This window comes from Curtobacterium poinsettiae, from assembly GCF_047226435.1.
In the GTDB taxonomy this organism is placed as follows: domain Bacteria; phylum Actinomycetota; class Actinomycetes; order Actinomycetales; family Microbacteriaceae; genus Curtobacterium; species Curtobacterium poinsettiae.
In genome coordinates this window covers 2,104,644-2,219,986 of the sequence record NZ_CP178434.1, presented here as the reverse complement: position 1 = coordinate 2,219,986, position 115,343 = coordinate 2,104,644, and the positions used below count along the sequence as shown (strand labels likewise).

Sequence of the window (115,343 nt, the reverse complement as noted above, 5' to 3'; positions counted from 1 at the left end):
GAGGACGCCTTCGCGGCGCGCGAGCGTGAGCGGGAGATGAGCGAGGTCGGCAAGAAGGCCTGGTACGCCGAGGCGCGGACGAAGGCGTCGGACGTCGTGGCACGCCTCGAGCGGCCCGACGGCCAGCGGTTCAGCCGGGTGAGCGTCCTCGGCACCGGCTACCACCCGAAGGACGTCGATGCCTTCGCCGCCCGACTCGCGGGGTACTTCCGCGAAGGCAAGCCGCTCAGTCTCACCGAGGTGCGCTCGATCGTGTTCCGCCCGAAGCACGGCGGGTACCGCGAGGCGCAGGTCGACGCGGTGCTCGACGCCGTCGTCGAAGTGATGCTCGCTGTCCGATGACGACGCGCTGTCCCCAGGTGCTTCGCTTTCCGTGATCGTTCCGTTACCCTGGTCCTACTCATGGGCAGGCACACGGCAGATTCAAGCTCCGACCGCGATACCCGCGAGCACCTCAGCCTCCAGGCTTCCGGTGAGCGCCGCGCGGCAATGCAGCGAACCCGCACGACGGAGACGTCGGCGTTCGGGGTGACCCCGCAGGCAGCGGCGACGGGGCCGGTGGCCACGCCGAAGTCGGTCGCGGCGAACCGCGTCTCGGACGAGCGTGTGGCGTCCTTCGCCCACGACGCGCTCGTCGCCGAGCAGCGTTCCCCGAAGCAGCGCACCGCGACGGTCCAGCGCCGTACGACGCCGAAGCTGGCCGAGCCAGCCCGTCTCGCGTCGGTCAACGCCGTGGCCCGCAAGCGCGCGACGGCCCCGATGCTGTCGTTCGTCGGCGTGTTCCTGTTCGTCGGCGGGTCGCTGTTCAACCCGCTGCAGGCCGACGTGGCACAGGCCGCCGTCGACACCCCGGTGCTCGTGAAGGCCCCGGCACCCCAGCAGTACACCGCACACGGCACCTACGGCGAGGCCGCTGCCGACCGCGACGGCTACGGCGTGACGGTGCCGGCCCCGAAGGTCGTGAAGCCCGTCGTCGAAGACGACGACGCCGATGCCACCGACGACGCCGCGGATGCCGCAGCCCCCGATTCCGAGCCGGTCTCGGCCGCCAACACGCTCGCGGCCACCGCCGCGACCCCCGACCCCGGCAGCGCGCAGGCGATCGCCCTGCAGCAGGTCACGGCCCGCGGCTGGGGCACCGACCAGTACAACTGCCTGGTCTCGCTCTGGAACAAGGAGTCCGGCTGGCGGGTGAACGCCTACAACCCGAGCGGTGCGTACGGCATCCCGCAGGCCCTGCCCGGCAGCAAGATGGCCACGGCCGGCGCCGACTGGCAGACGAACCCGGCGACGCAGATCACCTGGGGTCTCAACTACATCGCCGGCGTGTACGGCACCCCCTGTGGTGCGTGGGGTCACAGCCAGGCCAACAACTGGTACTGATCGGCTGCTCGGGTGCCGCGCAGCAATCGGCCGCGGCGTCCCCGTGGTCGCGACGTCGAGCCTGACGAGGAGTCCACCCTCGATCGGCTGATGAGTTCGTGGAAGCGCACCGAGGTCCGCCACGGTCGCGAGTACCAGGTGCAGCCGATCTCCGCCGCGTCGGCGCAGAAGGAGTACATCTGCCCGGGCTGCGGTGGCACCGTGTCGCCCGGCACCGCCCACGTGGTGGTCTGGCGCGCGGACGGCGTCCTGGGTGACGCCGCCGACCTGGCGTCCCGTCGGCACTGGCACAACCACTGCTGGAGCATCGCATGACCGAGCACGACGTGACGCACGACACCGAGATCCGCTCCGCGACCGAGCTGCCCGCCCGACGAACCGAGGTCGAGCTGGTCACGGACGACCACCTGACGCTCGTCGGGGAACTGGCCGAGCCCGCCGACGCGCCTGCCCGCGGCACCATCGTCACGCTCCACCCCCTGCCGACCGCACACGGCTTCATGGACTCGCACGTGCTCAAGAAGGCCGCTGCCCGGTTGCCGGCCCTGGCCGACATCGCGGTGCTGCGGTTCAACTTCCGATCCGTCACGTCGCCGCGCGGCACGTCCGAGGGGGGCTTCGGCGACGGCGTCTCCGAGGGCTTCGACCTGCGTGCCGCTGTCGCCGAGGTCGTCGACCGCGGGCTGCCGACGCCGTGGCTGGTGGGGTGGTCGTTCGGCACCGAGGTCATCCTCAAGCACGCACTCGAACACGTCGAGGCCGGCACCGTCGCCGGGGTCGTCCTGCTGTCACCGCCGCTGCACCGCACGTCGGACGCCGAGCTCGCCCGCTGGGCCGCCGTCGACGTCCCGGTCGTGGCGCTCGTGCCGGAGCACGACGACTTCCTGCAGCCCGAAGCTGCGGCCGCGCGGTTCGCGCTCGCTCCCGATGTCCGGGTGGTGCCCGTCGCGGGCGCGAAGCACCTGTGGGTGGGGGAGCGGTACGTGCGGATCGTGCTCGACGCGATCGCCGACCTCGTCGTCCCGGGCAGCGCACCGATGCCGACCCACTGGCCGGTCTGAGCAACGCCCACGGCATGCCGTGCGCCCCGCCACCTGCTGCGGGTGGGGCGGCCTGGAGGCGCGTGTCGGGCCTCCGGGCCGGTGACCGTCAGCGCTCGGTCGCGTCCACGTCGTCGCGCTCGTCCGCAGCGGACGCTGCGGCGGGCGCCGTGCCGAGCAGGCCGGTCGCGTTCGTGAGGACCCCGCGGAGGTTCTCGAGGTAGCCCGCGACGGCTTCGCGCTCGGTGCGGATCGCCGCCAGGCGGTCCTCGGCCTCGGCGATGACACCGGCGGTGCGCTCCTCGGCGTCGGCGACCATCCGGTGCACCCGGTCTTGAGCGTCGGCGACGATGGTGCGTGCGTGCTCCTGCGCCTCGGCCGTGCTGGTGCGCTCGAGGTCGTCGGCTTCCTGCTGCAGACGCTCGGCTCGCTCACGGGCCTCGGTGGCGCGGCGCGTGGCCTCGGCGAGCTGCAGGTTCGCCTCGTCCAGGTACTTCTGCGTCTCGGTCACGGTCTCGTGGTGCTTCTGCAGGTACTCCTGCTCGGCGTCGTCGCGGCGGGCCGCGAGTTCCGACTCGAGGGTCGTGCGGGCTTCGTCGCGTGCTCGGGCGATCTCGGCACGGACCTCGTCGCGTTCCTTCACGAGGGCGGCGCGGGCGGTGTCGATCTCCTGCTGCAGGGCGGTGCGCTCGGCTTCGAGCACCCCGAGCTCGGCGGTGCGGCGGTCGGCGATCTCGGCGTCGACCTCGGCGTGCTCGCGTTCGCGGCGGGCGGCGATGGCGTTCTCGTGCTCGCGGACGGCACGCTCGGCTGCTGCGTCGGCTTCGGCCCGCTCCTGCGCGATCCGGGCGTCGTGCTGCTCGAGTTCGCGGGCGATCCGGTCGGCGGTCTCCTGCACCAGGCGCGCGTTCTCGACGCGGGTCTGTTCCTCGTCGACGCGCAGCTGGGCGCGGGCTGCTTCGATCTCCTGTTCGAGGTCGGTGCGGGCCACGGCGAGTTCGCGCTCCCACTCGGCGCGGGCGGCCGCGAGCTCCTCGTCCAGTTCGCGGCGGCGGTCACCGATCTCGCTGTCGAGCTCGGCCCGCCGACGCGCGACCTCGGACTCGAGTTCGGCGCGACCGGTCTCGAGGGCCAGCGCGTGTGCCTGCTGCTCCTCGTCCCGTTCGCGGTGCCAGGCGGCGCGGCCCTCGGTGACCTCGCGCTCGAGGGCCTCGCGCCGGGTCGTCTCCTCACGGTCGAGGTCCTCGGTACGGCGGGTGTGGTCGGCTTCGAAGACCGAACGGCGGTGCTCGGTCTCACGGTCGAGCTCGGCTGCGGCGGTGCGGGCGTCGGCGGACTCGCGCTGGGCGATCTCACGCAGCTCCGCGACCTCGTGCTCGACCTGGGCGCGCAGTGCGTTCGTCTCGCGGATGGCGACGGAGCGGACCTCGGCGGCCTCGGTCACCGCGGCACCGCGGATGGCGGCTGCCTCGTTGCGGGCGTCCTGCGTGAGCAGACCGGCCTCGGCGCGGGAGCGCTCGACGGTGTCGGCGGCTTCGGCGCGGGCACGGGTCAGCTCGTTGGTGGCGCGGGTGCGGGCGTCCTCGAGGGTGTCGCGCGCTTCTTCCTGTGCTTCGCGGACGGTGCGCTCAGCTTCGGCGCGGCTCGAGGCTCGGAGCCGCTGGGCGTCGATGTCGGCCTGGCTGATGAGCCGGGTCGACTGTTCCTCGGCGACACGCAGCGTGGACTCGAGTCGGGTGCCCAGACCGCTGTACGTGGGGGTGCCGGCTTCGTCCAGCTCGCCCTGCAGCTCGGACACGCGGGCCTGCAGGAGACGGATCTCCTTCGCGGCGTCGGCGCGGTCGTTGTTCGACTTGATGAGCTCGCGGCGCAGGTCGTTCAGTGAACGCTCCACCTCGTCGCGGCGGTACCCGCGCAGCTCGGTCCCGAACTCGGCCTCGTCGTTCGCCACGTGTCGCTCCTGGGTGCTCGGCGGAGGGCCCGGATCGGCCCGCGGTCGATTGTAGTGGCGGCCGGAGCGGGTCGTCTGAGTCCGGCGACAGCGCGGATTGATGCACTGTCCAGCGATGCTCGCTATCCTGAGTCGCTGATTCGCGCGCCGACATCCCCACCCCGGCGCGGTAGGGAGAGTGTTCGTGCGATTCGTCCTGGCGATCGTCAGTTTCGTCATCGGCCTGCTGCTCGTGGTGCTGGCGGTGGGGCAGCGGACCGTGTTCGCGCCGCCGTCCTCGCTCGTGGCCGAGAGCTCGACGACCAGTTCCGCCCCGGTGACGGTGATCCCGGGGACCACGCTCAACGCCAACCCCGGCTACCAGCGCATCAACGTGTCCGGCTCCGGCAAGGTGTTCGCGGCGTACGGCAAGACCGCCGACGTCGACGCCTGGATCGGTGACGCCGAGCACACCACGCTCCGCTTCGACGCCGAGAAGGGCTCGCTGGTCGGGTCGACCTCGGGCAGCGAGACGAGCGTGCCGTCGCCGAAGGGCAGCGACCTCTGGTACCAGGAGTACGACGGTGCCGGACAGTTCACCGTCCGCCTGCCCCAGGACGTCTCGGTCCTGGTCGTGAGCGACGGCAAGGCCGCCGCACCGAGCGACGTGTCCGTCACCTGGCCGCAGGACACCGCGACGCCGGCGGTCGGTCCGCTGCTCGTGGCCGGCGGCGTGTTCGTCCTCGGAGGCCTCGTGCTGCTCGTCCTCGCCTTCCTGCACCAGCGCCGTGGCCGCGGTCCCCGCCGTCGCAGCGGTGGCAGCCGTCCGCCGCGGGTGCGTGCCTCGCGCCGTGCCGCCGCCGCCGGAGCGCAGGTGCCTCGCCCCGGTCGTCGTGGGACCCGCGCGTTCGTCGGCGTCCCGGTGCTGCTCGTCGGTGCCCTGACCCTGGCCGGCTGCTCGTCGGACTACTGGCCGCAGGGCGGCGATCCGTCGCTGGCCACGCCGACTCCGACGGCCACCGCCACGGGGGCGGCGGAGCCCACCGAGCCGACCGCCGCGACCAAGCAGCAGATCACCCGCATCGTGCAGCGCGCCGCGGCCGTCGCGAAGCAGGCCGACGGGGCGCGCGACCGCGACCTGGTCCGCACCCGGTTCTCCGGCGCGGCGCTCGACCTCCGGCTGGCCAACTACTCGATCCGCGGCAAGGACTCGGACGTGAAGGCGCCGCCGGCGATCTCCGCAGCGCAGGTGTGCGTCGCGCTGCCGCAGCAGACCGACACCTGGCCGCGGACGGTCTTCACGATCGTCGCCGAGGACTGTGACGCCAAGTCGGCGCCGCAGGCCCTGACCCTGGTGCAGGACAGCGCCCGTGATCCCTACAAGGTCGCGTACGACGTGTCGCTCGAGGCCGACGCGAAGATCCCGAGCCTCGCCCCGACGACCATCGGTGCGGCGCTGCTCGCGCCGGAGTCGAAGCTCCTGACCATCCAGCCGGACCAGGTCGCGACCGCCTACGGCGACATCCTGTCGAAGGACACCGCCAGCGAGTACGCCGACCTGTTCACCACCGAGGGTGACGCACTCCGCACGACCATCGGCAAGGCGTACAAGGACAAGAAGGCCAAGGCGCTGCCGGACACGGCGAAGATCGAGTACTCGTCCGAGGTCCCCGCCGACTCCGCCGTCGCCATCGCGACGGACGACGCCGGCGCCCTGGTTTCCGCCGACCTGGACGAGATCGAGAAGGTGACCCCGACCGCGTCGGGCGCCGAGGTGAACACCGAAGGTGCCGTGAAGGCTCTGTCCGGCGTCGACACGAGCAAGAAGGGCATCAGCGCCACCTACAGCGTCCAGCTGCTCTTCTACGTGCCGCCGGTCGCCTCGGATGGCAAAGTGGTCCTGCTCGGGTTCACGCAGGGCCTGACCGCAGCAAGTGAGGTGCAATGAGCAACATCCCCCCGACCCCGTCCGGGCTCCGCGGAGCCGTGGACCTGTCGTCCCTCGTCGACCGCGCACAGCGGCCGCCCCAGCCGTCCGGCGCTCCGGCCCCGGCGGGTCCAGCAGGCGGTGCCGCGCCCGGTTCCGACGTCGGCACTGCGAGCGGCGCCGGCCCGACGGTCCCGTCGCTCGTCATCGACGTCACCGACGCGACGTTCCAGGACGTCCTGGAGCTGTCGAACGTCGTCCCGGTCATCGTGGACATCTGGGCCGAGTGGTGCGGGCCGTGCAAGCAGCTCTCACCGATCCTCGAGCAGCTCACCGCCGAGTACGACGGCCGCGTGGTGCTCGCCAAGGTGGACGCCGACACGAACCCGCAGCTCGTGCAGGCGTTCCAGGCGCAGTCGATCCCGACCGTCGCAGCCGTGATCGGCGGACGCCCGCTCGGGCTCTTCGTCGGCGCACTGCCCGAGGCGCAGGTCCGCGACGTCTACGAGCAGGTGCTCCAGGCCGCCGAGCAGAACGGGGTGTCCGGTCGCGTGTCCGTCGACGGCGCAGCGGCGGACGTCGACGCGGAGCAGGGCGAGCCGGAGCCGGAGCCGCTCCCGCCGCACCACCAGGCCGCGTACGACGCGATCGAGCAGGGCGACTACGCCACCGCGATCGAGGAGTACAAGACCGCCATCCTGCAGGACCCGCACGACCAGATGGCCGTCGCCGGGCTCGCGCAGGTGTCGCTGCTCGACCGGCTGAACGGCCGGACGGCCGACGAGATCCGCGCCGCTGCAGCCGCAGGCCCGCACGACGTCCAGGCGCAGCTCGCCGTCGCCGACCTCGACATCTCGGGCGGACACGTCGACGACGCCTTCGGGCGCCTGCTCGACCTCGTCCCGACCGTGTTCGGCGATGACCGTGAAGCCCTGCGCGTGCGGCTCGTCGAGTACTTCGAGCTCATCGGTTCCGAGGACCCGCGCGTGGTCGCGGCCCGCCGCCGCCTGGCGAACGCGCTGTACTAGCCCCTGCCGGGTCCGTGCGGCGCAGCAGACGCCGTCGTCACGCCGAGACGCCGCCGGATCCGGCGGCGTCTCGGCGTTTCCGCGGCGTCTCGCGGACACGACGGCGTCTCGCGGACACGACGGCGTCTCGAGCAGGATCGCCCGGACCCGCAACGAGACAGACGGGAGGCCCGGTGCCAGCTGGCACCGGGCCTCCCGTCCGTCGTTCGGTTGCGTCCTGGACGCGGGCCGGGTTACCGGGCCAGCTTCAGCCAGACGGCGCCGAGCGGCGGGACCACGACGTGCGCTGAGGCCGGGCGGCCCGCCCACGGGGTGTCCTCGGCGGTGACGACGCCGAGGTTGCCGACTCCGGAGCCGCCGTACTCGGACGCGTCGGTGTTGAGCACCTCGTGCCACTCGCCCGCGGTCGGCAGCCCGAAGCGACGCTCCACCGGGACGCCGGAGAAGTTGACGAACACCGCGACGCGGTCGTCGCCGTCCTTCCGCAGGAACCCGAGGGTCGAGTGCGGTGCGTCGCCGCCCTCGAGCCACTCGAAGCCGTCGGCCGTCGAGTCGTGGGTCCAGAGCGCCGGGGAGTCCTTGTAGACGCGGTTGAGTTCGGCGACGAGGTCCTGCACGCCGCGGTGGCCGGGCTGGTCGAGGAGCCACCAGTCGAGGCCCTTCGCCTCGGACCACTCCGCGGGCTGCGCGAACTCCTGGCCCATGAAGAGCAGCTGCTTGCCGGGGTGCGCCCACATGAACGCCAGGTAGGCGCGCACGTTCGCGAGCTTCTGCCACTCGTCGCCGGGCATCTTGCCGTACAGGGAGCCCTTGCCGTGCACGACCTCGTCGTGGCTGATCGGCAGGGTGAACTGCTCGCTGAACGCGTAGACGAACGAGAACGTGATCTCGTCGTGGTGGTAGCTGCGGTAGGCGGGGTCGCGCTGCACGTACTCGAGCGAGTCGTGCATCCAGCCCATGTTCCACTTCTGCCCGAAGCCGAGCCCACCGGCGCTCGTCGGCTGGGTCACCCCCGGCCACGAGGTGCTCTCCTCCGCGATCATCACGATGCCGGGGTACCGCTTGTACGCCGTCGCGTTCGTCTCCTGCAGGAAGGCGATCGCGTCGAGGTTCTCGCGCCCACCGTGGATGTTCGGCAGCCAGTCGGTGCGGGAGTAGTCGAGGTACAGCATCGACGCCACCGCGTCGACGCGCAGACCGTCGATGTGGAACTCCTCGAGCCAGTACAGCGCGTTCGCGACCAGGAAGTTGCGGACCTGCGGCTGCCCGAAGTCGAAGACGTAGGTGCCCCAGTCGAGCTGCTCACCGCGGCGCGGGTCGGGGTGCTCGAACAGGGCGTAGCCGTCGAAGCGGCCGAGCGCCCACTCGTCCTTCGGGAAGTGCCCGGGGACCCAGTCCATGATCACGCCGATGCCCGCGGAGTGCAGGCGGTCGATCAGGTAGCGCAGGTCGTCCGGTGAACCGAAGCGTGCGGTCGGGGCGTAGTACCCGGTGACCTGGTAGCCCCACGAGCCACCGAACGGGTGCTCGGAGAGCGGCAGGAACTCCACGTGCGTGAAGCCGGTGTACTCCATGTGCCCGATGAGCTGGTCGGCGACCTCGCGGTACGACAGGCCGGGGCGCCACGAGCCGAGGTGCACCTCGTAGACGCTCATGGGGGCGTCGTGCGTGGTGGTCTGCGCACGGCGCTCCATCCACGCGGCGTCGCCCTCGGACCACGTGTACGTGGACTCGGTGATGACGGAGGCCGTCGCCGGCGCGATCTCGGCTTCGCGGGCGAACGGGTCGGCCCGCTCCACCCAGCCGGAGTCGGTGAGGATCTGGAACTTGTAGCGCTGGCCGACGACGGCACCGGGCCAGAAGAGTTCCCAGACACCGAGGTCGCTCAGACGGCGCATCGCGGTGGTGCGGCCTTCCCAGCCCTCGAAGTCCCCGATGACACGCACGGCGGTGGCGCGCGGTGCCCAGACGGCGAATGCGACCCCGTCGACCCCGTCGACCGTGCGGGCGTGTGCACCGAGGTGCTGCCAGAGCTGCTCGTCGCGGCCTTCGCCGAACAGGTGCAGGTCGAGCTCGCCGAGCGTCGGGGCGAACCGGTACGCGTCGTCGGTGGTCCAGGTGGCGTCGTCCTCGTCCGTTGACGCGTCGTAGTCGTACTCCGACTCGACGCGGTACCGACCGAGCGTGTCGGCCGTGGCGCCGGCCCAGAGCCCGTCGCCCTCGTGCGTGAGCTCGATGTCGTCGCCGTCGGGGCGGACGAGTCGCACCGCGCGGGCCAGGTGGCGGACGACGCGGACGCTCGTGCCGCCGTCGACGGGGTGCGGGCCGAGCACGTCGTGCGGCTGGGACCACCGGCCCTCGGCCACCTGCAGGCGCAGCCAGTCCTCGATCGGTGCCGGGCGCGGGTCCGTGGCGGCACCGGCAGTGCCGACGGCCGGGGCCGGGGCATCGGCCGGAGCCGGGGAGGCGGCAGCGGCGCCGGGGGCGACCGGGGCGTCGACGGACGCCGGACGGACGACCGGTGCCGAGCCTCCGGTCGGGGCCTGCGGGTCGTCCGACGACGAGGCTGCCGCCACGGACGGCTGCCGCGGGTGCGTCGGGTCGGCGGGGTGTCCGGCGAGCGTCGCGGACTCCGCCACGCCGCGGTCGGGCGCCTCGCGCTCGGCCGGAGGGGCACCGGGCAGGTCCTCGGCGGGAGCGGACACCTTCGGCTCGTAGCGCGGCACGGCCGGCGGCGGAGGCGGTACCGGCGGCACGGCCGGTCCGCGCTTCGTGGGGTCGGTCGGTTCGGGGGTCATCGGTGGGGTCCTTCCACGACGAGCAGGTGCACGGGCTCCTGGAACGCGTCCAGGCGGACGTAGTTCGACGCGCCCCAGGTCCAGCGCTGACCGGTCACGACGTCACGGACGTCGAACAGGCCCTCGGTCGGCAGACCGAGTGCGGCGAGGTCCAGGTGCACGGTGGTCTCACGGGCGGAGTGCGGGTCGACGTTGGCGACGACGATCACCGTGTCGGGCCGACCCGACCGGATGAAGTCACCCGACAGGTGCTTCGAGTAGACGACGATCGCCGGGTCGTCAGCGGCGTGCACGTGCAGGTTCCGCAGCTGTCGCAGCGCGGGGTGCGCCGCCCGGAACCGGTTGAGCATCGTGACGTACGGGGCGAGGGACGCGCCCTCGGCCTCGGCCAGTGCGAAGTCGCGCGGCTTGTACTCGTACTTCTCGTTGTCGATGTTCTCTTCGGAGCCCGGTCGTGCGACCTCCTCGAACAGCTCGTACCCGGCGTACATGCCCCACGTCGGCGCACCGGTGGCGGCGAGCGCCGCACGCACCTTGTAGCCGGCTCGGCCGCCGAACTGCAGGTACTCGGTGAGGATGTCGGGGGTGTTCACGAAGAGGTTCGGGCGCAGGTAGTCGCTCGTCTCGTGCGAGAGCTCGGTGAAGTAGTCCTCGATCTCGTCCTTGGTGTTGCGCCAGGTGAAGTACGAGTACGACTGCTGGAACCCGGCTTCGGCGAGCGCGCGCATCATCGCCGGGCGGGTGAACGCCTCGGCCAGGAACACGGTGTCGGGGTGCTCGTCGCGGATCTCACGGATGACCCGTTCCCAGAACCACAGCGGCTTGGTGTGCGGGTTGTCGACGCGGAAGATGCGGATGCCGAAGGCGATCCAGTGGCGCAGGACGCGCTCGACCTCGGTGACCAGGCCCTCGGGGTCGGTGTCGAACTGGATCGGGTAGATGTCCTGGTAGCGCTTCGGCGGGTTCTCGGCGGTCGCGATGGAGCCGTCGGCGCGCTGCGTGAACCACTCCGGGTGCTGGGTGACCCAGGGGTGGTCGGGGGAGCACTGGAGCGCGAAGTCGAGCGCGACTTCCATGCCGGTGTTCTTCGCCGTCTCGACGAAGTCGCGGAAGTCGTCCTCGGTGCCGAGGTCGGGGTGGATCGCGTCGTGCCCGCCTTCGGGGGAGCCGATCGCCCAGGGGCTGCCGGGGTCGTTCGGCCCGGGCGTGAGCGTGTTGTTCGGCCCCTTGCGGGCGGTGGTGCCGATGGGGTGGATCGGCGGCAGGTAGATGACGTCGAAGCCCATCCGGGCGACGGCGGGCAGGCGGCGGGCCGCGGTGCGGAAGTCACCGCTCTTCCAGGAGCCGTCGGGGTTCTTCTTCGCGCCTTCGGAGCGGGGGAAGAACTCGTACCAGGCGCCGACGCCGGCGCGGGTGCGTTCGACGTCGAGCAGCTGGGTGGCGGAGTGCGTGCGGAGCGAGGTGAGGGGGGCTTCCTCGACCTCGGCGACGATGCGCGGGTCGTCGACGGCGGCCAGGCGTTCCGCCGGGTCGAGGTCGGTGTCGCGGACCCGTGCGGCGGCGCGTGTGGCGGCGGGGGAGCCGGTCTCGTCGGCCAGCCGGTCGAGCAGCACGGCGCCGTCGAGCAGCGTCGCCTCGGTGTCGACGCCGGCTGCGATCTTCAGGCGTGCGCCGTGCAGCCAGCTCGCCCAGTCGTCGGAGTACGACTCGACGTGCCAGGTCCAGACGCCGACGTGGTCGACCTGCACCGTGGCGTCGTAGCGGTCGGTGCCGGGGGCACCGAGGGTCATGGGGACGGTGCGTGTTCCACCGTCTGGGCGTTCGAGGACGAGGTCGGCGCCGATGATGCCGTGTCCTTCTCGGAAGACGGTCGCACCGAACGTGATCACCTCGCCGTCGAATGCCTTGCCGGGGAAGCCGTTCGGCGTCCTCGGGGCGAGCTCGGTGATCGGGATGCGCCCGATCTTCGGGCGTCGGGGTCGGTCTGCGGTGGCCACGGAAGCGACGCTACCCGGCGGGCGGCTCCGCGTTCCCCGGATTCCGCCCACTGTGGAGGGGCCGGGCGCGCCGTGGACCCTGTGGAGGACCGGACGCAAGGCCCGTGGCGGGGCCGCCACGAGCCTTGCGTCCGCCTGTCGGTCGCTGTGCCCGGCCGCACCCGCCTGCTCGCGCTACGCCACCTCGAACAGGTGGATGCCGGGGCCGTAGGCGGTGAAGACCTGCCCGGCGGGACGGAGGCGCTCGTGGTCTCGGTGCTTCTCGCTCGACCAGGCCAGGCGGTACCCGAGGACGTCCTCGCGCACCGGCAGGGTCAGGTCGCGGGTACGGCCGCTGCCGTGCACGACCACCAGGACGCGGTCGAAGGGCTCGTGCTCCGGTGTCGACTCGACGAAGTACTGCAGGGCGCGGTGCACCGGCTGGTCCCAGCCCTCGATCGTCATCGGCTGCCCGTCCGGTCCGTACCAGGACATCCGCGAGGCCCCTGGCGTCTCCTGGCCCTCGACGCCGAAGCGGGTGGGCCGGAGTGACGGGTGCGCCTGCCGGAACCGGGCCAGCGCGGCGACGGCCTCGGTCATCGTCTCGGCGTCCTCGTCGTCGGACCAGTCGACCGGGGTCAGGTCCTCGGACACCACGTAGGCGTTGTTGTTGCCGTGCTGGGTGCGGCTCCGCTCGTCGCCGGCGGTGAGCATCGGCACCCCGGCGGACAGCATGAGCGTCGCCACCAGGTTGCGCATCGACCGGCCACGCGCGGCGCGGACCCCCCGGTCGGCGGTGTCGCCCTCGATGCCGTGGTTGAACGAGCGGTTGTCGTTCGAGCCGTCGCGGTTGTCCTCGCCGTTGGCCTCGTTGTGCTTGCCGTCGTACGACACCAGGTCGAGCAGGGTGAAGCCGTCGTGCGCGGTGACGAAGTTGACGCTCGCCAGCGGGCCGCGGTCGGCGCCGAAGACACTCCTCGACCCCGACAACGCTTCAGCCAGCCGGCCGATCCCGGTCTGCGGCAAGCCGGTGCGGCGCTCCTCGGCGATGTCGGTGAGCCAGAACTGCCTGACCGTGTTCCGGAAGCCGTCGTTCCACTCGCTCGTGCGGTCCCCGGCCGCACCGAACGCCCCGGTCTTCCAGCCGTCGGGGCCGACGTCCCACGGCTCGGCGACCACCAGGGTGTCCTGCAGGTCGGGGTGGTTCCGGATGCGTTCGAGCAGCGGGTGCGACGGGTCGAACCGGTGCTCGCCGTCGCGGGCCAGGGCGGCCATCAGGTCGAAGCGGAAGCCGTCGACCTGCACCTCGCGCGCCCAGTACACCAGGCTGTCGACGATGAGGTCCGCGGTCGCCTCGACCGAGGTGTCGAGCGTGTTCCCGCACCCGGTGGTGTCGTAGTAGCCGTCCCGGTACGGCGAGGCGGAGTGCGCCCAGCGGTACCGGTTCGCACCGTCGATGCCGCGCAGGCTCGTCGTCGGGCCACCCAGGCCCTCTTCCGCGGTGTGGTTGTAGACGACGTCGAGGACGACCTGGATGCCGGCCTCGTGCAGCAGCCGGACCATGCCCTTGAACTCGCGCAGGACGGCGTCGGCGCCCTGCTGCCGGGCCGGTGCCGACGCGTGCGCGGCGTGCGGGGCGAAGAACCCGAGCGTGTTGTAGCCCCAGGCGTTCTGCCGGCCGGCGTCGCGGAGCCACCGCTCGGTGTCGAAGGCCTGCACGGGCAGCAGCTCGAGCGTGGTGACGCCGATGCGGTGCAGGTGCGCGATCGTGCTCTCGTGTGCGACCCCGGCGTACGTGCCGCGCAGGTGTTCCGGCAGGTGCGGGTTCGCTGCCGTCAGGGTGCGGACGTTCGCCTCGTAGACGACGGCGCGGTCGAGCGGGACCTGCGGCTTCACGACGCCGCCCCAGTCGAAGGCGTCGTCGACGACGACGCTGGTCCAGCGCGGGCCGGCTGCTTCGTCGTTCCCCGTCGGCAGGATGCCCCGCGCGTACGGGTCGAGCAGCGGACGCGTCGGGTCGAACTCGTGCCGCGGGCCGACCGGGCCGTCGACGAGCAGGTGGTACCGGTCGCCCGGCACGACCCCGGGGACCTCGCCGGTCCACACGTCCGTGTCCGGCACGCGCTCGAGCGGGTGTCGGGTCGGCCGGCCCTCGGAGCCGTCGGAGCGGTCGGTCCCGTCCGCGCCGTCGGCGCTTCCCGCGCTCGTCACGACCAGGACGACGCCCGTCGCCGTCGCGGACCGCAGGGTGAACCGGGGGACGGTCCCGCCCAGGGAGAACCCCGGCGTCAGGTCGATCGCTGTCTCGTGCACGCGACAAGGGTACGAGGACCGGCGCGTATCCTGGACACTGCTCGATCCAGGGGGTGCATTTGTCGGTCTACCTCGACCACGCCGCGACGACGCCGATCCTGCCGGAGGCGCTCGCCGCCTTCACCGATGCCCTGGGCACCGTCGGCAACCCGTCGTCCATCCACAGCGCCGGTCAGCGCGCGAAGATGCTGCTCGAGGACGGCCGCGCCGCCGTCGCGCGCTCGCTCGACGCCGACCCGGTCGAGGTCGTGTTCACCTCCGGCGGCACCGAGAGCATCAACCTCGCCGTGAAGGGCCTGTTCTGGGCTCGCCAGCGTGACCGCCAGCGGCCCCGCATCGTCGTCCCGGGCGGCGAGCACCACGCCACCGTCGACACCCTGACCTGGTTGGAGACGCACGAGGGGGCCGTCGTCGACGTGGTCCCGTTGGACGCGCAGGGTCGCGTCGACCTCGCCGGACTGGAGGCGCGGCTCGCCGACGCCTCGGACGTCGCCCTGGTCACGTTCCTGTGGGCGAACAACGAGGTGGGCACCGTCCAGCCCGTGTCACGGATCGTCGAACTCGCGCACGCCGCCGGCGTGCCCGTGCACAGCGACGCGGTCGCCGCCTACGGCCAGGTGCCCGTGTCGTTCGCGGCGTCCGGCCTCGACGCCCTCAGCGTCTCCGCCCACAAGATCGGCGGGCCCGTCGGCATCGGTGCGCTCGTGCTCGGACGGAAGGCGACCGTCGAACCCCTCATCCACGGTGGTGGGCAGCAGCGGCAGGTGCGGAGCGGCACGCAGGACGCCCCTGCGGCTGCGGCCTTCGGCGTGGCGGCCGGCGCGGTGGTCGCCGAGCCGATGCCGCACCCGGCGCTCGCCGCCCTGCGGGACCGTCTGGTCGCCGGGGTGCGTGCGGCCGTCCCGTCAGCCGTGCTGATGGGGGACCCCGTCGACCGGCTGCCGGGCAACGCACACTTCACGTTCCCCGGGTGCGAGGGCGATTCGCTCCTGTTCCTGTTCGACGCCGCCGGGGTCGCGGTGTCGACCGGATCGGCGTGCCAGGCCGGGGTGCCCGAGGCGTCGCACGTGCTGCTCGCGATGGGGCTGTCGGAGCAGGACGCCCGCGGTGCGCTCCGGATCACACTCGGGCACACGACGACCGACGCCGACGTCGACGCGTTCCTGGCTGCGCTGCCGGATGCGGTCGCGCGGGCCGGTGCCGCGGGGATGGCGTCGCGGGAGCCGCTGCTCGGGCGGTAGGGCCTCTTCCGTCGGGCTGGATGCCACGGGGCACGGTTGCGGTGCTGGACATCGTTCTGGTCCTGACGTCGAGAGCCTCGCGACTCTCCGGGTCACGGCGGGTACGGGTCGCGCGCGGCTGCGGGAGCGGCTGCCGTCGGATCCACACACCGACCCAGACGTGCGAGAGACCGGTCGCTGCGAGACCGACCATCGCCCACCCGACGACGCCGTGCCCGGTCCCGACCCAGAAGACCCCGAGGACGAGGACGAGCGTCGTCACGACTGCACCGAAGGCGAGCATGAGCAGACTGGACACGGGACTGGCGTTCTGGGCGAGCCGAGCGTCACGCACCCAGGCCGGGTTCCGCACGCGCCACAGGACGATCGCGACGGTGCCCAGCAAGACCGCGATGCTCACTGCGAGCAGACCTGTTCCAGCCACGGCCCGATGGTGATCCGACAGGACCGTCCTCGACGCGATCTCCACGAGGGCCTCGCGACCGACCCGCATCGTTGTGATACTTGGACATGCTCGAGTTGGTGCGACCGCAGACGGCGTTGTACGAGGCGTGGGCTGAAGCGCATGCCGAGTGGGGGCCGGGTCTGCACGAGGCCGGGTTCGGGATCACGGCGCACGACGACGTCAGTGACGAGGACGGGTTCCGCACCTGGGTCGGCCGAGTGCACGCCAGGCGCGGCGCGCTCTGGTGGATCGTCGAGGACGGCCGTGTCCTTGGCGGGATCGCACTCCGGGCTCCGGGAGACACCGCCGGCGTGCACCGGTTCGGCCACGTCGGGTACGGGATCCGCCCGTCAGCACGGGGCCGCGGCGTGGCGACGTGGGCGCTGGGCCAGGTGCTCGCCCACGCCTCGCGAGTCGGGATCGACCCCGTGATCGCGCTCTGCCGCGATGACAACGCCGGGTCCATCCGGGTCCTGGAGCACTACGACGCGGTCCTGTCGTCGATCGAACGGCGTGAGGGAGTGCGGCTCCGGCGGTACGCCGTCTCCCGGTCGCACCGGCGTCCCGGGTAGCCGATCGAGCGCACGGCCGCCCCCGGGAACCCGTGTCGACGCGTCACACCAGCCGGGCGAGGAGCGCGTCCGTCTCGGCTGCGGTCGGCGCTGTCGCCGGACCGTTCCTGGTGACCGCGAGGGCCGCCGCGGCGTTCGCCCGGCGGACGGCCTCGACGAGCGACGCACCACGGGACAGCGCAGCGACGAGCACTCCGCCGTGGGCGTCTCCCGCACCGTTGGAGTCCACCGCGACGACCCGGAAGCCGGGGACCAGCACGGGGGAGGCACCGGGCTCGACGACCCAGCAGCCGGCTGCGCCGTCGCGCACCAGGGCGGTCCCGCGGGCGGCCGCGGCGATCGTGGTGACCGCCTCGGGGAGTCCCGCGGACGTGGGAGCCATGAGTCGCGCCTCCCGTCCGTTGGCGCTGACCACGTCCGCACGCGCCATGACGGGGCCGAGCACCGCCGGGGGCAGCGTGTCGACCAGCGGCGACGGGTCCAGGACGACGCGGACTGAGTCGGGGACACCCCCGAGCCAGTCGGCGATCGCTCGCCCGTTGACGGCGTGCGCGAGGCCGTAGCCGGACACGAACACGGTGTCGTCGGCGACGAGGGCGATCCGGTCGAGGTCGGCGCGGCCGAGCTGCCCCTCTGCGCCGACGCTCGTGACGAAGGTCCGCTCCGTCGAGGCGTCCACGAGTGCGACGCAGTACCCGCTGTCGACGTCGTCGAGACCGGGCTGCAGGACGTCCACGCCGGACGTGGCGAGCGCGCGACGCACCACGTCGCCGAACGGCCCGCTGCCGTACTGCCCCCCGAACGCGACGTCGAGTCCGTCCCGGACAGCGGCGACCATCGTGTTCAGGCCGCCGCCCGCGGTGATCTCCGACGCGGAGGCGATGACGTCGCCGCCCGGAGCCGGGATCGCGTCGACGCGCATGACGATGTCGACGATGACGTTGCCGACCGAGACGAGGCGGGGCATCAGGCGCGCGCCCCGGCGTCCGTGGTGGTGGCCGGCTCGTGCTCGGTGAGCCGGCCGCGTGCTCCGCCGGTCAGCAGGTAGACCGCGGCAGCGACGATGAACGTGATCACCCAGCCGAGTCCGTTCGCGCCGATCCAGGTCGCGGAGAACGCACCGACGAAGACGGGGTCCGCGTCACCGACCTGCACCTCGGTGAACAGGAAGCCGATCACGATCGCGACGATCCAGGCGGCAAGGGCACCCCAGGCGACACCACCGCGGTACCAGTACCGGCCGCCAGCGCGCAGGTCGAGGAGCGCCGCCGGGTCGTACCAGCGCCGCCGGACCATGTCGGCGGTGAAGACGCCGAGCCACGCGGTGATCGGGACGGCGAGGACGGAGATGAACGTGATGAACGGGGCGTAGAAACCGTCGGCGACGAGCATGAAGTACATCGCGCCGAGTGTGGTGACGACCACGTCGACCGCGACCGCCCACACGCGCGGGACCTTGATGCCGAGGGTCAGCGTGGTGAGGCTCGCCGAGTACACGGACAGGTGGTTCGACAGCAGCAGGCCACCGAACGCCGCGATGAGGTACGGGATCGCCATCCAGCTCGGCAGCAGGTCGCGGATCGCAGCGACCGGGTCACCGGCCTGCGCCAGCGTCGGGTCTCCGGCGGAGACGAGCGCGCCGAGGCCGACCAGGACGACGAGCGGGATGCCCGCACCGGCGGCACTCGACACGATGAGCGCGCCGGCCTTCGACGAGGTGCGGGTGTAGCGGGCGATGTCCGCTCCGGCCGTGGCCCAACCGATGCCGGTACCGGCTGCGATCGTGCCGATGCCGATGACCATCGCGGCGACGGGGCCCGCGGGCTGGGACCCGACGACGTCCCAGTCGACGCGCAGCACGAGGAAGACCGCGACGAACACGTTGAGCGCACCGAACACCCACGTCGCCCACTTCTGGACGGCGACGATGAACGCGTGCCCGAGGCCGGAGACCAGCACCGTGGCGACGACGAACACCAGGATCGCGACGATCGTCAACACCGGGTTCGCCTTCGCGTCACCGCCCGTCCCGAACAGGATCGTGAACAGCGACAGGAGCACGAACGCCGCCGTCGTGGTGTTCACCGTCTCCCAGCCGAGCCGCGACAGCAGCGACACGAACGTCGGCCCGATGTTCCCGCGGACGCCGAACACCGCTCGGCTGAGGGTCAGACCCGGAGCACCGCCGCGGCGGCCGGCGACGGAGATCACGCCGACGACCGCGAAGGACCCTGCGGCGCCGATCACCGCGACGAGCAACGCCTGCCAGATGGTCAGGCCCTGGAACGCGACCAGGGTCGCACCGAGCGGAAGACCGAGGATGGAGATGTTCGCGGCGAACCAGACCCAGAACAGCGCGCCGGGCGTACCGGTCCGTTCGTCGTGGGGCACGGGCTCGATGCCCCGCTGCTCGATCGTCGTCAGCGTGCCGCTGCTGAGCGTGGTGGGCGTGTGGGACATGGTTCGGTTCCTCTTACGTCGTCGGAAGGGTGGTGCGCGAAACCGTGCGTCGGCCTGTCCAGGCGACGCCACAGCGTGGGGGAGGGGGGAGGCGGGTCAGCTGCCCGCGCGGAGGGTGAGGAGTCCGTCGACGACCCGGTCGAGCCGGAGGTCGTTGACCGTGGTCACGGTGGCGACGGCATCGGCGGGCCAGGCATCCGGCCCGTGGACGGCGCCGAGCACCGCACCGGCCATCGCGGCGATCGTGTCGGTGTCGCCGCCGAGTGCAGCCGCTGCGCAGAGGGTCTGCCACGGGTCGAGGTCGAGGGCGACGAGGGCGAGTGCGGCGACGACGGACTCCTGGCTGGCCACGCTCGTGCCGATGAGCCGCGTGATCGTGTCGATCTGCGCGGACGCGGGCACGGTCGGCAGGTGCTCACGCGCCCACGTCGTCCTCGCAGCGATGTCCGCACCGGCGACCCAGTGGCCGCGCTCCGCGCCGATCGTGGCGGCGGCGACCGCGGCGTCGAGCGCTCCGGACCGCGTCGCCCCGTCGATGCCGGCGCTCACGGCCCCGGCGATCGCGCTCGCTCCGGCGATGCCGAGTCCGGTGTCGTGCGTGACGCGGCTGGCGTCCTGGACGGCGTCGACCAAGCGGACCAGGTCGTTCGAGGGCACGGCGACGCCGACCGGTGTGATCCGCATCGCGGCCCCGTTCGTCGTGCCGGTCGAGCCCGCCTCGGACGCGGGGACGCCGTCGAGGATCCGCTGCACCGCGGTCTTCGTGCTCGGGCCGAGCAGGTCGAGCGAGCCCTTCGCCTCCATCCCGCGCTCCCAGGCGATGAGCGCCTCGGCGAAGCGGACCGGGTCCAGTCGTCCGTTGCCCTCGAGCAGCAGCTCGGCGAGCATCAGGGCCTGTTCGGTGTCGTCGGTGATCGTGCCAGCCGGCATGCCGGTGGCGATGCGCTGGTGCGGTCCGGCGTCGGCGAACCCGGCGATGGCCCCGTGGTCGGCGAGGATCTGCGCGCGGGACATCGACTGGGTCGGCATGCCGAGGGCGTCGCCGATCGCCAGGCCCGTCAGTGCAGCGAGGGCGTGGTCTCGGTGGCGGTGCTGGTTCACGGTGTCCTGTCGTGGGGTCGTGACGTGGTCCCGAAGCGCATGTGCAGTCGGAAGCGGTCGGGGTCGAGGAGGCTGTCGACGCGCTCGACGAACGCGCCTTCGGCCGTGCGTGCGATGCGTCGGCTGCGCAGGAACGGCGTGCCCGCGGTGCGGTCGAGCAGGGCCGCGTCGTCGATGTCGAGCGGCACGACGTCGATCCACTGCTCGGCGCTCGCCGGCACCAGACCGGTCTCGGCGATCGTGGCCGTCAGGGAGCCGTCGACGAGTCCGTCGGTGGTCGCGGACGCCAGGCGCCCCAGGTGCGGCACGACGCTGCGCTCCAGGGACACCGGACTGCCACCGACGACGACACGGAGCCGGTCGACCGCCACGAACGTCGCGCTGGCGGCATCGACCTCGGTCTGGAGCGCTGTGTCCTCGAACCGCTCGATGCGCAGGGTGCGGGTCGACACCTCGGTCCCGGAAGCGGCGATGGACCGTGCCCAGCCGCCGCGGGGGTCGAGGGAGGCGCCGTCGAACGTGACGACCGAGCCGACCCCACCCCGGGTGGCGATGTACTCGTCGTCTGCGAGGTCGGCGAGGGCAGCTCGGACGGTGCCACGACTGACGGCGAAGCGCACGGCCAGGTCGTGCTCGCCGGGCAGGCGCTCGCCGGCTCGGTACCGCCCCGTCGCGATCTCGTCGCGGAGCGCGTCGGCGACGAGACGTCGCTTCGAGGTGATCGGCATGCCATGAGCGTACATGTACAAGACCTGTTCAGTCGTGTCTCCGCGCTCAGTGGATGACCGGCCGGTCCGGTCCGGGTGCCTCGACGCTCAGAGGTCGCAGACCGCGGTGGGCAGGTTCTGCTCGGCGCTGACCCACACCGATTCGACGTTCGCCCCGCCCTCGCCGAGTTGGAACGAGACGAGGGCGCCGGGCAGCTGGACGTCCCACCGCGACCAGGATCCGTCCGGTGTCGAGATCCGTTCCGTGAGTGACGGGTACGCGGCCCGGAGTGCATCGGAGCTCGACCCCACACCGATCCCTGCGGCGGTCGTCGGCCCCGCCGTCGTCGTCCGGGCAGAGTCACCCTCAGCGCCGATCAGGACCCCGGTCACGCGGTCGTCCTCCTCGATGATCCGCAGCGTCGGGCTGCCGTCGCGCGCCCACGTTCCCGGAGCCGTGCACGTGCTCGGCGTCGAGGGCACCAGACGGTACGCCTGCGCGAGGTCGTCGCTCTCCGCCTCCGTGGCGCCGCCGAGCGCGATCGGACCGACCTCGTCGCCCGAGATGGTCCACGAGGACGGGTCGTCGAGCGCGAAGGGGCCCTTGCTCGGGGTCGGGGCAGTGGATCGTGTCGGTGGGGCTGTGGGCTCCGGGGTCTCCTGGACCGGAGCGGACTCCGGGGTGCTGGTCGTGGCCGGTTCGCTGGGCCCCGGCGCGGAGACGGGGGCGGGGTCGGCGGGGAACGGCTGCGGGATCACGCCGAGTGCGACGCCGCCACCGGTGATCCCGAGGCCGAGCAGGGCGACGACACCGATGACGATCGCGGCGCGGCGACCACGTCGGCGCGGCGCAGGGCGCTGTTCGGTCGCGCGGGTGAGCACGGTGCGCTTCATCGCGACGAGCATGCGCTGCAGGTCGTCGCCGGAGGGAGGCTCAGTGTTCATCGTGCATCACCGCCTGCTGCAGTCGGGCACGGGATCGGGCTGCACCGCGGGGAGCAGCGTCGACGGTGAGGCCGAGGGCCTCGGCGGCGTCCGCGTAGGAGCGTCCGTCGACGAGGCAGGCTTCGCAGAGGCGGCGGTCGACGGGTGCCAGCGCATCGATCTCGTCGCGGACCCAGCGCAGTCCGACGCGGGCATCGTCCGCGTCGGTGCCTGCGGTGTCGCCGTCACCCGTGCCGGGGCGGCGCGCGTGGTCGCGGCACGCGACGAGCAGCCAGGGCAGCAGGGCGTCGGTCGCCAGGCGGAGCGTTCCGCCGTGCTGCCAGAGCGTGAGGAAGGTGTCCTGCACGATCCGTTCGGCGTCCTCGCTGCTGGAGGCCAGGGCCCATGCGAAGCGGGTCAGGGCGGCCGCGTACCGATCGAACGCGTCAGCCAACGCCTCACGTTCGCCGTTCGCGAGTCGACGCCTCAGTGCTGCGTCGGCGTTGGCGCCGTCATCCACGGTTGCCCCCTCTCACCTCAGGAGTGTCGCCAGCGACGCGATCCTGACACAGCGGCGTCCGCCGGCGTGTCGCGCCGCGGGCGGACGCGGGTGGCAGGCCCCCGGTCGACGTCACCGTGACCGGTGTGACGGACCTGCGCCGGGCCTCCCGGTCGGCTGTTTCCCAGCGCGCCGGACAGGCGGGCGCGCTGGGACACCGCACGGTCGGCGCGTCCGTCGTCAGCGGTCGTCGGCCGTCGGTCTCGGACTGCTCGTCGTGCGCCGCACCACCAGTGACACCGGCACTCGGTGCACGCGCGGCTCCGGCGTTCGGCCGTGCACGCGTTCCCCGAGCCAGCGTGCGGCCTGGGCCCCGATCGCGAAGGTCCCGTTGTCGACCGTGGTCAGCGAGATGTGCCGGATGCTGCCGAGGTACGTGTCGTCGTAGCCGACGAGCGACACGTCGTCCGGGACGGCCAGGCCCAGGTCGTCGGCCGCGGACAACGCGCCGATGGCGACGAGGTCGTTGTAGGCGACGAGCGCTGTCGGACGGTCAGCCGTGGCCAGGACTCGTCGGGCCGCCGCGTACCCGCTCTCCTCGCTCATGCCGGCCGGTACCACGACGGCGTCGGCACCGTGGCGGGTCATCGTCGTGCGGAAACCCTGCTCGCGGAGCTCCCCGACGCGCCCGGGGCCGACGAGGTGACCGATCCGCGTGTGCCCGAGTGCGAGGAGGTGCTCGGTCGCGATCGACGCGCCGGCGTGGTCGTCGTTCACGACCACGTCGGTGTGCAGGTCGTCAGGCTCGTAGGTCCCGGCGAGGACCACCGGGATCTCCTGGGCGGCCCGTCGGAGCGCGGCGTCGTCCTCGGTGGTGCCGACCACGACGATCCCGTCGACCTGTTGTCGCAGGAGCATGTCCACGGGGGAGCCGCCCACGCGCCGGGTGGTCGCCGAGTCGACCAGGATGGGTGCCAGCCCGACGGTGTCGAGTGTGGCGGTCAGGCCGGCGAGCAGGTCGACGAACCAGGGGTTCCGCAGGTCGTTCAGCAGCACGCCGACGGTGCCCGTCCGCTGCTCACCGAGGCTCCTGGCTGCGCGGTTCGGTCGGTAGCCGAGTTCGGCGACTGCTCGTTCGACGGCCGCGCGACGAGCGTCACTGACCCCTGGGTCGCCGCGGAGCGCGAGCGAGACCAGCGACTTCGAGACCCCGGCGTGCTCGGCGACGTCCCGGATGGTCGGGGCGTGGTGCGGTCTCGACATGGATGCAGGCTAGTCCTATTCTGGACCGGTCCAGTTCATTCCATTTCTGTCCAACGAAGCGAGCGCAGATGCCCCCGAAGATCTCCATGAACGTCACGACGACGTTCCACGGCAACGTCGTCCAGGACATCCGACTGGCGAGGGAAGCCGGGTACGGCGGGATCGAGCTGCAGAGCCCGAAGCTCTACCGGTACCTCGACGCCGGCTACGACATCCGGACGCTGCCGCCGCTGCTCGAGGGGCTCGAAGTGACGGGGCTCGGTGCGGTGCTCGACATCGAGCGTCAGGGTGCCGGTCGCGACGACTTCGTGGCGGAGGTCGAGCGCATGTGCGGTGTGGCGACCGCCGTCGGGGCGCCCATCGTGCAGCTGTGCACCGGGCCGGTCGATTCCGCGGTCGTCCGTGATCACCGTGCGGGCCGCCTGGCCGACGACGACACCCGGTACCGGGCGACGCTGGGGCTCGACGAGGACGCAGCGGTCCGCATCACCGGAGCGAACGTCCGTCTGGCGGCGGACATCGCCGCGGACCACGGACTCGAGGTCTACCTGGAGCCCCTCGCGTGGGCGCACCTCAACCGATGCCGGCACGCGCTGGACATCATCGAGGAGGCCGGGCGCGACAACGTCGGCATCGCACTCGACACCTGGCACTTCTGGACGACCGGGGACACGCTGGCCGAGGTCCGAGCGCTGCCCGCGTCGGTCATCAAGGCCGTCCACCTGTCGGACGGGTTCGACCTGGACCGCGACCGGACGGTTCCCGACCAAGCCGTCCACCGGAACGTCGTCATCGGTGGCGGTGCGATCCCGCTGCAGCAGTGGGTCGACGCGATCAAGGCCACCGGGTACGACGGATGGTGGGTCACCGAGATGTTCTCCGACCGGGCGAACGAACAGGATCCCGCCGTCGTCGCACGCACCATGCACGACCTGACCGCGATCCTGGTGGGCTGATCATGACGCAACGCTTCGCACTCGTCGGTGCCGGCTTCATCGGCGCCGTGCACGCCGCGTCCCTCGCAGCGCATCCCGACGTCGAGTTCCTGGGGATCCACGACGTCGACCGTGACCGCGCTGCATCGCTGGCGGCACGGCACGGCACGCGGGTGCTCACCCAGGACGAGGCGTTCGACGCGGCGCAGGTCGACGCGGTCTTCGTCGCTTCCTCCACCGACACCCACGCGCAGCACCTGCACGCTGCCGCCGACGCTGGGATCGCCGTGCTCTGCGAGAAACCCATCGCTGCCGGGTACGCCGACGCGGTCGCGGTGGTGGAGCACGTGCGTGCCAGCGGCGTGCCGGCGATGCTCGACTTCAACCGGCGATGGGACCGCGACCACGCCGAGCTGCAGCGCATCGTCGCCGCGGGGGAGATCGGGGCGGTCGAGCTCGTCCAGCTCAGTTCCCGCGGTCCGTCCCTGCCGCCGCTCGACTACCTGCGGGTCTCGGGCGGACAGCTTCGTGACCAGACCGTGCACTTCTTCGACCTCGTGCGGTGGATCACCGGCGAGGACCCGGTGACGGTCGCGGTGGCGGGTTCCGCGCTCGTCGACCCGGCCATCCGGGAGTTCGGCGACGTGGACACGTCGGTCACGACCCTCACGATGCCCTCCGGCGCGCTCGTGCAGATCGACAGCGTCCGACGCACCGGCTACGGGTACGACGAGCGCATCGAGGTCATGGGGTCGTCCGGGCTCGTCGAGTCACGGCGGAACCACCGCGGGAACGTCGCTCGTTACACCGATGGGCAGATCGTCGCGGACGGACTCCACGACGGCTGGTTCGAGCGTGTGCAGCCCACCTACGCCGCGACGCTCGCCGCCTTCGTCGCGTCGCTCGAGTCCGGATCCGAGCCGCCGGTCTCCCTGGAGGACGGGCTCAGGGCCCAGGCCATCGCCGAGGCGGCCACTCGTGCCCTGTCGTCGGGACGGACGGAGCACATCGACTACTGACCCCCGGTCGGCCGAGTCGGACTCGCGCCGGTAGGATCGATGACCATGGTCGAACTGGACTTCACCGAGCAGCTCTCCGCCCTTCGCGAGACCTTCGGCAACATCCGCTCGGTGGTCGACGTCGACCGCCTGCAGCGTGAGATCGCCGACCTCAGCGAGCAGGCCGGGGCCCAGGACCTCTGGGACGACGTCGACCACGCGCAGCAGGTGACGAGCTCGCTCTCGCACCGGCAGTCGGAGCTGAAGAAGATCACCGACACCGAGCAGCGCATCGACGACCTCGAGGTGCTGGTCGAGATGGCGAACGAGGGCGACGACCAGGAGTCGGCCGACGAAGCCCTCGCCGAGCTCAAGGCGATCCAGAAGATGATCGGCGACTTCGAGGTGCAGACGCTCCTCGACGGCGAGTACGACGACCGTCCGGCCGTCATCACGATCCGTGCCGGCGCCGGTGGTGTCGACGCGGCGGACTTCGCCGAGATGCTCCTCCGCATGTACCTCCGGTACGCCGAGCAGCACAACTTCAAGACCACCGTGATGGACACCTCCTACGCCGAAGAAGCGGGCATCAAGTCCGCGACGTTCGAGATCGACGCCCCGCACGCGTTCGGCACGCTGTCGGTCGAGGCCGGCACCCACCGCCTGGTCCGGATGTCGCCGTTCGGCGCCGCCGGCAAGCGCCAGACGTCCTTCGCCGCGGTCGAGGTCATCCCGCTCATGCCGGAGACCGCCGTCATCGACATCCCCGAGAACGACATCCGTGTCGACGTGTTCCGCTCGTCGGGCCCCGGCGGACAGTCCGTCAACACGACCGACTCGGCGGTGCGGCTGACGCACATCCCGACCGGCACCGTGGTCTCGATGCAGAACGAGAAGTCACAGATCCAGAACCGCGCAGCCGCCATGCGCGTGCTGCAGTCGCGCCTGCTCCTGCTGAAGAAGGAAGAGGAGAACGCGAAGAAGAAGGAGCTCGCCGGCAACATCACGGCGAGCTGGGGCGACCAGATCCGCTCGTACGTCCTGGCGCCGTACCAGATGGTCAAGGACCTCCGGACGGAGCACGAGGTGAACAACCCCTCAGCCGTGTTCGACGGCGATCTGGACGGCTTCATCAACGCCGGCATCCGCTGGCGCAAGCAATCCGTCGCCGACTAGGGGGCCGTGAGCCGCGCGCCTCGCTTGCTTTCCAAGCGGGGCGACCTACCCTGATCCGGTCATGATCAAATTCGACCAGGTCACCAAGGTCTACTCGGGCAACCCGAGTCCGGCGCTCGACAACCTCACCCTCGAGATCCTCAAGGGTGAGTTCGTGTTCCTCGTGGGCGCGTCCGGTTCCGGCAAGTCCAGCTTCCTGCGCCTCGTGCTCAAGGAGGAGAAGCCCACCAGCGGGCAGATCCACGTGCTCGGGCAGCGCCTCGGGTCCCTGGCGTCGCGGAAGGTCCCGTACTTCCGACGCAACCTCGGCGTGGTGTTCCAGGACTTCCGTCTGCTGCCGAACAAGAACGTGTTCGACAACGTGGCGTTCTCGCTGCAGGTCATCGGCAAGAGCAAGGGCTTCATCAGTGAAGCCGTGACCGACGTGCTGAAGCTCGTCGGACTCGCCGGCAAGGCCACCCGCATGCCGCACGAACTCTCCGGTGGTGAGCAGCAGCGTGTGGCCATTGCCCGCGCCGTCGTGAACAAGCCGGCGATCCTGCTGGCCGACGAGCCCACCGGAAACCTGGACCCCACCACGTCCGCCGGCATCATGGCGCTCCTCGAACGCATCAACCAGGGAGGCACCACCGTGCTGATGGCGACGCACGACGCCAGCATCGTGAACCAGATGCAGCGGCGGGTCATCGAGCTCTCGAACGGCACCGTCCTGCGTGACGAGCAGTCCGGCGGCTACCAGACCCAGGCCGTCCCGATCCAGCGAGGCACCGTGTCCAACACCACCGGCATCCAGACGATCCCGGGGCTCATCCGATGAGGCTCGGACTCGTCATGTCCGAGGTCGGCTCGGGCCTGCGGCGCAACGCGTCGATGGTCGTCTCCGTCGTCCTCGTGACCTTCATCTCACTGACCTTCGTCGGTACCGCGATCCTGCTGCAGATGCAGATCAACCAGATGAAGGGGTACTGGTACGACCGGGCGCAGGTCGCCGTCTACCTGTGCACCGACACCGACACCACGGGCAACTGCACCGGCGCGAAGGCCACCGCGGACCAGCGCGAACAGGTCCAGGCGCAACTCGAGTCGTCGACGCTCAAGCCCTACATCGAGAAGACCTACTACGAGAACCAGGACCAGGCCTTCACCCGGTTCAAGGAGCAGTTCAAGGACTCGGCCGCGACGGAGTTCGTCAAGCCGGAGTACCTGAACGAGACCTTCTGGGTCAACCTGAAGAACCCGTCGCAGGCCGATGTCCTGGTCGAAAGCCTGTCGAAGGTCGCCGGCGTGCAGAGCGTCGTCGACCAACGCGGGTACCTGCAACCGATCTTCAACCTGCTCAACGCATCGTCGTACACGGCGATCGGCATCGCGGGGCTCATGCTCGTGGCGGCCGTGCTGCTCATCGCGACGACGATCCGGTTGTCGGCGTTCAGTCGACGGCGAGAGCTCGGCATCATGCGACTCGTGGGTGCGTCGAACCGGTTCATCCAGACACCGTTCGTGCTCGAGGGGGTGATCGCCGCAGCCATCGGAGCCGTCCTGGCCGGCGGCGCGATCACCGCCGTGGTGTGGTTCTTCGTCCGGAACTTCCTGGCGGAGCGCTTCACCGGCACGGCGTTCATCGGCATGGGGGACGCGGCCATCGTGGTCCCCGCGGTGATCGTGATCGGGGTGCTCCTCGCAGCGGCATCGGCATCGATCGCCATCCGTCGGTACCTGAAGGTCTGACGCAGCGCAGCATCCGCCAGCGGGCGGCGCGCCGGGAAGGTGCGCCGCCCGCTTCGTGTTGAGTAGTCTGTAGGGCTGCGCGGAACCGTCCGGCGCAGTGCACCGGTCACCATTGAGAGGAGTCGTCATGGCGAAGGAACGCGGTGAGAAGATCGTCGCGACGAACCGTCGCGCCCGACACGACTACCTCATCGAGGACACGTACGAAGCAGGCATGGTCCTGTCCGGCACCGAGGTGAAGTCCCTGCGCATGGGGCGTGCGTCACTCGTCGATGGGTACGCCTTCATCGACGGTGGCGAAGCCTGGATCGACGCCGTGCACATCCCGGAGTACACCGAGGGCACGTGGAACAACCACTCGCCCCGACGGAAGCGCAAGCTGCTCCTGCACAAGCAGCAGATCGTGAAGATCTCGCACAAGACGGCGCAGGGTGGCTACACCTTGGTGCCGTTGCAGATCTACTTCCACGACGGTCGGGCCAAGATCGAGATCGCCGTCGCGAAGGGCAAGCGCGAGTTCGACAAGCGCCAGGCCCTGCGCGAGAAGACCGACAAGCGTGAGGCCGAGCGGGCCATGCGCACGCGGAACCGTGTCGGCGAGTAGCGCCGACGCACGTCCTCGGCTAGACTGAGGGACTGCTCCGATCGGGGCATTGGCAACTCAACAGCGTGACAGCGGTTCGCACGTCCGGCCCGCATGGGGATGATCGGTTTCGACATTGCCTGTGTGCCGACGGGAAGCGGGCCGAGGACCCACGGTTATCTCGTTAACGATCCGTGGAAACCAACAAGTGCCAATTCCAAGCGCACTGACTTCGCTCTCGCTGCGTAAGCAGCCCAGCACATGAAGTCCGTCGGCCAGGTGACCGTCCCCTAACCTGATCCCGACGTCATCCAGAGGACTTGCTGCACGGTTGCGCCTCAGGGCCGTGCGGGACTTGCACTGAGACTGGGCCCGTCGTCCTAGAAGCCGGTAGCAAAGGACGGGGCCGAGCAGAACGAACTATCCGGATACGCCCGTAGAAGACGTCGAATTGCAGCGATGGACGGGGGTTCGATTCCCCCCATCTCCACCATTCGCCGAACGACGAACCGCTGTCACGCTGAGCCACCTGAACGCCCCGGCACCGTCCCCTGGACAGTGCCGGGGCGTTTCCTGTTCCGCCACGTCCGAGGACTACGCTGCGGAGCAGGCGCGCAGAACATGCTCGCGTCGAACCCGAACGAGAGGTCAGCACGTGGTGCAGGAGATCGCGATCCGTGTCCGTCTGCGGGAGCAAGAACGAGTGGTGCTCAGCGAGTACGAGCGGATCGTGGGCTCCGTCGCCACGGTCGCCGCCCTCGCCGCCTGGCTGCCGAACCCCGACACCCGACTGGTCGTCCGCGGCCGCGGTGCCGAACCGGTGCGGCTCGAGACCGTCACGTACGGGTCGGTGGTCGAGATGCTCGTCGTGCTCGACCAGCGCTCCGCCGGGGTGGAACATGCCGCCGCCGCCATCGCCGCGCTCATCGAGTCGGTCCGGCACGAGCACGTCGCCGACGACGTCTCCGGGGTCGCCGGGGAACTCGACCGGCTCGACCGCGCTGCCCCGCGCGGCCGCTCCGTCGTGGAACGCGCCCTGCGGACGTTCCTCGAGGGGGCACGGTCCGACGTCCTCGCGCGCCGGTCCACGACCCGCGTGCGGACCGCACAGGCGCTGCTCCGACTCGCCGAGGCGGACGCGGTGCTCACGGTCGAACGGGTCGCCGATGCCCTGGCGCCGGTGCTCGAGGAGCACGCTGTCGACGTCGAGCTGGACACCGGCTCCGCCGTGGTCGTCGCGCCGATCGACGGGGTGGAGTCGCCGGAGACCGAGGCTGCGCCCGGCGACGCCGACGCCTCGCAGGCGGAGCGGGAGGCCGTGTCGGCCGTCCTGCCGCTGCCGACGGGTGCGAGCAAGGCGAAGTCGAAGCAGGACGACGGCAAGAAGAAGCAGTCCAAGCAGGACGGCGACAAGAAGAAGCAGTCGAAGAAGGACGGCGACAAGAAGAAGCAGTCGAAGAAGGACGACGGCAAGAAGAAGCAGTCGAAGAAGGACGACGGCAAGAAGCAGTCCAAGAAGGACGACGACAAGAAGTCCAAGAAGAAGTAGCTCGCCGCCGCTCCCGCTAGAAGTCGAACAGGTTCGCCCGGATCCCTCCGGCGCCGTAGTCCCGTCGCAGCAGCCCGCGGCGCCGGAGCACGGGCACCAGGTCGCCGAACATCCGGTGGATCTGCGCCGGGTGCAGGTCACCCGAGAAGATGATCCCGTCGTTGTCGGCGTCGCTGCCGAGCTCCTCGATGAAGTCCGCGAACTCGTCGGCGGTCCCCACGAACCCCGAGCGTGACGCGATCCGCCCCTGCCGTGCCTTGCGAGTGAGCAACTCCCGCAGCGGTGCGTCCGGGGTGTCCCCGAGCAGCCCGCGGATCGTGCCGGCCGAGACGTGGTCGCCGAAGGTCCCGTCGGGTACCGGGGCGTCCAGGTCGAGCGCGAGCAGGTCGGTCTCGGAGTCGCTCGACGACGCGATGGCCGCCGCACGCAGCGCGTCGTCCGAAGGGTGCTCGGACGCCGCGACGATGCGGTCGGCCTCCTCCGGCGAGGACACGATCACCGGCTTGAGCACGAACAGGATCCGCAGGTCCGACGCGGAGCGCCCCGCCGCTTCCGCTGCAGCGATCACCCGTGCTCGGTAGTCCGTCACCGCGGCGGCCGACAACGGCGCGAGCGCGAGCTGCACGTCCGAGTGGGTCCCGGCGAACGCGAGCCCGCGACCGGAGCCGCCGGGGGAGACGACGACCGGGTCCGAGGCGAGCGGCAACGCGTTGAGCGGCCCGTCGGCGGTGAAGTGGGCGCCCTCGTGGTGGAACGCGTCGAGGGCGTCCCCGTCCGCGAAGTGCCAGGAGTCCGGTGCCCCGACGTACCCGTCGCCCCACGAGTGCCAGAGTCGGCGGAGCAGCGTGATCCACTCCTCGGCGCGGTCGTACGCCTGGTCGTGGGGCAGCGGCGGCAGGCCGGCGTGCCGTGCACTGCCGACGTCGGTGACGACGTTGATCCCCAGGCGGTCCGAGGACAGGTGTGCCAGGGTCGCGAACTGCCGTGCCGCCAGGTACGGCGGGGTGATCCCCGCGTTGACGGTCGGCGCGATGCCGATGTGCGAGGTGGCGGCGAACAGGTACGGGGCGAGCAGCAGCGGGTCGTGCTTCGGGCCGCCGTACGCCTGCCGGATGCGCAGGTCGAGGGTCGCGGGGTTCCCGAGCGAGACGGCGTCCTCGGCGATGACCAGGTCCATGCCGGCCTGCTCGAGTGTCCGGACGGACTGCTGGTACAGGTCCGGCTTCGTCCAGTCGTGGCCCCAGTCCCAGTCGGACCGCCCCCACGCCTGCGGGCCGAAGCCCCGCGAGAAGAAGTACCCGAAGTGCTGCAGCTCGGCCATTCAGCGCTCCTGCCGGTCGAGGGCCGGCCCATCGACCGACGAGCGGTGCGCGTCGGACGCTCCACGTGCCTCCAGGCCGGTGGTCGCTGCGGACCGCACGGCGGCGAACCCGCGTTCCAGGTCGCGGAGCAGGTCCGCGATTTCCTCGATGCCCACCGACAGCCGGATCAGGCCGTCGTCGATGCCCTGCTCGGCGCGTTCTTCCGGCGTGCGGCCGGCGTGGGTGGTGGTCGCCGGGTGCAGGATCAGCGAGCGGACGTCGCCCAGGTGGGTCATCCGGCTGAACAGCTGCACGGCGTCGATGAACGCGCGCGCGGCGGCTCCGCCACCGGCGAGCGTGAAGGCGAAGACGGATCCGGCCCCACGGGGCAGGTAGCGCTGGGCGAGGTCGTGGAACGGACTGGAGGCCAGGCCCGCGTGGTCGACGCTCGTCACCTCCGGCTGCTGGTCCAGCCAGGACGCGACGGCCAGCGCGTTCGCGCAGTGGCGTTCCACCCGTAGCGACAGCGTCTCGATGCCCTGGCGGAGCAGGAACGCGTTGAACGGGGACGGCGCCGGACCGATGCGTGCGGCGACGACGTCGCGGGCGAACACGGCGAACGCCCGGTCGCCGTACCGCTCGACGTAGCTCTCGCCGCCGAGGGACCGTTCGGGGCTGGTCAGGTGCGTCCAGCGCTCGGGGGCGGCGGACCAGTCGAAGCGGCCGCCGTCGACGACCACCCCGACGAGTCCGGCACCGTGCCCGGACAGGAACTTCGACGCCGAGTGCACGACGATGTCCGCACCGTGCTCGACCGGGCGCACCAGGTACGGCGTGGCGAGGGTGTTGTCGACGATCAGCGGGACCCCGGCGTGGTGCGCGGTCTCGGCGACGCCGGCGATGTCGAGGACGTCGTTCGTCGGGTTGGGGATCGTCTCGGCGAAGAACGCCTTGGTGTTCGGCCGGACCGCGGCTGCCCAGGCGTCGAGGTCGCGGGCGTCGGTGACGAAGTCGACCTCGATGCCGAGCCGGCCGAGGTTCTGCAGCAGCAGTCCGCGGGTGCCCTCGTAGATGCTCCGGGCGCTGACGACGTGGTCGCCGGTCTGCAGCAGACCGAGGAACGCCACGGTCGCCGCCGCCTGGCCGCTGCCGACCAGGATCGCCTGGACCCCGCGTTCGAGCAGCGCCACGCGACGCTCGACGTCGGCGTTCGTGGGGTTGCCGAGCCGCGTGTAGGTGTAGCCGTCGTCGGTGTCGGCGAAGCGGTCACGGGCCTGGTCGAAGTCGTCGAACAGGAACCCGGAGGACATGTGGATCGCGGGCACCCGGGCGCCGTGCCCGGCGTCGGGCACGAAGCCGCCGTGCACCTGTTCGGTCGCGAAGCCGTGGTCGTCGGTCGCCATGGGACACCTCCGGGGGTCGTGTGGCGGTAGCCTCGCAGCCCCTCGGAGCGGACAGGCGATTGCGGCCCCCGGTTACGTGGCCGCCACCCCTCAGACGAGCGCGCGGACCCCGGCGACGACGGTGTCCCAGACCTGGAGCAGGGGCTCGCGCGCCAGCCACACCGCGACGGCGTTCACGGCGACGAACAGCACGAACCACAGCGACGCCGGCACCCGCATCTCGGCTGCGGCGATGTGGAAGTCGGTCTGCACCCGGGCGCCGGTGAGCAGCCAGCGACCGACCTGCGCCACCGACCGCAGGCCGTCGACGACGAAGAAGGCCCCGACGGCGGCGACCACCAGCACGGTCGCCTCGGACGGGCGGACGGCCACCCACAGGGCGAGGGCGTCGAAGCCGAGCACGACGAGCAGGCCGAACCAGTTCCGGACGAAGGCGAGCGCCACGAGGCCGATGACCGCGAGCACCACCACGGGCAGCCAGCGGGAGCCGTGCAGCACCCCGGTGACCAGGAGCACACCCGCCCACAGGGGCGCGCTGTAGCCGGCGTACAGGTTGAGGATGCGGACGAGCCACCGGATGCCGCCGGGCACCCGTCCGAGTTGGACCCAGGCCTCGCCGGAGCCGTCCGGGTGCAGTTCGATGCGCTGGATGCGTCCGCCGAACGGCACGACGACGATCGCGTGCCCGACCTCGTGCGCGATGGTGGCGGCGATGCGTGCCACACGGCCGACGAACGGCACGAACGGCAGGACGGCTCCGACGAGGAGCGCGACGAAGACGAGGGGCGGGGCTGCGGTGGTCAAGCCACCAGCATCGCAGCCCCGCCCAGGAAGATCCTGCGGGACCGGCGTCAGGGGAGCACGGCGGTCGTCAGCACCACCGTGACCAGGACCACGGTGCTGGCGATCGCCAGGGCGGTGAGGACGGCGAGGAACACCGTCAGGCGGTTCACGCGTCGGCGCCCGGCTACTCGACCGTCACCGACTTCGCCAGGTTCCGGGGTTTGTCGACGTCGCACCCGAGCTGCAGGGCGAGTTCACGGGCGAGCATCTGCAGGGGCACGACGGCCTCGAGCGGACCCCACGGCGCCGTCATCGCGCCCCAGGCCAGGCCACCGGTGCCACGGCGGCCGAGCGCGGGGATGTCCGCCGACTCGCCGCCGATGGTGATGACGAAGCCACCGCGGGCCCGGACCTCGGCGATCGCCGACCGGATCTTCGGTTCGCCGTGGTCGATGACGACCACCGGTGTGCCCTCGTCCACCAGGGCGAGCGGTCCGTGCTTGAGTTCACCGGCGGGGTAGGCCTCGGCCCAGCGGTAGCTGAGCTCCTTGAGCTTCAGGGCGCCCTCGGCTGCGTACGGCAGCCCGGTGCCACGGCCGAGGAACAGGAATCCGGTCGCCTCCTTGACGCTCGACGCCAGCAGCGGCATCCGCTCGGCGGACACCCGCGCGGCGTGCTCGATCCGGGCGGGCAGGTCGAGCAGCTCGTCGACGAGCACCTGGGCGTGCGACGGCTCGATGCGGCCGGAGGCGACCATCGCGGCGATCATCGCCGCGACGCCGACGACGACCTGCGCCGTGAACGTCTTCGTGGCGGCGACCCCGATCTCCGGACCGGCGTGGCAGTCGAGCACGGCGTCCGCTCGTCGGGCCAGCGAGGAGTGCATGTTGTTCGTCAGCGCGAGCACCGGGTGGCGGTCCTCGAACCGGTCCAGGGCGCGGAGCACGTCGGCCGTCTCACCGGACTGGCTGATCGCGACGACCAGGGTGCCAGGACCGAGCACGGCCTGGTCGGCCTCGCTCGCGACGACGATGTCGGTCGGCACCCCGCCGATCCCGCGCAGTGCCGTCGCGATCACCTGACCGGCGTTCAACGACGTGCCGCAGGCGACGATCGCCAGCCGGTGGAAGCCGGCCAGACCGAGGCCCACCCACATGCTGCCGTCGGCGGTGCGCCGGGCCACCCGGTCCAGGATCGTCGCGACGACGTCGGCCTGCTCGCCGATCTCCTTGGCCATGTGGTCGGTGTGGTCACCGAGGTCGAGCGCGGCCGCGGCGAACGGGGACGCCGTGGGGAACGGCACGGGCACCGTGATGCCGTCGGACGACCAGGTCCAGGCTTCGCCGAGCTCGACGACGTCGCCGTCGCGGAGCGCCACGAACGTCTCGCACCACTCGGCGATCGCACCGATGTCGCTCGCCACGAAGTCACCGCGGCCGGAGCGCGCGACGACCAGCGGGGAACGGTCCGCCGCCACGACCATCCGGCCGTCCCGGGCGTCCAGCACCACGATCGCCCACGACCCCTCGAGCTGCGCCGTCGCGATCTGCACCGCGAGCATCAGGTCCGGGTCGACCGTCAGGGCCCGCTCGACCAGGTGCGCGATGACCTCGGAGTCGACGTCGGACCGGAACCGGTGCCCCTGCGCCTCGAGCGTCTGCCGCAGCCGCTCCGCGTTCTCGATGATGCCGTTGTGCACGATCGAGATCCGGCCGGTGCAGTCGGCGTGCGGGTGTGCGTTCGCCTCACGCACCGCACCGTGCGTGGCCCAGCGGGTGTGGCCGATGCCGATGCCGGTGAGCGCGTCGCCGGAACGGGCCGCGACGAGCGTGCGCAGGTCGCCGACGCGGGAGACCGAGCGGATCGTCTCGGCGCCGCCGACGGCCGTCCGGACGGCGATGCCGGCGGAGTCGTACCCGCGGTACTCGAGTCGTTCGAGTCCGTCGAGCAGGTAGGGGGTCGCGTCGTCAGACACGCGGGCCGCGATGATGCCGCACATCGGTTGTCCCTTCGGGGGAGCGAGGGTGGGTGGAACGGGGCGGTGGGGCTGCACCGACCGCCGTCGGGTCTGCCGCGCGTCCGGGTCCCCTGGGCGAGGGAACCGGCGCCCGTCCTCGGATCAGGCGAGGACGGACGTCGGTGTCGTTGGGCCGAGGGGCTCGGGTACCGGACGGGGGTACCGCGGGCTGGCCCCGGGGGAGGGGCACGGCGGTCGGTGCAGGAGAAGCCTCACCCGCCGCCGACCCCACGGCAACACCGGTCGGCCGCTCTTGCGGTTCCCCGCGCGCGGGGGCACACCGCCCTGCGGGCGCGTGCGGACTCCCGCAACCGCGCGCGCTTCGCGTGGAGCGACGCGCCAGCGGCGCGCGGCGCCAGCGCCGACCGAGCCTGCGAGGTCGGTTGCGTGAAGACGTGGAGCGCAGACGGACAGGAGGCCCAGTACCAGCTGGTACCGGGCCTCCCCTTCATCCTGTGGTGGCGTCTCCTACGTGAGGAGCGCGACCAGGTGCGATCGCGACCGCGCGCCGACCTTGCGGTAGATCTGCGTGAGCCGCAGTTCCACCGTGCGCTGCGACATGAACAGCGACGACGCGATCTCACGGTTGCGGTACCCCTCGGTGACCTTCTGCACCACCGCGCGCTCCTCGGCGGTCAGCGACGTGAGCACCGCCGACGCGTCCGGCGCGCTGCGCGGCGTCCCGGGGAACACCGGCGACAGCACCGGCGCGGACCGGACCGACGACGAACCCGTGCCGAACGGCGGCATCGCCGCAGCCGGCGCCGGGGTCACGAGCGGACGACGCAGGCCCGCCGCCTCGTAGGCCGCTGCGGCCGCCGCACCCAGGCGCGGACGCTCCGCGGGGTTGCCGACCGCGGCCAGCGCCGCGAACGTCCGGGCCCGCTCGTACTGCGAGTCGTGCGGCTGGAACAGCTCCAGCGCGCGGCGACGAGCCGACTCGCGGGTGGTGTCGTCGGCGACGAGCGCCAGGCTCCGCGCCAGCACCAGGGCACCCCACCGACCCGGGCGGGCGTGGTGGTCCGCAGCAAGACGGGCCGTGATCGTCCGGGCATCGTCGATCCGACCGAGGCGCACGTACGCCTCGACCAGGTCACCGAGGTGCCGGAGCACCGCCGGGTTCCGGAGCGACCGGCCGATCGCGTCAGCGGCCTCGAGCGCGGTCGCTGCCTCGTCGAGCCGACCGTCGAGCAGCAGGACCTTACCGCGGAGCGCGTGCAGCTTCGCCGTCGCACCCCAGAGCCGACTCGTCGAACGGTGCTCGAGGCACCGGTCCACCACGTCGAGCGCCTCGGCCGACCGGCCCTCAGCGAAGTGCCGCCACGCGACGGCGATCGCCCGGGACGGCTCACGCAGCCGCTCGGCGACGGACGAGCCGGACTCCCAGACGTCGATCGCGCGGAGCGCCTGCCGGAAGTTGCCGGAGCGCACCTCGTTCTCGGACGTCAGGTACCGGGCCGCCTCGTTCCACACCGCCGCGGACTCCTGCCCACGGGCGAGCACGAGTGCGAACACCCGTCGCGCGCTCCGGTAGCGCTCGCCGATGCTCAGCGCGTGGGCGAGGAGCAGCAGGGCCGGGTCGGACATCGCCACGAGCGCCGACGTCGCGAGCCCGTCGTGCAGCTCGGTGTCGGGCGGCAGCACGCCGTCCACCGCGGCGATGAGCTCGCGCGCGGTCGTCGTGATCTCGAGGGTGTGCGCGGACGCCGACGCCTCGAGCGGTTCGATCCGGTGCAGCAGGTCCTTCGCCTGGTCGAGCTCCCACGCCTCGGCGCGGAAGCACGCCACCATGGCCATCAGTCCGGCGACGGCGTCCACCTCGGTGGGGTCGGTCGCGTCGACGGGGACGAGCAACTCGTCCGCGTGCACGGCGTCACCGCTGAGGTACTCGGCCGAGTACTGCAGACGCAGCCGGCGGACCTCGTTCGGCGTCGTCCGGAACGGACGGAGCGCCGCCAGGTACCGCGCGGCGAAACCGAGCAGACGCTTGCCGAGCATGGCCTCCGCGACCCCGAGGAGCGCGACGTGTTCGTCCTCGGTCCCGCCACCGATGTGCAGGGCACGCTCGGTCAGCGCGATCGCGGCGTGCACGGCACCGTCCACGACGTACGACCGTGCGGCCTGCAGCAGTGCGACCACGTCGGGGACGTCGTCGACGAAGCTCCGGTGCCACGCGGCCGACCGCGGGTCGGTCTCGGCGCTCGCCGTGGCCAGCTCGGCGTGTGCCGCGCGGCGGTCACGGGCGGGCATCCGCCAGTAGAGCGCGGAACGGACCAGCGGATGCCGCACGGTGACGCTCTGCCCGCGGACGGTCGCGAGACCGGCCCCGACCAGGTCGTCCAGCTCGTCCCGGTCCCACGCCGTGGTCTTCGCGACGGGCACCAGGGCGAGCTTCGCGAGGACGTCCAGATCGCGTCCTGCGGCCGGCTCGAGTGCGAGCGCAGCGATGGCCTCGGTGGTCGGAGTGGGGCGGAGCGGGAGCACGATCGGCTCGGCACCGGTGAGTTGCTCCCGGGTGAGCACCGCGAGCTGTTCGCGGAGTGCGCCGGGGTTGCCGCCGGTCTCCTCGGCGAGGACGGCGAGGACGCCGTCGTTCGCCTCGGCCGGTGCCATGGACCGGGCGAGGAGCAGGGCCTCGTCCGACGGCAGCGGTTCGATGCGCAGGGTCGGCAGGGCCGCGAGCGGACCGTCCGACGGCACCGAGCGGACCGTCGCCACGACGCGCAGGGCGGTGCCCGCGAGTCGTCCGGCGAGGAACGCGATGAGCTCCTGGCTCTCCGTGTCCATCCGGTCGAGGTCGTCGATGAGGACGAGCGTCGGCGGCAGGGTCAGAGCGTGCACGGCGTCGAGGAAGTCGTGCGCCGCCGCCAGTCCGGCCGTCACAGCGGCCGCGGTCCCACCGGCCTGCAGCAGGTGGGCGATGTGCGCGGTGGCTCGTGGGTCGTCCAGCGCGGTGAACAGGGAGGTCACCCCGGCCAGTGGCCAGCGGGATTCACTCCCGTTGACACCGACCCGGACGATGGGCAGGGAAACGCGGTTCGAGACCGCGTCGAGGACGCTGCTGCGTCCGGAACCAGGGTCGCCGACCACGACCATCGCGGACTCCCGTGGGAGCACTGCGAGGGTCGCGATCCGGTCGACCTCGAGACGTCGACCGGTGAGTGCCATGACTCACCGGCCTCCGGGTCCGGAGGCGGATGCTGCGAGGAGGGCGTCGGCGAACACGGGGGTCGCTGCGACGGGGCGCACTGCGGCGGACCGGGCTGCTGCACGGCGGGTGACCGTGGCGGAGCGCGGACGAGAGGCGGCGACTGAGCGCGCGCCGGAACTGTCGTGGATTGGATGCGGTCGTCGAGTGAGGGTGCACTCGGTTCCGCTCGGGAACGATGATGTCATCGTCTGTATCACCCCTCGGGTTAGGGTCTTCGGACGAACACGACGGGTCGGTTCCACCGTTCGGATCTAGGGAATCCGAGGGCGTCACGTGACCTGCCGTCTGGAGCACGATAACTCAGGTCTCGTCCCGCTGAGCGGACTCGCGCGGACGGATGTCCACATCCGTGCCCCCAGTACGGGGGGCCACGATGGGGCCCCTCGTCCGCTCGCTGCGGGGTGTCCGATCGGGCCGATCGGGGCCGTCGGAGCCAACCGGGGTACAGGGCTGTCCGGACCGTGTTCGTCGCCGCAGGTGTACCACGGACGGGATGTCCAACGCCGAACCGACCGACGCCCGCCTCGACGACCGCACCCGGTGGCGCGCCTTCGCCGTCTGCGTGGCGGTCGCGGCCCTGACGATCCTCGACCTGTCGAAGGTGAACGTCGGGCTGCCCTCGATCGAGCAGTCCCTCGGGGCAACCAGTTCGTCGCTCCAGCTCATCGTGGCGGGGTACGCGCTGGCCTTCGGTCTCGCCCTCGTGCCCGCCGGCCGGCTCGGCGACCTGAAGAGCCGACGGGTCATGTTCATCGTGGGGCTCAGCGCGTTCACCGGATCGAGTCTGCTGTGCGCCGTGGCGCCGAACATCGAGGTCCTGATCGTCACCCGGATCCTGCAGGGCTTCGCCGCCGGCATCCAGATGCCCCAGGTCATCGGACTCGTGCAGCAGCTGTTCCGGGGGCCGGAGCGGGGCCGTGCGTTCGGGCTGTTCGGCGCGATGATCGGCATCTCCACCGCACTCGGCCCGACCATCGGTGGTGGCCTCATCGCGATCGGCGGCGAGGAGTCCGGCTGGCGGCTGCTGTTCTGGATGAACGTGCCCCTCGGCATCGCCGCGCTCGTCTTCGCCATCCGCCTGCTGCCGAAGGGGGCTCAGGGGACGGCGCAGGACCGCGAACTGGACGTCGTCGGCATCCTGCTGCTCGGTGCGGCCATCGTCACCCTGATGCTGCCCTTCGTGCTGACCAGCGGCGGTGGTGGTTCCGCGACGCGCTGGTTCTGGCTGGTCGGCTTCGCGGTGTTCCTCGTGCTGTTCGTGCTCTGGGAACAGCGGTTCAAGCGGCAGGGCAAGTCGCCCGTGGTGCACTTCGAGCTCTTCCGACTGTCGTCGTACCGCAACGGACTGTCGATCGTCGCCGTCTACTTCGCGGCGCTGCCGGCGTCCTTCCTCATGGTGACGCTCTACCTGCAGGAGGGCCTCGGCCTCTCGCCGCTGTTCGCCGGCATGGTGAGCATCCCCTTCGCGGCGACGAGTGCCGTGGGCTCGTACATCGGCGGACGGATCGTCGACCGGGTCGGGCGGGCGCTGGTCGTCGCCGGGCTCGGGATGGTCGTCGTCGGCTTCCTGCTGCTCATGCTCGCCGCGGTCGCCACTCCGCCGGAGGTGACCCCGTGGGCGATGGCCGGAGCGTTCCTGGTGGGTGGTCTCGGTGGTGGGTTCGTGGTGTCACCGAACCAGACGCTGACCCTGGCCGAGATCCCCGTCGAGCAGTCCGGTGTCGCGGGCTCGATGCAGCAGCTCGGGCAGCGGGTCGGGACGGCGATCGGTACCGCGGTCGCGACGAGCATCTTCTACGGCATCGTCCGGAGCCAGACGGCGGGGTCGGGGTCCGGCGGGTCCGGTCCGGGCAGCCGGCTCGACGCGTACCACGACGCGTTCCGCAGCGGCACGACGTTCACGGTGTCGCTGATGGCGCTGGCGTTGGTGCTGGCGGGTGCGGACCTGGTGGCGCGTCGCCGGGCGGCGCGGCGGTCCGAGGGGGAGTCCGAGCGCTCCGACGCGGCTGCGGAGCCCGCCGACCGCGGCTGATCCGCTCGACGGCGGCTGATCCGCTCGAGGGCGGCTGATCCGCTCGAGGGCGGCTGATCCGCTCGACGGCGGCTGATCCGCTCGGCCGCCGTCCTAGGACTCGCGGCGGATGACCTCGACGACGGCGTCGTGCACCAGGCCGTTCGTGGCGAGGGCGCTGCCGTGCCAGGGCCCGGGATCGCCGTCGAGCGAGGTGAAGCGACCGCCGGCCTCTTCGACGATGGGGACGAGGGCGGCGATGTCCCACGGCTTCAGGTCGGGTTCGCCGGCGACGTCGAGGACGCCCTCGGCCACCATCATGTATGACCACATGTCGCCGTAGGCCCGGGTGCGCCAGACCCGGCGGGACAGGTCGACGAGCGGCTCGAGGCGGTCGTCGTCGTCCCACTGCTGGATGCTGTTGTAGCTCAGGCTGGCGTCGGCCAGGTCGGCGACCCCGGACACCCGGAGCGGTCCGTCCAACGAGAACGCACCGGAACCCTCGGCCGCCCACCAGCGCTTGCCGAGGGCCGGAGCGCTGACGACGCCGAGCACCGGGCGACCGTCGACCGCGAGCGCGATCAGGGTCGCCCACACCGGCACGCCACGCAGGTAGTTGGCGGTGCCGTCGATCGGGTCGACCACCCACTGCCGGTGCCCTTCGCTGACGGCCTCGGCTCCGGTGTCCGCCGTGGTCTCCTCACCGAGGAACGCGTCGTCCGGTCGCTCGGCGGCGAGCCGCTCGCGCAGGGCCCGTTCGACCGCCTGGTCGGCGTCGGTGACGTGCGTGCTGTCGGCCTTCTTCGTCACGTGCAGGTCGGCGGCACGGAAGCGCTCGAGGCTGATCGTGTCGGCGGTGTCGGCGAGGGAGCGGGCGAAGTCCAGGTCGGCGCTGAGGTCCACGTCGCCCAACCTACCGTCGCTACGCGGCGACGACCTCTTCTTCCTCGAGCCGGGTGACCTCGCGCTCGCGTGCGATGCGGGTCCGGCGGGCGACGAGCCCGTGCACCACGACGCAGAGCAGGAGCGCGGCGGCCAGCCAGAGGGCGAGCACGAGCGATGACCGGCCGAGCGAGGCGTCCGGGAAGTACTGCAGGTCCTGTGCGGCCTGCAGCCACGCGGCACCGCTCCAGAAGGTGTGCAGGGCGGCGAAGAACCCGGGCTGGAAGGCCGGCTGGAAGATCCCGCCGGAGGACGTGAAGTTCAGCATCACGAAGAGCATCGTGAGGATCGGGGTGGTCCACCGTCCGAGCACGGGATGCAGCCCGACGCCGAGCGCGACGATGATCGCGTCGTAGAGCCAGGCGAACAGGAACACCTGCCACTGGTGCGTGGTGATGACGCCGTAGATCGGTCCGGCGACGATCACGCCGATGCCGGCGACGACCCCCGCGGTGGCGAGCCCGATGACCGCGGTCCACACGCCGCGGAGCTTCGTCGCGACCGAGGCCACGGCGATCGCGGACGCGTACCCGCCGACGCTCAGGGCCACGAGCAGGAAGAACAGTCCCTGGCCGGTGGTGTCCTGGTCGCCCGTGGGCACGACGTCGACGACCCGGAACGGCATGTGCTGGTCGTAGGCGATCGGCAGGAACACCTTCTGTGCGGCGCTCGCGGTCGTCTCCGACGCGGCGGTCGAGACGAAGAGCGTGGCACCGGTCGCGGTGGGTGCGTAGACCGCCGCGAGGTCGCGGTCGCGCACCTGCTGCTCGGCGGCCTTCGTCGAGGCGACGACGTGGGCCACGAGGGCGCCGTCGGACTGGTCGGTCACGGTCTGGGCGAACACCTGGGTGGCGGCGCCCTGGCCGACGATGCCGACGGGGAGTTCGTGCGGCGCCGGGGCGTGGAAGGCGCCGAGGTACGCCAGGCCCATGCCCGCGGCCAGGAACAGCGGCACGAGGATGTGCGAGGCGAACGTCAGCAGCACGCGACCGAGGCCGGCCGGGCGCAGGACGCTGTCGGAGCCCTGCGGCTTCGGGGCTCGCGAGGACTTGTGCGTGGGGGAGTGGTGCGCGTGCGACGTCGTCGTCGTGCTCGGGGACGGGGCGTCGACAGCGGGGGTCGGCGCAAAGTTGTACTTTGCAACTTCGGACACGATCGCCAACTGTACAACGCCGGTGCGTGCTTGTCGACGCAGGCCCGGAGTCGAGTCGTCGTCCGGTGCGAGGTTGCCCGCTCCGTGCGAGGCCGCGAGCCCGCACGGAGCGCACGACCTTGCACCGTTCAGAGCCCCTCGCACGGTGCGAGGTCCGCACGGTGCGACGGGGCGGGCGTGGGGGGAGTGGTCACGACTCACCGCGCGCCGTCGCTCGGGCGGTCACGAACTGTCGGATGCCGCGCCACCAGCCGACAGTTCGTGACCGCTCGAAGTACACTCCGCGGGGTGTCGTGACCAGCCGCCGACCAGCCGCCGCCCAGCGCCGACCGCCGACCAGCCGCCGCCCAGCGCCGACCGCCGACCAGCCGCCGACCAGCGCCGACCGCCGACCAGCCGCCGACCAGCCGCCGAGCGCCGACCAGCCGCCGACCAGCCGCCGAGCGCCGACCAACCGCCGAGCGCCGACCGGTCGCCGCCGAGCGCCGACCAGCCACCGCCCCTCGCGCTACTCCGAACCGGGGTCCGACGCGCCCATCCCGGTCAGCAGCGCCCGGAACGAGTCGAGCCGCTCGACACCGGTCGGCCCGAGCTCCCCGTCCTGCACCCGGTCGACGATCTCCCAGTCGTGCGCCTGCGCCAACGGGATGCCGTCCCGCGCGGGCAGCACCGGGATCGCGTGCGAGGCGAACGCCCGGAACACGTTCGCGGGGTCGACGTGCCCCAGGCCGAACGACCGCACGCCCGGGGTGTCGATGATCCAGCCACCGTCACGGACCCGCAGCGCGATCGACGACGAGGACGTGTGCCGCCCCCGGCCGGTCACGGAGTTCACGACGCCGATCGCCCGCGTGGACCCGGTCAACGCGTTCACCAGGGTCGACTTGCCGACGCCGGAGTGCCCGACGGTCACGGTCACCTTGTCGTCGAGCAGCTCGTGCAGCGCCTCGAGCGGGACGTCGTCCGAACGGCTCGTCACGATCCGCAGGTCCAGGCAGGCGAAGTGCGCCAGGAACGCAGCCGGGTCGGCGAGGTCGGTCTTCGTGATGCAGAGGATCGGGTCGAGCCCCGCGTCGAACGCCGCCACCAGGTACCGGTCGATCAGGCGGGTGCGCGGCTCGGGGTCGGCCGCGGCCACCACGATGAGCATCTGGTCGGCGTTCGCCACGATGACGCGCTCGACCTCGTCGGAGTCGTCGGCACTCCGGCGCAGCAGGGTGGTGCGTTCGGCGACCTTCACGATGCGCGCGAGCGACCCGGGGTCCCCGGAGACGTCCCCGACGAGTGACACGTGGTCGCCCGTGACCACGGACTTCTTGCCGAGCTCGCGGGCCTTCGTGGCCGTGATGACGTGGTCGTCGATCAGCACCCCGAACCGCCCGCGGTCGACGTTCGTCACCCACCCGACGGGGGCGTCGTCGTAGGTCGGCCGGGTCTTCGTGCGTGGCCGGTTGCCCTTCGGGTTCGGACGCACCCGCACGCTCGACTCGTCGTACTGCCCGTACGGCTCGTCCGCGTCGGTGTCGTCACCGTCGGCGTCGTCCCACCAGCTCATGCGTCAGTCCCCACTCACCGGTGCAGCGGCCACCGAGGACGCCACGAGTGCCGCCCACAGCTCCGGGAACTGCGGCAGCGTCTTCGCCGTCGACCCGATGTCGTCGACGGCGACGCCGTCGACGACGAGGCCCACGATCGCCCCAGCGGTCGCCATCCGGTGGTCGTCGTACGCGCCCCAGGCGCTGCCGTGGAGCGGCGCCGGCTCGATCCGCAGGCCGTCGTCGAGTTCGTGCACCGCGCCTCCAGACCGGTTGAGGTCCGCCGCCAGCGCGGCCAGGCGGTCCGTCTCGTGGCCCCGCAGGTGCCCGATGCCGGTGATCTCGCTCGGCCCGCCGGCCAGCGCGGCCAGCGCGACGAGCGCCGGTGCGAGTTCGCCGCCGCGGCTCAGGTCGAGTTCGAGACCCGGCAAGGAGGCCCCGCCGCGGATCCCGACGCCGCCGTCGACGAGCAGGTCGTCACCGTCACGGGCCACGGTCGCCCCCCACAGGGGCAGGAGCGTCTCGAGGTCGGCGCCGACCTGCGTCGTCTCGGTGGGCCAGGTGCGGATGCGGACCGTACCGCCCGCGACGAGCGCGGCCACCGCGAACGGAGCGGCGTTCGACAGGTCGGGCTCGATCGTGACGTCGCGCGCGCCGATCGGACCGGGGTGCACGACCCACTCGCCGACCGACGGTTCGTCGACCCGGACGCCGCGGGCACGGAGCGCCGCGACGGTCATCTCGATGTGCGGCATGCTCGGCAGACGCTCGCCGACGTGGGTCAGGTGCAGTCCCTCGTCGAAGCGGGGCGCCGACAGCAGCAGCCCGGAGACGAACTGCGAGGACGCCGACGCGTCGATAGTCAGGGCGCCCCCGCGGACCGAGCCGGTGCCGGTGAACGAGAACGGCATCGAGCCCCCGCCGTCGTCCGTGACGTCGACACCGAGGTCCACGAGGCCCTGCACGATGGCGTGCATCGGCCGCTTGCGGGCGTAGGGGTCGCCGTCGACCGTGACGGGCCCGACGGCCAGGGCGGCGAGCGGCGGCAGGAAGCGCATCACGGTGCCGGCCAGCCCGCAGTCCAGGCGGACGTCGCCGTGCATCGGGGCGGGCGTGATCCGGAGGTCCGGGCCGTAGGGGTTCGGGGCGGTGCCGGCTGCGGGCTCGAGTTCCTCGATGCCGACGCCCAGCGCCCGGAGGCCGGCGATCATCAGTGCGGAGTCGCGCGAGTGCAGCGGCAGCCGGATCGTCGAGGGGCCGTCGGCGAGGGCCGCGAGCACGAGCTCCCGGTTCGTCAGCGACTTCGACCCGGGCAGCGCGACGTCACCGCGCAGCGGCCCCCCTGCGACCGGGGCGATCCAGGGTGCGGCGGGCTGGGTCCCGCTCTGGGAATGCGTCGTGTCTGCCATCGGTTCACCAGGGTACTGAACGCACCGGGAGGATCAGTGGCGACAGCAACACTCGCTCGAGAGCGGACCAGCACGGCGACCGTGCTGACCGCGGTGCCGACGACGCTCGGCACGCTCGGCCTAGACTTGGCCGCGATGACGACCGACGAACCGCAGGCAGCTCCGCACCACCTGGTCGACGAGACCGAGGTGCAGCTCGACGCCGTCGAAGACGAGCAGACCGCCCTCGACGACGCAGCCGACGAGCCCGTGGACGCGAAGACCGTCTCCGAGGCGGAGCTGCGGTCCCTGTTCGAGGACCAGGCCCTGCCCTTCATGGACCAGCTCTACGGCGCGGCCATGCGGATGACCCGCAACCCGGCCGACGCGTCGGACCTGGTGCAGGAGACCTTCGTCAAGGCGTTCGCCGCGTTCCGCCAGTTCAAGCAGGGCACGAACCTGAAGGCCTGGTTGTACCGGATCCTCACGAACACGTTCATCAACACGTACCGCAAGAACCAGCGGAACCCGTACCAGGGCACCATCGACGAGCTCGAGGACTGGCAGCTCGGCGGCGCCGAGAGCGTCACCCAGTCGATCTCCGCCCGGTCCGCCGAGGCCGACGCGATCGACCACCTGCCTTCCTCCGCCGTGAAGGACGCCCTGCAAGCGATCCCCGAGGACTTCCGGATGGCCGTCTACTTCGCCGATGTCGAAGGCTTCTCGTACCAGGAGATCGCCGACATCATGAAGACCCCCGTGGGGACGGTCATGAGCCGCCTCCACCGTGGCCGCCGGCTCCTCCGTGGGCTCCTGGCGGACCACGCCCGCGAGACCGGCATCGTCCCGGACGCAGCGTCGACGGCGACGATGCGCGGACGAGGCCGGGGCGCGGCGTCGACGACGAAGGCAACCGCGGCCACGGGTCGCACCGGACGGAAGGACGCACGATGAGCGGCTGCGACTGCTCGAAGGCGAAGGCCGAACTCGAGGAGTTCCTGCACGACGAGCTCCGCCACGAGGACGCTGCGGACATCCGCGAGCACATGGACGGGTGCGAGGACTGCCAGACCGAGCACCGCGTCGGCGTCGTGCTCATGGAGACCGTCCGCCGTGCGTGCAAGGAGACCGCTCCGGACCAGCTGCGCAGCGAGATCCTCGAGCGCATCCGGCAGGAACAGTCGACGCACTGACGTCACAGGCCGGTCGCACGCCCGGCTCGGGTGGCGCCCGGACTGGTCAGGCATCGGCGTTCGCCTCGGCCCGGTCCGGCGTCAGCGGCCGGCCTGGAACGCACGGGTGATCGCCGCTGCGTCGAGGACGCGCTCGTGCACCCGGACCGTGTCCACGTCGCCGGTGTAGACGTAGTCGCCGGCGTTCGGCCAACCGGCCAGCGTCTGGCGTCCGGCGCGCCAGTGTCCGGCGTACTGCCGCAGGGTGACGGCATCGGAACGACTGCCCTGCAGCTGGCCGTCGACCCAGAGCGCCATCGATCGCGACTGGAACGTCGCGACCGCGTGGTGCCATTCGCCGTCGGTGACCGTCGCCGTCGATCCCAGCGTGAACTTGAACTGCGACCCTGATCCCTCGACGCCGAACCGCAGGACTCCGTCGGCACCGATGTACAGGTGCCGGTCGCGGTACTGGGACGCGGCAGAGCGGTCCGAGCCGAACCCGAACACGCGCCCGCCGTCGGTGTCCTGGGTGCGGAACCAGACCTCGATCGTGAAGGCGTTCGGAGCGTCGACCGCGGTGTCGGTGACCGCCCACCCGTCGGCCCCGTCCTCGGTCCAGAACGTCGCGTACGGGTTCGTGGCGCAGTCGGCGTCGACCCGGGCAGCGGCGGGCGTGAAGGTGCCGTCGCCCCCGGACCCGCTCGAGTCCACGACCCGGGGGCCGCTCTTCTCGGCGAAGTCCCACGCGAGTGCCGCGCCGGGTGCGGGCTGGTGGAAGCACCCGAACCCGCCGGTGCCGAGTGCCGAGGCGGTGCCGGTCGAACCGCTGAACCCGGCTCCGGCCCCGAACCCGGTTCCCGCTCCTGCTGCGGCGAGCAGGGTGAGGACGATGGCAGCCGCCGTGAACGCCGCGACCGGCACGGTGGACGACGACACGGCGGTGACGGTGACGGTGCCGGGCTCCGCGACGACGGGCGAGTGGAGGTCCCGGCGCGGCGCGCCGCAGGTCCGGCAGGGGCGACCGGCGGTGATGTCCCGGTCGGCCCGCCCGGCGACGACGAGCACGGCGGCGACGACACCGGTCAGCAACAGGGAGGTCCAGTCGCCCCCGCGGATCCAGACACCGGGCAGCCCGACCCACGGGAAGCGCAGGACGCCGACACCGAGGACGGCGTCCGGGGCGACGGCAGTCCGGTCGGCCGTCGGGTTGGCGTCCCCTCGCAGGCGCAGGGCCCCGTCCTGTTCGACGCGCTCGAGCCGGTGCAGCCGGAGTCGGTCCCGGTGGTCCGGGTCCTCGACGAGCAGCACCCGTCCGGCCTCGAGGTCGTCCGGGTCGACGGGCATCGCGGCGACGACGTCCCCGGTCCGGATGCCGGGCGCCATCGAGTCGGAGACGACGGTCGTCACGTGCCACCCGAGGGCCGCGGGGAGCGACGCCCACAGCGAGAGCAGCAGGGCCGACCAGAGGACCGTGCGTGCCGTGACCGCGAGGAGCAGCCGGGGCACGTCGCCGGCGCAGCGGACGTGACGGCGGGTGGTGGCGTTCGGCATCGGCTGCTCCTCGGGTCGGGCGGGTCGGGCGGGTCGGGTTCGGGACGGGGTCAGTCGGTCTGCGCTTCCCACACGAACGTGGTGCCCGCCTCGGACGACTGCACGGTGTTCGGGGCGCCCGCGCTCAGGTCGTAGCTGATGCGATAGGTCGTGCTCGCCGTACCCGTCGCCGGCTTCCACGCGTCGACGCCGGTGCCGAAGGACTCGGACTCCATCAGGCCGGCGAGCGTCCCGTCGTGCACGGTCGTCGCCGTGGTGAAGGTGCTGCAGTCTCCGGGGGTGCCGAGGCTGCCGCGCTCGACGGTCAGTCCCACGTGCTCGGCGAGTGCGTCGTCGTCGGCCTGGTCGGTGGTGAAGAGCTTCACGGTCGAGGCGTTGGTGGTGTTCGCCGTGACGGTGATGCAGTTCGAGCCGCTGGACCCGGGCACCAGATCGTCGGCGTCGAACATCGCGACGCCCTGGTCGTCGTCGGTGAGCGAGACGGCGCCGGTGCGCCAGCTGTTCGCGGCGTTGTCGGTGCTGCTCGAGAAGGCGGCGTACGAGGCCGTGGCGATGAGGGCACCGCTGGCGACGACGGCGAGCGGGAACGCGATCCAGGCTGCGGTGCGGCCGTGGCGGGAGGTGATGTGCATGGCTGTCCTGTCGGTCGGGATCACCCGGCGGGTGATATGACAGCAGAGTATATGAATATCAGTTGTTATGGAAGCCCGTCGCAACACGACCGGCGGCCCGGGTAGGTTGGCCGACATGACCCTCACCGTCGAGTCGACCACCGCCTGGTCTGACACGGACGTCGCCGACGTCGCCGCCCTCGTCCGCCTGCTCGGTCACGACGTCGACGACGCGTCGATGCGCGCCCGCCTCGAACGGCTCACGCCCGAGGCCGGGCACCGCACCTGGGTCGTCCGGGGGGACGACGGCCGTGTGGCCGCCGTGGCCGGGGCCCAGGTCACGTGGGCGTACGCCAGCGACGAACCGACGGCGCAGCTGCTGCTGCTGGTCGTCGACGACACGGCCCGGAGGCTCGGCACCGGTTCCGCACTCATCGACACGTTCGAAGCGTGGGCCGTCGAGCAGGGCGCGCGTCGCCTCAGCGCGGTCAGTGCGGCAGCGACGGACAACGCGCACCGGTTCTACCAGAAGCGCGGGTACCACGACGCCGGAGTCCGGTACACCAAGTTCGCCTAGGGGCGTCGCACTCCTCGGGAACAGCGAAGCGCCCCGTGCGGGAGTCCATCGGGCTCCCACACGGGGCGCTTCCTCGTGGTTACGCCGACGTGCTCAGTGCCGTGTCGATGACGTCCGCGGCCTCTTGTGCGGAGCGCTTCGACGACCCGGTGGCCGGTGCTGCACTCGCCGAGCGGGCCGCGACGGACAACGGTCGGCCGCCCAGGTGCGGCGACAGGTTCATGCAGACGAACGGCCAGGCGCCCTGGTTCTCCGGCTCCTCCTGTGCCCACACGACGTCGGCGTCCGGGTAGCCGGCCAGCACCTCGAGGATGCGGTCGAGGGGGAGCGGCGCGAGCTGCTCGAGGCGGACGAGCGCGACGTCGGTGATCCCGCGCTTGTCGACCTCGGCGCGCAGGTCGTGGTGCACCTTGCCGGAGTGCAGCACGACCCGGCGGACGGCACCCTTGTCGGTGATCCGGTGGTCGTCCAGCACGGGCTCGAACGTGCCCGTCGTGAAGTCCTCGACCGCGCTCGTCGCCTGACGGAGCCGGAGCATCGCCTTCGGCGAGAACACGATGAGCGGCTTCTGCGGACGGGCCCAGGCCTGTCGGCGGAGCAGGTGGAAGTACGACGCCGGGGTCGACGGTCGTGCGACGATCATGTTGTCCTCGGCGCACAGCTGCAGGTACCGCTCGATGCGCGCAGACGAGTGGTCCGGCCCCTGGCCCTCGTACCCGTGCGGCAGCAGCAGGACGAGGCCGGAGCGCTGTCCCCACTTCTGCTCGGCGGACGAGATGAACTCGTCGATGACGATCTGGGCGCCGTTCGCGAAGTCACCGAACTGCGCTTCCCAGAGCACGAGGGACTCGGGGCGTTCCACCGAGTAGCCGTACTCGAAGGCCATCGCCGCGTACTCGCTCAGCAGCGAGTCGTACACGTAGAACCGGGCCTGGTCCTCGGTGAGGTTCGACAGCGGCAGCCACTCCTGGCCGTTCACCCGGTCGTGGAAGACCGACTGGCGCTGGACGAAGGTGCCACGGCGGGCGTCCTGTCCGGCGAGGCGGACCGGCTTGCCCTCGACCAGGATCGACCCGATCGCCATGAGCTCGGCCATCGCCCAGTCGATGCCGCCGTTGCGCGTCATCTCGGTGCGCTTGGTCAGCAGCTGCTGCAGCTTCGGGTGGATGGAGAACCCGGCGGGCGGGTTGCTGTGTGCGTCGCCGATCGCCCGGACGAGTTCGTCGGACACGGCGGTCTCGTGCACCTCGACCTCGGAGTCGTCGCGCTGCGCTGCCGGGCGTTCGAGGCCCTGCACCGCACCGTCGTCGTCGACCTCGATCACCGGGATGGTGCCGGTCTGCGCCTCGTGCGTCTCGGCGAAGGCCCGTTCCAGGCGGTCCTGGAAGTCGCGGTGCGCTTCGTCGTACTCCTCTTGCGTGATGTCACCACGGCCGACGAGGGCCTCGGTGTACAGCGTGCGGACGGAGCGCTTCGCCTCGATGAGGTTGTACATCAGCGGCTGTGTCATCGAGGGGTCGTCGCCCTCGTTGTGGCCGCGACGGCGGTAGCAGATCAGGTCGATCACGACGTCGCGGTGGAACTCCTCGCGGTACGCGAAGGCGAGCTCGGCGACACGGGCGACGGCCTCGGGGTCGTCACCGTTCACGTGGAAGATCGGCGCCTGGATCGTCTTCGCGACGTCGGTGGAGTACACCGAGCTGCGCGCGGACTCGGGCGGGGTGGTGAACCCGACCTGGTTGTTGATGACGAGGTGGACCGTGCCACCGGTGCGGTAGCCGCGGAGCTGCGACATCTGCAGTGTCTCGACGACCACGCCCTGGCCCGCCATCGCCGCGTCGCCGTGCACGAGCACGGGGAGCACGCCGAAGCTGCCGGGGGCCTCGCGGTCCTGCTTGGCGCGGACGATGCCCTCGAGCACGCCGTCGACGGCCTCGAGGTGGGACGGGTTCGCGGCGATCGTCACCGGGATGCTCGAGCCGTCGGACGTGCGGAACACGCCCTCGGTGCCGACGTGGTACTTCACGTCGCCGGAGCCCTGACCGGACACCGTGCCCGGCAGCGACGAGCCCTCGAACTCACGGAAGATCTGTCCGTAGGTCTTGCCGGCGATGTTCGTCAGCACGTTCAGGCGGCCACGGTGGGCCATGCCGATCGCGACCTCGGCCAGTCCGGCTCCGGCGGCGTGCTGGATCAGGGTGTCGAGGAAGGCGATGGTGGACTCGCCGCCCTCGAGCGAGAAGCGCTTCTGGCCGACGTACTTGGTCTGCAGGAAGGTCTCGAACGCCTCGGCCTCGTTGAGCTTGCCGAGGACGCGGAGCTGCTCTTCCTTCGACGGCTTCGAGTACGGCACCTCGATGCGCTCCTGCACCCAGCGACGCTGTTCCGGGTCCTGGATGTGCATGTACTCGATGCCGACCGTGCGGCAGTACGCGTCGCGCAGGATCCCGAGGACGTCGCGGAGCGGTGCCGAGGTGGTGCCGGCGAGCCCGCCGGTGACGAACTCGCGGTCGAGGTCCCAGAAGGTGAGCCCGTGGCTCTCGATCTCGAGGTCGGGGTGGGTGCGCTGGCGGTACTCGAGCGGGTCGATGTCGGCCATCAGGTGCCCACGGACGCGGAAGCTGTTGATGAGCTCCTGCACGCGCGCGGTCTTGTTCACCCGGTGCGCCAGGTCGACGTTGATGTCGTTCGCCCACTGGATCGGCTTGTACGGGATCCGGAGCGCGGCGAAGATGCCGTCGTAGAAGCCGTGCTCACCGATCAGGCGCTCGTGCACGTGCTTGAGGTACTCGCCCGAACCGGCGCCCTGGATGACACGGTGGTCGTAGGTGCTCGTCAGGGTGATGGTCTTGCCGATGCCGAGCTCGACCAGGGTCTTCGACGCCGATCCCTGGAACTGCGCCGGGTACTCCAGGGCACCGGCGCCGATGATCGAACCCTGCCCCTTCGTCAGACGGGGGACCGAGTGCACGGTGCCGATGCCGCCCGGGTTGGTGAGCGAGATCGTCGTGCCCTGGAAGTCCGCCGGGGTGAGCTTGTTGTCACGGGCGCGCTTGACGAGGTCCTCGTAGGCGGAGAGGAACTGGCCGAACGTCAGGGACTCGGCCCGCTTGATGCTCGGCACCAGGAGCGAGCGGGTGCCGTCCTTCTTCGGGACGTCGATCGCGATGCCGAGGTTCACGTGCGCCGGGGCGACGACGAACGGCTTGCCGTCGCGCTCTTCGTAGAAGACGTTCTGGCTCGGGAAGTCCTTGAGCGCCTGCACCATCGCCCACCCGATCAGGTGCGTGAAGGAGATCTTGCCGCCGCGGGCCCGCCGCAGGTGGTTGTTGATGACGATGCGGTTGTCGATCATCAGCTTCGCCGGGATGGTGCGGACGCTCGTGGCGGTCGGGACCGTCAGCGAGGCGTCCATGTTCGACGCCAGGGTCTTCGCCATGCCCCGGAGCGGGGTCGCCACGTCCTCGTGGGTCTCCTCGTGGTCGTCCGCGGCGTCGTTCGCCTCGGCCGGGATCGGCTGCGGTGCCGGCTGGCGCGAGGTGGTCTTCGCCTGGATCGGACCGGACTTGGCCTCGCCCGGAGCGTCACCGGTGGCGGGTTGCTGCGTCGACGACTGCTGCTGGGCCGGTGCCGGCTGCGCGGGGGACTGGGCCGGGGCCGCAGCGCCACCGACCTGCGTGCGGTGGTAGCTCTCGAGGACCGGCCACCAGGACTTGTCGACCGACTCCTTGTCCGCGACGAACTGCTCGTAGAGCTCGTCGACGAGCCACTCGTTCGCCCCGAATTCGCCCGCGGTCTCGTCCGTTCCGGTCAGATGGCTCGACACAGCCGATCGCCCACTCTCCGTCGATAGATGCTCGTGTGTGTCGTGCGGAGCAACCCTGCGCCGCACAGGTGCCAAGCCTAGCCGCTCCGACATGTCCGTTCCGTGTCAGCCGCGGCGCGAGTCGGTGGCCCGTGGGCACCCGGTCGGGGCCGTGACCGGAGCCGTACAGTGGAGCGCATGAGGTTCTACGAGACGCGGCCGACGCACGACCTGACCTACTCCGACGTCTTCCTCGTCCCGAGCCGTTCCGGTGTGACGAGCCGCTTCGACGTCGACCTGGCGGCGAACGACGGCAGCGGCGCCACGATCCCGATCGTCAGCGCCAACATGAACTCGGTCACGGGCCCCCGGCTCGCCGCCACCCTCGCCCGGCGCGGTGGCCTCGGCGTGCTGCCGCAGGACATGCACCTGCAGGACCTCGACGCCGCGATCCGCTGGGTGAAGGACCAGCCGGTCGACTTCGACACCGCCTACGACATGGGGGCGCAGACCACCGTCGCCGAGGCCCTGGAGCAGCTCCTGCCGGTCGCCGGCCGTGGCGTGGTCGTCCGCGACGCCGACGGCGAGTACCTCGGCTGCGTGCCCGCCACCCGCCTCGGCACCGCCGGCCCCGACGCCGTCCTCGGCGACCTGCTGCACGGAGCCTCGACCGCCATCGACGCCGAGGACGCCGGGACGCCCCGCCACGTCCACCAGGTGCTCTCCGCCGCCGAGGTCGACTTCGCGCCGGTGATGCGGCACGGTCGGGTCGTCGGCACCACGAGCCAGACGAGCGCGATCCGCTCCGACATCTACACGCCCGCCGTCGACGCCTCCGGGCGGCTCCGGGTCGCCGCCGCGCTCGGCATCAACGGTGACGTCGCGGCCAAGGCGAAGGCGCTGGCCGCCGCGGGCGTGGACGTCCTGGTCCTCGACACCGCGCACGGACACCAGGACGGCATGCTCCGTGCCCTCCGCACGGTCTCGTCCCTGCAGCTCGGCATCCCGCTCGTCGCCGGCAACGTCGTCACCGCCGACGCCGTCGCGCACCTGGTCGGTGCCGGGGCGGACATCATCAAGGTCGGTGTCGGGCCGGGCGCCATGTGCACGACCCGCATGATGACCGCCGTCGGCCGCCCGCAGTTCTCCGCCGTGCTCGAGACGGCCGCCGCCGCTCGGTCGCTCGGCGCGCACGTCTGGGCCGACGGCGGGGTGCGCTACCCGCGCGACGTCGCCCTCGCGCTGGCCGCCGGGGCGTCCGCGGTCATGATCGGCTCGTGGTTCGCCGGCACGCTCGAAGCGCCCGGTGTCCTGCGCCGCGACACTGCGGGCAAGGCGTACAAGGAGAGCTGGGGCATGGCCTCGGCCAAGGCCGTCCGCGAGCGCTTCGAGCGGCTCGACCCGTACGAGCGGGCCCGCAAGGAACTCTTCGCCGAGGGGATCTCCTCGTCGACGATCTACCTCGACCCGGAGCGCCCGAGCGTCGAGGACCTGCTCGACATGATCACCACCGGCGTCCGCAGCTCCGCGACCTACGCGGGTGCGTCGTCGCTCGCCGAGTTCTCCGAGCGCGCGCTGGTCGGCATCCAGTCCGCCGCCGGGTACGAAGAGGGCAAGCCCCTGCCCGTCAGCTGGTAGCGCGGACGGGTCGCGCGTCGCCCTGGTCGCGACCACGAACGGACTGGAGGCGCGGTGCCAGCTGGCACCGCGCCTCCCGTCCGTCCTGGCGGAGCGTCTACCGGCGTCGGGTCGCGTCCTCGACCTCGCCGACGAGTTCCTCGAGGATGTCCTCGAGGAACAGCACGCCGAGCGTGCGGCCGTCCGCGTCGAACGCGCGCGCCACGTGGCGGCCGGCGGCCCGCATGGTCGCGAGCGCGTCCTCGAGGTCCATCTCGGTGTACAGCGAGATGAGCTGGCGGATGCGCTTCGGCGGTACCGGGTCGTCGAACTCGTCCGGTCGCAGGTCGATGACGTCCTTCACGTGCACGTAGCCCGTGGGGGAGCCGTCCTCGCCGACGAGCACGTAGCGGGAGAACCCACGCTGTGCCACGGCGTGCTCGACGTCACCGGGGGTGGCGTCGTCGGGCAGTGTGACGAGCTCGGCCATCGGCACGGCCACGTCACGGACCTTCTTCTCGGTGAACTCGAACGCCAGGGCGAGCTTGCCGTCGTCGGTCAGGGTGCCCTCGCGGCGGGACTGCTCCACGATGGTCTGCACCTCTTCCACCGTGAACGCGCTCACCGCTTCGTCCTTCGGCTCGACGCGGAACAGTCGCAGCACGGCGTTCGCCACCTCGTTCAGGCCGACGATGACCCAGTGCAGGCCGTGGCCGATGTACCAGAGCGTCGGCACGAGCAGCAGCGCGGCGCGGTCCGGCATCGAGAACGAGATGTTCTTCGGCACCATCTCGCCGAACACGACGTGCAGGAACGACACGAGCAGCAGCGTGAACACGAAGGCCACGGTGCCGATCACCTCGGCGCTCCAGCCGGTCAGGTGCAGCGGGACCTCGAGCAGGTGGTGGATCGCCGGCTCGGAGACGTTCAGGATGAGCAGCGAGCAGACCGTGATGCCGAGCTGCGTCGTCGCGAGCATGCGGGTGGCGTGCTCCATCGCCCACAGCGTCATCTGCGCGGCCTTCGAGCCCTCTTCGGCGCGGGGCTCGATCTGCGAGCGGCGTGCGGAGATGACGGCGAACTCCGCCGCGACGAAGTACGCGTTGCCCAGCAGCAGGACGACGAGCCAGAAGATGCCCCACCAGTCGGAGCTCATCGGGTGCTGCCCTTCGTCGTGGTGGTCGGGGTGCTCTTGGTGGACGGGATGATGATCGCGGTGGCCGCCGTGTCGGTCGGCTCGCGCGTCGGGGTCCAGCGGATGCGGTCGATCCGGCGGCCGTCCAGACGCTCGACGCGGAACACGCCGCCGTCCAGCGGGACCTCGTCGCCGACGACGGGCAGACGGCCCAACGTCGACATGACGAACCCCCCGACGGTCTCGTACGGGCCGTCCTCGGGCACCTTCACACCGGCGCGGTCCTCGAGCTCGTCGGGACGCAGCAGACCGGGGAAGGTCAGCCAGTCTCGGGAGCGGACCACGTCGATGCGTGCGCGGTCGTGCTCGTCGGAGACCTCGCCGACGATCTCCTCGATCAGGTCCTCCAGCGTGACGACCCCGGCGGTGCCGCCGTACTCGTCGACGACGATGACCATCTGGTAGCCGCGGCCGCGGACCTCGGCGAGCAGGGTGTCGCCCGGCATCGTCTCCGGCACGCGCTCGGCGTCGGTCATGAGCGCCCCGACGGGGACCTCCGGACGCTTCTCGCGCGGCACGGCGACGGCCTGCTTGACGTGCACGATGCCGACGACGTCGTCCGCGTCCTCCTCGATGACGGGGAAGCGGCTGAAGCCGGTCTTGCGGGCGAGGGCGATGACGTCCTCGGCGGACTCGGACACCCGGATCGTGGAGAGCCGGGGGCGCGGGGTCATCACGTCACTGGCGCTCAGCTCAGAGAACGAGATGGTGCGCTCGAGGAGCGTTGCGGTGTCCTGCTCGAGCGAGCCCTCGGACGCCGACCGGCGCAGCAGCGAGGTGAGCTCCTCGGCACTGCGGGCGCCGGAGAGCTCTTCCTGCGGCTCGATGCCCATCGAGCGCAGTACGGCGTTCGCGGTGCCGTTCAGCAGCGCGACCGCCGGCTTGAAGACCGTCGTGAACGCGATCTGCAGCGGGACCACGAGCCGTGCGGTCTGCAGCGGCAGCGCCAGCGCGAAGTTCTTCGGCACGAGCTCGCCGAGGATCATCGACAGCAGGGTCGCGATGACGAGCGCCACGATCGAGCCGACGGTCTCGACGATGCCCTCCGGCAGGTTCATCGCCAAGAACGGCGCCTCGAGCAGCTTCGCGATCGAGGGCTCGAGCAGGTAGCCGGTCAGCAGCGTGGTCAGCGTGATGCCGAGCTGCGCGCTGGACAGGTGGGTCGAGGTGACCTTCAGCGCGCCGATGACCGGTGCGAGGCCGGCCTCTCCGCGGTCACGCCGTGCTTCGACGTCGGCCCGGTCGAGGTTCACCAGCGCGAACTCGGACGCGACGAAGACACCCGTGCCGAGGGTCAGCAGGATGCCGCCGATCAGCATGACGATGTCGATCGGACTCATGATTCACCCCCGTTCGCGCACAAGGATGACGTGCAGCTCACCGAGTGAGCGCCGGATGAGTGAGGCGAAGAACTATTCGGGGGATCGTCCACAGTGCTGCCAATCGTACCGCCTGCGCGGGCTCGGAGCCGTGGAACCGTACAGATCCGGTCCGCCGTCTACGCCGTGATCCGCGCGCGGTGGTACTGCTGCGGCTCATAGTCGACCGCCACGCGGAGTTCCAGCGCGGCGCGGAGCGCGAACGACGGGTCGCGGAGCATCTCGCGCCCGATCATCACCACGTCGGCCAGGCCGGTCGCGACGATCTGCTCGGCCTGGAACGCCTCGGAGATCATCCCCACCGCGATGGTCGGGATGCCGGCGTCGCGCTTGATCGCTGCGGCGTGCGGTACCTGGTAGCCGGGGCCGACCGGGATCGGCGCGCTCGCGACGTTGCCGCCGGTCGACACGTCGGCCAGGTCGGCACCGTGCTCGGCGGCCCAGCGGGCGACGACCGTGGTCTCGTCGAGCGTGAGCCCGCCGTCGACCCAGTCGGTGGCCGAGAAGCGGACGACGATCGGGAAGCCCTCGCCGACCTCGGCACGCACGGCGTCGACGACCTCGAGCAGCGCGCGGGCACGGTTCTCGAGCGAGCCGCCGTACTGGTCGGTGCGCTGGTTGCTCAGCGGCGACAGGAACTGGTGCAGCAGGTACCCGTGGGCGGCGTGGATCTCGACCAGGTCGAACCCGGCCTCCACCGCGCGGCGGGCGGACTGGGCGAAGGCGAGCGCGACGACGCGGATGTCCTCGACCGCGAGCTCGCGGGGCACGTCGTAGCCGTCGAACGCCACGGCTGACGGGGCGACGGTGGTCCAGCCGCCCTGGTCGGCGGGGACTGTGCCGTGCGTCGCGTCCCAGGGGCGGTACGTCGAGGCCTTGCGGCCGGCGTGCGCCAGCTGGATGCCCGCTGCGGCGCCCTGCTCGTGCAGGAAGTCGACGATCGGCTTGTAGGCGTCGCGCTGCTGGTCGTTCCACAGCCCCAGGTCCTGCGGGGTGATCCGTCCCTCGGGCACGACGCCCGTCGCCTCGACCACGACCGCGCCGGCACCGCCCTTCGCGAACCCGCCCAGGTGCACGAGGTGCCACGGGGTCGGCACGCCGTCCTGCTGGTCCACCGAGTACTGGCACATCGGGGAGACCCAGATGCGGTTGCGGACGGTCAGGTCACGGACGGTGATCGGGTCGAACAGGGCGTGCGTCACGCGGGCTCCTCAGAGGACGGGTGCCGGTGCCTCGGCCAGTTCCGTCAGGAACGACCGCAGCGACGCCGGCGACGTGTAGTGGTGGCCGACCGCCCCGATCGCTTCCGCACCGGTGGCGTTCTCGGCCCTGTTGTCCACGAACACCATCTGACCCGGCTCGATTCCCAAGCGCGCACAGGTGTCGCGGTAGATGGATGCCGCCGGCTTCAGGACGTGCTCCTCGGCGCTCACCACGACGGTCTCGAACAGCGATCCCATCGGGGACCGTCGGTACGGGTCGCCGAAGTCGAAGCCCGCGTTCGAGAGCAGGGCGACGCGGGTGCCGGCGTCGTGCAGCTCCTCGACGATGTCGAGCGTCTCCGGCTCGACCTCGAACCACCCGGTGAAGTCGATCGCCCAGAACCGGTGGATCTCGGAGATGCTCCAGTTCCGTCCGGTCCGTTCCGCGATGGCACGCCAGTACGCCACGACGGACAGGTCGCCGCGGTCCAGGTCGTGCCGGAGCTCCTGGTACACCGGGAACAGTTCCTCCGCCGGGACACCGGTGGCGGCCACCAGGGCGTCCCGCGAGGCGTGCGGCGTCCGGCTGATCACCTCGCCGTAGTCGAAGACCACCACGCGACCAGGCAGGAACAGGCTCATGGCCTCCACCGTAACGTGGGACCGGTGAACGACTTCGTGCCCGTCCGACCGTCCGATGCCGCCGCGTGGGTCACCGCGCCGACGGGGGAGTCCACCAAGTACCGGCGCGGGGTGCTCGGCATCGCGACCGGGTCCGACCAGTACCCCGGCGCCGCCGTGCTCGGGGTCGACGCCGCCGTGCACACCGGCGTCGGCATGGTCCGGTACGTCGGACCTGCACGCGCCACCGACCACGTGCTCACCCGCCGCCCCGAGGTCGTGTCCGGTGGGGGACGCGTGCAGGCCTGGCTCGTCGGCTCCGGCATCTCGGCGCCGTCGCTCGGCGACCTGGACGAGGCGACTGCGTCGGGCTTCTCGCACGCCTCTGACGACGGCGTCCCGGTCGTCGTCGACGCCGGGGCGATCCCGCTCGTCGACCTCGGGACACTCGCAGTGCTCACCCCGCACGCCGGTGAGCTCGCTTCGTTCCTGGGGGCGGATCGCGCCGACATCGAGCAGGACCCGGCCGCCGCGGCGCTCCGTGCGGCCGAGCGGTCCGGCAGCGTCGTGCTGCTCAAGGGGGAGCGGACCCACGTGGTCACCCCGGACGGGTCGGTGCGGTTGGTGGCGTCGTCGGCGACGCCGTGGCTCGCGGCCGCCGGCGCCGGGGACGTGCTCGGCGGGGTCCTCGGGGCACTCGTCGCCGCGCGGCAGGGCGCCGTCGAGGCTGCCGGTTCGTCGCTGACGCCGTCCGACCTCGCGCACCTGGCCGCGTCGGCCGCGGTGGTGCACGGGCTGGCGGCGCGACGGGCGTCCGGCGGCGGGCCGTTCCCGATGACGACGCTCATCGCCGAGCTGCCCGGGGTCGTCCGGGACCTCGTCGTGGACGGGGACGCGCGCGGGTAGCGGTCGGTGCGCGTGCACCTTCCGACGATCCACGAGGTGATCGACGCGTGTTCTGTCGAAGGATGCGAACGCAGTGGGTTCGGCGGTCACGTCACGGGCGTGACGCGCGTCGCGGACGTCAGGTCGCGGGGGTGGCGTGCACCAGGAACTCGACGGAACCGGCGTCGTCGACCTTGACGAACCCCAGGCTCGGCGCCTGCACGCCGTAGTCCGAGAAGGTGATCGGGACCGAGCCGGAGATGTCGACGCCGTCGCCGTTCAGGCCGACCTGCAGCTTCGCGGTGACCTGCTTCGTGACGCCGTGCAGCGTGAGCGTGCCGGGGGCCGTCACGGTCGTCGTGTCGGAGCCGCTCGGCACCGCGTCGGCGATCGGTGCGGTGAGCTCGAACGTGGCCTCGGGGAAGGCCGCGGTGTCCATGGCGGAGTCGCGGAAGTACGAGTCGCGCTGGTCCGAGTCGGTGGTGATGTCGCCGACCTGCACCGTGATCTTCGCGGCGGTGATGCTCGTGCCGTCGACGGTCGCGGTGCCCGAGACGCTGTCGGTGCGGCCGGTGACGGTGACGTCCGAGCCGTTCAGGACCTCGTGGACGCGGTACCCGGCCTCGGAGTCGCCGCCGACCGTCCACTCGCCGGACAGGTCCGTGTCGTCGAGGGTGGAGGCCTCGCGCGTCGCCGCGACCGACGGGGCGGCCGAGGCCTTCGCGTTCTCGTTGCTCGTGTAGACGTTCGTGAAGACCACCGCGCCGACGACGCCGAGGACGACGACGGCGGCGATGACGGAGATCCATATGACGGCCTTGCGGCGCTTGCGCGGGGTGTCGGAGGTCACGAGCTGAACGGTGACACGTCATGCTCGGGAGACCCTGAGTCCGTGGCAGGGATCGTCTCCGGCCGTGCCGCTACGCTCGTCCGGTGCAGAGGACCTCGACCCGGTGGCTCGAACTCGCCGGCTTCGTCCTGGCGTTCGTCGCCGTGCACGGCTTCCTGTGGTGGCTGACCCTCGTGTCGGCGAACCTGCCGCTCGGTGACGTGACCATCACCTACAGCCGCTGGATCGAGACCGGGCGGAGCGCGGACTTCTGGGTGGGCATCGACGGCGCGTGGGTGTACCCGATCCTGGCGATCGTGCCGATGGCCGCAGCGGCGCTCGGGGGCGTCGAGTCGATCGGCACCGGCTGGTTGCTGCTGATGGTGCTGCTCGACGCCGCGGCGTGCGCGTTCCTGTGGCGGTTCCGGGCGCGAGTGGGGTCGTCGGACCGCTTCGGCGTGCACGGCGTGCGGGTCGCCTGGTGGTGGCTGCTGTTCCTGCTCGTGCTCGGGCCGATCGCACTGGGCCGGATCGACACCGTCGCGACGGCGTTCGCGCTGGTGGGGGTGGCGTTCGTGGCCTCGAGGCCGGCCGTTGCCTCCGCGCTGTTCACCGCCGGTGCGTGGACGAAGGTGTGGCCGGCGGCACTCGTCGCGGTGCTGCTGCTGGTGCGTCGTGGACATCGCCGTGGCGTGCTCGCCGGTGCGCTGGTGCTGAGTGCGCTGATCGTGCTCGTCGACGTGCTGTGGGGTGGTGCGCCGTTCCTGGTGTCGTTCATCGGCGAGCAGACCGGTCGCGCGCTGCAGATCGAGTCGCCGCTCGCGACGCCGTTCATGTGGGCCGCAGCCTCCGGCGTTCCGGGGGCAGCGGTGTTCTACAACCAGGAGATCCTGACCTTCGAGGTGTCCGGTGCCGGCACGTCCGCCGCCGCCGCGGTGTCGACGCCGTTGATGGCCGTCGTCGTGGTGGCGGGGGTCGTGCTCGCGCTCTGGGCCGCCCGCCGCGGTGCCCGTCGGGCCGAGCTCGCGCCGGTGCTCGCGCTCCTGTTCGTGGCCGCGCTCATCGCGACGAACAAGGTGGGGTCGCCGCAGTACATCGGCTGGTTCGCGGTGCCGATCGTGTGGGGGCTCGCCGCAGGCACCCCCAGTGCGCGCCGGTTCGTGCCGATCGCGGTGACCGCCCTGCCGATGGCGCTGCTCACGCAGGTGATCTACCCGGGCTACTACGACCAGTTGCTCGGCGTGCAGCCGTGGATCCTCGTGGTGCTCACGGTGCGGAACGTACTCGAGGTCGCGATCCTGGTGTGGAGCGTGGTCGTGCTGGTGCGGATGGGGCGGGCTGCGGGGCCCGGACGGGTGCCGGCGCGCTCGTCGCCGTCCGTGCACGACCAGCCCGAGCCGGGCAGGATGGACGCATGATCGTCGCCTTTTCCGTCGCTCCGTCCGGTGGTCCCGCTGCAACGTCCGACGGATCCGTGCACGATGCCGTCGCGGCCGCTGTCCGCGTGGTGCGCGAGAGCGGGCTGCCGAACCGCACCTCGTCGATGTTCACCGAGATCGAGGGGGAGTGGGACGAGGTCATGGACGTCGTCAAGCGCGCCACCGAGGCCGTCGGTGCGTACGGCACGCGGGTGTCGCTCGTGCTCAAGGCCGACATCCGCCCCGGGCACACCGGCGAGATCGACGGCAAGCTCGAACGGCTCGAGGCCGCGCTCGGCGAGTAGCCCGCGGCGCCGTCGCCCGACACGCCGGACCGGTCCCTCGGATGTCGGTGGCCGGGTGTCTCATGGTCGGCATCGAGCCACTTCCGGTGGCCTCCGAGACGACGATGAGGAGCGCGTGATGATGCACGATGGGTGGTGCCCCGACTGCGACCTGCGAACGGTCGTCATCGACACGGACGAACAGGGCGAGAACGCCTGGGCGAGCTGCGCGGAGTGCGGCACCGGATGGGTGCACCGTGACGAGCTGCCCGATCTGCAGGGTGCGTCGAGCGGTGTCGCCGGGCAGGGTCGCCGCGCAGCCTGACCGTCACGGGTCGGGGCGGTGCTCTCAGCGCTCGAGCGCCCCGTGCACGCCTTCCGCGCGCTGCTGCACCCGCTCGAACACGTAGTCCGGCTCCGGCCGTTCGAGTGACCCCGTGTAGAACCCGAGCACGAAGTCATGGCCGAAGAAGCTCGTGTGATGCTGGTACGCAGTGGCGAACGACTTCTCGCCACTGTGGAGCCGGACCACGCCGAACTGCCCTTCGGCCACGGTCCATGTGCCGTCGGCCGACACGGTGCTCGGGCGGGACCTGCAGGCGTCGAGCTGGTACCCGCCGTTCCCCGAGCCGTCGCAGACCAGGGCAGCGGGGAAGTCCTGCGCCCGGAATGTGCTGTCCTCGGCCAGCACCAGCACCGACTGCCCCCGGTCGTCCTGTGCCCACGTTCCGACGAATCCCTGCTGGACGTCTCCGGGGCTCGGCGTGGCGGGCACCCCGGAGCAGGCTGCGAGCAGCAGTGAACTCACCGCCAGGACGCCAGAGAAGCCCGCCCTGTTCCTCCGCGTCACCGGTCCACCGCCCCCGTCCGTGTCGTGCGCATCGTTCGACCGCAGCGCCTCGGTGCTCGCCAGGAGCGCCCGGCCGGAAGCGCGGCCCGTTCCAGCCACTGTAGTTGCGTGCGCTTCCGTTCGCCCTTTGGAGCGGTCTACACTGCTGAGACCGGGTCGTCGCGGCAGTCACCCACGACGCCGCCCGGACCGTCCCGTTCGTCGCTGAACCCGGACCGGCACCTCTGGTCGTGACGGCGTGATCGACCGTCGCACGCACGCACTGCGCGGACCGGTCTGCCGAACCGGCTGCAGCCGTCGCCGCGTTCCCGATCGCCGCGGTCCCGCACTGCGGACAGTTCTATCTCCCTCCCGCACAGAACAGGCCCCATGTCACAGCTCACGCCTGCGCGTCGCACCCTCGCGCTCATCTCGCTCGCCCTCGGTGGCTTCGCCATCGGCTCGACCGAGTTCGTCGCGATGGGTCTGCTGCCGAACATCGCGCAAGCCCTGCTCCCCGAGCAGTACGGCATCGACCCCGACGCCGGGATCGCCCACGCCGGCTGGCTCGTCAGCGCGTACGCCCTCGGGGTGGTGGTCGGTGCACCGACCATCGCCGCGATGTCCGCCCGGTTCCCCCGCAAGGGCCTGATCCTCGTGCTGCTCGTCGGCTTCGTCGTGGCGACGATCGCGAGCGCCCTGCTGCCCTCGTTCGGCCTGGTGCTCGTCGCCCGCTTCGTGGCCGGGCTGCCGCACGGCGCCTACTTCGGCATCGCCTCGATCGTCGCCGGCGACATGATGGGTCCGGGCAAGCGCGGCAAGGGCATCGCCATGGTGCTGCTCGGTCTGTCGGTCGCGAACGTCGTCGGTGTCCCCGCGATCACCTGGGTCGGCCAGATGGCCGGCTGGCGGGTCGCGTACGGCGTCGTCGCCGCACTGTTCGCCCTGACGTTCCTGGCCGTCGCGGCCTTCGTGCCGAAGAGCGCCCGCGACGAGCACGCCACGATCGGCCGTGAGCTCCGGGCGTTCCGCGTGCCCCAGGTGTGGATCGTGATGGGCCTCGGCGCCGTCGGGTTCGGTGGCTTCTTCGCCGTCTACTCGTACATCTCGCCGCTCGTGCAGAACGTCACCGGGATGTCGGAGTCGTTCGTGCCGATCGTGCTCGTCGTCGTGGGCATCGGCATGGTCGTCGGCGGGGTCCTCGGCGGACACCTGGCCGACCACAGCGTGAAGCGCACCATCTACGTCGGCATGTTCTCGCTCATCGGCGCCCTGCTCATCACGGTCCTCACGGCGCAGTGGCTCTGGGGCATGCTGCTCGGCGCGTTCCTGCTCGGGGCGACCTCGTCGGCCATCCCGCCGGCGGTGCAGTCGCGCCTGATGGACGTCGCGGGCGATGCGCGCACGATCGCGGCGGCGCTGAACCACTCGGCGTTCAACATCGGCAACTCGATCGGTGCGGCCCTGGGCGGCGCCGTCATCGCGGCCGGTTTCGGGTTCCTCGCCCCGGGCTGGCTCGGCATCGGCCTGGCGCTGCTCGGTGTGCTCGTCACGATGGCGAGCTACGCCGTCGAACGGCGGAGCACCCGACGCGCTGTCCGTTCCTCGTCGCCGTCCACCGGTCCGATCACCGCACCGGTCCCGACGGCTTGACACGCGGGGTGCGCGTACGCACCCACCGGACGGGAGGCCCGTGGCGGCGCCGCCACGGGCCTCCCGTCCGTCACGTGGCGCGGAAGACCGCCCCGAGTGAGCAGAAGAGGTCGGGTTCCGTGACGGGACCCGACGTCTTCTGCTCACTCGATGCGCGACGCGACGCGCGTCAGAGCCCCAGGGGGCTGCCGTCCTGCACGATGATGCCGTCGGTGATCGCCCGCTTCCGGAGCGCCACCTTCGTGCCGACGTCGAAACCGGCGACGCGGTACTTCTCGCGGATCCGCTTGAGGTAGCTCTTCGCGGTCTCCTCGGAGATGCCGAGCTGGTAGGCGACGCTCTTGACGGGCTCGCCGCCGCCGTACAGGGCCATCACACGACGCTCCTGCGCGCTGAGCTTCGGGACGCCGCCGACGTCGCCGCTGTTGATGGCGAGGTCGAGCTCGGCCGAGACGTACTGCTCGCCGCGCTGGGCGGAGCGGATCGCCTCGACGATCATGTCGGCGTCCTCGCTCTTGACCAGGTAGCCGAGGGCGCCGGCGCCCAGGGCTTCGCGCACGACGTTCGGCTCCGAGTAGGTGCTCATCACGACGGTCTTGACGCCGGCGGTCTTGAGCGTCGAGATCTTCAGCGACACCGGGATGGAGTCCTTGAGGTCCAGGTCCAGCAGCACCACGTCGACCGGGAACGCGGGGCTCGTCAGGAGCTCCGGCCAGGTCGTGACGGCGGCGACCAGGGTGATGTCGTCGGCGGCGTTCCGGATCCACTCCGTGAGCGCGCCGAGGAGCATCCTGTGGTCGTCGACCAGTGCGAGTCGGATCGGTTCCTCTGGAGTCGCCATGCTGGCGTCCTTTCTCGGTGCGGATTGCTCGGCCGATCCTAGGAGGATCCCGGCCGGAAGCGGGTGAGGCGTGCTGGTGTCCGACAGTTACATCGACGGATGTCGGTTCACGACGCAGTGCGCGACGATGTGCAGCGTGCCGTCGCGAACGGTCTCGGTGTACTGGCCGATGCGCTGCAGGGCGCTCCAGGCCGTCGGGCCGAGGCTGCGCCGGGGCACCCCGCGGGACTCGATGACGACGGGCACGTCCATGGTGTCGTCGCTGACCGGGTGGCCGTCGGAGCCGATCGGGCCGAGCGTGACCGAGACGACGGGCATGCCGGGCTGCGCGGTACGGCCGTCGCCGACCATCTGCCAGATCGCCTGCAGCAGGCCGTCGCGCTGCGTGGGGGAGAGGTGTCCGGCCAGGGCGGTCGGGTCCGCGACGCTCACCGAACGACCGAGGTGGTCGGACTCGGTGATCGCGTGGTAGAGCCAGGTCTCACGGCGGCCCTCGATCAGGTGCAGACGGAGCTCGGTGGCGAGGGACGCGGCGACGGAGCTCGAGGCGTCGGACAACGGCAGCGGGTCGGTGCCGTTCGCGACGGCGTCGAGCAGCTTCTCGGCGGCGAGGTCGAGCCGGGCGAGCTCGTCCGAGGCGAGCATGCCGACGGCGAACTGCGGCGCCTGCACGTTGCTCTGCACGAGCACCCGGTCGAGCTCACGCTGCACGAGTTGGCGGAACCGCTGCACGACGTACAGGGCGAGCGACGGCGGCACGACGACGAGCGAGAGCAGGGACACGATGCCGGGCAGGGTGTCGTGCGTGATCGGCGTCGACACGACGGCCATCACCACGAACGCGATGCCGAGCACGCCGATGGCGGCGGCGACCTCGCGGGCGGGTCGGAGCGTGGCGATCGGCAGCAACGCGAACCCGGCTGCCATCGAGGCGCTCGCGGTGTGGGCGATGTCGTGCTCGGGCCAGATGCCGATGAAGTCGAGCGTGACCACGCAGGCCAGCACGACGCAGATCAGCGCGAACGCCGGCCCCGTCAGCCGTTCGCCGTAGGTCAGGACGCTGAGCCCGACCCCGACGGCCGCGACGATGTAGAGCACCCAGGCGACCGTGGGCAGCAACGGGTCGGAGTACTCGTTCCAGCGCACCAGGAAGAACGCGATGCCGGCGACGGCTTCGATCGCGGTGAGGATCGCGGCGCCGAGGCCCAGGTACCCGGCACCGAGTGACGCGCCTGGTTTGGCGGCCTGGCGCAGGGACCGGGCGCCGGTGGACGTCGAGGGGAGTCCTCGGGCCTGGCGGCGCTCGCTCGTGCGGTAGCGCTCGCGCGCCTCGCGACGGGTGCGGGGCGCCGGCGGAGCGGTCTCGCCGGGCAGACTGCGGCCGATGGTGTCCTCGGGGATCCGGCTCATCGCGGTGCCTCCAGGACGACGGTGGTGCCGGAGCCCGGCGCGGAGAAGAGCTTCGCGTCGCCGCCGACCTCGCGCAGACGGTTCACGACGCTCTCCTTGAACCCGAGGCGTTCGGCGCTGACGGTGGTCAGGTCGAAGCCGACACCGGAGTCGGTGACCATGGCTCGAACGACCTCGTTGTCGTGGACGATCGTGACGTGTGCCTCGCCGACGCCGGCGTGCCGACGGACGTTCTCCAGGCACTCGCCGAGTGCGAGCAGGAACGCGTCGAGCACGTTCGACGGCAGCAGGACCTGCCCGGTGCCGTGCCAGCTGACCTCGAGGCCCATCCGGCCGAAGCGCTGCTTGACCGATTCGAGGGTCTGCCCGAGCGGTGATTCCTCTTCGCGGGTGAGCGAGTAGTCGCCGGACTGCGAGGGCTGCGGGGTCGCGCCGAGGCGCAGGTGCCGCAGCAGCCGGGCGTCCTCGGCGGCCTGCTCGCGCATCGCCTGCTCGGAGACCCCGACGCCGGAGTGGGCGAGCAGCGTCAGGGTCGCGAGCACGGTGTCGTGCAGCAGGCGGGCACCCTGGCGTCGCTGCGCCTCGGTCTCGCTGGCCTGCCGTTCGGCGCGGTGGGCGGTGCCGATGCTGTAGATCCGGCGGGCCACGCGGGGGATGCTGCGCGAGATCCAGATCGCCACGACGGCCATCAGGATCCACCCGAGCAGTGCGCCGCTGACCGGGGTCGACAGGATCGAACCCGAACCCCAGACCATGAGCACGACGACCACGCCGCCTCCGGCGATGGTGATGCCGAGCCCAAACGGGTGCCCGCGCTGCGCCATCAGCGGTGCCGAGAGCCCGCCGGCGGCCAGGGGCATCACGGCGCTGGCGATGAGCGGCCGGGCCGTGTCGTCGACGCCGGTGAAGAGCAGCACCATGGTGGCGAGCCCGGCGACGACGACGGCGGCGGTCCACCACACTTCGCCGCCGCGGCCGAAGCACACCAGCGCGGTGATCATCGCGGCGATGCACAGGAGTGCGCCGATGAGGACCGGCACGGGCACGGCTGCAGCGGAGACGATGCCCACGACGCTGACGAGCGCGCAGACGATGCCCACGACACGGGTCGCCGACCGCAGCAAGCGGTCGCGTTCCTGTGCGATGAAGTCCATCGATGTCCTGGTTGGTGACGATCTGGGTGGAGCGGGAAACCGAGCGTCGGTCAGTGCCGAGCTCCACGCCATCATTCCACGCGCGCCACCCGTTGGGGGGTCTTCGGCGCGCCGCCCGCGCTCTGCGGCACCGGTTTAGGACTCGAGCAGCCGCCGCAGGTGCGCCCCGACCTGCTCGTGTTCGATGAGGAACCCGTCGTGTCCGAACTCGCTCTCGATCACCGCCGCGGTGTCACCGTCGAGCGCGTCCGGCACGCCTGCGGCGATCCGGTGCTGGTCCTCGACGGGGAACAGCCGGTCACTCGAGATGCCCACGACCAGGGTCCGCGCGGTCACGAGCGCCAGCGCCGCCGCCACCCCGCCGCGCCCGGCACCGACGTCGTGCGAGTCCATCGCGTACGTCAGCGTCACGTAGCTCGAGGCGTCGAACCGCCGGGTGAACTTGTTGCCGTGGAAGTCGAGGTAGCTCTCCACCGAGAACCGTCCGTCGTCGCCGAGCGGTGAGACGTCGCTCTGCCAGGACCGCGCAAAGCGGCTGTTCAGCTCGTCCGAGGCCCGGTAGGTCATGAGCGCCATCCGCCGTGCCAACGACAGTCCGCGGTGCGGCCCCTCGCCGGTGTCGGCCTCGTAGTAGTCGCCGCCCGCGAACGCCGGGTCCATCTGGATCGCCGCCCGCTGCAGCGAGTTCGCCGCGATCTGGTCGGCGGTGGTCTGCGCCGTCGACGCCAGGACCGCCAGCCGCCCGACCCGCGCCGGGTGCGAGACCGCGAACTCGAGGGCGTGCATGCCGCCCATCGATCCGCCGACGACGGCTGCGAAGGTGTCGATGCCGAGCCGGTCGGCGAGCTGCGCCTGCACCTCGACCTGGTCCCGCACCGTCAGGAACGGGAACCGCGAACCCCACTCCGCGCCCGTCGGCGACACCGACGACGGTCCGGTGGTGCCCTGGCAGCCGCCGAGCATGTTCGGCGCGATCACGAACCACCGGTCGGTGTCGATCGCCCGGCCGGGTCCGACGACGTCGCCCCACCAGCCGGCGGTGCGGTGTCCGGGGCCGGCGGCCCCCGTGACGTGCGAGTCCCCGGTGAGCGCGTGCAGGACGAGCACGGCGTTGTCGCGAGCCGCGTTGAGCGTGCCCCACGTCTCGTACGCCACGCGCACGGACGGCAGGCGGCCGCCGCGCACCCACTGCTCGCCGAGCGACGCGAAGTGCCGTGCGCCCGGGTGGTCGCCGGGGCGCCAGGCGCCGGTCACGGGCGGCTTGCCCAGGGTGCCGAGTTCGGTGCCGGGCACCAGGGTGGACGGCACGGAGTCCTCGGGGGTCGTCTGCCAGTCCATGGTGCGTCCAGTCTGCCGGGAGGCGCGGGTCGCCGCCGCCGTGTTACGTCACCTCGGCGCGTCGCCGCGCCCCGGGCCCGGGTGCCGCGGCCGTGTGTGCGCATGTTCCGACATCGTGCGCGTTGTTCGACTCGTGGATCGTCGCATCATGCACACGTACCGGATGCGTGTGCAACGAACGACGTCCCACGCGTCGATCGACACGTGGGACGTCGCAACATCCACACGCATCGAGCGAGTGGTGCCGGCGGCGCGGCGAGCCCTACGCGCGCTGGCTCTCCTGCGCGACCGCCCGGGCCGCGGCGAGCCCGGCCTCGAGGTCTGCCTTCAGGTCGGCGATGTTCTCGATGCCGACCGACAGTCGCACCAGGCCGGGCGTGACCCCGGTGGTGAGCTGCTGCTCGGGCGTGAGCTGCGAGTGCGTGGTCGACGCCGGGTGGATGACGAGGGAACGGACGTCACCGATGTTCGCCAGGTGCGAGAACAGCTGCAGGTTGTCGACGAACGCCTTGCCCGCGGGCACCCCGCCCTTGAGCTCGAACGACAGCACGGCACCGACGCCCTTCGGCGCGTACCGGTTCGCGGCCGCGTACCAGGGCGACGTCGGCAGGCCCGCGTAGGCGACGGTGGCGACGTCGGGGTGCTGGTCGAGCCACTCCGCGATCTCCTGGGCATTGGACACGTGCCGCTCGATGCGGAGCGACAGGGTCTCGATGCCCTGCAGCAGCGCGAACGCCGTGTCCGCCGAGTTCGAGGCGCCGAGGTCACGGAGCAGCTGCACCCGGGCCTTGACGATGTAGGCGAGCGCGTCGCCGACGGCCTCGGTGAAGACCGCACCGTGGTACGACGGGTCGGGGGTGCTGAACTCCGGGAACCGGTCGGCATGCTGCGACCACGCGAACGTCCCGCCGTCGACGATGAGCCCGCCGATGACGGTGCCGTGTCCGCCGAGGAACTTCGTGGCCGAGTGCACGACGATGTCGGCACCGTGCTCGAACGGACGGATCAGGTACGGCGTCGCGATGGTGTTGTCGACGATCAGCGGGACACCGGACTCGTGCGCGACGTCGCTGACGCCGGTGATGTCGAGGACGTTGATCTTCGGGTTGCCGATGGTCTCGGCGAAGAACAGCTTCGTGTTCGGGCGGACGGCGCGGCGCCACTCCTCGAGGTCGTCCTGGTCCTCGACGAACGTCGTCTCGATGCCGAGCTTCGCCAGCGTGTACTTGAACAGGTTGTACGTGCCGCCGTAGATCGACGACGACGACACGATGTGGTCGCCCGCCCCGGCGATGTTCAGGACCGCGTAGGTCTCGGCAGCCTGGCCGGACGCGACGAGCAGGGCCCCCGAACCGCCTTCGAGCGCCGCGATCCGCTGCTCGACGACGTCGTTCGTCGGGTTCGTGATCCGGGAGTAGATGTTGCCCGGCTTGGCGAGCGCGAACACGTCGCGCGCTTCGTCCGAGTTCGCGAAGACGTACGAGGTCGTCTTGTAGATCGGCGTCGCTCGGGCCCCCGTGGTCGGGTCCGGCTGCGCGCCGGCGTGGACCTGGGTGGTCTCGAACTGCCAGGCGGCGGCGTCGTTCGTGCTCATCGGTGCTCCTGTCGGGTGCGGTTCTCGTGCGGTCGCGCCGTCGGCCGGGAGGCACGTGCGGCGCTGCGTCCCCGGTCACGGTACGCAGGTGGCCGGGTCCACACCAGCGCACCCGCCTCGGGACGTAACGCGCGCGCCCGACGCGCCGCGGGCCTCCCGGCCGTCCGTCCGCACCGTGCTGTCACCGTCGGACGGTGCGAGGTCGGTGGTTCGGTGCGGCGCTGCCGCGCCGCACGGGACGGGCAAGCTCGCACGGGCCGGAGGAACGCGCACGGTGCGGGGTTCCGTCGGACGGTGCGAGGTCGGTGGTCCGGTGCGGAGCTGCCGCGCCGCACCGAACAGGCAAGCTCGCACCGGCCGGAGGAACGCGCACGGTGCGGGGTGGCACCGCTACGCGGCGTCGCGGCGGAACAGCCAGTCGACCTTCGGCTCGAGCAGCCAGCGCATCCCGCGCCGCACGAAGGGCTGCGCCAGGAAGAGGCTGACGACGCAGGCGATGACGACCATCAGCAGCACGAACGGCCAGGCCGAGTGCTCGCCTGCCAGGACGCCGGACTCCCGGATCGGGTAGAGCACGAACGTGTGGAGCAGGTAGACGTACATCGTCGCGGCGCCGAACCGGGTGATCCAGACGTTCCGGCGGGGGATGAGCACCAGGAACGACGCCGTCAGCAGCGTCGCGAGCAGCATCAGGCCGAAGCGCACCGCGCCGGCCCACCAGGCGTCCTCGCCGAGCCCCGAGTAGGAGTCGTCGTAGAAGAACCAGTGGTGCAGGTCGAACTCCTTGAACTGCGGGATCCAGACCGCGCACGACACCGCCCACGCAGCGAACACCACGGCGGCCGCCACCCGCACCCGGACGACCGTGCGGCGCGACGCCTCGTACCAGCGGTCGAAGACGCCCCACTGCTTGACCTGCCAGCCGAGCAGGAAGAACGGCAGCAGGCTGATCGCACGGGACAGCGAGAGCGTCGAGTCGACGTTGTCGAAGTACCCGACGCCGATGCTGAACACGACCGCCCAGAACAGCGGCCACCGCAGCTGCGCCAGGTACGGCAGGATCAGCTTGAAGATGCCGAGGGCCAGCAGGAACCACAGGGTCCACGTCGGCTGTGTCGGGTTGAAGTCCTTGCCGCCCTCGACGATGCCCTGCACCACGGTCCAGATCGTCTGCATGATGATGTACGGCACGACGATGTCCGTGATCGTCCGGCGCATCCGCTTCGCCGTCGGGGTGTCCGCCGACGAGAAGTACCCGCTGATCACGCCGAACGCCGGCATGTGGAACGCGTAGATGAACGTGTAGAGCGCCAGGGCGTGCTCGCTCGCCGGCGTCTGCCGCTGGATCGCGTGGCCGATGACCACGAGCGTGACCGCGACGAAGCGCGCGGTGTCCCACATCGGGATCCGGCGCGGGGCTCGACCGGGCTCGAGCTGCGTCGCCGGGGCCGAGGGGGCGGGAGGGGCGGCATCCGTCGTCATCGCCGGTCACGTTACCGGATCGTGACCTGGACGGCCTGGTGCGGTGCCGGAACCGTCCCGCTCGGTACGGTGGACGGACCGGGCCACCACGTGCTCCGGTCACCGACGCAGGAGGCAGATCACATGGCAGCACGGCGCGCAGTCGTCACCGGAGCGAGCTCGGGCATCGGGGCGGCCACCGTCCGGCTGTTCCGGTCGCGGGGCTGGGACGTGCTCGCCGTGGCCCGCCGCACCGCGAAGCTCGAAGCGCTCGCCGCCCAGACCGGGGCGGACACCCTGGTGGCCGACATCACGGACGCCGACGACGTGACGGCGCTCGCCGCGCGGGTCGCGGACCTCGGCGGCGCCGACGTCCTGGTGAACAACGCCGGCGGGGCGTTCGGCTCGGCGAGCGTCGAGGAGTCCGACGTCGACGACTGGCGCGCCATGTTCGAGGTCAACGTGATCGGCACGAAGCGAGTGGTCTCCGCGCTGCTGCCGCACCTGCGCGACCGGGCTCGGGTGTCCGGGGGAGCCGACATCGTCACGGTGACCAGCACCGCCGGGTTCGTCGCGTACGAGAACGGCGGCGGCTACAACGCGGCGAAGTTCGCAGAGCACGCCCTGGTCGGCGCACTCCGGCTCGAACTGAACGGCGAGCCGATCCGGGTCGTCGAGATCGCGCCGGGCATGGTGAAGACCGACGAGTTCGCGCTCACCCGGTTCCGCGGCGACGAGCAGAAGGCCGCCGCGGTGTACGACGACGTGCCGGAGCCGCTGGTGGCCGACGACGTCGCCGAGGCGATCGTGCACGCGGTGGAGCTGCCGCCGCACGTGAACCTCGACCTGGTGACGATCCGGCCGGTGGCGCAGTCGGCACAGCACAAGCTGGCGCGCGGCCCGCTGACGCCGCGCTGAGCAGCCGGTACGCCGTGCCACCCGTGCCACCCGTGCCACCCGCGCCGCGCACCGCGGCGACCCGCGCAGCGCCCGGGCGGCGGGCGCGGGTCGCGGGCGTGGGCTCCCTGCCGGTACCGTGGTCGGATGCCGATCAGCAGCGAACCCGAGCCCGCGGCTCCGTCCACCGTGACCGTGACGAGCGGGCCCGAGGTACTCGGCTGGCTGGAGTTCGGTGACGCCGCACGCCTGCTCGCCAAGGACGTCCTGTCCAGTGGCTTCGAGCCCGAGGTCGTCGTCGCGGTCGCCCGCGGCGGACTGATCATCGCCGGCGCCGTGGCGTACGCCCTCGGCACCAAGGAGTGCGGCTCGATCAACGTCGAGTTCTACACCGACGTCGAGCAGCGGCTGGAGGAGCCGGTCGTGCTCGCCCCCGCCCTCGACGCCCCGAGCCTGGCCGGCAAGCGGGTCCTGGTGGTCGACGACGTGTCCGACTCCGGCCGCACCCTGCGCCTGGTGGTCGACATCATCCGGAACGCCGGCGGCGACGTCCGGAGCGCCTGCCTGTACTCGAAGCCCGGCACCGTCCTGGAGCCCGACCACGTGTGGCGCCGGGTCGACGGCTGGATCACGTTCCCGTGGAGCGCCCTGGCGCCCGTGACGGCCGAGTCGTGAGCATCCACCTGGTCGGCGGCGGGCTGTTCGCCGCCTCGGACGCCGCCGCGCCGTTCCTCGCCGAGGCCACCGCCCGTTCGGCGGCGGTCGGCCGCAGCGTCCCCCGCATCGCCCTGCTCTCCGTGGCGGGCCCGGACGGCGGCAGCCCGGCATCGACCGCCGACATCGCCGAGGTCCTCGGCGGTCCGCGAACAGCCGAGGTGCTCGTCACCGAGGTCGCTGCCGGCCAGGTCTTCGACACGACGGTCCTGAGCGACGTCGACGCCCTGGTGATCGGCGGCGGTGTCACGCCCGACTACCTCGCGGCGATCGCGCCGCTGGTGGACCAGCTCCGCCTGCTCGTCTCCGACGGTCTGCCCTACCTCGGCTACTCGGCCGGCGCGATGATCGCCGCCGACCGTGCCCTGGTGGGCGGCTGGCGCATCGGTGGCGTCGAGATCTGCCCCGAGGCCGCGTCCGAGGGCCTGGACGAGGTCGAGCTCCGCGAGGGCCTCGGGCTGGTCGACCTGACGATCGACGTCCACGCGGTGCAAGCCGGCACGCTCGCGCGGCTCATCGCCAGCGCCGAGGCCGAGTTCGTCACCGCTGGGCTCGCGATCGACGAGGACACCACGCTCGTCGTCGGTGAAGGGGCGCTCGAGGTCCGGGGGACCGGCAGCGTCTGGCGCGTGATGGCCGGCGACGAGTCGGTGTCCGTCGCCACCATGGGCGCGTAGCCGACGTGGAACCGCGGCCGCTCGCCGACCTGGTCGACCCCGGCTGGGCGTCGGCGCTCGCCCCGGTCGAGGACGACGTGCACCGGATCGGTACGTGGCTCCGTGACGAGACCGCTGCGGGTCGGCACTGGCTGCCCGCCGGCGGTGACGTCCTGCGCGCGTTCACGACCCCGTTCGACGCCGTCAAGGTGCTGGTCGTCGGCCAGGACCCCTACCCGACGCCGGGCCACCCGATCGGCCTGTCGTTCGCCGTCGACCCCGCGGTCCGTCCGGTGCCGCGGAGCCTGGCGAACATCTACCGCGAGCTGTCCGACGACCTCGGGGTGACACCGCCCGCGCACGGTGACCTGCGGGCGTGGTCCGACCAGGGCGTGCTGCTGCTCAACCGGGTGCTCACCGTGCAGGCGGGTGAGGCCGGCAGCCACCGCGGCAAGGGCTGGGAAGCGGTGACCGACCAGGCGGTCCGAGCGCTCGTCGCCCGCGGTACCCCGCTCGTGGCCGTGCTCTGGGGCGCCCAGGCCGGGTCGGTGCGGCCGCTCCTCGGCGACACCCCGGTCGTCGCCTCGGCCCACCCGAGTCCGCTCAGCGCGTCCCGCGGGTTCTTCGGCAGCCGCCCGTTCTCGCAGGTGAACGCCCTGCTCGAGTCGCAGGGCGCACCGCCCGTCGACTGGACGCTGCCCGCTCAGTAGGCTCGGCACGTGCTCGAGGAGGAATACCAGCGACGGCGGGTCCTGCCGCGACACCTGCGTGCCCCGGCGGCGACCGAGACGGCCTTCGAGTACCGCATCCGTGCGGCCGAGGTGGGGGACCTGCCCCACGTGCGCGAGATCCACACGCACTACGTCCGGAACTCGTCGGTGACCTTCGACCCGTCGGCGTTCACGTACGCCGCGTGGAAGAAGCGCTACGACGACATCCGCAAGCGCCGGCTGCCGTTCCTGGTCGCGGAGAACCCCGCCGGGCAGATCCTCGGGTACGCGCTGGTCGACGCGTGGAACCCGCGGGACCGCTCGAACCACGTCGTCGAGGACTCGATCTACCTCGGTGCCGCGTCCGGTGGCAAGGGCCTCGGCCGTGCGCTGATGGAGGCCCTGCTGGACGAGTGCCGGTCGGCCGGGGTGCGCGAGGTGGTGGCGGTCATCGCGGACCGGCAGGCCGAGGCGTCGATCCGGCTGCACGAGCGGCTCGGCTTCGAGGAGGTCGGCCGGATGGGCAAGGTCGGCTACAAGTACGACCGCTGGCTCGGCACCGTCACGATGCGGCTCCGCCTGCGCGGGCCACGGCTGTTCGCCCGCCGCCGCTGACGGCACCGGCGCCGGCGCCGATACGGACCTGACGGACCTGACGGACGTCCGTCACGCTCGAGACGCGACTGCAGGGCGGACTGGAGGCCCGTGGCGGGCCCGGCACGCGCCTCCAGGACGTCGCCCGGTCGCCGCCACGGCGACCCCGCCGTCTGAACGCGCGCGCTCCGGCACGTCGAGCGCCCGGCACTCGTCACTGCGGAGAGCGGTCCGAGCGACTACTCGTCCGACGGCGCCTCGTACCCCGCGGACGTCGCAGAGGCCGTCTCGGTGCCGAGCTTCGCGGTGACGGTGACGGTGAGGACGGTCCCCACGTCCGCTGCGACCGGCGTGTACGAGTAGCTCGTCGCTCCGCTGATCGCAGTGCCGTCGCGGTACCACTGAGCAGTGCTCCTCGCCGTCCCCGGGGAGGCGGCGACACCACTGACCACGAGCAAGCCGTCCTGGAACTGGTCCTGCTGGATGACCGGGTTGCCGATGAAGCGCAACGCACCCGTGTGCGGGGAGACGGGGATCGTGCCGAGGTCCGCGCTCCCGCTCGTCGGCACGGTGATGACGGTCGCTTCGTCGAACGAAGCGGCGTCGCGGTACCAGGTCGTCTCGAACGGAGTCCGGGTCTGCGGGTTCTCGTCGTCGCTGCCGAGCGAGTCGGAGAACAGCAGCTTGTACCGGGTCGCGGAACCGAGGTCGCCAGTGAGCCGGAAGTACCCCTGCGCGTCGGTCTCGTTCGGACCCGACCTCGGCCCGACGAACTGGTCGGTGCCCGGATCGAAGCGCATCGGGACCATGGTGAGTGCGGGGACACCGTTCCCCGCGGCGTCGACCACCCGCCCGCTCACGAACGGCGTGACGGACAGCGCGAAGTCGATGTCGGGCTTCGTGGAGGCCGGGACCAGCGGGACCGGCGTCGCGGCACCCTGCGTGGAGGCGTGGTCCCACCACTGCGTGCTGTACCGGATCGGGAAACCGTGCGCGTCGGGGTGCGCGGAGTCGTAGAAGCCCGCGCTGATGACGTCGTTCGTCGTCGTCAGTTGGTCGAGGGTGTAGCTGCCGTCGGCGGCCGTGGTCGTGTGGCTGTTCGAGAAGCCACCCACCGGGTTCGCCGACACCGACGCGCCGGCGATCGGCGTGCCGTCGGCGGTGGTCACCGTGCCCGAGACCGCCGCGCCCCGAGCGAGTTCGTCGTCGGCGACCGCCGTCGGGTGGGCTGCAGTCAGTGTGACCTTGGTCGAGTCACTCGACAGGAGCGTGTGGCCGAGGTACTCCACGACGTAGTCGTGGTTGCAGCTGCTCCTGCCGCTGGTGGCGCAGTTGAACTGGACCGTGTACGAGCCCGCGGCGAGCGGGACGTCGTCGGCGCCGCTGGAGTGGTCGTCCATCTCGGAGATCGACCAGTGCCCCGCCGCGTCGGTGTACGCGTACGCGGAAACGTAGTTTCCCGCGAGGCCACTGAGGTAGACCTCGACGCCGGCGAGCGGGACAGCGGCGGCTGTGGCGGACGGTTTGCCGGTCAACGTCCCGGACACCGAGAACGCAGGGTCGGCCTGCGCTGGACCGGCCAACCCGACCAGCCCGACCATCGTCGTCGCGGCGATGGCGATCATCGCCACTGTTCGAGCGACACGGGTCTGTCGTTGCACGAGATTCCTCCGATTTCGGTCGAGGAACCCTAGATGCTCCCCCGGCAACAGGCTAGTCAGGACCGCGCGCACCACAACCCGTGGGGCGCAAGTCCTGAACCTCCTGAGCGACCGCTCATGTGGGTGCGGCTCTGCCCGTGGTGACCAGCAGCTCCGGGTCGAGCGCTGGTGTGGTCGCTCCCTGCAGGGCGGACGGGAGGCCCGTGGCGGGCCCGGCACGCGCCTCCAGGACGTCGCCCGGTCGCGTCAGCCTGCCGCAGCCTCGGTGATGAACTCGTCGCGCGTCACGCGCAGCAGCGCGGTCGCCGCTGCCGCAGCGGCGTCGGCATCGCCGTCGACCGCTGCGCGACCGACCGCCTGGTGCCGGAGCGCCGCTTCGCGCGTCCAGCGCGTGATCGGGTCGCGCGACTCCGACGTCCGGGTGCGCAGGAGCGCCTCGACGGTGCCGGCGAAGTGCGCGAACACGGCGTTCCCCGACCCGGTGAGCAGTGCACGGTGGAAGCGGACGTCGGCCTCCAGGTAGGCGCGGCTGTCCTCGCGCCCGCAGGCGTCGAGCATGTCCTCGGCGGCGGCGAGCACGGCGGAGGCGCCGTCGGTGCCAGCAGTCAGGGACGCCGCGACCGGTTCGACCCCGAGCCGGAGTTCGACCAGCTCGCGCTGCTGCACGAAGTACGCCGGTGACGTGCCCCGCCACCGGATGACGGTCGGGGCGAGCAGTTCCCAGGCGGTGATGTCGCGGACGAGCGTGCCGACGCGCTGCCGGGGCTCGACCAGGCCGAGCGACTGCAGCACGCGCAGGGCCTCGCGGACGACGGAGCGGGACACCCCGAACTCGTCGGCGACCACGTCGGGCCGGACGACGGAACCCGTGGCCAGGTCGCCGTCGACGATCCGCTGGCCGAGCGTGTCGAGCACCTGGGCGTGCAGTCCGCGTGCCGTGGGCATCGTTCCTCCGTGCAGTACGGGTCACGCGGTCGCCGTGACACCGATCCCATCGAAGCGGCAGACTCCGGGGACGGGCGGTTGGCGCGCGGGACGACGTCGTATAGTCTGATTAATCAGATTATTGAGGGTCGGCGTTCGTCGCGCCAGTCCACCCTCGACACGAAGGCGACGGAGCCGCGCAGCAGCGACTCCAGGAAGGGGCGCTGATGCCTCACGCTCTCCCGGACCACCTGCTCGCCGCAGGTGGCACCACCGAGACGGTCGACCCGTCCGGTTCGATCCCGCAGCTGATCATCGCGGCACTCGTCGGCATCGTGGTGATCATCGCGCTCATCACCTGGCTCAAGGTGCACCCGTTCATCGCGCTCACGATCGGTGCGCTCGGCGTCGGTATCGGTGCAGGGCTCGCTCCGGACAAGGCGGTCACCAGCTTCGGCGACGGCTTCGGCGCGACCATGACGAGCGTCGGCATCCTGGTCGGACTCGGGGCGATGTTCGGCAAGATGCTCGTCGACTCCGGAGCAGCGGACCGCGTGGTGGACACCCTGGTGCGGAAGTCGTCGAAGGCGGCGCTGCCGTGGACGATGGCCCTGATCGGGGCGCTCATCGGGCTCCCGATGTTCTTCGAGGTCGGCCTCGTCCTGCTCATCCCGATCATCGTGCTCGTCGCCAAGCGCAGCGAGGTGCCGATCATGAAGATCGCCGTCCCCGCCCTGGTCGGCCTGTCCACGATGCACGCGTTCGTCCCGCCACACCCCGGCCCGCTCGTCGCGATCTCCACCGTCGGCGCGAACCTCGGCACCACGCTCGCCTTCGGCATCGTGCTGGCGATCCCGGTGATCATCCTGGCCGGGCCGCTCTTCGCCCGCTTCGCGGCCCGCTGGGTCGACATCCCCGTGCCCGACATGTTCGGGTCGCGTGGGGCGGTCGCCACCGCCGGGCCGGGGTCGGGTTCCGCCTCGGGGTCGGGTTCCGGGTCCGCCGCCTTCGCCGACGACCCGGCGCACCCCGGACGGGAGGCCCGGCGCGGCCCCGCCACGCAGGACACCGCGTCCCTGCCCAACGGCAAGAGCGACTTCACGCGCGTCATCAGCGAGCCGCGCAGCCCGTCGTTCACCGTCGCGCTGATCGGCATCCTGCTGCCGGTCGTGCTCATGCTCGCCCAGGCGATCCGTGAGGCCACCGCGCCGGACGCCGCCGGCTCGTGGGTGAGCCTGCTCGACTTCCTCGGCTCCCCGATGATCGCCATCGGCATCGCCGCCGTCTACGCCATGGTCTTCTTCGCGATCGGCGGCGGCATGGACCGCTCCGCGGTGTCGAAGTCGCTCGAGAGCGCGCTGCCCCCGATCGCCGGGGTGCTGCTCATCGTCGGCGCCGGCGGTGGCTTCAAGCAGGTGCTCATCGACACCGGCATCGGCGGCGTGATCGCCGACGCCGTGAAGGACTCCGGCGTCTCCGTGCTGCTCGTCGCCTGGATCGTCTCGGCCCTGGTGCGCGTCGCGACCGGTTCCGCCACGGTCGCCACCGTGACCGCCGCGGGCATCATGGCACCGATCGCTGCCGACCTGTCGACGCCGATGACGTCGCTGCTCGTGCTCGCGATCGGTGCTGGCTCGGTGTTCCTGTCGCACGTCAACGACGCCGGGTTCTGGCTGGTGAAGGGGTACCTCGGCACCACCGTGGGGCAGACGTTCAAGACGTGGACGGTGCTCGAGTGCCTCATCTCGGTGTTCGGTCTGCTCGGGGTCCTGCTGGCCGGGGTGTTCATCCGATGAGCGGCGCAGCAGACCACGGTGCGACCGCTGCTGCCGGTGCGGCCGACACCGGGCTCGACGCCCGCGTCCTGGTCGTGATGGGGGTCTCCGGGTCCGGCAAGTCGACCGTCGCCGCGATGGTGGCGGAGCAGGTCGGGTGGGAGTTCGCCGAGGGCGACGCGATGCACCCGCAGGCGAACGTCGACAAGATGCACGCCGGTACCCCGCTCACCGACGAGGACCGCTGGCCGTGGCTCGACGTCGTCGCCGGGTGGATCCGCGGGCACCTGGACGCCGGGACGAACGGCGTCGTGACCTGCTCGGCCCTGAAGCGCTCGTACCGCGACGTGCTGCGGGCCCCCGGGGTGGTGTTCGTGCACGTGGCCGGTGACGGCGCGCTCATCGAGGAGCGGATGGCGCAGCGCTCCGGGCACTTCATGCCGACGTCGCTGCTGCAGTCGCAGCTCGCCACGCTCGAGCCGCCGCAGCCCGACGAGGCCCACGTGACGATCGCCGCCGACCGCACCCCGGAAGAAGAGAGCGCCGAGGTCGTCGAGCGGCTCGGACTCGTCCGGATCCCGCGAGGCTGATCGGGTGGTGCCGGTGCTCAGCTGAACCGGATCGGCGTCCCGACGGGCAGTGCCGCCAGGGTGCGGGTCATCTCCGCCGAGATCCGCACGCAGCCGTGCGAGCTGCCGGTCGGGTCCGGGTAGTAGTGCAGTGCGGTCAGCGCAGCGTTGCCGCCGTAGGACGGGATCCGGGACGAGTGCGCCCCGGTCAGGATGATCGGGTTGCCCTGCGTGTACGCGACGCGGGTGTCGACGTACGCCGCCTCGACGTAGGTGGCGGTGTCGGCCGGTGTGGGGTCCTCCGGCGTGCCGAGCCGGGCGGCCTCGGTCGCGGTGACCTTGCCCGACCGGGTGACGACGGACACGGTGCTGGCGGCGACGTCGACGGTGATCATCCGGTCGGTGCGCACCACCGTGAAGTCGGCGGCCCGGGCCCAGGCGAACGTCGCGCTCGGGGCGTCCGGGTCGCCGCCGTCACCGGGGGTGCGGTTGCGGGACGGCGTCGACACCAGGAGCATCCCGCCGTCCTTGCCGGGGGAGCGACCCCAGACCGCCGTCGCAGCGGGCCGGTTGATCGTCGACACCAGGTGGGACAGGGTCGCCACCGGCCGGGCGCGGCTCGACGGGCTCGCGTACAGGGCGACGAGCGGCGTGCGCGGGGTCGCGATCTGCCAGGTGTCCTCCGGCTCCACGTCCGAACCGTCGAGCAACTGCGGGACGACCGCGTCGTGGAACGCCAGCGGCAGCGCGGCCAGGGTCGCGTCGGACGGTGCGGGGGGGACGGCCGCGAGCGTCGGCGTCCGCGTGGCACTCGGGGTCGGTGTCGTCGTCGCCCGTGCCGCGCGGGTCGACTCCGGCTCGGGCTCGGGCGACCCGACGCTCACCCCCACCACGACGGCGGCGACGGCGAGCACCACCACCCCGGCGGTCGTCGCGATCCAGGTGTTCCGTCGCATGGTGCTTCCCCCCTCGGTCGATCCGTCAGCGTTCGGTCGATCCGTCAGCGTTCGGTCGATCCGTCAGCGTTCGGTGGATCCGTCAGCGTTCGGTGACGGTGCCGCCCTCGACCCGCCACTGCCGGTCGAGTCGGACGGTCTCCAGCATGCGCCGGTCGTGTGTGACGAGCAGCAGGGTCCCGTCGTAGGACTCCAGCGCCTGCTCGAGCTGCTCGATCGCAGTGAGGTCCAGGTGGTTGGTCGGCTCGTCGAGCACGAGCACGTTCACCCCGCGGGCCTGCAGCAGTGCGAGCCCGGCCCGGGTGCGCTCGCCGGGGGAGAGCGCCGAGGCCGGTCGGCCGACGTGGTCCGCCTTGAGCCCGAACTTCGCGAGCAGCGTCCGGACGTCGGCCGTCGTGTACTCGGGGACGATCGCCTCGAACGCCGCCGCAAGGGGCTGGTCGCCGGTGAACGCCGCACGCGCCTGGTCGACCTCGCCGACCGCGACGCTCGAGCCGAGCGAGGCCGTGCCCGTCGTCGGCGCCTGCCTGCCGAGCAGCGCCCGGAGCAGGGTGGACTTGCCGGCGCCGTTCGGACCGGTGATGCCGATCCGGTCACCGCCGTCGACCTGCAGGGAGACCGGGCCGAGGGTGAAGTCGCCCTGGGTGAACGTGGCGTTCGACAGCGTCGCCACGACGGCCGACGACCGGGGTGCGCTGCCGATCGTGAACTCGAGCTGCCACTCCTTTCGCGGCTCCTCGACCTCGTCGAGCCGGGCGATGCGGGACTCCATCTGCCGGACCTTCTGCGCCTGCTTCTCGCTCGACTCCGAGGCGGCACGGCGGCGGATCTTGTCGTTGTCCGGGCTCTTCTTCATGGCGTTCCGGACACCCTGGCTAGACCACTCGCGCTGCGTCCGTGCCCGCGAGACCAGGTCGGCCTTCGTCGACGCGAACTCGTCGTACGCGTCCCGCTTGTGCTGCCGGGCGATCTCGCGCTCCTCGAGGAACGAGTCGTACCCGCCACCGAACAGCCGGTTCGACGACTGCGCCAGGTCGAGCTCGAGCACCGAGGTCACCGAGCGCGCCAGGAACTCACGGTCGTGGCTGACGAGCACCACCCCGCCGCGCAGCCCGCGCACGAACGCCTCGAGTCGGTCGAGGCCGTCCAGGTCGAGGTCGTTGGTCGGCTCGTCGAGCAGGACGATGTCGAACCGTGACAGCAGCAGCGCGGCGAGCCCGACGCGGGCGACCTGCCCACCGGACAGCGCGGTCATCAGGGAGTCCGGGTCGACGCCGTCCGCAGCGGAGTCGCCGGTACCGGGCTCGAGGCCGAGGTCGGCGAGCACCGCCGGGATCCGGTCCTCCAGGTCGGCGGCCCCCGCGGCGAGCCAGCGGTCGAGCGCCGCCGAGTACCGGTCGGCCGCTGCGTCGCCGGCGTCGGGGTCCCCGAGGGCCGCCGCCGCTGCGTCCATCGTCACCGTCGCCTCGGTGCAGCCGGTCCGGCGCCCGAGGTACGCCGCGACGGTCTCGCCCGCGATGCGCTCGTGCTCCTGGGGGAGCCACCCCACGAACGCGTCCGTCGGCGCCAGGGAGACCGTGCCGGCCAGCGGCTCGTCGACCCCGGCCAGCAGCCGGAGCAGCGTGGACTTGCCGGCACCGTTCACGCCGACGACCCCGATCACGTCGCCCGGCGCCACCGTCAGGTCGAGGGAGTCGAACAGCGTGCGAGCGGCGTACCCGCCGGACAGGCCCTTGGCGACGAGCGTGGCGGTCATGCGCCCATCGTCCCACGCGGGAGCGGCACCACCGGCGCGACCCTCAGCCCCGCGGCGTCAACCGGCCCGCACCGATCGGCAGCAGCCCGCCCCGGTACTCGAGCGCGTTCGAACCACCCACCGGCACCGAAGCCGCCCCGAACCGCCACGCGCGGTTGAACAGGTACACGCCGATCACCGTGTCGCCGTCGTCCGGCACCGCCCACGTGCCGGTGCCCCACTGCGCCGGGTGCCCCACCCCGTCGACGGTGACGGTCGGCCGGGCGAACCAGGCGAACAGGGGCTTCACGAGCCGCAGTTCGATCCGGCGCTTCGTCGTGCCGGAGGGGAGAGTCGTGTCCACCGTCGAAGGATACGGGCCGCCGCCTAGGCTCGGAGCCGTGTTCGAACTCCACCACCTCTCCGCACAGGAACTCTGGGACTGGATCCGTCGAGGGGAGGCGACCGCCCTCGAGGTCACCGAGCACTACCTGGCCCGCGTGGAACGCCTGGACGCCGGACTCGGTGCCTTCGTGACGGTCACCGCGGACGCGGCCCGGGCCCGAGCCGACCGCCTCGGCCACCTGGTGCCGACGTCGAGACCGCTGTGGGGCCTCCCGTCCGCCGACAAGGACCTGTACGACCGTGCCGGCGTGCCCACGCGGAACGGCACCGCGAGCCTGCCGGAGCGGCCCGCCGCGGCCGACCACCCGCTCGTCGCCGCGCTCGACGCGGCCGGCACGGTCAGCCTCGGCAAGACGGCGTCACCGGAGTTCGGTATGTCCTCGTCGTCCGAGACCCCGCTCGGCGTGACCCGGAACCCCTACGACACCACGCGGGCGCCGGGCGGGTCGTCGAGCGGTGCGGCCGTCGCCGTCGCCGCCGGGCTGCTGCCGGCCGCGATCGGTTCGGACGGCGGCGGGTCGGTGCGGATCCCCGCGGCGGCGACCGGACTCGTCGGGCTGAAGCCGAGCCGCGGTCGTGTGCCGTCCATGCCCGGCCGCTCCGGCGTCGGCGGCCTGTCGGTCGCCGGACCGCTCACCCGCTCCGTCGCCGACGCGGGCATGCTCCTCGACGCGCTGGTCGCGCCGACCGGGCTGCCGGAGCCGTCGCCGTACGCCCTCGCCGCCCCCGACGTCGGCGAGGGGCCGTTCACCGCGGCCGCCGTCCGCGGCGAGGGCCGGTTCGTCGTCGGGGTGCTCGACGGTTCGCCGTGGGACGACACCGTCGACGTGGTCGTCGATCCCGCTGCCCGTGCCGCCGTGGAGACGGCCGTGCGGGTGCTCGGCGAGGTCGGGCACGGCGTCGAGGACGTCCGGATGCCCCGCGTGCCCTACGCCGACGCGTTCCGGGTGGCGTGGGAGAGCTCGGCTGCCCGCCTGCCGCAGGTGCCCGGCATCGACCTGTCGGCGCTGACCCCGCTCGTGGGGTGGCTCGTGGCGCGTGGGCAGGCACTGTCCGCCACGCAGGTCCTCGACGCGATGACGACGCTCGACACCTTCTCGACGACGCTCATCGGCGCGTTCGACCGGTTCGACGCGGTGCTCACGCCGACCATCGCGATGACGCCGCGGCCCCTCGGCTGGTACGGCGACGACCCGGACGAGGACTTCCGCCGCCAGTGCGCCTACTCGCCGTGGACGTCGATGGCGAACGTGTCCGGGCTCCCCGCGATCACGTTGCCGGTCGGCGTGACCGACGACGACCACCCCGACGGGGGCGGGCTGCCGATGGGCGTGCAGCTGATCGGACGCCCCGGCGGCGAGCGCGTCCTGCTCGCGATCGGCGCGCAGCTCGAGCGCCGGTTGCGTTGGCAGCGGCGGCACCCGGCCGCCTGGACCGCCTGACGCCAGGCCCGGGCGGCTCCGGGGGCGCGGGGCGCGGGGCGCGGGGCGCACCGTGCGGCGTTGTCAGGCTGGTGCGGCGTTGCACGTTCGGTGCGGCCTTGTAGGCCGGCTCCGTGCGGGCAAGCCCGCACGGGTTGGCGGGGCGTGCACGGTGCGTTTTTATGCACGTGGTGCGGTGTTGCACGCTCGATGCGGCCTTGTAGGCCGGCTCCGTGCGGGCAAGCTCGCACGGAGTGACGGGGCGTGCACGGTGCGGTGGGCTCGTGTGCGTCTGGTCTGGAGGTGCGGGGCGGGCCGGTGCCGTGCCTCCTGGCTGTCGCACGGTGCGGTTTCGTGCATGTGGTGCGGTGTTGCTTGTTCGGTGCGGCCTTGTAGGCCGGCGCCATGCGGGCAAGCCCGCACGGGGTGGCGGGGCGTGCACGGTGCGGTGGGCTCGTGCGCGTCGGTCGGGAGGCGCGGGCCGGGCCGTTGCCGTGCCTCCTGGCTGGCGCACGGTGCGGTTTCGTGCACGTGGTGCGGCGTTGCGCGCTTGGTGCGGCCTTGTGGGCCGGCTCCGTGCGGGCAAGCCCGCACTAAGTGGCGGGACGCGCACGGTGCGCCGCCGCCCGCCGCCGCCGCCCGCCGCCCGCCGCCGCCCCGCCCGCCTACGGCAGCGTCGGCGCCGCCGCCACCAACGCCCGCGTCACCGGGTGCTGCGGCGCATCGAGGAGCGAAACCGGCCCGTGCTCGACGACCCTGCCGTGGGACATCACCGCGACCGTGTCGCACAGCCGCTGGACGACGCCGATGTCGTGCGACACCAGCACGAGCGTCAGCCCGAGGTCGTCGGCGAGCGATCGGAACAGCTCGATCACCCGGGCACGGACGACCACGTCGAGGGCGCTCATCGGCTCGTCGCCGAACAGGATCCGGGGCGAGTGCACCACGGCCCGGGCGATCGCGATCCGCTGCCGCTGCCCGCCGGAGAACTCGTGTGGGTACCGGTCGACCGTGTCCGCGGGCAGGTCGACGCGCTCCAGCACGGCACGCACGAGCTCGTCGTGCGACCCCGGGACCTGCAGTGCCCGCAGCGGCTCGGCGACGATCGCGCCGACGCGCATCCGCGGGTCGAGGGACGCGTACGGGTCCTGGAACACCACCCCGGTCTCGCGACGGAACCAGCGCAAGGCACGCGCGGACCGGGACGCGACCACCGGACGACCGGAGGCGGCGACGGTGCCGGCGGAAGGGGCCTCCAGGCCGGCGAGCAACCGGACCAGCGTGGACTTGCCGGACCCCGATTCGCCGACGATGCCGAGCCGTGCGCCGGGGGCGACCGCCAGGTCGACACCGTCGACTGCGGTGCGGACCGGGCCGGGCTCGAACGGGCCGCGGCGGGGGAGGCGGTAGGTGCGGTGGAGACCGGTGGTCTCCAGGGCCGGGAGGGTCACGGGGCGGTCCTCCTGGCGGTGGCACGTGCGGCGTCGACGAGCGCGGCGGTGGCGGGGTGCTGCGGCGCGGCGAGCAGGTCCGCGACCCGGCCCTGCTCGACCACCCGGCCGGCGTCGAGCACCACGGCGGTGTCGGCGATGCGCGCGAGCACGGCGAGGTCGTGGGTGACGAACACCATGCCCGCGGGCAGGTGCTCGAACAGGTCGAGGATGCGTGCCTCGGTCGTGACGTCGAGCGCCGTGGTCGGTTCGTCGGCCACCAGGTACGACGGCTCGCCCGCCATCGCCATCGCGATGCAGATCCGCTGCCGCTGCCCGCCGGACAGCTGGTGCGGGTACTGCCGCAGCAGCGATTCCGGGTCGGGCAGGCCCACGGACGCCGCCAGGTCGACGGCCGCCGCGCGGGCCGCGCGACGGTCGAGCCCGCGGTGTAGGCGCAGCGGCTCGGCGATCTGCCCGCCGACCCGTCGCAACGGGTCGAGCGCGGTGCCCGGCTCCTGGAACACCATCGCGATGCCCGATCCGCGGTGTCGCGCGCGCTCGCGGTCGGGCAGGCCGACGAGTTCGGTGCCGTCCAGGCGGACGCTGCCGGTCACGACGGCGCCGGTGGGCGCAAGGCCCATCAGGGCGAGCGAGGTCATCGACTTGCCGGATCCGCTCGCGCCGATCACGCCGACGCGCTGGCCGGGAGGCACGGTGAAGCTGACGTCGTCGAGGATCGTCCGCCCCGTGATGCGGACCGACAACCCGCGCACCTCGAGCCCGGAGGCTGCGGTGGTCGCGTCGGTGCCGGCTGGGCCGGTGGGGCCGGATCCGTCGCGTGCGTCGGCGGTCATGCGGTCACCCCCGGGGTGGTCGTCGCCGGATCGCTGCGACGGCCGTCGGTGCTGCGGTCGCTCGTCGTCAGCCGCGGGTCGGAGGCGTCGCGCACCGCGTCGCCGAGCAGCGAGAGTGCCGCGACGACGAGGGCGATGGCGGCGCCCGGCCAGGTCGCACTCCACGGGTGGACCCCGATGTAGGTCTGCAGGTCGGACAGCAGGCTGCCCCACGACGCGGTGTCGGACCCTGCGCCGTAGCCCAGGTAGGACAGCCCGGCCTCTGCGAGCACGGCCGTGGCCATCGCGAGCGACAGCTGCACGGTGAACAGCGGCGCCGCGTTCGGCACCAGGTGGCGGAACAGCACCCCGGCACCGCCGACGCCCGATGCCCGCGCCGCGGTGACGTAGTCGCTCCGGGCGATCCGCCGGATCTCGCCGCGGGCAACGCGGGCGATCGTGACGCCGAAGGACAGCCCGACGCTGACGATCACCACGCCGAGCGACCCGCCGAACACCGCGGTCAGGAGCATCGCGGTGAGCAGGGTCGGGAACGCCACCAGGATGTCGAGCAGGACCGCGGTGCCCTCGCGCACCCAGCGGGCGGTGAGCGAACCGATCGCGGTGAGGACGATGCCGACGACGCTCGCGATCACGCCGGAGCCGACGGCGACGAGCACGGTGGTGCGGGTGCCGGCGAGCAGGTAGCTGGCGATGTCGCGGCCGGCGGCATCGGTGCCGAACCAGTGCGCGGCGCTCGGTCCCTCCCACTGGTGGAACGGGTCGGCGCGGAACGGGTCCTGCGGCGTCCAGACGAGCGACACGGCGGCGAGCACGACCAGCAGGCCGAGCACGACGACGGCGAAGACCCCGGTCGGTCGGGACACCAGGCGGCGGATCATCCCTGCACCTCGCGCTGTCGGGGGTCGAGGGTGCGGTGCACGACGTCGACGGCGAACCCGACGAGCAGCACGAGCCCCGTGAGCACGAGCAGTTCGGACTGCACCTTGGTGATGTCACGGCGGCCGACGTCGGTCACGAGCATCCGACCGACCCCGGGCAGCGAGAACAGCTGCTCGACGACGACGGCCCCGACGAGGAGCCCGGCGATCTGCACCCCGAGGACGGCGAGCACCGTCAGGGCGACGCTCGGCAGCCCGTGACGGAGCAGGGCCTGCGTGCGGGTGAGGCCGATCGCGGCCGCGGTGCGCAGGTGGTCGGCGTCGAGGACGGAGAGCGTGGCGGAGCGGGCGAACCGCAGGATCACGGCCCCCTCGACAGCACCGATGGTCAGCGCGGGCAGCACGAGCGACGCGAACGCCCGCCCGGGTTCCGACCAGCCGTCGAGCGGGAAGCCCTGCGTCGGCAGCCAGTGCAGCGTCACGGCGAACAGCGCGACCAGGAGCATGCCGGCCCACACGACGGGCACGGCGGCGACGGCCTGTGCGACGAACCCGATGACGGCGCCTCCCGGGCGGCGACGGAGCACCGCGGCGACGACCCCGAGCGGCACGCCGATCACCAGGGCGGTCACCAGCGACATCGCGGCGAGCGGCAGGGTGATCGCGAGCTTCTGCGCGATCTCCGGAGCGACGGCACCGTTCGTCACCAGGGAACGGCCGAGGTCACCGCGGAACACCCCGCCGATCCAGTCGAGGTACTGCACCACGACGGGCCGGTCGAGTCCGAGCTGCTGGCGGAGCTGCTCCACCTGCGCCGGGGTCGACTGCGTGCCGGCGACGACCTGGGCGACGTCACCGGGCAGCACGCGGAGCGTGGCGAAGATGATGACGCTCGCCACGAGCAGGCCGACGACGAGCAGGAGCGCCCGCCCGATGAGGAACCGGGTCACGACACCGATGCTACGGGGATGGAGTGCGCCCCGGGCACGCGGCCGCTCCGGGGCGTGGTGTGGCTCCGCCTCACTTGACCGCGAGCTTCGACAGGTCGAGGCGCGAGTTGCCGCCGTCGACCGGGAAGCCCGTCACGCCGGAGCGCACCGCGGTGATCTCGGTCGCCGTGTAGAGCCACTCGCCGGCCGCGTCCTCGCTGACGATGCGTGCGGCCTTCCGCAGTGCCTCGGTCTTGGTGGCCTCGTCGGTCGCCGCGATCGACCGGGCGTACAGCGCCTGCACCTTCGGGTTGTCGTAGCCGAAGTAGTAGTCCGGGTTCGCCCAGTTGCCGAAGTCACGCGCCTCGACGTGGTCGACCATCGACAGGTCGAAGTCCCGCTCGCCGGACTTCGGCGCCTGGAACACCGAGGACAGCCAGGTGGCGAAGTCGACGCGCTTGACGGTCAGGGTGATCCCGACGTCGGCGAGCTGGGACTTCAGCACGTCGCCGATGGTGGTCGGGTAGATGTTCGCGTAGGTGAGCGTCAGCTTCAGGTCCTGCTGCCCGGCGGCGGCGAGGAGCTTCTTCGCGTTCGCGGGGTCGTACGCGTCGATGTTGGTCAGGTCCTCGTAGCCGGGGTCGAGCTCCGGGATCGGGCCGCCCTGCTCCACGCCGGTGCCGCCGATCGCCTTGATGAGCGCCTTCGCGTCGATCGCCTGCCGGATCGCCTGGCGCACGCGCTTGTCGGTGAAGGGTTCCTTGCGGTCGTTGAACGCCAGCGTGTACTTGTCGGTCGTCTTGCCGCTGTGCAGCGTGATGTCGCCGTTGCCCTGCAGCTGGCTCTTCAGGGTGCCGTCGACCGGGTTCAGGACGTCGAGGTCACCGTTCGCCATCGCGTTGACGGCGGTCGACGGGTCGGTGATGTACCGGAAGACGATCTTCGCGACCTTCGCCTTCGTGCCCCAGTAGTCCTCGTTGCGGTCGAAGGTGAGCGAGTCGCCCTGCTTCCAGTCCGCCACCTCGAACGGACCGGTGCCGTTCGCACTGTCGGACAGGTCGTTGTCCGCGGCCTTCTCGAGCACCAGGCCGGCGCGACCGGTCAGGTTCCAGAGCAGGTCGGAGTCGGGCTTGGCGAGTTGCAGCACGACGGAGTCCGCGGACGGCGAGGTGATCGACGTGACGCCCGCGAGCTTGGCCGAGTCGACGTACGAGTCGTTCGACTTGACCTGCTCGAGCGACCACACGACGTCGGCCGCGGTGACCGGCTTGCCGTCCTGGAACGTCGTGCCGTCCCGCAGCGTGAACGTGTACGTCAGGCCGTCGTCGGACACCTGGTGCGACGAGGCCAGCACGTCGCGGACGTCGCCCTGGGCGGTCCGGCCGACGAGCCCCTGGTACACGTTGTCGATGAGCACCTGGTCGAGCGCCGCCCCGGACTGGGTGCGGATGTCGAGACTCGTCGGCTCGAGCACGAGCCCGACACGGACCGTGGCGTCCTTGCCGCCGGTGGTGTCGGACGAGCCGGAGCAGCCGGTCAGCGCGAGGGCTGCGACGACGGCGACCGCGGTGGCGGCGACGACAGCGCGCCCGGTGCGCGAGGAGCGTGCAGGACGACGGAGCAGGAGCGGACTCATGGGGTGGTGGGTTCCTTCCGGGCGCGAGGGCGGGATCGGGCCTCGCGCTCGCACGAGGCTACCGGCGGCCGGGGCCGTCCGGCGACGGTTCTTCGATCGGGTGCAACAATCCGTGCCGCCCCGCCCATGCCCGGATCGCCGACGCCAGTTCGAGGGGCGCCTGGTTCTGCACCGCGTGCCGCGAGGTCACCGTCACGATCTCGGCGTCCGGCAGACGCTCGGCGAACCCGGCGTGCAGCTTCGGGGAGACGTACCCGCGGTCGCCCCGGACGAGCAGGATCGGCACGCGCAGGGCCTCGAGGTCCGGCCACGCGTCGGCGAAGCGCCCCACCGACGACGTCCGGCCGGCGGGCAGGTGCGGGAAGTGGTGCCGGCGGACGAGCCGTCCGTCCGCACCGAGGGCCGTCGTGTGCCGGGCCTCGCGAAGCAGCACCTGCCGGTCGTCGCCGACCCGAGCCTCGATCGCCCGGTCGACGACCTGCTCGAGGGACTCGAACGGCTCCTCGGCCTCGAGCGCACGGGCGATCCGGTCGACCGCACGCTGCGCGAAGTCCGGCGACATGTCGACGAGCACGAGTCCGGTGACCCGCTCCGGCGCGGTGGCCGCGAGCCGAGCCGACAGGATGGCGCCGAGCGAGTGCCCGACGACGACCCCCGGCGGCACCGCCAGTGCGTCGAGCGCGGCGAGCACGCTCGGCGCGGTCGCGGCGGCCGCGTAGTCCGCGTCCTCCCGCCACGACGACCGACCGTGGCCGGGCAGGTCGAGGGCGACCGCCGGCTCGCCCACGGCGAGTGCCGTGGTGTCGAAGCTGTGGGCGTCGATGCCGAGCCCGTGCAGGTAGGTGATCCGGGCCTCCTGGCCGACGTCGCCCCACCGGATCGCGGAGATCTCCTGCCCGTCCGCGGTGCGGACCACCTGCCTGGAGGCGCGGAGCGGCGTGGTCACGCCGCTCGCGCTGGCGAGGGCGGGCAGGTCGGCGAATTCGTCGTCGGGGGCATCGGACACGGGGACGATCCTCGCACCGTTCCGGGGGCCTGGAGACGTTAGGTAAGGCATGCCATACTCGGTTCCGTGGCAACCCGGTATCGCGTCTTCTCCGTCCGTGTGGCCGCCGTGACGTCGCTCACCCCGAACTTCGTCCGGGTCACGCTGACGGGCGACGCGCTCGCCGACTTCTCCTCGGTCGGTCTCGACCAGCGGATCAAGATCGTGCTGCCCCTGCCCGGCATCGGCTTCTCCGAACTGCCCGAGGACGAGGACTGGTACGCCGCCTGGCGCGCGCTGCCGGACGAGACCCGGAACCCGCTCCGCACGTACACGGTCCGTTCGTTCCGGCCGGACGCCCGCGAGCTCGACATCGACTTCGTCGCGCACGGCGACACCGGTCCGGCGTCGCGCTGGGTGTCTGCGTGCCGCGTCGGTGACGAGCTGCGCATCGTCGGGCCGCGCGTGCCCGAGTCGCCGGAGGACCTGCCGACCGGTGCCGCCGAGTTCGCTCCCGGGCACGCGAACCGGATCCTGCTCGCCGGGGACGAGACCGCCGCACCGGCGATCTGCGCCATCCTCGAAGCCCTCGACGTCTCGACCGTCGGCCACGTCTTCATCGAGGTGCCCACCGACGCCGACCGGCTGCCCGTCAGCGCGCCCGCCGGGGTCGAGGTCCGCTGGATCGCCCGCAACGGCGCCACGCACGGCGTCCGGATGACCGACCAGGTGCACGCCTGGGCCTCCACCGTCGCACCAGCCGTTGCCGCCGCGTGCGAGCCGGCCGCCGAGCTCACCGACGTCGACGTCGACGAGCAGGTGCTGTGGGACGTCCCCGCCGCGGTCGACGATCGTCCCGTGTACGCGTGGATCGCGGGCGAGGCCGGCTGCGTCAAGGAACTCCGCCGCCACCTGGTGCGCGGCGTCGGCATCGACCGCAAGCAGGTCGCGTTCATGGGCTACTGGCGGCACGGCAAGGCCGAGCACTGATGCCGACCGCGGGTGCCGCGCACGGCCCGGTCCCGACCACCGCGCTGGGCGCCCGCGGGCTGACCCTGGCGTACGACGACCGGGTCGTGGTGGACACGCTCGACGTCGACATCCCCGACGGTGAGCTGACGGTCATCGTCGGCCCGAACGCCTGCGGCAAGTCGACGCTGCTGAAGTCCTTCGCCCGCACCCTGAAGCCCCGTGCCGGCACGGTGTACCTCGACGGTGCGCCGATCGACTCGTACCGCCCGAAGGCCGTCGCCCGCCGGGTCGGGATGCTCCCGCAGACCCCGATCGCCCCCGACGGCATCACCGTGCGCGACCTCGTGTCCCGGGGCCGGTTCCCGCACCAGGACCTGCTGCACCCGTCGTCCGGGTCCGACCGGCAGGCCGTGCAGGCCGCACTGGAGCAGACGTCGACGGTGGAACTCGCCGACCGCAGCGTCGACGAGCTCTCCGGCGGCCAGCGGCAGCGGGTGTGGATCGCGATGGTGCTCGCGCAGCAGACCGACATCGTGCTGCTCGACGAGCCGACGACGTTCCTCGACATCGCGCACCAGTACGACGTGCTCGAACTCGCCTCGACGCTGCACGCCGCCGGCCGCACGGTCGTCGCGGTGCTGCACGACCTGAACCAGGCCGCCCGCTACGCCACCCACGTCATCGCGATGCGCGACGGTGCGATCGTCGCCTCGGGGGAGCCGTCGTCGGTGCTCACCGCGGACCTCGTCGAGGATGTCTTCGGCCTGCCGTGCGTCGTCGTCCCCGACCCCGAGACCGGCACGCCGCTCGTGGTGCCGCGGCGGCCCGCGGCCTGACGCGCGGCTGCGGCGGCGGCTGGGTGGGGCTGGTCACGACTCGTCGTGGGCCGGCGCGCGAGTGGTCACGAACCGTCGGCTGGCGGCGCCGCAGGCGACGGTCTGCGACCGCGCGGCGCGCGCCCGACGAGGTGTTGCGACCTGCCGTGGCCCTGTCCCGGCGCCGCCACGCGCCTCCAGGCCGTCGGCTGGTCGCGTTTCGTCGCCTGGCCTGCCTGCTGCCGAGTGGTCGCGAATCGTCGTGGGCTGCACGTCGTGTGGTCAGGAACCGTCGGCTGGCGGCGTCGCAGGCGACGGTCTGCGACCGCTCGCTGCGCGCCTGGCGGGTTGTTGCGACCGGCGACCGGGTGCAGTGGGGTGGGGCGCGGTGGCCGGGAGGCGCGTGGCGGCGCCGCCACGCGCCTCCCGGCCTTCGGCTGGTCGCGTTTCGTCGCCTGGGGCCCGCCTGCCGCCGAGTGGTCACGACTCGTCGTGGGCCGCACGTCGTGTGGTCAGGAACCGTCGGCTGGCGGCGCCGCAGGCGACGGTCTGCGACCGCTCGGCGCGGGCCCGGCGGGGTGTTGCGACCCGCGCGGGTGCAGTGGGGTGGGGCGCGGCGGCCGGGAGGCCCGTGGCGGCGCCGACACGCGCCTCCAGGCCGTCGGCTGGTCGCGTTTCGTCGCCTGGCCCGCCTGCCACCGAATGGTCGCGAATCGTCGTGGGCCGGCGCGCGAGTGGTCAGGAGCCGTCGGCTGGCGGCGCCGCAGGCGACGGTCTGCGACCGCTCGGCGCGGGCCCGGCGGGGTGTTGCGACCCGCGCGGGTGCAGTGGGGTGGGGCGCGGTGGCCGGGAGGCGCGTGGCGGCGCCGCCACGCGCCTCCAGGCCTTCGGCTGGTCGCGTTTCGTCGCCTGGGGCCCGCCTGCCGCCGAGTGGTCACGACTCGTCGTGGGCCGCACGTCGTGCGGTCACGAACCGTCGGCTGGCGGCGCCGCAGGCGACGGTCTGCGACCGCTCGCCGCCCTGCCGGCGGGGAGTTGTGACCGACCGGGCCCCGGCCGGCCGGCTCAGCGAGGCCGCACGAACTGCCGCCCGACCGGCGTCGGGACGACAGCTCGCGCACCCGCACCCGCACCCGTCAGCGGTACCCGCCGTCCTCCAGACCGGCCTCGACCTCGAACCGGTTCCGCAGGGGATCCCGCCCGGCCACGGCGTAGAGCAGCGGCATGAGCATCCCATACCGGCGCCACTGCTCGACGTGCACCCGCTCGTGCCGGAGCACCCGAGGGCCGTCGTTGTCGCGCGTCAGGTACACCGAACCGACGCAGGTGCCGCCGCGCCGGAACACCCAGCGCGGCAGCCCCGTGCAGACCACGAGCCCGTCCTCCACCCGGATCCGCCCGGTCGACAGGGGGACGCCCACGGCGAGCCCGACGGCGGTCGCGAACACCCACCCCGCACGGGACACGGGGGAGTCGAGCAGCGGGTTGCGCACGCTCAGGCCGGGCGGCCGTACGTCTCGAGCAGGCGGAGCCAGATCTCGTTCATCGTCGGGTAGGCCGGCACCGCGTGCCACAGGCGGTCGATCGGGACCTCGCCCACGACGGCGACGGTGGCGCCGTGCAGCATCTCGGCGACGTCCTGGCCGACGAACGTGACGCCCACGACGACCCGGCGGTCCTCGTCGACGACCATCTTCGCGCGGCCCGTGTAACCGTCGGCCTGCAGCGAGGACCCGGCGATCGCACCGAGGTCGTACTCGACGGCGCGGACGTTCAGCCCCTGCTCACGGGCCTTCGCCTCGGTCAGGCCGACGCTCGCGACCTCGGGGTCGGTGAAGGTGACCTGCGGCGCGGCGGCGTGGTCGGCGGTGGCGACGTGCGCACCCCACGGCTCGGTGTGCAGCGGCGTGCCCTGGTACCGGGCGGCGATCGCCTCGCCGGCGGCACGGGCCTGGTACTTGCCCTGGTGGGTGAGCAGGACGCGGTGGTTGACGTCGCCGACGGCGTACAGCCAGTCGGTGCCGTGCACGAGCATCGTGTCGTCGACGTCGAGCCAGTCTCCGGCGGTCAGGCCGACCGTCTCGAGCCCGAGGTCGCGTGTGTGGGCGGCGCGGCCGGTGGCGGCGAGCACCTCGCTCGTGATGACCGTGGTGCCGTCGTCGAGTTCCGTCGTGACGAGGCCGTGCTCGTCACGGTCGACGCGGACCGGGTTGACGCCGGTGCGGACGTCGACCCCGAGTTCGCGCAGGGAGTCGGCGACGAGTTCCCCGGCGAAGGGCTCCATGCCGCCGAGCAGGCCGTGCCGGGCGACGAGGGTGACCTTCGCACCGAGCGAGGCCCACGCGGTGGCGAGTTCGGAGCCGGAGACGCCGCCGCCGACGACGAGCAGGCTCTCGGGGACCTGCTGGGCGCTGGTGCCCTCGCGGGTGCCCCACGGCTTCGCGTCGGCGAGACCGGGCACCGGGGGCAGCGTGTGCAGGGAGCCGGTGACGACCGCGACGGCAGCACGGGCGGTGTGCGTCTCGCCGTCGACGTCGATGGTCTTCGGTCCGGTGATGCGGGCGTGCCCGCGGATCAGGTCGATGCCGGCGGACTCGAGCCACGAGACCTGGCTGTCGTCCTTCCAGTCCGAGGTGAACGAGTTGCGGCGGGCCAGCACGTGGGCGGCGTCGAGCGTGCCGGTCACGGCCTGCTTCGCACCGTCGAGCCGCTTGGCCGCGGCGAGGGCGTGTCCGCTGCGCAGGAGTGCCTTCGAGGGCATGCACGCCCAGTACGAGCATTCGCCGCCGACGAGCTCGGCCTCCACGATGGCGACCGACAGGTCGCGCTTCCTGGCGTAGTCCGCCACGTTCTCGCCGACTGCGCCGGCGCCGATCACGATGAGGTCGTAGTCCGTCATGCGGCCGAGCGTACGCGGACCGGCATGGGGTGCGCCGGGCGCGCGGGGTGCGTGGTCAACCCACCCGGGAGGCGCTGGTCACCGCGCCGACGACGCGCAGGATCACGCCGAGGTCGTCCACTGCACGGCCCGGGTCGACGGGCGCGAACCCGGTGAGTGCGGCGCCGGCGAGGCGCCGGCCGCGCGTCGCGGCCTGGATGCGCTCGACGAGCGCTGCGCCGTCGAGGCCGAACGGCACGGGTTCGAGCAGTCCGTCGACCTCGGACGGGTCGAGGACGTCGAGGTCGACGTGCACGAAGACGGACGACGCACCGGTGCGCTCGACCGCTGCGGCGAGGGCGTCCGGTGTGGCGGCGTCGACGTCGAGGTGCACGATCCCGGCCTTGTCGAGGGCGGCGCGCTCGGCGTCCTCGACCCCGCGGACCCCGGCGACGACGACCGAGGACGCCGGCACCACCGGCAGGCCGGGGAACAGGTCGTCGGGGCGGTCGACCAGCAGACGCAGGGCGGCGGTCTCGGCGGCGACGGGCTGGGCACGGTTGAGCGCGCGGTACCCGCTGGAGCCGGAGATCCGGACGAACGCGGTGTCCGGCAGAAGGGCGGCGGTCGCGCCGAGGACACTGGCGCCGTCACCGCCGACGACGAGCACCGGTTCGGTGGCGACGGCGGTCTCCTCCGCGACGCGTTCGGCGACGGCGAGCACCGAGGTGTAGCGGGCGACCGCGGTCTCGAGGCGGTCTCCGGCGCCGGCCGGGACATCGACCACGGTGGTGGACGCCCGGGGGAGGTCGGCTGCGATCGCCGACGCGCCGTCACCCAGGCGCATCGCGCGCGACGACGCCGAACCCTGCCACTGACCGACCACGAGGAAGTGCATCGTCTCAGTCTGTCAGCTGGGGTCCGGCGTCGTCAGGGTGTTCGTCAGATGCTCGAGGATCCGCCGGACTTCAGCGCGGCGAGCCGTGCTTCGACCTCGGCGTCCTTGCCGACGTCCTCGAGGCTCTCGAACTGGGCGTCGAGGCTCGACGACTGCAGCTCCTGCTGGCCGAGCACCTTCGCCTCTTCGCGGCGGACCTTCTCCTCGAAGCGGCCGAGGTCGCTCGTCGGGTCGAGCACGTCGATGTTGCCGAGGGCGTCGTTGACGCGGGACTGGGCCTCGGCGGTCTTCGAGCGGGCGACGAGGTTGTCCCGCTTCGCGCGGAGCTGCTCGAGCTTCTGCTCCATGCCGGCGAGACCGGTCTTGAGCTTCTCGACCGCCTCGTTCTGCGACGCCAGGTTCGGCTCGGCGTCCTTGACCTCCTGCTCGGCAGCGATCTGCTTGCCGATCGCGATCTTGGCGAGGTTGTCGAACTTGTCGGCCTCGGCCGACTTGCCCTCGGAGCGGTACTTGTCGGCTGCGGTGGACGCGTTGGCGGCCTTCTGGCCCCACTCGACCGCGGCCTTCTTGTCCTCCTCGTGGTCCTGCTCGAGCAGGCGGACGTTGCCGATGGTCTGCGCGATCGCGGTCTTCGCGTCGGCGATGTTGTTCGTGTAGTCGCGGACGAGCTGGTCCAGCATCTTCTGCGGGTCCTCGGCGTCGTCGATGATCTGGTTGATGTTCGCGCGAACGAGGGTGGAGATGCGTCCGAAGATGGTCTGCTTGGCCATTGCTGTTCCCTTTCGTGGAAGTCCTGTGGACGGTGTTGTCGGGTCGTGTCTGGTTCTGGGTGCCGGGGGAGTCCGTCGGGTCAGAAGCGGCCGCCGCCGGAGAAGCCGCCGCCCCCTCCGCCGCCACCTCCGCCGAAGCCGCCACCGCCGCTGAAGCCGCCGCCGCCGCCGAAGCCGCCGCCCCCGAAGGAACCGCCGCCGTAGCTGCCGCCGCGACCACCGAGCAGGCCGCCGAGGACGAGTCCGGTGACGAGTCCGCCGAGCTGGGCGCCGCCACCGCCTCCGCCCTGACCGCCGCCCCAGCCGTCCAGGTCGTCGTTCGCGGCGTCCATCGCGGCTGCGGCGTACTGCTCGGCCGCGCGGGCAGCGTTCAGCGCCTGGCCGGGGTTGCTCGGGGCGAGTTCGACGGCGTCGTCGTAGGCACGCTGGGCCTCGGACAGTCGCGTCCGGGCAGTCGGACCGATGCCGCCGCGGTGCAGGGAGACGTAGTCGCGGGCCTGGCTGATCCGGTTCCGGGCGTCGCGCAGGGCGGCGTCGAGTGCCTGGGTGGCGCGCTGGCGCTGTTCCTCGGCACCCCGTGCCGCGGCGATGGCCTGGTCGATCTCGGTGTTCGCCCGGGTCAGGGCGTCGACGGCGGCGACCGGGTCTTTCGGGTCGAGCCCCTGGCGGAGCACGGCTTCGGCGCGGGTGACCGCTGCGGCGAGGTCCGGACCGCCGGAGCGCAGGCTGCGGGCGGCGGCGACGTCGCCCTGGATGTCGATGCGCATCGCCGCGGCGCGGGCGGTGGCCTCGTCGAAGGACTGCTCGGCGGCGAGTGCGCCGTCGGTGAGCTGCTGCACCTGGGCGAGGGCGTGCTGGGCGTCGCGCACGGCGACGACAGCCTCGCCCTTGTCGCCGGCGGCGATCGAGGCGGTGGCCGCGTTCGAGCGTTCGGTCGCGAAGGCGAGCACCTGGTGGGCCTGGTCGACGTTGTTCGCCACGGTTGCGAGGGTGCGGCCGGTGTAGCGGGCGCGGACGCGGTCGAGTGCGGCGGCTGCCGACCCCACCGAGGCCGGTGCGGCGGCCACGGCCTGGGCGAGCGATGCGGCGGCGTCCTCGACGCCGTCCTCGAGTGAGCGGAGCTGGTCGAACGCCTCGGTCTGCTCCTCGATCGCGGCGTGCGCCCGTTCGCAGATGACGATGATCTGGTTCGCCCACTCGGCGCGCTGCTGGGGGGTGTCGGGGATCTCGTCGTCGAGCTGCTGCCGGATCGTGAAGGCCTTGCGGACCTCGCGCTGGGCGGCCTGCACGGCGTCGGCGAAGGGCTTGGCGGCGTCGGGGCCGAACTGCGCGCTCGCGAACCCGACCTCTTGCTCGGCGGTGCGGAGTTCGTCGTCGATGGTGACCAGGGCGCCGCCGGCGGTGCGTTCGAGGTCGGCGAGCGAGGCTTCCTGTGCCTCGGTGGCTGCTGCGGTGCGGCGCTTGTTGCGGGTCCGGATGACCAGGACCACGACGACGAGTCCGACGACCACGACGAGCAGCAGGATCCACAGCCAGGTGAGGTCGACCGGGGCCTGCGACTGGGTCAGCCCGTCGGCGAAGGCCACGGCGGCGCCGGACCAGTCATCCTGCTTGAGCCGGGGCAGCAGCGAATCGTCGACGGCGTTCTGCACGTCGGACTCTGAGATCGCGGTCTCGTTCGTCTGCTGCACGTCGTAGTTGCGCTCGGTGACCGCGACCGAGAGCAGGATGCCGTCGCTGTCGATCTGGTTCTTCTCGAGCACCGCCCGACCCCACTCGGTGTGGTCGGTTGGATCGGAGAAGGAGGGCACGAACACGACGTACAGCTGCGTCTGCGTCTCGGCGTACAGGTCTTGCACGGCCTGTTCGACCCGCGCCTGCTGTGGTGCGGTCAGCGCGTCGGCCTCGTCGAGGACGTACGTCCCGCCCAGGTCGACGGGCGCCGTGGCGTGGGCGGTCGCTGCCGGAGCCAGGACGATCAGCATCGCGACGAGGGCAGCCGTCACACGGCTCCACAGCCGCGTTGTCCCCCTGTGCCCGCTCGATCCGTCCGTGTCCGATCCGTGCTGGACCGCTCGCATCCGTCCTCCGTCCGTCGCCGGTCGGTACCCCGTGGCACCGCCCCGGACCGCGCCACGAGGGCGCTGTCGCCCGGAGTCTATCCAGGCCACGCAGGGGCACCGCCAGACTCTGGGGGAACGCTCCGGAGGGTGCTTCCTGTGGACGTCTTGTCCCCCGTACCGGGGTATGCTGGCGCCACTGTTCGAGGATGAACGGAAGGGGAAGAACGATGGAACGCACCACGAGCACCGAGGTCGTCCCGCTCGAGGACGGCTACCACCGGGTGTCGACTCCGGCGACGGGCGTGATCGGTTTCGTGCGCGAGCACGACGGCCGCTACGAGGTCCTGCGCGGACGGGTTCGCCAGGCGACCCGCTCCGAGGGTCAGTACAGCACCATGAACGTCGCGCTCATCGCGCTGACGCACGCCTGATCCGCTCTGGGCCGGGCCACACGACCGACGGGCGCTGCCCGGGTCGGTGAGCCGCGCCTCCAGGCCGTCACGGTGACCATCCGGACACCGGGCGCTGCGCGCGCGGACGACCGGGAGGCACTGGTCGCCGCCGTCGCGTCGGCGACGGGTGCCGAGCCGGTCGCGGTGCGCGCGGGGCGCGTGTGCCCGCACTGCGCGGAGGCCGACCACGGCCGTCCGTGGGCGAGTGCCGCGGGCGTCCCGGTCGGCGTGAGCCTGTCGCGCGCACCGGGCGTCGTCGCCCTCGCGGTCGGACCGGCGGCACTCGGTGTCGACGTCGAACGGGTGTCCCGGGTCGCCGCCGCGCCGCTCGACGCCTTCACGCCGGGGGAACTGCTCCGGGCCGGCGGGGACCCGGCGCTCCTCGCTGGCGCGTGGGCGGCCAAGGAGGCCGTGCTGAAACGCGACGGACGCGGGCTGCGCGTCGACCCGCTCGCGGTGGACGTCGACGTGGTCGGCGGCACGGCCCGCTTCGAGGGTGTCGGACAACCGCTCACCGTGCTGTTCCCCGCGCCGGACGTGGTGCTCGTCGTCGCGGCGGGTGGCCTGCCCGTCGACGTGGTCGGGACGGTCAGCGGGGGAGCGTGAGCACCTCGGCGCCGTCCTCGGTGATCGCGATGGTGTGTTCCGTGTGGGCGGTCCGCGCTCCGGTGGCACTCCGCAGGGTCCAGCCGTCGGGGTCGGTGACCAGGACGTCGGTGTCCGCCATCACCCACGGTTCGAGCGCGAGCAGGAGCCCCGGTCGGAGCGTGTAGCCGCGGCCCGGGCGGCCGGTGTTCGACACGTGCGGGTCCTGGTGCATGGTGGAGCCGATGCCGTGTCCGCCGAACTCGACGTTCACCGGGTAGCCCGCGGCTTCGAGCACGGTGCCGATCGCGTGCGACAGGTCGCCGATGCGTGCCCCGGGTCCGGCGGCGGCGATGCCCGCGGCCAGCGCCCGCTCGGTGGCGTCGATGAGTGCGGTGTCCTCGGGGCGTGCGGTGCCGACGACGAAGCTGATCGCGGCGTCGGCGGCGATGCCGTCGAGGGAGACCGCGAGGTCGAGGGTCAGCAGGTCGCCGTCGCGCAGCGCCTGGTCGTGGGGCAGCCCGTGCAGGACGGCGTCGTTCACGGCGGTGCAGATGTGGTGGCCGAAGGGGCCGCGGCCGAACGAGGGGGCGTAGTCGACGTAGCAGGAGTCGGCGCCGGCGGCCTCGATCATCTCCTTCGCCCACCGGTCGATCTCGAGCAGGTTCGTGCCGACGCGGGTGCGTTCGCGCAGGGTCTGCAGGATCGTGCCGACGAGGGCTCCGGTGGCGCGGCCCTTGTCGACCTCGGCGGGGGTCAGGATCTCGATCACGCGGATGATCATACCGGTATTACTATGTGGTCATGGTCCGTCTCCCACTCCGCCCCGACGAGGTCGCGCGCGGTCGTCGCCTCGGTGCGCTGCTCCGTCGTGCCCGGGGTCCGCGGTCGATCGTGGACACCGCCCTGGCTGCGGGGATCTCGCCGGAGACGCTCCGGAAGATCGAGACCGGGCGCATCGCGACGCCGGCGTTCTCGACGATCGCGTCGGTCGCCGGTGTGGTCGGGCTGTCGCTCGACGCGGTGTGGTCCGAGGTCAGCTGCGACCCGGTCGACGGCGAGCTGGCGGGCTAGTCGACGCGGCGAAGCCTGCTAGCCAGCGGGCAGCGCCGGCACGGACACCTCGTCGACCCAGGGCCCGGTCACCGCGTGGACGTCCGCGACGGACCGGCCGGCGGCGTCCGCGAAGGCGCTGAGCACGGCCTGCACGGTGACGGATCCGTGCCGGTGCCGCTCGGTGATGCTCCGCAGCCCGGTGAAGAAGGCGTCGTCGCCGAACGTGCGGCGGACGGCGTGCAGGGCGAGGGCGCCGCGCTTGTAGACGCGGTCGTCGAACATGTCCTTTGCGCCCGGGTCACCGACCACCAGGTCCTCCGGCTGCTCGAGCAGTCCCTGCCGGTACCGCTCGGCCAACACGTCGGCGGTGTCGTCGCCGCGGTCCTCGGACCACAGCCACTCGGCGTAGCAGGCGAACCCTTCGTGCAGCCAGATGTCCTGCCACCGGGTGACGGTCACGGAGTTGCCGAACCACTGGTGGGCGAGCTCGTGGGCGATGAGACGGTCGGTGCCGTGCTCGCCGTCGACGTGGTTTCGGCCGAACACCGCCAGGCCGTGGGCCTCGAGCGGGATCTCGAGGTCGTCGTCGGTCACCACGACGGCGTACGCCGCGAACGGGTAGGGGCCGAACCGGTCACCGAACAGCGCGAGCATCTCCGGCACCTGGCCGAAGTCGGTCTTCGCGGCGGCGGCGAGGTCGGCGGGGTGGTGCAGTGTCACGGGGACGCCGCTCGTGCGCAGCTTCGCGGTGCGGTAGCGGCCGATCTGCACGGTCGCCAGGTACGTCGCCATCGGCTCGGTGGTGGCGTAGGTCCAGCGGGTGCCGACGCGGTCACGTTCCTTGGCGAGCAGCTCGCCGTTCGCCAGGACGTCGTACGCCGCCTCGGCAGCGATCTCGATGCGGTAGGTGGCCTTGTCGTCGGGGCGGTCGTTGCACGGGAACCACGACGGCGCCCCGGTGGGCTGCGCGGCGACGATCACGCCGTCGGAGAGTTCCTCCCACCCGAGCTGCCCCCATGCGCTGCGCACGGGGTGCGGGGTGCCCCGGTACCGCAGGTGCACGCTGAACACGGTGTCGGCGGCGATCGGTTCGGCCGGGGTGACGGTCACCTTGTGCGTGGCGGTCGACACCTTCTTGGCGCGTCGGCCGTCGACGTCGACACGGTCGACCGTGAGCCCGTGCAGGTCGATGACGACCTTGTCGAGCGGTTCGAGGGCGCGCGCGGTGATCGTCGCGGTGCCGTCCAGGCGGTTGGTGGCGACGCGGTAGTCGAGCCGGAGCTCGTAGTGCTCCGCACTCCACCGTCGGTCGCCGCTGTGCGGGGTGTAGGGGTCTGCAGCGGGATCGGTGGGCACGGGGACAGTCAACCTCATGGTGCCGGTGGGGCTGTCACCGAGGGCGGTACCGCTGTCCACGGAGCGATCGGGTTGCCGGCCCAGCGGGACCCCGGCGGCACCTGCTCACCGCGCATCACGAGCGAGGACGGTCCGACGGTCGCCCCGGCACCGATGCCGGCCGCCGGCAGGACCACGCTGTGCGGCCCGAGCGTGGCGCCAGCGTCGAGCCGGACGGTGTCGAGCTGCATCACGCGGTCGTGGAACAGGTGCGTCTGCACGACCGTGCCCCGCGCCACCGACGCCCCGGACCCGATCGTGACCAGGTCGGCCTCGGGCAGCCAGTACGTCTCGAGCCAGGTCCCGCGCCCGATCGTCGCGCCGAGGCTCCGCAACCAGACGGCCAGAGCAGGGGTGCCGGTGGCCTGCTCGGCGAACCACGGCCGGGCGACGGTCTCGACGAAGGTGTCCTGCACCTCGTTGCGCCACACGAACGACGACCACAGCGGGTGCTCCCGGGCGGTGATCCGGCCGACGAACGCCCACTTCGCGATCGTCGACACCACGGCGGCGACGGCACCGGCGGCGATGAGCACCGGACCGGCGAGCAGCACCGTCCACCCGATCCCGACGGCCGACCACAGCGCCAGCAGTGTGCCGGCCACGCCGAGCGCGATCGCGGCGGACACCATCGGGGCGACCAGGCGCAGCAGCTCCCAGCAGCCGCGGGCGACCTTCAGCCGCCGGGACGGACGGAACGTGCGCGCCTCGTCGAACTCCGTCGCCGCACGCCGCAGCCGCACCGGGGGCGACCCGAGCCACGACGACCCGCGCTTGGCCTTCTTCGGCACGGCGGACAGCACCGCCACCAGGGCCTCGCGCGGCACCGAGCGTCCGGCGCCCGTCATCCCGCTGTTGCCGAGGAACGCCCGACGGCCGACCTTCGACCGACCGATCCGCACCCGACCGCCGCCGAGCTCGTAGGTGGCCACCATGGTGTCGTCGGCCAGGAACGCCCCCGACGCGATCTGCGTCAGCGCCGGGATGAGCAGCACCGTGGAGATCTCGGTGTCCCGACCGACCCGGGCGCCGAGCAGGCGCAACCACACCGGCGTCACGAGCGAGGCGTACAGCGGGAACAGCAGGGTCCGCGCCGCGTCGAGCACCCGCTCGGTCGACCACACCTGCCAGCCGATCCGGGAGCGCACCGGGTGCCGCCCCTCGTGCAGGCCGACGCCGAGCAACCGCACCGCGACCACCACCAGCAGCGCGTACACCGCACCGGCGACGACCGTCGCCAGGGGGACCGTCACCAGCGCGCGGAGCACCGCGTCGCCCAGGGCCGACGCCCGCCCCACCAGGGCCAGGGCGACCAGCAGTCCGACCGCGACACCGACCACCGGCAACCCGGCCACCGCCAGGGACCCGGCCCCGTACGCGAGCAGCCAGCGGCGACGGACCGCAGGGCGGGCCTCCCGGTCGCCGCGAGCCGACCCGACGCGTTCCGCCGGCGCCCCCGCCCAGCGTTCGCCCGCCGGCACCGGACCGCCGACGGCGGAACCCGCCGTCACCTCGGCACCCGCGCCGACGTGCGCCCCCGGCAGCAGCGTCGTCCGGCTCCGCACCACGGCGTCGTCGTCGATGCGGACGTGCCCCAGGTGGAACACGTCGCCGTCGAGCCAGTGCCCGGCAAGGTCGACCTCGGGTTCGATCGACGCGCGCTTGCCGATCGTCAGCATCCCGGTCACCGGCGGCAGTGTGTGCAGGTCGACGTCCCGCCCGATCCGCGCACCGAGCGCCCGTGCGTAGTAGCTGATCCACGGGGCACCCGCGGTCGACGGGCCGTCCACCGCCTCGGCGATGCGCTCGGCCAACCACACCCGCAGGTGCACCGAACCCCCACGGGGGTACGAGCCCGGACCGACCCCGGCGAGCAGCAGCCGCGCCAGCACCGCCGTCAGCGCCATCTTGCCGATCGGCGTCACGAACACCAGGAGCATCAGCACCAGCACCGGCCAGGGCAGCACCGGCAGGAACGGCAACGTCGTCGCGTGCAGCACCGCAGCCACCAGGGCCGTCCACGTCAGCACCCGCAGCCCGCGGAGCACCTGCACCGGCAGCCCGAGCAGCGTCATCAGCAGCCCCGTCGCCGGGGGGACCGGAGCCACGTCGCGCGACGACGCCTCGACCGGCCCGGACTCGTCCAGCGCCGCCGCCAACGCCCCGATCCGCGGGTGGTCGTACACGTCAGCCACCGTCGTCGTCGGGAACCGCTCACGGATGGCCGACACCAGCTGCGCCGCCGTCAACGACCCACCGCCGTGCGCGAAGAAGTCGTCGTCGACGCTCGCCACTGGCACCCCGAGGATCGCCGACCACCGCTCGGCGATCCACGCCACCGTGTCCGGCAGCATCGCCGCGTCCGTCGCCCCCGGCAACGGCCACGGCAGCGCCGCACGGTCGACCTTGCCCGACGTCCGCGTCGGCAGCGACTCCACCACCGCCACCAACGGCACCAGCGCCGCCGGCAACTCCTGGCGCAACCGTGCGTTCGCCGCCGCCACGTCCACCGTCGCCCCCGCCACCGGCGCCACGTACCCGACGAGCACCTGGTTCCCCGCCGGGGTCCGCTGCACCACCGCAGCGCCACCCGCCACGTCGTCCAGGGCCTGCAGCGCCGCATCGATCTCACCGAGCTCGATCCGCCGACCGCCGAGCTTCACCTGGTCGTCCGCACGCCCCTGGAACACCAGCCCCTCGGGCTCGTACCGCACCAGGTCCCCGCTCCGGTACGCCCGCTCCCACCCGAGCTCCGGGAACGGCGCGTACTTCTCCGCGTCCTTCGCCGGGTCCAGGTACCGCCCCAGCCCGACCCCACCGATCACCAGCTCACCGACATCGCCCGGCTCCACCCGCTGCCCGGCACCGTCCACCACGGCCAGGTCCCACCCGTCCAGCGGCAACCCGATCCGGATCGGCTGGCTCCCGTCGAGCAGGGACCCGCACGCCACCACCGTCGCCTCGGTCGGCCCGTACGTGTTCCACACCTCACGGTCACGACTCGCGATGCGCGCCGCCAGCTCCGGCGGGCACGCCTCACCACCGAAGATCACCAGCCGCACCTGCTCCAGCGCATCGTCCGGCCACAACGCCGCGAGCGTCGGCACCGTCGACACCACCGTGATCGTGTGCGCGATGAGCCACGGCCCCAGGTCCACCCCCGTCCGCACCAGCGACCGGGGCGCCGGCACCAACGCGGCACCGTGCCCCCACGCCAACCACATCTCCTCGCACGACGCGTCGAAGGCCACACTCAGCCCCGCCAGCACCCGGTCACCCGGACCGATCGGCGCCGCCTGCAGGAACATCCGCGCCTCGGCGTCCACGAACGCCGCAGCACTGCGGTGGGTGACCGCCACGCCCTTCGGCACCCCGGTCGACCCGGACGTGAAGATGATCCACGCGTCGTCGGTCTCGCGGGGGAGCTCGGCGCTCGCCGCAGGGTCGGTCACCGGCAGTTCGGCGCCGTCGCGGTCGCGCAGGACGCCGCCGGCACCGATCACCCCGACGACACCGGCTTCGCCGAACACCAGGGTGGCGCGTTCCTCGGGGTCGTCGGCATCGACGGGCACGTAGGCGGCTCCGGCGGCCAGCACGGCGAGGATCGACAGGTACAGGTCGCGCCCGCCGGAGGGGATCCGCACCCCGACCCGGTCCCCGCGCCGGACGCCCCGGCGTGCGAGGTCGTCGGCCTGCGCGTGCACCAGGTCGAGCAGGGCGGCGTAGTCGACGCTGCCGGCGGGGTCCTCGAGCGCGGTGGCGTCCGGATGGGTCGCCGCGGTCGCCGAAAGGACGTCGAACAGGGTCCGTGGGGCGGGTGCGTCGCCGCCGCGGGCGAGTTCGAGCTGCGCGTTCCCGGTGCCGGTGGTCATCGAGGCCTCTTCCCGGTCGCGTGCGGGACGACCGGCCCGTGATCCTAGGGGACCGAGGTGTCCCGCTCGGAAACACGGGGTAGCGCAGGGGCGGGGCGGGGCGTCGCGCGCCGAGTGAGCAGAAGACGTCGGGTCACCCGCCTCGACCCGTCGCGTTCTGCTCACTCGACGAGGAGCCCCAACGGGGGAAGGTCGCCGCAGGCGACATCGTGCAGCCGACAGAGCGCAGTGAAGACGTCTGCTTGCGCGGGTGTGTCCAGTGCCCCCAGGAGGATTCGAACCTCCGCCCCTGCCTCCGGAGGGCAGTGCTCTATCCCCTGAGCTATGGGGGCCAAGGGGTGTGAACAACCGTAGCAGGTCCGGTGGGTGGTCCTGGACAGCGCGTGTCGCGCAGTGGACGCGGGGGGCGGCCGGTCTGGAGGCGCGGTGCGGGCCCGCCACGGGCCTCCCGTCCGCACTGTGCGCGGGTTGCGTTCCGGTGCGGTGTTCCGCGTTCCGTGCGGCGCTGGAAGCGCGCACCGGGCACGCAACCGCGCACCAGGTGGCGGACCGCGCACCGTGCCGGCCCGAGCGCGTCAGCCCGCAGGCGTCGCCGACCCCGTCGCGGACGGCTGCAGCGCGGCCCGCACCGCGTCGACGACGGGCTGCGCCCCACCCGGCTCGGTGAACAGCGTCGACTGCGCGGTGATCCAGTACGGGTCGGCGAAGGCATCCGCCCGGCCGACGGCACCGTTCAGGGCGAAGTACCCCTCGACGCGGTAGGTGGGGACCGATCCGCCCCGCTCGTACAGGGCGTCCTTCAGGTTGGTGAGCGACTTCTCAGGCAGATCGGCGACCGCGAACGTGATCGCCGTGGCGTCCGCGTCGGTGCTCACGAACCGGCAGACGCGGCCCTGCTGCTTCGCGATGGTCGCGGCGGGGGAGCCCTTCGCCGGTGTGAACGAGTCGTCGAGCTCGAAGGTCTGCCCGTACACGGACAGGGCGCTCATCGGCAGGAGTTCACCGCAGGTCTGCGACACCGGCTTGCCCGCGGGGGTCGCACTGGCCGACGGGGTGCTGGCCCCGCCGCCCGAGCACCCGGCGAGCACGACGGCTGCTGCGGTGGTGAGGGTGGCGACGGTGAGCGCCCGGGCACGGCTGCGGGGGGTCATCCCGACATGATGCTGCATCGATCGGTGCGGACCTGGGCGTCCCGGTAGGATCGGTCCTCGTGACTCCAGCCGAACTCTCCGCCGCGTACCTGTCGATCCTGACCGGGATCGTCGAGCGCCGAGGCGCGTCCGACACCGTGACGATCGAGGAGTCCCACGTGGTGCTCGAGCGTCCGAAGAACCGCGCCCACGGTGACTGGGCCTCGAACGCGGCCATGCAGCTCGCGAAGCGGCTCGGCACGAACCCGCGCGAGCTCGCGACCGAGATCGCCGGTGAGCTGACCGAGCTCGACGGCGTGGACTCGGTCGACGTCGCCGGCCCCGGCTTCATCAACATCACGCTCGAGGCGGCCGCCGCTGGCGAGATCGCGCGCACCATCGTGGACGGCGGCGAGTCCTTCGGCACCGGCGACCTGTACGACGGCGTCCGGATCAACCTGGAGTTCGTCTCCGCCAACCCCACCGGCCCGATCCACATGGGCGGCGTCCGCTGGGCCGCAGTGGGCGACAGCCTGGCCCGCGTGTTCCAGGCGCAGGGCGGACTCGTCACCCGCGAGTACTACTTCAACGACCACGGCGCGCAGATCGACCGCTTCGCCCGCTCCCTCGTCGCCAGCGCACTCGGTGAGCCGACGCCCGAGGACGGCTACGGCGGCGCCTACATCGCCGAGATCGCGGCACGGGTCATCGCGACCCTCGAGCCGGGCACCGACGTCCGCGACCTGCCGCGCGACGAGGCGCAGGAGCTCTTCCGCCGCGAGGGCGTCGACTTCATGTTCGCGGACATCAAGTCGTCGCTGCACGACTTCGGCGTCGACTTCGACGTCTACTTCCACGAGAACGCGCTGCACGAGTCGAAGGCCGTCGAGCGTGCCATCGCCCGACTGCGGTCGGCCGGTGTGATGTACGAGGCCGAGGGCGCCGAGTGGCTCCGCACGACCGACTTCGGCGACGACCGCGACCGCGTCGTCATCAAGTCGGACGGCGAACCCGCGTACATCGCCGGTGACCTGGCGTACTACCTCGACAAGCGCGAGCGCGGGTTCGAGCGCAACCTGATCATGCTGGGCGCCGACCACCACGGCTACGTCGGCCGGCTGATGGCGATGTGCGCCGCGTTCGGCGACGAGCCGGGCAAGAACCTCGAGATCCTGATCGGGCAGATGGTCAACCTGCTCAAGGACGGCGAACCGATGCGCATGTCGAAGCGCAACGGCACCATCGTCACGATGGAGGACCTCGTCGACGCCGTCGGTGTCGACGCCGGCCGCTACGCCCTGGTCCGCTTCGCCAGCGACACCGCGATCGACATCGACCTCGACCTGCTCACGAAGCGCACGAACGACAACCCCGTCTTCTACGTGCAGTACGCCCACGCCCGCACCCAGTCGGTGGCCCGGAACGCCGCGGCCGCCGGGGTCGACCGGTCGGTGTTCGACGCCTCGCTGCTGACCCACGAGTCGGAGAGCGCGCTCCTCGGAGCCCTCGCCGAGTACCCGCGGGTCGTCCGGCACGCCGCCGAGCTGCGCGAGCCGCACCGCATCGCGCGCTACATCGAGCAGCTGGCCGGCCTGTACCACCGCTGGTACGACTCCTGCCGCGTCACGCCCCTCGGCGACGAGCCCGTGACCGACCTGCACCGCACGCGCCTGTGGCTGAACGACGCCACCGGCCAGGTCGTCCGGAACGGCCTCGGCCTGCTCGGCGTGTCGGCTCCGTCTCGCATGTAGCGGTCGCCCGTTCCGCAAGACACCGGTGTTCGCGCACCGAACACCCGCATCCCGGGGTGTCGAGCGCGAACACCGGTGTTTTGCGTCCTGGCCGCAGACCGGCCGCAGCCCGGCCGCGCCTGGCCGCGCCCGGCCGCAGCTGCGCCGCAGACCGGGCTGGCAGGCTAGGACGCATGCCTGCAGCCACCGAACGCCCCACCAAGCGCCGCCGCTGGCCCGTCGTCCTGCTCGTGCTCGTCGTGGTGCTCGCCGGCCTCGTCGTCGTCGCCGAGTTCGTGCTGCGCGGCGTCGTCGACCGGATCATCGCCCAGCAGGTCGAGCAGTCGCTGCCCGACGGCACGACCGGCCAGGTCGACGCGCACGCCGAGGGCATCGTCATCCCGCAGCTCATCAGCGGCACGCTCGATCGCGTCGAGATCTCCTCGGAGAAGCTCACGGTCGACGGCATCCCGCTCGCCGCCGACGTCACTGCGCAGGACGTCCCGGTGGACGGCAAGGGTGACGTCCGCGACGTCGACGGCACGGTCACCCTGGCGTCGTCGAGCGTCAAGGACCTGGCGAAGTACAGCCCGCTCTTCGACCGCCTCAGCCTGGCCGACGGTGGGGTCGAGCTGACCGGGTCGTCGTCGGTGCTCGGCTACGACATCACGTACGCCGCCAAGGGTGCCGTCGTCGCGCAGGACGACGGCCGCGGTATCTCGATCACCCCGGAGAGCGTCCGGATCACGAACTCCGACCTCGGTCTGAAGGTCGACTCGATCCCGGGCGTCACCGGCGTCCCGGTGCAGGTCTGCACCGCGCAGTTCCTGCCCGAGGCGCTGCGGGTGCGCTCACTCGACGTGTCGAAGTCGGACGCGACGGTCCGCATCACCGCGGACGCGCTGCCGCTCACCGAGGACGGCCTGCGGACCGTCGGCAGCTGCCGCTGAGCGGACGGGTGCGTAACGCGGCCCGGGAGGCGTGGCTCGCGTCGGTAGGATCGGGTCCCGTGAGCGAGAACCCCCTTGCACCGCCGCGGCTGCGGTTCCCGACGGACGCCTCCGAACTGGTGGACCGCATCTGGCCCGCGTCCGCGACGCGGACCGACGACGGCACCCTGGCGATCGGTGGCATCAGCGCGACCGACCTGGTCGCCCGGTTCGGCACGCCGCTGTACGTCGTCGACGAGCGTGACGTGCAGTCCCGTGCGGTGCGGGTGCGGAACGCCTTCACCGAGGCCTTCGAACGCATCGGCAGTCACGCGCACGTCTACTACGCCGGCAAGGCGTTCCTGACGACGCAGGTGGTCGCGTGGATGGCCGAGGCGGACCTGCGCGTCGACGTCTGCACCGCCGGTGAGCTCGCGGTCGCCCTGGCCGGTGGCATCGACCCCGGTCGGCTCGGCTTCCACGGCAACGACAAGTCCGACGCCGAGATCGCCCGTGCCCTCGAGGTCGGCGTCGGCACGATCGTGCTCGACAGCCACGAAGAGGTGCAGCGCGTCGCCCGCGCCGCCGCCGACGCCGGGGTCGTGCAGCGTGTGCGCATCCGGATCAACACCGGCGTGCACGCGTCCACCCACGAGTACCTGGCGACCGCTCGCGAGGACCAGAAGTTCGGCATCCCGCTGTCCGAGGCCGTCGACGCCGCGGCAGCCGTCCGTGCCGAGCCCTCGCTCGCCTTCGTCGGCCTGCACTCGCACATCGGTTCGCAGATCTTCGACGACGCCGGCTTCCGCGAGGCCGCACGTCGGCTGATGGACGTGCACGCGACGCTCGTCGCCACCGGCCCGGTGCCCGAGCTGAACCTCGGCGGCGGCTGGGGCATCGACTACACCGAGGCCGACTCGGCGTTCGCCCCCGAGGACGTCGCCGATGCACTGGCCGCGATCATCGGCGAGGCCTGCGCCGAACGCGGCATCCCGGTGCCGGACATCGCCGTCGAGCCGGGCCGGTACGTCATCGGCCCGCCCGGGGTGACGCTGTACCGCGTCGGCACGATCAAGCCCGTCACGCTCGAGACCGACGACGGCGGCAGCGCGACCCGCACGTACGTCTCGGTCGACGGCGGGATGAGCGACAACATCCGTCCGGCCCTGTACGGCGCCGACTACACGGCCCGGCTCGCCCGCACCTCCGACGCACCAGCGGTGCTGAGCCGCGTCGTCGGCAAGCACTGCGAGAGCGGCGACGTCGTGGTGAACGACGAGTACCTGCCCGGCGACGTGCAGCGCGGCGACCTGCTGGCCGTGGCGGCCACCGGTGCCTACTGCTGGGCGCTGTCGAGCAACTACAACCACGTGGGCCGCCCGCCGGTCGTCGCCGTCGCGGACGGCACAGCCCGTATCCTCGTGCGGGGCGAGACGATCGACGACCTGCTCGCCCGTGACACCGGGGTCGCCGCCGTGCCCGCCGAGGGCACCGGCCGCTGACCCCCGACCCGACCGGGTCCGCCCACCCCGCAGGGCGTGCCCCCATCGACAGGAACCGCTACCAGATGATCGAATACCGCAACGTCCGTGTCGCGCTGCTCGGGGCCGGCTCGGTCGGTTCCCAGGTCGCGCGACTGCTCCTCGAGCACGGCGACGAGCTGGCCTCGCGCGCCGGAGCCGGGCTGGAGCTCGTCGGGATCGCCGTGCGCGACGTGGACGCGGAGCGCGACGTCGACCTGCCGGCGGAGCTCTTCACCACGGACGCTGCGTCGCTCATCCTCGGCGCGGACATCGTCGTCGAGCTCATCGGCGGCATCGATCCGGCGCGCACCCTCGTGCTCCAGGCGCTGCAGTCCGGCGCCGACGTCGTCACCGGCAACAAAGCGCTGCTCGCCACCCACGGCCCGGAGCTCTTCGCCGCGGCCGAGCAGGTCGGTGCACAGCTCTACTACGAGGCCGCCGTGGCCGGTGCGATCCCGATCATCCGTCCGCTGCACGACTCGCTCGCCGGTGACCGCATCGTCCGGATCATGGGCATCGTCAACGGCACGACCAACTTCATCCTCGACCTGATGGACCGCAAGGGTTCCACGTTCGAGGACGCCCTGGCCACCGCGACGGAGCTCGGGTACGCCGAGGCCGACCCGACCGCCGACATCGAGGGCTACGACGCCGCGCAGAAGGCCGCGATCCTGGCCTCGCTCGCGTTCCACACCTCGGTGCCGCTCGCCGCCGTGCACCGCGAGGGCATCACCCACGTCACGATCGAGCAGGTCCGCGCCGCCCGCAAGGCCGGCTACGTCGTGAAGATC

Annotated in this window: 97 protein-coding genes, 1 tRNA gene and 1 other RNA gene (2 of these 99 cut by a window edge); 43 read left to right on the top strand and 56 right to left on the bottom strand. The window is 72.1% G+C overall.

Translation table 11 applies throughout. From position 1 onward, the window contains the following. The 4 genes from ACL00U_RS10415 to ACL00U_RS10400 form a co-directional block, all read left to right on the top strand. Window positions 1-342, top strand: partial view of a DivIVA domain-containing protein gene (locus ACL00U_RS10415; protein WP_017888238.1) — the 3' portion only. The gene continues 207 nt to the left of window position 1, outside the view; only the last 342 of its 549 coding nucleotides appear in the window; its start codon lies off the left edge, out of view; the stop codon is at window positions 340-342. Between the two features lie 147 nt (window positions 343-489). Then, window positions 490-1,383, top strand: coding sequence for a transglycosylase SLT domain-containing protein (locus tag ACL00U_RS10410; RefSeq protein WP_412873375.1), 894 nt, complete (start codon window positions 490-492; stop codon window positions 1,381-1,383). Window positions 1,384-1,395: 12 nt separating this feature from the next. Beyond that, on the top strand, window positions 1,396-1,698 hold the full coding sequence (locus ACL00U_RS10405) for a hypothetical protein (RefSeq protein WP_031260297.1): 303 nt from the start codon (window positions 1,396-1,398) through the stop codon (window positions 1,696-1,698). Beyond that, window positions 1,695-2,444, top strand: coding sequence for an alpha/beta hydrolase (locus tag ACL00U_RS10400; RefSeq protein ID WP_259552739.1), 750 nt, complete (start codon window positions 1,695-1,697; stop codon window positions 2,442-2,444). Before ACL00U_RS10405 ends, ACL00U_RS10400 begins: the two co-directional genes overlap by 4 nt. Window positions 2,445-2,532: 88 nt before the next feature. Here ACL00U_RS10400 and ACL00U_RS10395 read toward each other — a convergent pair whose 3' ends face one another. After that, window positions 2,533-4,374, bottom strand: a complete 1,842-nt coding sequence (locus ACL00U_RS10395; RefSeq protein ID WP_259552738.1) for a hypothetical protein — start codon at window positions 4,372-4,374, stop codon at window positions 2,533-2,535. 184 nt (window positions 4,375-4,558) lie between these two features. On the opposite strand from ACL00U_RS10395, the gene ACL00U_RS10390 reads away from it, so the two are divergent. After that, entirely contained in the window at window positions 4,559-6,301 is a 1,743-nt protein-coding gene (locus ACL00U_RS10390; RefSeq protein WP_031260296.1) for a hypothetical protein, read from the top strand. Then, complete coding sequence (locus tag ACL00U_RS10385; RefSeq protein ID WP_056068945.1) at window positions 6,298-7,308, top strand: tetratricopeptide repeat protein; 1,011 nt, start codon at window positions 6,298-6,300, stop codon at window positions 7,306-7,308. The genes ACL00U_RS10390 and ACL00U_RS10385 overlap by 4 nt, the downstream gene beginning before the upstream one ends. A gap of 233 nt (window positions 7,309-7,541) precedes the next feature. On the opposite strand, the gene glgB is transcribed toward ACL00U_RS10385, so the two are convergent. From glgB to ACL00U_RS10370, 3 genes are all read right to left on the bottom strand, one after another. After that, on the bottom strand, window positions 7,542-10,106 hold the full coding sequence (gene glgB, locus ACL00U_RS10380) for a 1,4-alpha-glucan branching protein GlgB (protein WP_412873374.1): 2,565 nt from the start codon (window positions 10,104-10,106) through the stop codon (window positions 7,542-7,544). Further along, the gene (locus ACL00U_RS10375) at window positions 10,103-12,103 is read right to left on the bottom strand and encodes an alpha-1,4-glucan--maltose-1-phosphate maltosyltransferase (protein ID WP_412873373.1); all 2,001 of its coding nucleotides are present in this window, start codon (window positions 12,101-12,103) and stop codon (window positions 10,103-10,105) included. The genes glgB and ACL00U_RS10375 overlap by 4 nt, the downstream gene beginning before the upstream one ends. Window positions 12,104-12,277: 174 nt before the next feature. After that, window positions 12,278-14,395, bottom strand: coding sequence for a glycogen debranching protein (locus tag ACL00U_RS10370; protein WP_412873372.1), 2,118 nt, complete (start codon window positions 14,393-14,395; stop codon window positions 12,278-12,280). A 59-nt stretch (window positions 14,396-14,454) separates the two neighbouring features. Between ACL00U_RS10370 and ACL00U_RS10365 the strand changes: the two genes are divergently transcribed. Together ACL00U_RS10365 and ACL00U_RS10360 are read left to right on the top strand one after the other, a co-directional pair. Further along, on the top strand, window positions 14,455-15,636 hold the full coding sequence (locus ACL00U_RS10365; protein ID WP_412873371.1) for a cysteine desulfurase family protein: 1,182 nt from the start codon (window positions 14,455-14,457) through the stop codon (window positions 15,634-15,636). A gap of 522 nt (window positions 15,637-16,158) precedes the next feature. Further along, window positions 16,159-16,653: a GNAT family N-acetyltransferase gene (locus tag ACL00U_RS10360; protein WP_412873370.1), complete on the top strand. Its 495-nt coding sequence runs from the start codon at window positions 16,159-16,161 to the stop codon at window positions 16,651-16,653. A 43-nt stretch (window positions 16,654-16,696) separates the two neighbouring features. Here ACL00U_RS10360 and ACL00U_RS10355 read toward each other — a convergent pair whose 3' ends face one another. The 7 genes from ACL00U_RS10355 to ACL00U_RS10325 all read right to left on the bottom strand — a co-directional run bounded on the left by ACL00U_RS10355 (window position 16,697) and on the right by ACL00U_RS10325 (window position 23,607). Further along, window positions 16,697-17,620: a PfkB family carbohydrate kinase gene (locus ACL00U_RS10355; RefSeq protein WP_259552730.1), complete on the bottom strand. Its 924-nt coding sequence runs from the start codon at window positions 17,618-17,620 to the stop codon at window positions 16,697-16,699. Beyond that, on the bottom strand, window positions 17,620-19,113 hold the full coding sequence (locus ACL00U_RS10350) for a purine-cytosine permease family protein (protein ID WP_259552729.1): 1,494 nt from the start codon (window positions 19,111-19,113) through the stop codon (window positions 17,620-17,622). The genes ACL00U_RS10355 and ACL00U_RS10350 overlap by 1 nt, the downstream gene beginning before the upstream one ends. Window positions 19,114-19,209: 96 nt before the next feature. After that, a complete protein-coding gene (locus ACL00U_RS10345; RefSeq protein ID WP_056068931.1) occupies window positions 19,210-20,214 on the bottom strand; it encodes an ADP-ribosylglycohydrolase family protein in 1,005 nt (334 codons plus the stop codon). Beyond that, the gene (locus tag ACL00U_RS10340) at window positions 20,211-20,942 is read right to left on the bottom strand and encodes a GntR family transcriptional regulator (RefSeq protein ID WP_412873369.1); all 732 of its coding nucleotides are present in this window, start codon (window positions 20,940-20,942) and stop codon (window positions 20,211-20,213) included. Before ACL00U_RS10340 ends, ACL00U_RS10345 begins: the two co-directional genes overlap by 4 nt. Before the next feature lie 87 nt (window positions 20,943-21,029). Continuing rightward, window positions 21,030-21,866, bottom strand: a complete 837-nt coding sequence (locus ACL00U_RS10335; protein ID WP_412873368.1) for a hypothetical protein — start codon at window positions 21,864-21,866, stop codon at window positions 21,030-21,032. After that, complete coding sequence (locus ACL00U_RS10330) at window positions 21,856-22,299, bottom strand: RNA polymerase sigma factor (RefSeq protein ID WP_231564090.1); 444 nt, start codon at window positions 22,297-22,299, stop codon at window positions 21,856-21,858. The genes ACL00U_RS10335 and ACL00U_RS10330 overlap by 11 nt, the downstream gene beginning before the upstream one ends. Window positions 22,300-22,584: 285 nt before the next feature. Next, entirely contained in the window at window positions 22,585-23,607 is a 1,023-nt protein-coding gene (locus ACL00U_RS10325; protein ID WP_017888219.1) for a LacI family DNA-binding transcriptional regulator, read from the bottom strand. A 68-nt stretch (window positions 23,608-23,675) separates the two neighbouring features. On the opposite strand from ACL00U_RS10325, the gene ACL00U_RS10320 reads away from it, so the two are divergent. The 8 genes from ACL00U_RS10320 (at window position 23,676) to ACL00U_RS10285 (ending at window position 30,576) form a co-directional block, all read left to right on the top strand. Next, a complete protein-coding gene (locus tag ACL00U_RS10320; protein ID WP_056068922.1) occupies window positions 23,676-24,563 on the top strand; it encodes a sugar phosphate isomerase/epimerase family protein in 888 nt (295 codons plus the stop codon). A 2-nt stretch (window positions 24,564-24,565) separates the two neighbouring features. Beyond that, the gene (locus tag ACL00U_RS10315; RefSeq protein ID WP_412873367.1) at window positions 24,566-25,561 is read left to right on the top strand and encodes a Gfo/Idh/MocA family oxidoreductase; all 996 of its coding nucleotides are present in this window, start codon (window positions 24,566-24,568) and stop codon (window positions 25,559-25,561) included. Window positions 25,562-25,606: 45 nt separating this feature from the next. Beyond that, window positions 25,607-26,716, top strand: coding sequence for a peptide chain release factor 2 (gene prfB, locus ACL00U_RS10310; RefSeq protein WP_017888216.1), 1,110 nt, complete (start codon window positions 25,607-25,609; stop codon window positions 26,714-26,716). Window positions 26,717-26,777: 61 nt separating this feature from the next. Beyond that, a complete protein-coding gene (gene ftsE, locus ACL00U_RS10305) occupies window positions 26,778-27,533 on the top strand; it encodes a cell division ATP-binding protein FtsE (RefSeq protein WP_017888215.1) in 756 nt (251 codons plus the stop codon). Then, complete coding sequence (ftsX, locus tag ACL00U_RS10300) at window positions 27,530-28,444, top strand: permease-like cell division protein FtsX (protein WP_017888214.1); 915 nt, start codon at window positions 27,530-27,532, stop codon at window positions 28,442-28,444. Before ftsE ends, ftsX begins: the two co-directional genes overlap by 4 nt. Window positions 28,445-28,571: 127 nt before the next feature. Beyond that, window positions 28,572-29,048, top strand: a complete 477-nt coding sequence (smpB, locus tag ACL00U_RS10295) for an SsrA-binding protein SmpB (RefSeq protein ID WP_017888213.1) — start codon at window positions 28,572-28,574, stop codon at window positions 29,046-29,048. Window positions 29,049-29,143: 95 nt separating this feature from the next. After that, window positions 29,144-29,520, top strand: a transfer-messenger RNA (tmRNA) gene (gene ssrA, locus ACL00U_RS10290). Between the two features lie 162 nt (window positions 29,521-29,682). Continuing rightward, window positions 29,683-30,576, top strand: coding sequence for a hypothetical protein (locus ACL00U_RS10285; protein ID WP_412873366.1), 894 nt, complete (start codon window positions 29,683-29,685; stop codon window positions 30,574-30,576). 16 nt (window positions 30,577-30,592) lie between these two features. Here ACL00U_RS10285 and ACL00U_RS10280 read toward each other — a convergent pair whose 3' ends face one another. The 5 genes from ACL00U_RS10280 to ACL00U_RS10260 form a co-directional block, all read right to left on the bottom strand. Continuing rightward, on the bottom strand, window positions 30,593-31,897 hold the full coding sequence (locus tag ACL00U_RS10280) for an LLM class flavin-dependent oxidoreductase (protein ID WP_412873365.1): 1,305 nt from the start codon (window positions 31,895-31,897) through the stop codon (window positions 30,593-30,595). Then, entirely contained in the window at window positions 31,898-33,280 is a 1,383-nt protein-coding gene (locus ACL00U_RS10275) for an O-acetylhomoserine aminocarboxypropyltransferase/cysteine synthase family protein (protein WP_412873364.1), read from the bottom strand. A gap of 90 nt (window positions 33,281-33,370) precedes the next feature. Continuing rightward, on the bottom strand, window positions 33,371-34,084 hold the full coding sequence (locus ACL00U_RS10270) for a M50 family metallopeptidase (RefSeq protein WP_412873363.1): 714 nt from the start codon (window positions 34,082-34,084) through the stop codon (window positions 33,371-33,373). 163 nt (window positions 34,085-34,247) lie between these two features. Further along, entirely contained in the window at window positions 34,248-36,062 is a 1,815-nt protein-coding gene (gene glmS / locus ACL00U_RS10265) for a glutamine--fructose-6-phosphate transaminase (isomerizing) (protein WP_017888207.1), read from the bottom strand. A 486-nt stretch (window positions 36,063-36,548) separates the two neighbouring features. Then, window positions 36,549-39,248 carry a LuxR C-terminal-related transcriptional regulator gene (locus ACL00U_RS10260; RefSeq protein WP_412873362.1) on the bottom strand — a complete coding sequence of 900 codons (2,700 nt, stop codon included), beginning with the start codon at window positions 39,246-39,248 and terminating at the stop codon, window positions 36,549-36,551. A 536-nt stretch (window positions 39,249-39,784) separates the two neighbouring features. On the opposite strand from ACL00U_RS10260, the gene ACL00U_RS10255 reads away from it, so the two are divergent. Then, the gene (locus tag ACL00U_RS10255) at window positions 39,785-41,323 is read left to right on the top strand and encodes an MFS transporter (RefSeq protein ID WP_042539629.1); all 1,539 of its coding nucleotides are present in this window, start codon (window positions 39,785-39,787) and stop codon (window positions 41,321-41,323) included. A 93-nt stretch (window positions 41,324-41,416) separates the two neighbouring features. Here the strand turns inward: ACL00U_RS10255 and hisN are convergent, their stop codons facing one another. From hisN to aroA, 4 genes are all read right to left on the bottom strand, one after another. Beyond that, entirely contained in the window at window positions 41,417-42,205 is a 789-nt protein-coding gene (gene hisN, locus ACL00U_RS10250; RefSeq protein ID WP_082046957.1) for a histidinol-phosphatase, read from the bottom strand. 19 nt (window positions 42,206-42,224) lie between these two features. Next, the gene (locus ACL00U_RS10245) at window positions 42,225-43,397 is read right to left on the bottom strand and encodes a hypothetical protein (RefSeq protein WP_412873361.1); all 1,173 of its coding nucleotides are present in this window, start codon (window positions 43,395-43,397) and stop codon (window positions 42,225-42,227) included. 508 nt (window positions 43,398-43,905) lie between these two features. Beyond that, a complete protein-coding gene (gene rsgA / locus ACL00U_RS10240) occupies window positions 43,906-44,952 on the bottom strand; it encodes a ribosome small subunit-dependent GTPase A (protein WP_194590482.1) in 1,047 nt (348 codons plus the stop codon). Window positions 44,953-44,955: 3 nt separating this feature from the next. After that, window positions 44,956-46,341, bottom strand: a complete 1,386-nt coding sequence (gene aroA / locus ACL00U_RS10235; protein ID WP_259575207.1) for a 3-phosphoshikimate 1-carboxyvinyltransferase — start codon at window positions 46,339-46,341, stop codon at window positions 44,956-44,958. Window positions 46,342-46,476: 135 nt separating this feature from the next. Between aroA and ACL00U_RS10230 the strand changes: the two genes are divergently transcribed. Both ACL00U_RS10230 and ACL00U_RS10225 read left to right on the top strand, forming a co-directional pair. Further along, window positions 46,477-47,274: a sigma-70 family RNA polymerase sigma factor gene (locus ACL00U_RS10230; protein ID WP_052481848.1), complete on the top strand. Its 798-nt coding sequence runs from the start codon at window positions 46,477-46,479 to the stop codon at window positions 47,272-47,274. Further along, the gene (locus ACL00U_RS10225; RefSeq protein WP_017888199.1) at window positions 47,271-47,513 is read left to right on the top strand and encodes a zf-HC2 domain-containing protein; all 243 of its coding nucleotides are present in this window, start codon (window positions 47,271-47,273) and stop codon (window positions 47,511-47,513) included. Before ACL00U_RS10230 ends, ACL00U_RS10225 begins: the two co-directional genes overlap by 4 nt. Before the next feature lie 81 nt (window positions 47,514-47,594). On the opposite strand, the gene ACL00U_RS10220 is transcribed toward ACL00U_RS10225, so the two are convergent. Both ACL00U_RS10220 and ACL00U_RS10215 read right to left on the bottom strand, forming a co-directional pair. Further along, window positions 47,595-49,046: a LamG-like jellyroll fold domain-containing protein gene (locus ACL00U_RS10220; RefSeq protein WP_412873360.1), complete on the bottom strand. Its 1,452-nt coding sequence runs from the start codon at window positions 49,044-49,046 to the stop codon at window positions 47,595-47,597. 50 nt (window positions 49,047-49,096) lie between these two features. Then, a complete protein-coding gene (locus ACL00U_RS10215) occupies window positions 49,097-49,678 on the bottom strand; it encodes a hypothetical protein (protein WP_042539623.1) in 582 nt (193 codons plus the stop codon). A 115-nt stretch (window positions 49,679-49,793) separates the two neighbouring features. Here ACL00U_RS10215 and ACL00U_RS10210 point away from each other — a divergent pair, with 115 nt between their 5' ends. Continuing rightward, window positions 49,794-50,234, top strand: a complete 441-nt coding sequence (locus tag ACL00U_RS10210) for a GNAT family N-acetyltransferase (RefSeq protein ID WP_042539621.1) — start codon at window positions 49,794-49,796, stop codon at window positions 50,232-50,234. 79 nt (window positions 50,235-50,313) lie between these two features. Here the strand turns inward: ACL00U_RS10210 and ACL00U_RS10205 are convergent, their stop codons facing one another. After that, on the bottom strand, window positions 50,314-54,060 hold the full coding sequence (locus ACL00U_RS10205; RefSeq protein WP_175470728.1) for a multifunctional oxoglutarate decarboxylase/oxoglutarate dehydrogenase thiamine pyrophosphate-binding subunit/dihydrolipoyllysine-residue succinyltransferase subunit: 3,747 nt from the start codon (window positions 54,058-54,060) through the stop codon (window positions 50,314-50,316). A gap of 177 nt (window positions 54,061-54,237) precedes the next feature. Between ACL00U_RS10205 and ACL00U_RS10200 the strand changes: the two genes are divergently transcribed. Continuing rightward, window positions 54,238-55,677 carry a GuaB1 family IMP dehydrogenase-related protein gene (locus tag ACL00U_RS10200; RefSeq protein WP_042539619.1) on the top strand — a complete coding sequence of 480 codons (1,440 nt, stop codon included), beginning with the start codon at window positions 54,238-54,240 and terminating at the stop codon, window positions 55,675-55,677. 97 nt (window positions 55,678-55,774) lie between these two features. Here the strand turns inward: ACL00U_RS10200 and ACL00U_RS10195 are convergent, their stop codons facing one another. From ACL00U_RS10195 to ACL00U_RS10180, 4 genes are all read right to left on the bottom strand, one after another. After that, on the bottom strand, window positions 55,775-56,812 hold the full coding sequence (locus ACL00U_RS10195) for a hemolysin family protein (protein WP_017888193.1): 1,038 nt from the start codon (window positions 56,810-56,812) through the stop codon (window positions 55,775-55,777). Beyond that, window positions 56,809-58,191, bottom strand: a complete 1,383-nt coding sequence (locus ACL00U_RS10190; RefSeq protein WP_412873359.1) for a hemolysin family protein — start codon at window positions 58,189-58,191, stop codon at window positions 56,809-56,811. The genes ACL00U_RS10195 and ACL00U_RS10190 overlap by 4 nt, the downstream gene beginning before the upstream one ends. Before the next feature lie 158 nt (window positions 58,192-58,349). Beyond that, window positions 58,350-59,432, bottom strand: coding sequence for an NADH:flavin oxidoreductase/NADH oxidase (locus ACL00U_RS10185; RefSeq protein WP_017888191.1), 1,083 nt, complete (start codon window positions 59,430-59,432; stop codon window positions 58,350-58,352). A gap of 9 nt (window positions 59,433-59,441) precedes the next feature. Further along, the gene (locus tag ACL00U_RS10180) at window positions 59,442-60,074 is read right to left on the bottom strand and encodes an HAD family hydrolase (protein WP_017888190.1); all 633 of its coding nucleotides are present in this window, start codon (window positions 60,072-60,074) and stop codon (window positions 59,442-59,444) included. Window positions 60,075-60,098: 24 nt separating this feature from the next. Here ACL00U_RS10180 and ACL00U_RS10175 point away from each other — a divergent pair, with 24 nt between their 5' ends. After that, window positions 60,099-60,959 (top strand): NAD(P)H-hydrate dehydratase, encoded by an 861-nt coding sequence (locus tag ACL00U_RS10175; RefSeq protein WP_412873358.1) that lies wholly within the window; start codon window positions 60,099-60,101, stop codon window positions 60,957-60,959. A 118-nt stretch (window positions 60,960-61,077) separates the two neighbouring features. On the opposite strand, the gene ACL00U_RS10170 is transcribed toward ACL00U_RS10175, so the two are convergent. Beyond that, window positions 61,078-61,788 (bottom strand): YceI family protein, encoded by a 711-nt coding sequence (locus ACL00U_RS10170; protein ID WP_412873357.1) that lies wholly within the window; start codon window positions 61,786-61,788, stop codon window positions 61,078-61,080. An 83-nt stretch (window positions 61,789-61,871) separates the two neighbouring features. On the opposite strand from ACL00U_RS10170, the gene ACL00U_RS10165 reads away from it, so the two are divergent. From ACL00U_RS10165 to ACL00U_RS10155, 3 genes are all read left to right on the top strand, one after another. Then, the gene (locus ACL00U_RS10165; RefSeq protein WP_412873356.1) at window positions 61,872-63,185 is read left to right on the top strand and encodes a glycosyltransferase 87 family protein; all 1,314 of its coding nucleotides are present in this window, start codon (window positions 61,872-61,874) and stop codon (window positions 63,183-63,185) included. Beyond that, a complete protein-coding gene (locus ACL00U_RS10160) occupies window positions 63,182-63,490 on the top strand; it encodes a thiamine-binding protein (RefSeq protein WP_017888186.1) in 309 nt (102 codons plus the stop codon). The genes ACL00U_RS10165 and ACL00U_RS10160 overlap by 4 nt, the downstream gene beginning before the upstream one ends. Window positions 63,491-63,605: 115 nt before the next feature. Then, window positions 63,606-63,794 carry a hypothetical protein gene (locus tag ACL00U_RS10155; protein ID WP_412873355.1) on the top strand — a complete coding sequence of 63 codons (189 nt, stop codon included), beginning with the start codon at window positions 63,606-63,608 and terminating at the stop codon, window positions 63,792-63,794. A 24-nt stretch (window positions 63,795-63,818) separates the two neighbouring features. On the opposite strand, the gene ACL00U_RS10150 is transcribed toward ACL00U_RS10155, so the two are convergent. Beyond that, window positions 63,819-64,277 carry a hypothetical protein gene (locus ACL00U_RS10150; RefSeq protein ID WP_412873354.1) on the bottom strand — a complete coding sequence of 153 codons (459 nt, stop codon included), beginning with the start codon at window positions 64,275-64,277 and terminating at the stop codon, window positions 63,819-63,821. Between the two features lie 411 nt (window positions 64,278-64,688). Between ACL00U_RS10150 and ACL00U_RS10145 the strand changes: the two genes are divergently transcribed. Next, the gene (locus ACL00U_RS10145) at window positions 64,689-65,951 is read left to right on the top strand and encodes an MFS transporter (protein WP_017888183.1); all 1,263 of its coding nucleotides are present in this window, start codon (window positions 64,689-64,691) and stop codon (window positions 65,949-65,951) included. Window positions 65,952-66,120: 169 nt separating this feature from the next. Here the strand turns inward: ACL00U_RS10145 and ACL00U_RS10140 are convergent, their stop codons facing one another. The 6 genes from ACL00U_RS10140 to ACL00U_RS10115 all read right to left on the bottom strand — a co-directional run bounded on the left by ACL00U_RS10140 (window position 66,121) and on the right by ACL00U_RS10115 (window position 73,770). Next, entirely contained in the window at window positions 66,121-66,792 is a 672-nt protein-coding gene (locus tag ACL00U_RS10140) for a response regulator transcription factor (protein WP_017888182.1), read from the bottom strand. Between the two features lie 87 nt (window positions 66,793-66,879). Further along, window positions 66,880-68,202 carry a hypothetical protein gene (locus ACL00U_RS10135; RefSeq protein WP_017888181.1) on the bottom strand — a complete coding sequence of 441 codons (1,323 nt, stop codon included), beginning with the start codon at window positions 68,200-68,202 and terminating at the stop codon, window positions 66,880-66,882. Next, window positions 68,199-69,356: a sensor histidine kinase gene (locus tag ACL00U_RS10130; protein WP_214563629.1), complete on the bottom strand. Its 1,158-nt coding sequence runs from the start codon at window positions 69,354-69,356 to the stop codon at window positions 68,199-68,201. Before ACL00U_RS10130 ends, ACL00U_RS10135 begins: the two co-directional genes overlap by 4 nt. 135 nt (window positions 69,357-69,491) lie before the next feature. After that, complete coding sequence (gene metX / locus ACL00U_RS10125; RefSeq protein ID WP_412873353.1) at window positions 69,492-70,694, bottom strand: homoserine O-acetyltransferase MetX; 1,203 nt, start codon at window positions 70,692-70,694, stop codon at window positions 69,492-69,494. Between the two features lie 262 nt (window positions 70,695-70,956). Next, entirely contained in the window at window positions 70,957-72,288 is a 1,332-nt protein-coding gene (locus tag ACL00U_RS10120; protein ID WP_017888178.1) for a bifunctional o-acetylhomoserine/o-acetylserine sulfhydrylase, read from the bottom strand. A 390-nt stretch (window positions 72,289-72,678) separates the two neighbouring features. Next, on the bottom strand, window positions 72,679-73,770 hold the full coding sequence (locus ACL00U_RS10115) for an acyltransferase family protein (RefSeq protein ID WP_017888177.1): 1,092 nt from the start codon (window positions 73,768-73,770) through the stop codon (window positions 72,679-72,681). Window positions 73,771-73,893: 123 nt separating this feature from the next. Here ACL00U_RS10115 and ACL00U_RS10110 point away from each other — a divergent pair, with 123 nt between their 5' ends. The 5 genes from ACL00U_RS10110 (at window position 73,894) to ACL00U_RS10090 (ending at window position 77,341) form a co-directional block, all read left to right on the top strand. Then, window positions 73,894-74,667, top strand: coding sequence for an SDR family oxidoreductase (locus ACL00U_RS10110; RefSeq protein WP_031260283.1), 774 nt, complete (start codon window positions 73,894-73,896; stop codon window positions 74,665-74,667). Between the two features lie 126 nt (window positions 74,668-74,793). After that, a complete protein-coding gene (locus ACL00U_RS10105) occupies window positions 74,794-75,321 on the top strand; it encodes a phosphoribosyltransferase (RefSeq protein WP_017888175.1) in 528 nt (175 codons plus the stop codon). Beyond that, window positions 75,318-76,037, top strand: coding sequence for a Type 1 glutamine amidotransferase-like domain-containing protein (locus tag ACL00U_RS10100; RefSeq protein ID WP_071250994.1), 720 nt, complete (start codon window positions 75,318-75,320; stop codon window positions 76,035-76,037). The genes ACL00U_RS10105 and ACL00U_RS10100 overlap by 4 nt, the downstream gene beginning before the upstream one ends. Before the next feature lie 5 nt (window positions 76,038-76,042). Further along, window positions 76,043-76,726: a uracil-DNA glycosylase gene (locus ACL00U_RS10095; protein ID WP_214585180.1), complete on the top strand. Its 684-nt coding sequence runs from the start codon at window positions 76,043-76,045 to the stop codon at window positions 76,724-76,726. Between the two features lie 9 nt (window positions 76,727-76,735). Then, window positions 76,736-77,341 carry a GNAT family N-acetyltransferase gene (locus ACL00U_RS10090; RefSeq protein WP_042539612.1) on the top strand — a complete coding sequence of 202 codons (606 nt, stop codon included), beginning with the start codon at window positions 76,736-76,738 and terminating at the stop codon, window positions 77,339-77,341. 218 nt (window positions 77,342-77,559) lie between these two features. Here ACL00U_RS10090 and ACL00U_RS10085 read toward each other — a convergent pair whose 3' ends face one another. Then, window positions 77,560-78,981, bottom strand: coding sequence for a carboxypeptidase-like regulatory domain-containing protein (locus tag ACL00U_RS10085; protein ID WP_259495524.1), 1,422 nt, complete (start codon window positions 78,979-78,981; stop codon window positions 77,560-77,562). Between the two features lie 246 nt (window positions 78,982-79,227). Then, a complete protein-coding gene (locus tag ACL00U_RS10080) occupies window positions 79,228-79,926 on the bottom strand; it encodes a FadR/GntR family transcriptional regulator (protein WP_017888170.1) in 699 nt (232 codons plus the stop codon). 206 nt (window positions 79,927-80,132) lie between these two features. Here ACL00U_RS10080 and ACL00U_RS10075 point away from each other — a divergent pair, with 206 nt between their 5' ends. Together ACL00U_RS10075 and ACL00U_RS10070 are read left to right on the top strand one after the other, a co-directional pair. Beyond that, window positions 80,133-81,701: a GntP family permease gene (locus ACL00U_RS10075; RefSeq protein ID WP_042539610.1), complete on the top strand. Its 1,569-nt coding sequence runs from the start codon at window positions 80,133-80,135 to the stop codon at window positions 81,699-81,701. Continuing rightward, window positions 81,698-82,270 (top strand): gluconokinase, encoded by a 573-nt coding sequence (locus ACL00U_RS10070; protein WP_412873352.1) that lies wholly within the window; start codon window positions 81,698-81,700, stop codon window positions 82,268-82,270. The genes ACL00U_RS10075 and ACL00U_RS10070 overlap by 4 nt, the downstream gene beginning before the upstream one ends. A 17-nt stretch (window positions 82,271-82,287) precedes the next feature. Here the strand turns inward: ACL00U_RS10070 and ACL00U_RS10065 are convergent, their stop codons facing one another. The 3 genes from ACL00U_RS10065 to ACL00U_RS10055 form a co-directional block, all read right to left on the bottom strand. Beyond that, window positions 82,288-83,205, bottom strand: a complete 918-nt coding sequence (locus ACL00U_RS10065) for a L,D-transpeptidase (protein ID WP_412873351.1) — start codon at window positions 83,203-83,205, stop codon at window positions 82,288-82,290. A gap of 82 nt (window positions 83,206-83,287) precedes the next feature. Further along, window positions 83,288-84,961, bottom strand: a complete 1,674-nt coding sequence (locus tag ACL00U_RS10060) for an ABC-F family ATP-binding cassette domain-containing protein (protein ID WP_412873350.1) — start codon at window positions 84,959-84,961, stop codon at window positions 83,288-83,290. Between the two features lie 43 nt (window positions 84,962-85,004). Then, window positions 85,005-85,304: a hypothetical protein gene (locus tag ACL00U_RS10055; RefSeq protein WP_017888165.1), complete on the bottom strand. Its 300-nt coding sequence runs from the start codon at window positions 85,302-85,304 to the stop codon at window positions 85,005-85,007. 37 nt (window positions 85,305-85,341) lie between these two features. Here ACL00U_RS10055 and ACL00U_RS10050 point away from each other — a divergent pair, with 37 nt between their 5' ends. Then, window positions 85,342-86,787 (top strand): amidase, encoded by a 1,446-nt coding sequence (locus ACL00U_RS10050; RefSeq protein ID WP_412873349.1) that lies wholly within the window; start codon window positions 85,342-85,344, stop codon window positions 86,785-86,787. Window positions 86,788-87,431: 644 nt separating this feature from the next. Here the strand turns inward: ACL00U_RS10050 and ACL00U_RS10045 are convergent. The 6 genes from ACL00U_RS10045 to ACL00U_RS10020 form a co-directional block, all read right to left on the bottom strand. Further along, the gene (locus ACL00U_RS10045; RefSeq protein WP_259495537.1) at window positions 87,432-88,217 is read right to left on the bottom strand and encodes an ABC transporter ATP-binding protein; all 786 of its coding nucleotides are present in this window, start codon (window positions 88,215-88,217) and stop codon (window positions 87,432-87,434) included. Beyond that, window positions 88,214-89,053 (bottom strand): ABC transporter ATP-binding protein, encoded by an 840-nt coding sequence (locus tag ACL00U_RS10040; protein WP_259552696.1) that lies wholly within the window; start codon window positions 89,051-89,053, stop codon window positions 88,214-88,216. The genes ACL00U_RS10045 and ACL00U_RS10040 overlap by 4 nt, the downstream gene beginning before the upstream one ends. Then, on the bottom strand, window positions 89,050-89,934 hold the full coding sequence (locus tag ACL00U_RS10035; protein WP_159557981.1) for an ABC transporter permease: 885 nt from the start codon (window positions 89,932-89,934) through the stop codon (window positions 89,050-89,052). Before ACL00U_RS10035 ends, ACL00U_RS10040 begins: the two co-directional genes overlap by 4 nt. Continuing rightward, window positions 89,931-90,884 carry an ABC transporter permease gene (locus tag ACL00U_RS10030; protein WP_159557983.1) on the bottom strand — a complete coding sequence of 318 codons (954 nt, stop codon included), beginning with the start codon at window positions 90,882-90,884 and terminating at the stop codon, window positions 89,931-89,933. Before ACL00U_RS10030 ends, ACL00U_RS10035 begins: the two co-directional genes overlap by 4 nt. Window positions 90,885-90,954: 70 nt before the next feature. Continuing rightward, window positions 90,955-92,499, bottom strand: a complete 1,545-nt coding sequence (locus ACL00U_RS10025; RefSeq protein WP_259495543.1) for an ABC transporter substrate-binding protein — start codon at window positions 92,497-92,499, stop codon at window positions 90,955-90,957. A gap of 58 nt (window positions 92,500-92,557) precedes the next feature. After that, entirely contained in the window at window positions 92,558-93,505 is a 948-nt protein-coding gene (locus ACL00U_RS10020) for an alpha/beta fold hydrolase (RefSeq protein WP_194590503.1), read from the bottom strand. Window positions 93,506-93,571: 66 nt separating this feature from the next. On the opposite strand from ACL00U_RS10020, the gene ACL00U_RS10015 reads away from it, so the two are divergent. Next, a complete protein-coding gene (locus tag ACL00U_RS10015) occupies window positions 93,572-94,474 on the top strand; it encodes a siderophore-interacting protein (protein WP_235045646.1) in 903 nt (300 codons plus the stop codon). Beyond that, a complete protein-coding gene (locus ACL00U_RS10010) occupies window positions 94,474-95,292 on the top strand; it encodes an ABC transporter ATP-binding protein (RefSeq protein ID WP_017885776.1) in 819 nt (272 codons plus the stop codon). Before ACL00U_RS10015 ends, ACL00U_RS10010 begins: the two co-directional genes overlap by 1 nt. Window positions 95,293-96,407: 1,115 nt before the next feature. Here the strand turns inward: ACL00U_RS10010 and ACL00U_RS10005 are convergent. The 5 genes from ACL00U_RS10005 to ACL00U_RS09985 form a co-directional block, all read right to left on the bottom strand. Beyond that, window positions 96,408-96,764: a Fe-S oxidoreductase gene (locus tag ACL00U_RS10005; RefSeq protein ID WP_175330772.1), complete on the bottom strand. Its 357-nt coding sequence runs from the start codon at window positions 96,762-96,764 to the stop codon at window positions 96,408-96,410. A gap of 2 nt (window positions 96,765-96,766) precedes the next feature. Next, on the bottom strand, window positions 96,767-98,170 hold the full coding sequence (locus ACL00U_RS10000) for a dihydrolipoyl dehydrogenase family protein (RefSeq protein WP_412873348.1): 1,404 nt from the start codon (window positions 98,168-98,170) through the stop codon (window positions 96,767-96,769). Between the two features lie 55 nt (window positions 98,171-98,225). Then, window positions 98,226-99,047 carry an arginase family protein gene (locus ACL00U_RS09995; RefSeq protein WP_412873347.1) on the bottom strand — a complete coding sequence of 274 codons (822 nt, stop codon included), beginning with the start codon at window positions 99,045-99,047 and terminating at the stop codon, window positions 98,226-98,228. Window positions 99,048-99,091: 44 nt separating this feature from the next. Continuing rightward, the gene (locus tag ACL00U_RS09990) at window positions 99,092-99,817 is read right to left on the bottom strand and encodes a PspA/IM30 family protein (protein WP_017885772.1); all 726 of its coding nucleotides are present in this window, start codon (window positions 99,815-99,817) and stop codon (window positions 99,092-99,094) included. A gap of 80 nt (window positions 99,818-99,897) precedes the next feature. Next, on the bottom strand, window positions 99,898-101,802 hold the full coding sequence (locus ACL00U_RS09985; RefSeq protein ID WP_412873346.1) for a TPM domain-containing protein: 1,905 nt from the start codon (window positions 101,800-101,802) through the stop codon (window positions 99,898-99,900). A 305-nt stretch (window positions 101,803-102,107) separates the two neighbouring features. On the opposite strand from ACL00U_RS09985, the gene ACL00U_RS09980 reads away from it, so the two are divergent. Both ACL00U_RS09980 and ACL00U_RS09975 read left to right on the top strand, forming a co-directional pair. Then, window positions 102,108-102,311, top strand: a complete 204-nt coding sequence (locus ACL00U_RS09980; RefSeq protein WP_017885770.1) for a hypothetical protein — start codon at window positions 102,108-102,110, stop codon at window positions 102,309-102,311. A 72-nt stretch (window positions 102,312-102,383) separates the two neighbouring features. Beyond that, a complete protein-coding gene (locus ACL00U_RS09975) occupies window positions 102,384-102,938 on the top strand; it encodes a 4'-phosphopantetheinyl transferase family protein (RefSeq protein WP_412873345.1) in 555 nt (184 codons plus the stop codon). On the opposite strand, the gene map is transcribed toward ACL00U_RS09975, so the two are convergent. After that, window positions 102,922-103,689 carry a type I methionyl aminopeptidase gene (map, locus tag ACL00U_RS09970; protein ID WP_031259118.1) on the bottom strand — a complete coding sequence of 256 codons (768 nt, stop codon included), beginning with the start codon at window positions 103,687-103,689 and terminating at the stop codon, window positions 102,922-102,924. The genes ACL00U_RS09975 and map overlap by 17 nt on opposite strands. 32 nt (window positions 103,690-103,721) lie before the next feature. Between map and ACL00U_RS09965 the strand changes: the two genes are divergently transcribed. Next, a complete protein-coding gene (locus ACL00U_RS09965; protein WP_031259117.1) occupies window positions 103,722-103,991 on the top strand; it encodes a helix-turn-helix domain-containing protein in 270 nt (89 codons plus the stop codon). 18 nt (window positions 103,992-104,009) lie between these two features. Here ACL00U_RS09965 and ACL00U_RS09960 read toward each other — a convergent pair whose 3' ends face one another. The 4 genes from ACL00U_RS09960 to ACL00U_RS09945 all read right to left on the bottom strand — a co-directional run bounded on the left by ACL00U_RS09960 (window position 104,010) and on the right by ACL00U_RS09945 (window position 110,391). Next, a complete protein-coding gene (locus ACL00U_RS09960; RefSeq protein WP_231564085.1) occupies window positions 104,010-105,329 on the bottom strand; it encodes a M1 family metallopeptidase in 1,320 nt (439 codons plus the stop codon). Between the two features lie 14 nt (window positions 105,330-105,343). Then, a complete protein-coding gene (locus ACL00U_RS09955) occupies window positions 105,344-109,240 on the bottom strand; it encodes a Pls/PosA family non-ribosomal peptide synthetase (RefSeq protein ID WP_071251724.1) in 3,897 nt (1,298 codons plus the stop codon). Window positions 109,241-109,500: 260 nt separating this feature from the next. Next, window positions 109,501-109,572 (bottom strand) — tRNA-Arg (locus ACL00U_RS09950). A 243-nt stretch (window positions 109,573-109,815) separates the two neighbouring features. Further along, entirely contained in the window at window positions 109,816-110,391 is a 576-nt protein-coding gene (locus tag ACL00U_RS09945; protein WP_042539469.1) for a hypothetical protein, read from the bottom strand. Window positions 110,392-110,450: 59 nt separating this feature from the next. Here ACL00U_RS09945 and argS point away from each other — a divergent pair, with 59 nt between their 5' ends. The 4 genes from argS to ACL00U_RS09925 all read left to right on the top strand — a co-directional run. Next, entirely contained in the window at window positions 110,451-112,121 is a 1,671-nt protein-coding gene (argS, locus tag ACL00U_RS09940) for an arginine--tRNA ligase (RefSeq protein WP_017885763.1), read from the top strand. A gap of 173 nt (window positions 112,122-112,294) precedes the next feature. Beyond that, a complete protein-coding gene (locus ACL00U_RS09935; RefSeq protein ID WP_017885762.1) occupies window positions 112,295-113,050 on the top strand; it encodes an LmeA family phospholipid-binding protein in 756 nt (251 codons plus the stop codon). Between the two features lie 59 nt (window positions 113,051-113,109). Further along, on the top strand, window positions 113,110-114,531 hold the full coding sequence (gene lysA / locus ACL00U_RS09930; protein WP_071251722.1) for a diaminopimelate decarboxylase: 1,422 nt from the start codon (window positions 113,110-113,112) through the stop codon (window positions 114,529-114,531). Between the two features lie 65 nt (window positions 114,532-114,596). Beyond that, a protein-coding gene (locus ACL00U_RS09925; protein WP_412873344.1) for a homoserine dehydrogenase crosses the window boundary here: on the top strand, window positions 114,597-115,343 show its 5' portion. The gene runs 561 nt beyond the window's last position; only the first 747 of its 1,308 coding nucleotides appear in the window; the start codon lies at window positions 114,597-114,599; its stop codon lies off the right edge, out of view.

Bases quoted from the DNA above. Each gene is read 5' to 3' on its own strand.
- ACL00U_RS10410 (WP_412873375.1), top strand. From the start codon at position 490: ATGCAGCGAACCCGCACGACGGAGACGTCGGCGTTCGGGGTGACCCCG.
- ACL00U_RS10400 (WP_259552739.1), top strand. From the start codon at position 1,695: ATGACCGAGCACGACGTGACGCACGACACCGAGATCCGCTCCGCGACC.
- ACL00U_RS10385 (WP_056068945.1), top strand. From the start codon at position 6,298: ATGAGCAACATCCCCCCGACCCCGTCCGGGCTCCGCGGAGCCGTGGAC.
- glgB (WP_412873374.1), bottom strand. From the start codon at position 10,106: ATGACCCCCGAACCGACCGACCCCACGAAGCGCGGACCGGCCGTGCCG.
- ACL00U_RS10355 (WP_259552730.1), bottom strand. From the start codon at position 17,620: ATGCCCCGCCTCGTCTCGGTCGGCAACGTCATCGTCGACATCGTCATG.
- ACL00U_RS10350 (WP_259552729.1), bottom strand. From the start codon at position 19,113: ATGTCCCACACGCCCACCACGCTCAGCAGCGGCACGCTGACGACGATC.
- ACL00U_RS10340 (WP_412873369.1), bottom strand. From the start codon at position 20,942: ATGCCGATCACCTCGAAGCGACGTCTCGTCGCCGACGCGCTCCGCGAC.
- ACL00U_RS10335 (WP_412873368.1), bottom strand. From the start codon at position 21,866: ATGAACACTGAGCCTCCCTCCGGCGACGACCTGCAGCGCATGCTCGTC.
- ACL00U_RS10325 (WP_017888219.1), bottom strand. From the start codon at position 23,607: ATGTCGAGACCGCACCACGCCCCGACCATCCGGGACGTCGCCGAGCAC.
- ACL00U_RS10320 (WP_056068922.1), top strand. From the start codon at position 23,676: ATGCCCCCGAAGATCTCCATGAACGTCACGACGACGTTCCACGGCAAC.
- ACL00U_RS10315 (WP_412873367.1), top strand. From the start codon at position 24,566: ATGACGCAACGCTTCGCACTCGTCGGTGCCGGCTTCATCGGCGCCGTG.
- prfB (WP_017888216.1), top strand. From the start codon at position 25,607: ATGGTCGAACTGGACTTCACCGAGCAGCTCTCCGCCCTTCGCGAGACC.
- ftsE (WP_017888215.1), top strand. From the start codon at position 26,778: ATGATCAAATTCGACCAGGTCACCAAGGTCTACTCGGGCAACCCGAGT.
- ftsX (WP_017888214.1), top strand. From the start codon at position 27,530: ATGAGGCTCGGACTCGTCATGTCCGAGGTCGGCTCGGGCCTGCGGCGC.
- smpB (WP_017888213.1), top strand. From the start codon at position 28,572: ATGGCGAAGGAACGCGGTGAGAAGATCGTCGCGACGAACCGTCGCGCC.
- ACL00U_RS10280 (WP_412873365.1), bottom strand. From the start codon at position 31,897: ATGGCCGAGCTGCAGCACTTCGGGTACTTCTTCTCGCGGGGCTTCGGC.
- ACL00U_RS10275 (WP_412873364.1), bottom strand. From the start codon at position 33,280: ATGGCGACCGACGACCACGGCTTCGCGACCGAACAGGTGCACGGCGGC.
- glmS (WP_017888207.1), bottom strand. From the start codon at position 36,062: ATGTGCGGCATCATCGCGGCCCGCGTGTCTGACGACGCGACCCCCTAC.
- ACL00U_RS10260 (WP_412873362.1), bottom strand. From the start codon at position 39,248: ATGGCACTCACCGGTCGACGTCTCGAGGTCGACCGGATCGCGACCCTC.
- ACL00U_RS10255 (WP_042539629.1), top strand. From the start codon at position 39,785: ATGTCCAACGCCGAACCGACCGACGCCCGCCTCGACGACCGCACCCGG.
- rsgA (WP_194590482.1), bottom strand. From the start codon at position 44,952: ATGAGCTGGTGGGACGACGCCGACGGTGACGACACCGACGCGGACGAG.
- aroA (WP_259575207.1), bottom strand. From the start codon at position 46,341: ATGGCAGACACGACGCATTCCCAGAGCGGGACCCAGCCCGCCGCACCC.
- ACL00U_RS10230 (WP_052481848.1), top strand. From the start codon at position 46,477: ATGACGACCGACGAACCGCAGGCAGCTCCGCACCACCTGGTCGACGAG.
- ACL00U_RS10225 (WP_017888199.1), top strand. From the start codon at position 47,271: ATGAGCGGCTGCGACTGCTCGAAGGCGAAGGCCGAACTCGAGGAGTTC.
- ACL00U_RS10220 (WP_412873360.1), bottom strand. From the start codon at position 49,046: ATGCCGAACGCCACCACCCGCCGTCACGTCCGCTGCGCCGGCGACGTG.
- ACL00U_RS10215 (WP_042539623.1), bottom strand. From the start codon at position 49,678: ATGCACATCACCTCCCGCCACGGCCGCACCGCAGCCTGGATCGCGTTC.
- ACL00U_RS10210 (WP_042539621.1), top strand. From the start codon at position 49,794: ATGACCCTCACCGTCGAGTCGACCACCGCCTGGTCTGACACGGACGTC.
- ACL00U_RS10200 (WP_042539619.1), top strand. From the start codon at position 54,238: ATGAGGTTCTACGAGACGCGGCCGACGCACGACCTGACCTACTCCGAC.
- ACL00U_RS10195 (WP_017888193.1), bottom strand. From the start codon at position 56,812: ATGAGCTCCGACTGGTGGGGCATCTTCTGGCTCGTCGTCCTGCTGCTG.
- ACL00U_RS10190 (WP_412873359.1), bottom strand. From the start codon at position 58,191: ATGAGTCCGATCGACATCGTCATGCTGATCGGCGGCATCCTGCTGACC.
- ACL00U_RS10180 (WP_017888190.1), bottom strand. From the start codon at position 60,074: ATGAGCCTGTTCCTGCCTGGTCGCGTGGTGGTCTTCGACTACGGCGAG.
- ACL00U_RS10160 (WP_017888186.1), top strand. From the start codon at position 63,182: ATGATCGTCGCCTTTTCCGTCGCTCCGTCCGGTGGTCCCGCTGCAACG.
- ACL00U_RS10145 (WP_017888183.1), top strand. From the start codon at position 64,689: ATGTCACAGCTCACGCCTGCGCGTCGCACCCTCGCGCTCATCTCGCTC.
- ACL00U_RS10140 (WP_017888182.1), bottom strand. From the start codon at position 66,792: ATGGCGACTCCAGAGGAACCGATCCGACTCGCACTGGTCGACGACCAC.
- ACL00U_RS10135 (WP_017888181.1), bottom strand. From the start codon at position 68,202: ATGAGCCGGATCCCCGAGGACACCATCGGCCGCAGTCTGCCCGGCGAG.
- ACL00U_RS10130 (WP_214563629.1), bottom strand. From the start codon at position 69,356: ATGGACTTCATCGCACAGGAACGCGACCGCTTGCTGCGGTCGGCGACC.
- metX (WP_412873353.1), bottom strand. From the start codon at position 70,694: ATGGACTGGCAGACGACCCCCGAGGACTCCGTGCCGTCCACCCTGGTG.
- ACL00U_RS10120 (WP_017888178.1), bottom strand. From the start codon at position 72,288: ATGAGCACGAACGACGCCGCCGCCTGGCAGTTCGAGACCACCCAGGTC.
- ACL00U_RS10115 (WP_017888177.1), bottom strand. From the start codon at position 73,770: ATGACGACGGATGCCGCCCCTCCCGCCCCCTCGGCCCCGGCGACGCAG.
- ACL00U_RS10110 (WP_031260283.1), top strand. From the start codon at position 73,894: ATGGCAGCACGGCGCGCAGTCGTCACCGGAGCGAGCTCGGGCATCGGG.
- ACL00U_RS10105 (WP_017888175.1), top strand. From the start codon at position 74,794: ATGCCGATCAGCAGCGAACCCGAGCCCGCGGCTCCGTCCACCGTGACC.
- ACL00U_RS10080 (WP_017888170.1), bottom strand. From the start codon at position 79,926: ATGCCCACGGCACGCGGACTGCACGCCCAGGTGCTCGACACGCTCGGC.
- ACL00U_RS10075 (WP_042539610.1), top strand. From the start codon at position 80,133: ATGCCTCACGCTCTCCCGGACCACCTGCTCGCCGCAGGTGGCACCACC.
- ACL00U_RS10070 (WP_412873352.1), top strand. From the start codon at position 81,698: ATGAGCGGCGCAGCAGACCACGGTGCGACCGCTGCTGCCGGTGCGGCC.
- ACL00U_RS10065 (WP_412873351.1), bottom strand. From the start codon at position 83,205: ATGCGACGGAACACCTGGATCGCGACGACCGCCGGGGTGGTGGTGCTC.
- ACL00U_RS10060 (WP_412873350.1), bottom strand. From the start codon at position 84,961: ATGACCGCCACGCTCGTCGCCAAGGGCCTGTCCGGCGGGTACGCCGCT.
- ACL00U_RS10040 (WP_259552696.1), bottom strand. From the start codon at position 89,053: ATGACCGCCGACGCACGCGACGGATCCGGCCCCACCGGCCCAGCCGGC.
- ACL00U_RS10035 (WP_159557981.1), bottom strand. From the start codon at position 89,934: ATGATCCGCCGCCTGGTGTCCCGACCGACCGGGGTCTTCGCCGTCGTC.
- ACL00U_RS10025 (WP_259495543.1), bottom strand. From the start codon at position 92,499: ATGAGTCCGCTCCTGCTCCGTCGTCCTGCACGCTCCTCGCGCACCGGG.
- ACL00U_RS10010 (WP_017885776.1), top strand. From the start codon at position 94,474: ATGCCGACCGCGGGTGCCGCGCACGGCCCGGTCCCGACCACCGCGCTG.
- ACL00U_RS10000 (WP_412873348.1), bottom strand. From the start codon at position 98,170: ATGACGGACTACGACCTCATCGTGATCGGCGCCGGCGCAGTCGGCGAG.
- ACL00U_RS09995 (WP_412873347.1), bottom strand. From the start codon at position 99,047: ATGCACTTCCTCGTGGTCGGTCAGTGGCAGGGTTCGGCGTCGTCGCGC.
- ACL00U_RS09990 (WP_017885772.1), bottom strand. From the start codon at position 99,817: ATGGCCAAGCAGACCATCTTCGGACGCATCTCCACCCTCGTTCGCGCG.
- ACL00U_RS09985 (WP_412873346.1), bottom strand. From the start codon at position 101,802: ATGCTGATCGTCCTGGCTCCGGCAGCGACCGCCCACGCCACGGCGCCC.
- ACL00U_RS09980 (WP_017885770.1), top strand. From the start codon at position 102,108: ATGGAACGCACCACGAGCACCGAGGTCGTCCCGCTCGAGGACGGCTAC.
- ACL00U_RS09965 (WP_031259117.1), top strand. From the start codon at position 103,722: ATGGTCCGTCTCCCACTCCGCCCCGACGAGGTCGCGCGCGGTCGTCGC.
- ACL00U_RS09955 (WP_071251724.1), bottom strand. From the start codon at position 109,240: ATGACCACCGGCACCGGGAACGCGCAGCTCGAACTCGCCCGCGGCGGC.
- ACL00U_RS09945 (WP_042539469.1), bottom strand. From the start codon at position 110,391: ATGACCCCCCGCAGCCGTGCCCGGGCGCTCACCGTCGCCACCCTCACC.
- ACL00U_RS09935 (WP_017885762.1), top strand. From the start codon at position 112,295: ATGCCTGCAGCCACCGAACGCCCCACCAAGCGCCGCCGCTGGCCCGTC.